Source organism: Halomonas denitrificans, assembly GCF_003056305.1.
GTDB classification, from domain to species: domain Bacteria; phylum Pseudomonadota; class Gammaproteobacteria; order Pseudomonadales; family Halomonadaceae; genus Halomonas; species Halomonas denitrificans.
In genome coordinates this window covers 392,225-498,069 of record NZ_PYVX01000003.1, presented here as the reverse complement: position 1 = coordinate 498,069, position 105,845 = coordinate 392,225, and the positions used below count along the sequence as shown (strand labels likewise).

The window sequence follows — 105,845 nt, the reverse complement described above, 5'->3', positions numbered from 1 at the left end:
CCGCGCGCTCGACGCTCTCGTCGTCGGCGAAGCGCAGCTGGTTCTCGAGCAGGATCTTCAGGGTCTTGGGCAGTCGGTCGATGTTGCCGAGCGCCTCGGCGGCCTTGGGCAGGCTGTGGAAGTGGTAGGTCTGACCGCCGGCGTCCAGCGTCTTCAGGGTATCCGGTAGTGACGAGGTATTCATGGAGTCTCCTTTCGTGGCGCGGGCCGGCAACGATAGTCGTCGGCGGCCCGCGGTAAACGTGCATGACAGGACGGATTCAGCCGAACAGCCAGGGATCGATCAGGCCGCTGGGGTAGGTCAGGGTCAGGAACTCGGCCATGCCAACCAGAAAGACCGTGACCCCAAGCGCCATGACGGCCGCCACCCAAGGCTTGAGCCGGGCAATGGCCAGCAGGAAGACGAGACAGAACAGCGTCGCCGCAGAAATGAAGCCCAGTAGCAACATGGCACCGATCAGGGTAAAGAAGCCCACCAGCCAGAGGCCCTGCAGACCGATAGACTGATGCTCCCAACGAGGCCGGCGAATCACACAGCGGATGATCTCCGCAAGACAGGCAAGGGCCAAGATCGCGATGGCCAGCCGCGGCATGATGCCACCGATCAAGGTCAGGTCGGCGACATCCACCCAGGCGACGACCGCGGTACCCAGCAGGGCGGCGAAGAGCACCACATCGATGACGCCCAGGGTGGGGGGCTCGGCTTTTTGGGTGGCCGCCGCGCCCACGGAGACAGCTTCCCGGCGCTTGCGCCACGCGGCAGTGACCATGGGAATGAACATGGCGCCGAGGATCAGAGCACCGATGATCAACACGCCGGGGCGCATGAAGGCGTCCGTACCCTGGAACTGGACCGCCTGATAGAAGTATCCCTCCGCTCCCGGAGCCAGCACGAAACCGATCAGGAAGGCCGGGCGCGACCAGTTGGCCTGCTTGAACAGGACCCCGAGTACACCGACCGCCCCCAGGGCGAGCAGGTCACCCGCGGAACGCGTGGCCTGGAAAGCGGCGAACATGATCAGCACCGTGATCAAGGGGGCCAGCGTAGCGAAGGGGACCCGGGTCAGGCTGGCCACCGGACGAGCCAGCACCAGGCAAAGCGCTGCCCCCAGGATGTTGGCCAGAGCCAGCGACCAGATGATGGTATAGGTCAGGTCGAGGTGAGTCTCGATCATGCCGACGCCGGGCTGCAACCCGAGCAACAACAGTCCACCCAGGAACACCGCGGCCGTACCCGAGCCGGGCACACCGAACAACAGGGTCGGGACCATGGCACCGCAGGCGCAGGCATTGTTGGCGGATTCGGGAGCGATCACCCCGCGGATATCCCCCTTGCCGAATTCGGACTTGTCCTTGGCACTTTGCACCGCATGGCCATAGGTGAGCCAATCGACCACCGAGCCGGCCAGGCCAGGGATGGTGCCGATCAGGCTGCCGATAGCGGCACAGCGCGCGACGAGACCACGCTGTTCACGCACATCGCGGATGCCTTGCCGCCAGCCTTCACCGAGCTTGCATGGCTCCTCGGCGATGGCCCCACGCTTGACCAGCAGATCGACAATCTCCGGGAGTGCGAAGATCCCGAGCCCCACCACCACCAGCGGCAAGCCATCGTAGAGATAGCCGAGCCCGAAGTTCATGCGGAACTCGCCGGTGGCCGGCGCCATGCCGATGGCGCCCACCAGCAGGCCCAGGCCACAGGCGGCCAGTCCCTTGAAGAGGTCACGTCCGGAGAGCACGGCCACCATCGACAGGCCGAGCAGGGTCAGCATGAAGAGCTCGGAGGAAGAGAACGACAGTACCAGGGGACGGGCGATCAGGATGAAACCGGTCAGCACAATGGCACCGATGAGGCCCCCGATCATCGAGGAGAGGAAGGCGCTCGACAGCGCGCGTGCCGCCTGGCCGCGCTTGGCCAGCGAGAAGCCATCGATGACGGTCGCCTGGGAGGCGCTGGAGCCGGGAATGCCCAACAGCACGGAGGCGAAGGTATCACCGGTGGGGATCACGGCGACCAGGCCCATCAGCATGCCAAGGGCCACGGTCGGTTCCATGCCATAGAGGAAGGGCAACAGCAGCGACATGCCGGCGATGCCCCCGAGGCCGGGAATGATGCCGACGACGAGGCCAACCAGCACGCCCAGCACCATGAAGAGCAGATGGGACAGGGTGAAGAGCTGTCCCAGGCTGGAAAGAAGGATATCGAGCATGGCGTATGGCTCTTATATTGTGTGATCGGGAGGAGCCGGGGCTGCCGGCCCCCAAGGGGCCGGCACATCCCACTGCGCGTCAGATCTTGGCGCCGTGCTCCGACTGCAGCCAGTCGGCCAGCCAGTCGCGAGTGGCGTCATCGATGGACATGGCGTCGTCGAGGTGACGTTGGACAGTGTCACCGACAACCGGCGTGTATGGCCCCAGTTGGGCGTCGGCTGCCTCCTTGAACGCTTCGGTGTCCACGAAGTCACGGGCCGCCTGGCGATAGGTGTCGATCAGGGCCTGGGGGGTGTCCTTCGGCACCATGATCAGCTTCTGCAGGGCATAGCCGGAGGCAAAGAACTTGCGAAACGCCTCGTAGGCGTTGCCCGACGGCGCCTCGCCATGACGAGCCTGGTAGACCTCGTTGAAAGTAGGCAGATCAGGGAACGCCGGGTCGCGGACGATCTTTCCTTCGTCGTTCAGCACCCCAAGCGAGAAGAGCGGCACCGCCTTGCCGGCCTCCACCAGCGGCTCGACGTTGCTCAGATAGGCGGAGGTGGTCTGGAAGTCGATGTCGGCTTCACCACGCTCGAATGCCAGGCGACCCTCCCCCCGGCTGCGCATGCCGAACACGGCCTGTACGTCGGCGCCCAGCATGTCCAGGGCGATCAAGACCGGCAGCTCGACACCGGTGGGGTTCTGCGCCGCCAGCTTGACCGGCTGTGCCAGCAGAGCGTCCAGCGCCGTCTCGGCCGTTTCGCCGAGGCTGGGCTGGGCATAGACCACCCCACCCGTCGGTGTGGCCAGGATGGGCGTCCAATCGCTGTAGTCGTAGCGGACGCGGGGATCGTCGAGCATGGCCGGATACTGGGTCGAGGCCGAGGTTCCTAACCAGTCGCCACCATCCGACTTGGCACGCACGGCGAACAGATTGGCACCATTGATGGAGCCGCCACCGGGCACGTTATCGATCATGATGGTCGGCTCTCCCGGCAGAGACTCGCTGAGCCAGGGGGAGAAGAAGCGCGCCCAAACATCCGTACCACCGCCAACGCCAAATGGAATGGTCCACTTGATGTTACCGGGTACCTCGACATCCTGAGCCTGGACAGAGGTCGTCAGGCCCAGTCCGGTGATCGCAAGCCCAAGCAACGCGGCTTTATTGAGCCATCCGAGCGAGAGAGAAGAAGTTGCAGTCTGTTGGATCATCATGGCAATACTCCTGGCGTGTTGTCATTGTCATAGTGGTTAATGAGGGCCCTGCCAGTACGAGGACTCAGCTGGCCTTTGAAGTCAGCGTATCTAGGCTGGGCGTGGCAGGAAGCGAGTAGAAGATGGTCCCACTCATGATCTTCCTGGCGGTGCGGATGAGGGAAACACGCGCAATATCGCAGGCGTTCTCGTTGCGGTGCTCGACATCCAGGTCGATGAATCCCGAGGGGTGTTCCAGCCTTACTTGCGACAGCCGGCCAGCGGCCGACAGTTTCTCCGCTCCAATCGCGATTCGGTTGGCCACGGTGCCAGGGACACTGACGGCCGTGGCAACCGCGATGGCCCCCGTGACGGCAATGGCCTTATGGCAGCGATGAGGCACGAAGTAGCGGGTGCACAGCGTAGCGGTGTCGCTAGACGGTGCCGACAGCAACACTGGCTTGGGCAAGACACTCTGGCTGACATCCCCCAGCCCCATTCGACGTCCGGCCTCGCGACGAATCATCTCCAACCGCTTCAGCATGGCGGGACGATCGTCCAGCTCCGCAGGGGATTCCCGGCCGCTGAGGCCCAGATCGGCCGCGTTGACCATCATGATGGGGGTCGCGGCATCGAGGCAGGTGACCTCGATGCCATCGATCGTGTCGGTGGCCTGCCCGGTCGGCAACAGCGCGCCGGTCTTGGTCCCGACGATATCGAGGAAACTGAGCTGAATGCCGGCGGCGCACCCCGGGACGCCGCTGATGCGCGTATCGCCCTCGTAGGCTACCTGACGGCCCGGTGTCGGTACGTGGCACTCGATCAGCCGCTGGGTGTTGAGGTTGCGTACGCGGACGATGGTGGTCCCTTCCTGGGGCTCCACCAGTCCCGTCTCGATGGCATACGGCCCCACCGCGGACAGCATGTTGCCGCAGTTCGGGTTGAAGTCGACGCGACGGTTGAGCACATCAACCTGCGCAAACAGGTAGTCGACGTCCGCCTCGGGATCGGAGGAACGCTCCACGATGGCGACCTTGCTGGTCAGCGGATCCCCCCCTCCGATGCCATCGATCTGGAGAGCGTGGCCAGACCCCATGAGATTGAGCAGGATCTCAGTTTGCTCTTCCTGGCTGTCGGGAAGGTCTCTCATGCGCAGGAAAGGGCCTCGGGAAGTGCCACCGCGCATGATCATGCAGGGAATGCTGTTCATCATCGTCATGCCATATCGCGTCTGAAAGTTGTGATATGAGCATGTCAGGGCGCCTTTAATGCTTCAAATGCAAATAAAACCGCCAAGTTATGCGATTTACGCATTAATGTGCTAGCATTATCAATAGTCACTACTCCATGCAAGAGTCAGGATATGTTGCACCGCTTAGAGTTCCTTGATTTACAGGCCTTTATTCTGGTTGCGGAGCTGGGCTCCTTCCACGAGGCCGCACAACGTCTTCATCTCTCTCAGCCGGCACTATCCCGGCGCATTCAGAAGCTCGAAGAGCTCCTGGAGGTCGAGCTGCTGGAACGGACCACCCGGCGGACGCGGCTGACCCCGATCGGTACGGACTTCCTTCCCCGAGCGAGACGCATGATCGAGGAGTACGAATCGTCGATCCTGGGAATCCGTGAATTGGCCACCCACCAGAAGGGCACGGTTACCATTGCCTGTATTCCCACCGCGGCCTTCTATTTCCTGCCTAGTGTGATCCGAGGCTTCAGCGAGGCATGGCCGGGGATCCGCATCAGGATCCTCGATATCAGTGCCAAGGAAGGTCTGGAAAAGGTGATCAGCGGCGAGGCAGACTTCGGTATCAATATGTTCAGCGCCCAGAGCCCTGAAGTCTCCTTCACACCACTATTAAGAGATCCCTTTGTCCTGGCACTACGTTCCGACCACCCTCTTGCGGATAAAGGTCGCATCGAGTGGTCAGATCTCGAACAGGCCAGGTTGATCACCGTGAGCCGGGACAGTGGCAATCGCATGCTGCTGGACAACACGCTCTCCGCTGAGGGCATCCGATTGAATAGCTTCTACGAAGTCCAGCACCTTTCCACCTCCCTTGGCCTTGTCGAATCTGGCTTGGGCGTGGCGATCCTGCCCAAAATGACAATGCCTGGCCCCGACCATGACATACTGTGTTCTCGAGAGCTGCCTGAACCACGTATTCAGCGCACCATCGGCCTGGTGAGAAGCAATTCGCACAGTATTTCCAGCACAGCTCAGCTGTTCATCGATATGCTCCTCGAGCATTGGGGAAGCTCTACAGATTCCTGAAAGATTCTTGGTATTACAGTGATGTGACCCTCCCCCTAGTTTCGGTCCAACCACAATGTGAAAAACCGCTTCCTCATGCACACTGCTGGGCATAGGCGACGGGTGGCATATAGCCTAGCGAGCTGTGCGGTCTGACATGGTTGTAGTGGGCTCTCCATTGGTCGATTTCATGCCGGGCATCGGTCAGGCCCAGAAACCAGTGCTGATTGAGGCAGCCATCGCGGAACTTGCCGTTGAAGCTCTCGATGAAGGCATTCTGTGTCGGCTTGCCTGGCTGGATGAAGGCCAGCGTGACCTTCCGCTCACACGCCCAGAAGAACATCGCCTTGCTGGTCAGCTCGGGGCCGTTATCGCAGACAATCGTGATAGGCAGAGCACGCTGCTGCGCCATGTCGTCCAGGAACCTGGCCAGGCGCCGACCGGAAACGGACGTATCCACTAGCTGGCCGCATTCCCGACTGCAGTCATCCACAATGTTCAGCACGCGTAAAGGCGCCCCGAGGCGAGCTGATCCGAGACGAAGTCCAGCGACCTGCGTTGGTTGGGCCTATCGGGCAATGGCATCGGCACCCTTGGGCGCACCAGCCGCTTGCGCCGGCGGGTGCGAACCTGAAGCCCAGCTTCGCAGTAGAGCCGGTAGGTCCGCTTGCGATTGACCACCAGGCCCTCCTGACGCAACAGGGCGTGCAGAAGCAGGTAGCCGTAGCGGGGATAGCAGGTCGCCAAGACGTGCAGTCGAGCCCGAAGCGGCTCATCGTCACGCGGCATCGCCTGGTAGAGGGCCACCGATCGTGGCAGGCATGTCGCTGGCTGAGCCAGCCGCCTGTCACCAGATGCGTTACCGCATGCCGCTTCGCTTCGGGCATCACCACTTTTACTGGCATGCATAGCATGAATAGAGTTGTTGAGGTCCCCCTAACCCCTGCACCGGCATCACCTGGGCCAGCGCCATGATCATCAGCACCCCGTCCCCGGCGCCGACCGCCGCGGTGAAGGCCGAGGTCAGCGCCGAGAGCAAAATCAGCAGCAGGTTGAGCGAGGCGGCGAGCGGCGAGAGGCCGTCGAGCAGCACCATGGGGCGTCCCTGTCCGATAGCGAAGGCCTCATGGTACCCGAGACGCACCACGGCCGGTCGAGTGACCGGCCGCGGTGTCGTCGGTGATCAGGCGTCGGGTCAGGCGCCCAGGGCCTCGCGTACCGCCGCCAGGGATGCCCGCTCGCGCTCGGCGTAGAGCGACAGCTCGTCGGTGACGGCGGCGCCCAGCGCCGCCTCGAAGGCCTCGCGGTTGGCGTTGCCGGCATAGGCCGCGTTCTCGCCGCCGCCCAGGTTCGACTGGAAGATGCCCGCCGCGCTGACCGGCAGGAAGTCCTCGTAGGTGATCGGCCGCGCCGTCACCAGCCCCTGCGCGATCCACGCCTCGAGGTCCGCCGCCTCGCGACCCTCGGCCGCGCGGCCAGCCTCGGTGAGACGGTACTCGAAGAAGGCCAGGCCCTGGCGGCGCAGGGCCGCCTCGTCGTCGGGGAAGTCGGCGAAGACTTCGGCCAGCACCCGCTGATGCGCCGCGTTGTCGAGCCCCTGGGTCCGCTCACGGGAGGCCGTCAGCAGGCGGTCGTAGAGCCCGCGTCCCTTGGCGGTCAGGGCCACGCCGCGCTGCTCGATCTCGCCGAAGCGGGCGGTGTGGGTGCCCTTGCGCTCGCCCTTGAAGCGGGTCGGCTCCTCCAGCGCCTTGAAGCTGGTCTGGCGCAGCAGGATCGGGCAGTCGCGGCGCGGCGGGCCCTCGATGACGGCCTTGGGATTCATGCCGGCCGCCGGCATGCGCCGCTGGACCTCGTCGATGTCCAGGGTGCGCGGCGTCAGGTGGTTGATGTGCGGACCACGAAAGCAGACCACGTCGGCGATCAGGCGATGCTCGGCGTGCAGCGCCTCGTAGGTGGCGAGATCCACGGTGGCATCTTGGTGCCAGCGGAAGGTCTCCAGCGCCTCGGCGACGAAGCGCTCGGCCTCCTCGTCGGTGAGCCCGCCCTGGGTCTCGCAGCGGGCGATCAGCTCCCGCGCGCCGGGGGTGAAGATGTCGCGCTCGGCCAGGATCGCCGCGGCGCGCTCGCGCAGCGCCTCGCTCTCGATCAGCTCCAGACGCAGCAGCGAGGTGAAGATGCGAAAGGGGTTGCGGGCCAGGGCGGCGTCGTCGACGGGGCGGAAGGCCGTGGAGTGCACCGGGACGCCGGCCTCGGAGAGGTCGTAGTAGCCCACCGGATGCATGCCCATCACCGCGAACAGGCGGCGCAGCATGGCGAGCTCGTCGGCGGTGCCCACGCGGATGGCGCCGTGGCGCTCGACGCCGAGGCGGTTCAGCTCGTCATGGGCCGCCAGCCGCTCGGCCAGCACCGCATCGCCCTCGAGAACCTCCCGGTTCACCTGGGTCACCAGCTCGAGCAGGGTCTCGTACTGGGGCACCTCGGCCTGATACATGGCCGACATGGCGCGGGAGAAACGGTCGCGGATCTCGTCCGGGGAAACGTGGGAGGGGGTCGTCATGGAGAGCCTCGCAGAGTGAGCGGTCGAGCCGGCGCCACGGCGACGGCGTTATGCCGACATGAGAACAGAACCCCTCCTGGCGGGACAAACGAAAAAAAACGCGCTTTGCATTCCAGAAAGTCATCCTTACGCCCCTAAAACCCCCTCCAAAGGGAAAAGAGTCAGGACCAGACGGAATGCAAGGATCCCCGCCCGAAGCGTAGGATAGGAGCTTTCCACAGCTCGGGAGACGAGCGATGACGGCGCGGCACCTGCCCTCCACCACCGCCCTTCAGTGCTTCGAGGCCGCGGCACGACACCTGAGCTTCACGCGGGCCGCCGAGGAGCTGAGCATGACCCAGAGCGCGGTCAGCAAGCAGGTCGCCCAGCTGGAGCGCCACCTGCAGCACCGGCTGTTCCGGCGGGTCAGGCGCACCCTGCTGCTGACCCCGGAGGGCTCGCTCTACCTGAGCGAAGTACGCAAGATCCTCGCGCAGCTGGAGATGTCGGCGAACACCATCCTGACCTACAGCGGTCACGGCGAGGTATTGAAGATCGCCAGCCTGCCGACCTTCGGCACCCGCTGGCTGGCCAGCCGGCTGCCCGACTTCCTGGCGGCCAATCCCGATATCAGCCTCGAGTTCTGCGACCGCGTCCAGGCCTTCGACCTGGAGCAGGAGGATATCGACCTGGCCGTCTTCTACGGCCATGGCAGCTGGCCCAACCTGGAGTGCCACCGGCTCTTCGGGGAGGAGGTGGTGGCGGTGGGCGCTCCCCGGCTGCTGGCACGCCACCGCTTCGCCTCGCCGGCCGAGCTGGCCAGGGCGCGGCTCCTGCACCTCTCCACCCGTCCCGACGCCTGGCACCGGTGGTTCGCCGAGCAGGGCGTGGCCAGCGATCGCAGCTATCACGGCACCCGTTTCGAGACCTTCCACATGCTGATCCGCACGGTGATCGCCGGGGGTGGCCTGGCGCTGCTGCCGCGCTTCCTGATCGCCGAGGAACTCGCCGACGGGCGGCTGAACCTGGCCTGGCCCCATGCGATGACCGAGCCGAACGCCTACTACCTGGTCCACCCGGAACACCTGGGCGAGCTCGCCAAGGTCCAGCGCTTCGTGCGCCACATCCTCGATGGCATCGAGGGAGAGGGCTAGGCGTCGACCGGCAGCCGGGCGATCAGCTCGCCCACCCGCTCGGTGACCGCGGCGATGGTCGCCTCGCCGTAGCGCCGGCCCTTGCGCTTCTTCAGGCCCTGCTCGTAGAGCCGCACGTGCTCGGTGGGGGCGACGTCGGCGTTGGCCAGGCAGTGCTCGGCGCAGTGCATCTGGCAGCCGTCGATGGCCACGATGGGGCGACCCGAGCGGGCGGTACGCACCAGGCCCGGCACGCCGCCGCCCACCCCGGCAATGCAGGACATCTCGGCGTCTCGCCGGTGATCCAGGCGCAGGGCGACCTCGTTGGCGAGCTGGGCCACGTCGGAGCAGCCCGAGCAGGCGTAGATCAGGGGTCGATTGGCGGTGCGGGACATTCAGCCTCCCAGGACGACGCGCGTCGCGTCAGTCGTCGTCCAGCATGAAGTCGCGCAGCGCGTGCTCGTCGAGCACGACCAGGCGCTGGCGATCGATGGTGATGACGCCCTCCTCGCGCAGCCTGGCCAGCAGGCGCGAGAGGGTCTCCGGGGTCATGGCGAGCTGGGCGGCCAGCCAGCGCTTGGGGATGGTCAGGCGTACCACCTGCTGCCCGCGATGATGGCCGGCGGGCAGCTGGCGGAGGAGATAGCTGACCAGCCGCGACATGGCGTCGGCCTGGGTGAGCAGGGCCAGGTCCTCGAGACGATCGGTGAGCTCCAGGGCCAGGCGGCTCATGAACTCCGCCCGGCAGTCGGGGTGGCGGTCGAGGATCTCGCGGCAGCGCGCGGCGGGGATCGCCAGCACCTGGGTGCGGCGCAGCGCCTCGGCGCAGTAGAGGTAGCTCCCCGGTCCCGAGACCATGCTCAGCTCGCCCAGGGTGCCGCCGCGCTCGACGCAGCGGATGGTCGCCAGCCGGCCGTCGCGGCCGCTGCGCACCAGGCGCACCAGGCCGTTGATCACGATGTAGACCCGCCGGGCGGGGGCGTCCTGGCGAAACAGCCACTCGCGGCTCGCCAGGGTGCGCACCCCGGCATCCTTGAGCAGCCCCTCGAGGGCCGCGTCGTCGAGACCGCCGAGCCACGGCACCCCGCGTACCAGCTCGCGGAGCTGGCGTGGCCGCAGCAGCAGGTCAGGCGAGGAACTGGGCTCCGGGACAGTAGCCATAGGCGTGACCCTCCTCCACGGGCGTGTCGGCATCGATGATCAGGTAGCCGTGGGCCTGGCTGGCGGCGCCGAGCATGTGCGAGCCCTGGCCGCCGGCCAGCCGCGCCACGGGGGCGCCTTGCCGCCAGTCGAGCACCACCCTCAGCAGTTCGCGGCGGCCGCGGCTGGCGCGGCGCGAGAAGCCGGCGGCGACCGGGAAGCGCACGAGCGGCGCGGGCGTACGCCCCTGGCGCCCCTGCACGAAGGGCAGCGCCAGCAGCTGCCAGCCCACCAGCGAGGCCACCGGGTTGCCGGGTAGGCCGATCAGCGGCGTCCCGGCCTCCCGGGAGGCGCCGAGCCAGCCCAGGGCGAAGGGCTTGCCGGGCTTCATGGCCACGCCGTGGAAGACGATGCCGCCGAGGCGTTCCAGCACCGGGCGCACGTGATCCTCCTCCCCCACCGAGACGCCGCCGGTGCAGAGCACCAGGTCGGCCGTGTCGCGGGCCTCGGCGAGCACCGCGGCCAGCGCCTCGGGGGTATCGAGCACCGGGCCGAGGTCGAGCACCTCGCAGCCCTGCTCGGCCAGCAGGGTGCGCAGCATCGGACCACTGCTGTCGTAGACGGCGCCCGGCCGCCAGGCCTGGCCAGGGGCGATCAGCTCGTCGCCGGTGGTGACCAGCGCCACCCGCAGGCGCCGCTGCACCGTGACGGCGTCGAGGCCCTGGCCGGCCAGCAGGGCGATGGCCGCGGCGTCGAGCCGCGTGCCCGCCGCCAGCAGGACGTCGCCGGCGCGGCTCTCCTCGCCGCGGCGGCGGATGTTGGCGCCGGGCGCCGGCAGCTCCGTGACGTGCACCCGCCCCGCGGCGTCCAGGCTCACCTTCTCCTGGGGCACCACGGCGTCGGCGCCCAGCGGCACCGGGGCGCCGGTGAAGATGCGTGCGCAGCCGCCCTCGGGCAGGCGGGTCACGCCAGCGCCGGCCGGCACCCGCAGCCGCACCGGCAGGCCCTCGGCGGCCCCTGCCAGGTCGTCGCGGCGCAGCGCATAGCCGTCCATGGCGCTGTTGTCGACGCCGGGCATGTCGAGGGTCGAGCGCGCCGGCTCGGCCAGCACCCGGCCCGCGGCCGCCTCGAGCGCCACGCGCTCGAGGCCGGCGATCGGCCGGGCGGCCTCCACCATCCTCGCTCGGGCCTCGAAGAGGTCGAGCAGGCCGGGGGTGACGACGTCCGCGCAGCCGCAGTTCATGCCGTCACTCCCGGCGCCGCGGCCTGGTCGGCGACCGCCAGGCGGGAGGCACAGGGCGCGACCTGCGGGCGCACCATGGCGACGAAGTTGCAGGGCCGGGTGCGGGCGTCCAGCTGCTCGACCAGGATGTCGTCCCAGGCAGTGGCGCAGGCCTTGGGCGAGCCGGGCATGGCGAACACCAGGGTGCGGTCGATCAGCCCGGCCACGGCGCGGGACTGGATGGTGGAGGTGCCGATGGTGGCCAGCGAACGCTGGCGGAAGAGCTCGCCGTAGCCGTCGATGGCCTTGTCGAACAGCGGCGCCAGCGCCTCGGGGGTGGTGTCGCGGGGCGTGAAGCCGGTGCCGCCGTTGACCAGGATGGCCTGGATGTCGTCGCGCACCACCCAGGCGGAGACCACGGCACGCAGGCGGTAGACGTCGTCGGGCACGATCTGGCGCTCCGCCAGGACATGGCCGGCGGCGGTCAGGCGCTCGGCGAGCAGGTCGCCGCTGCCGTCTTCCGCGAAACCGCGGGTATCGGAGACGGTGAGCACGGCGATGCCCAGGGGCACGAAGGGGGTGTTGGCAGAAACATGGGACATGGGGATCCTCCTTGCCGTGAATGGTGGGCCGGCGCCGAAACGAGGGGAATGACGCGCATCAAGAAAGGACGAGATCCCGCCGCGCCTGGGCCGGCGGGGTCTCGCGCGCGGCATCACTGCATCAGGGCGCTGCCGCCGTCGTCGTCCAGGGCGATGCCCTCGACGCCGATCTCGGCCTCCAGTGCCAGCAGGTAGTGGCGCAGGGCACGGCGCGTGGCCTGCTCGCGCAGGCTGTGGCGCACCCGCTCGGCCACCTGCTCGAAGGGCAGTTCGCGCCCCTCCTGGCGCTCGTCGATGCTGACGACGTGCCAGCCGTAGCGCGAGGCCAGCGGCCGCGCGTGGAGCCCCACGGGCAGGTGCTGCAGGGCCCGGTCGAGCTCGGCGACGGTCTGGCCGGGCGCGAGCCAGCCCAGCTCGCCGCCCGCCTCCCTGGAGGGGCAGGCGGAGTGGCGCTGGGCGAGCTCGGTGAAGCGCTCGGGCGCCGCCTCGAGCTCGCGAAGCAGCGCCTCGCCCTGGCGGTAGCCGGCGTCGCGGGCCTCGGCATCGTCCGGCGCCGCGGGCAGCAGGATATGGCGCACCCTCTGGCGGGTCGGCTCGCTGAAGCGCTCGGGGTGGGCGGCGTGGAAGCGCCGGCAGTCGGCCTCGGCAGGGTCGGGCACGTCGAGTTCGCGCTCGAGCAGCGTGGCGATGGCGTCATCGGCCTCGTCGAGGTCGGCGGCGGCCTCGGCCAGGCCCAGCGCCTCGGCCCGCTGGCGCAGCAGCTCGCGCACCACCAGCGCCCGGGCCGCCTGGAGCTGGGCGGTGCCGGCGCTCTCGGCGGGGTGGTACTGCATCTCCTCGGCGATGGCGGCCTCGGCGATGACGGCCTCGCCGACCCGGATCGGGGGCGGGCTCGCGCCCCCGGGAATCATCTCGATATCGATCTTCTGCATGGCGGCATCCTCGTTACACATGCGCTGATTCTTGAGGGCGCCGGGGACAGGCCAGAGAGGGGGTCCTATGCCAGGGATGGCATCGGTAGCGCCCAGGGAGGGGTTCACAGCGCCCCCTCGTCGGCCTGTCGCCGGTAACGCCCGGCCCCGTGTCTGCTGAGTCTCAGCCCCGCTTGCGCACCAGCTGGTAGCGACGGGTCACGTAGCCGAAGGGCACGCTCCACACGTGCACCAGGCGCGAGAACGGGAACAGCAGGATGATGGTCAGGCCGATGAAGATATGGAGCTTGTAGATCCAGGAGACCTCGGCCATGTAGTCCGCCGCCCCGCCGCTGAAGAAGACGATGGACTGCGCCCAGCTGGAGAGCGTCAGCATCATCTCGCCGTCCAGGTGTCCCAGGGAGAAGATCACGGTGATCAGGCCCAGCGCCGCCTGGAAGACGATCAGCCCGAGGATGACGGTATCCATGGTGCTGGACGAAGCCTTCACCCGCGGGTTGGTCAGGCGGCGGTAGAAGAGCATGGCGCCGCCCACCACGCAGAGGACGCCGGCGATGCCGCCCACCACGATCGCCAGCAGCTGCTTGGTGCCGGCGTGCAGGAAGGGCGCATAGACCCAGTGCGGCGTCAGCATGCCGAACAGGTGGCCGAAGAAGATCACCAGGATGCCGATATGGAAGAGGTTGCTGGCCAGGCGCATGTTCTTGGACGAGAGCATCTGGCTGGAGCCGGTCTTCCAGGTGTACTGGCCGTGGTCGTAGCGCAGCAGGCTGCCGACCAGGAACACCGTGCCGGCCAGGTAGGGGTAGTAGCCATAGATGAGGTGTTGCAGGTATTCGCCAATCATGACGGTTCTCCTTTAGCGATCGGTCGGGCCGCGGTCGGTCGGGCCGCTGCCGGGCATGATCCGGACGGCGTCGCTGGGCACCGCCTGCTTGCGCTCGGCGAGGCGGCGCCCCTCGGCGGACTGCAGGGCGCAGTCCTGGTCGGAGGCGGCGGAGAAGCGCACCGCCTCCTCCTCCCAGACCTCGTCCAGCGCCTCGGGGGTGTCGTCGGGGACCTCCTCCCGGACCGTCTCGCGGTGGGCATCGACGTCGCCCTCGGCGCCGACCAGCGCCAGCAGCGCCAGCGGCACCAGGGCGTGATCGGCGTCGCGCTCCTCGAGGCGCGCCACCAGCAGCGCCAGGATGTGGCGGATCTCGCCGAGCCAGCGGCCGATCTCGGCCTCCGGCCGGGTCGAGAGGTACTCCAGGAACAGCGGCAGGTAGTCGGGCAGCTCCCGGGCGTCGAGCTCGAAGCCCGCGGCGCGGTACTCGGCCAGCAGGTCGACCATCGCCTGGCCGCGGTCCCGGGACTCGCCGTGGACGTGCTCGAAGAGCAGCAGCGAGGTGCTGCGCCCCTTGTCGAACAGCGCCACGTACTCGGCCTGCAGTTCCAGCAGGTCGGCCTCGGCCAGCCGCTGGCACCAGTCCATCAGGGCGGTGCGCAGCGCGGCCGGCAACCGGCGCTCGGCATCGAGCAGCTCGATCATCTCGCCGGCGGCGCCCTGGAGCGCCTCGCTCGGGTAGTCGAGCAGCCGGGCCAGCACGCGCAGGCTCAGCATGTCCGGCTCGGCGGCCGGGTGTTGGATCGCGGCCTCAGCCATGACGCACCTCCTCGGTCTTCTCGTCGCGACGCGCCCCGCCCTGCGGGTCGTAGGTCTCCACCGGCTGGACCAGGGTGGTGGTGGTCTTGCGCCCGCCGAACAGGCTCTCGCTGCTGTCGCCGTGACAGCCGTCGCCGAAGCTGAAGCCGCAGCCGCCGCGCTCCGGGAAGGCCTCGGTGGCCATCTCGCGGTGGCTCGTGGGGATCACGAAGCGGTCCTCGTAGTTGGCGATGGCCAGATACCGATACATCTCCTCCACCTGGGCCTCGGAGAGCTCGACCTCGTCGAGCACCGTCGCGTCGGCGGCGCCCTCCACGTGCTTGCCGCGCATGTAGACGCGCATCGCCATCAGCCGCTTGAGGGCCAGCACCACCGGGGCTTCCTCGCCGGCGGTGAGCAGGTTGGCGAGGTACTTCACCGGGATGCGCAGCGACTCGATCTTCGGCAGCACGCCGTCGTACTCGATCTCGCCGGCCTCGGCGGCGGACTGGATCGGCGACAGCGGCGGCACGTACCAGACCATCGGCAGGGTGCGGTACTCCGGGTGCAGCGGCAGCGCCAGCCCCCAGTCCATGGCCAGCTTGTAGACCGGCGAGGCCTGGGCGGCGGCGATCACGTTGTCGGGGATGCCGTCCTGCTTCGCCTGGGCGATCACCTCGGGGTCGTTGGGGTCGAGGAAGATCTCGCGCTGGCGGTGGTAGAGGTCGCGCTCGTCCGGGGAGCTCGCCACCTCCTCGATGCGGTCGGCGTCATAGAGCAGCACGCCCAGGTAGCGGATGCGCCCCACGCAGGTCTCGGAGCAGATGGTGGGCTGGCCGGCCTCGATGCGCGGGTAGCAGAAAATGCACTTCTCGGACTTCCCGGTCTTCCAGTTGTAGTAGATCTTCTTGTAGGGACAGCCGGAGATGCACATCCGCCAGCCGCGGCACTTGTCCTGGTCGATCAGCACGATGCCGTCCTCTTCGCGCTTGTAGATCGCGCCGCTCGGGCAGGACGCCACGCAGGTCGGGTTCAGGCAGTGCTCGCACAGCCGCGGCAGGTACATCATGAAGGTGTTCTCGAACTGCCCGTAGATGTCCGCCTGGATCTTCTCGAAGTTGGCGTCGCGCCGCCGCTTGGCGAACTCGGTGCCGAGGATCTCCTCCCAGTTCGGGCCCCACTCGATCTTGTTCATGCGCTGGCCGGAGATCAGCGAACGCGGCCGCGCGGTGGGCTGGTGCTCGCCCTGCTTGGCGGTGTGCAGGTGCTGGTAGTCGAAGGTGAACGGCTCGTAGTAGTCGTCGATCTCCGGCAGGTCGGGGTTGGCGAAGATGTTCGCCAGCACCCGCCACTTGCCGCCGATGCGCGGCTCGATGTGGCCGTCCTTGCGACGCAGCCAGCCGCCCCGCCACTTCTTCTGGTTCTCCCACTCCTTGGGATAGCCGATGCCGGGCTTGGTCTCGACGTTGTTGAACCAGGCGTACTCGACGCCCTCGCGGCTGGTCCAGACGTTCTTGCAGGTCACCGAGCAGGTGTGGCAGCCGATGCACTTGTCGAGGTTGAGGACCATGCCTACCTGGGAACGAATCTTCATTTCACGGCCTCCTGCTCGTAGTCGTTGCCTTCGCCATCCAGCCAGTCGATCTTCTTCATCTTGCGCACGATGACGAACTCATCGCGGTTGGAGCCGACGGTGCCGTAGTAGTTGAAGCTGTAGGAGAGCTGGGCGTAGCCGCCGATCATGTGGGTCGGCTTGGGGCACACCCGGGTCACCGAGTTGTGGATGCCGCCGCGGGTGCCGCTGATCTCGCTGCCCGGCATGTTCAGGATCCGCTCCTGGGCGTGGTACATCATCGCCATGCCGTTCTTGACCCGCTGGCTGACCACCGCCCGCGCCGCGATGGCGCCGTTGGCGTTGTAGAGCTCGATCCAGTCGTTGTCCTCGACGCCGATGGACGTCGCATCGTCCTCGGAGAGCCAGACGATCGGCCCGCCCCGCGACAGCGTCTGCATCAGCAGGTTGTCGGAGTAGGTGGAGTGGATGCCCCACTTCTGGTGCGGGGTGATCCAGTTCAGCGCGATCTCCGGATTGCCGTTGCCCTTCTCGTCGGCCAGGCTGACCGCCGCCTTGGTGTCGATGGGCGGCCGGTAGACCAGCAGGCTCTCGCCGAAGGCGCGCATCCAGGGGTGATCCTGGTAGAACTGCTGGCGGCCGCTGACGGTGCGCCACGGGATCAGCTCGTGGACGTTGGTGTAGCCGGCGTTGTAGGAGACGTGCTCGTCCTCGAGGCCCGACCAGGTGGGGCTGGAGATGATCTTGCGCGGCTGGGCCACCACGTCGCGGAAGCGGATCTTCTCCTCCTCCTTGGGCTCGGCGAGGTGGGTGTGGTCGCGCCCGGTGATCTGGGAGAGCGCGTCCCAGGCCTTCACCGCCACCTGGCCGTTGGTCTCCGGCGCCAGGGTGAGGATCACCTCGGCGGCGTCGATGGCCGACTCTATGCGCGGGCGGCCCTTGGCCGGTCCCTCGGTCTTGACGTGGTTGAGCTTGCCGAGCAGCTCCACCTCCTTCTCGGTCTTCCAGCCGATGCCCTTGCCGCCGTTGCCGAGGTTGTCGAGCAGCGGACCCAGGGAGGTGAAGCGCTCATAGGTCTCGGGGTAGTTGCGCTTGACCTCGATCAGCGCCGGCATGGTCTTGCCGGGGATCGGCTCGCACTCGCCCTTCTTCCAGTCCTTGACCTCGACCTGGGAAAGCTCCGCCGGGGAGTCGTGCTGGTGCGGCAGGGTGACCAGGTCGGTCTCCTCGCCCAGGTGCCCCACGCAGACCTTCGAGAAGGCCTTGGCGATGCCCTTGTAGATCTCCCAGTCGCTGCGCGACTCCCAGGCCGGGTCCGTCGCCGCGGTCAGCGGGTGGATGAAGGGGTGCATGTCGGAGGTGTTGAGGTCGTCCTTCTCGTACCAGGTCGCCGTGGGCAGCACGATGTCCGAGTAGAGGCAGGTGGTGGACATGCGGAAGTCCAGGGTGACCAGCAGGTCGAGCTTGCCCTCGGGCGCCGCGTCGTGCCACTTGACCTCCTCCGGCTTCTGGCCGCCGAACTCGCCCAGGTCCTTGCCCTGGATGCCGTGGCGGGTGCCGAGCAGGTACTTGAGCATGTACTCGTGGCCCTTGCCGGAGCTGCCCAGCAGGTTGGAGCGCCAGATGAACATGTTGCGCGGGAAGTTCTGCGGGTTGTCCGGGTCCTCGGCGGCGAAGGCCAGCTCGCCCTTCTTGAGCTGCTCGACGGCGTAGTCCTTGGTGGACATGCCGGCGGCCTCGGCCGCCGCGGCCAGGCGCAGCGGGTTGGTGCCGAGTTGCGGCGCGGAGGGCAGCCAGCCCATGCGCTCGGAGCGCACGTTGAAGTCGATCAGGCTGCCGGGGTAGTCCTCGGCCTTGGCCAGCGGCGAGAGGATCTCCTTGATCTCGAGCTTCTCGTAGCGCCACTGGCTGGAGTGGTTGTAGAAGAAGGAGGTGGAGTTCATGTGGCGCGGCGGGCGCTGCCAGTCCAGGCCGAAGGCCAGCGGCAGCCAGCCGGTCTGCGGGCGCAGCTTCTCCTGGCCCACGTAGTGGGCCCAGCCGCCGCCGCTCTGGCCGATGCAGCCGCACATCACCAGCATGTTGATCAGGCCGCGGTAGTTCATGTCCATGTGGTACCAGTGGTTCATGCCGGCACCGACGATGATCATGCTGCGTCCGCGGGTCTTGTCGGCGTTGTCGGCGAACTCCCGGGCGATGCGGGTCGCCTGCTCGGCCGACACGCCGGTGATCTTCTCCTGCCAGGCCGGGGTGTAGGGCTTGATCTGGTCATAGGAGGTGGCGCCGTCGTCCTCACCGAAGCCGCGGTCGATGCCGTAGTTGGCGCACATCAGGTCGAACACGGTCACCGCCAGCGCCTCGGAGCCGTCGGCCTTCTTCAGCCGCTTGACCGGCAGGCTGTGGAACAGCAGCTCGTCGCTGGCGCCGCCGCTCTTCACATGGTCGAAGTGCTCGTGGGCGATGCCGCCGAAGTAGGGGAAGGCGACCCGCGCCACCTCGTCGTGGTGCTCGGCCAGGGTCAACAGAGGCGCGATCTCGGCGCCCTCGGCGTCCAGCGGCTCGAGGTTCCACTTGCCCGTTTCGTCCCCGGTCTCGCCCCAGCGGAAGCCGATGGAGCCGCGCGGCACCACCAGCTGGTCGCGGGTCTCGTCCCAGGCGACGGTCTTCCACTCGGGGTTGTTGTCCTGGCCGAGGCTCGCCGCGAAGTCGCTGGCGCGCATCTGGCGGCCCGGCGCGTAGCTGCCGTCCTCGCGGGCCTCGAGCTCGACCAGGAAGGGCATGTCGCTGTAGCGGCGCACGTAGTCGGTGAAGTAGGCGCTGGGCCGCTCGAGGTGGAACTCCTTGAGGATGACGTGGCCCATGGCCATCGCCAGGGCGGCGTCGGTGCCCTGCTTGGCGGAGAGCCACTCGTCGGTGAGCTTGGAGACCTCGGCGTAGTCCGGGGTGATCGAGACGGTCTTGGTGCCCTTGTAGCGCACCTCGGTGAAGAAGTGGGCGTCCGGGGTGCGGGTCTGGGGCACGTTGGAGCCCCAGGCGATGATGTAGCCGGAGTTGTACCAGTCGGCGGACTCGGGCACGTCGGTCTGCTCGCCCCAGGTCATCGGCGAGGCCGGCGGCAGGTCGCAGTACCAGTCGTAGAAGCTCATGCAGACGCCGCCGATCAGCGACAGGTAGCGGCTGCCGGCGGCATAGCTGACCATCGACATGGCGGGGATCGGCGAGAAGCCGATGATGCGGTCCGGGCCGTACTGCTTGGCGGTGTAGACGTTGGAGGCGGCGATCAGGGTGTTGAGCTCGTCCCAGTCGGCGCGCACGAAGCCGCCCATGCCCCGGGCGCGCTTGTACTGCTTGGTCCTGGCCGGGTCCTCGACGATGGAGGCCCAGGCGTCGACCGGGTCGCCCTTCTCGGCCAGCGCCTCGCGCCACAGCGCGATCAGCGGCTTGCGCACCAGCGGGTGCTTGAGGCGGTTGGCGCTGTAGATGTACCAGGAGTAGCTGGCGCCGCGCGGGCAGCCCCGCGGCTCGTGGTTGGGCAGGTCGGGCCGGGTACGGGGGTAGTCGGTCTGCTGGGTCTCCCAGGTGACCAGGCCGTTCTTGACGTAGATCTTCCAGCTGCACGACCCGGTGCAGTTCACCCCGTGGGTGGAGCGCACGACCTTGTCGTGCTGCCAGCGCTGACGGTAGCCGTCCTCCCACTCGCGAGACTCCTGGCGGAGTTCGCCATGCTCGTTGGCGAAGGGCTCGCGGGCCTTGCGGAAGAAGTTCAGCCGATCGATGAAGTGACTCATGGTCGCTCTCCAGGCTCCTCGAAAAGATGCGTGACCGCTCCGGGTCACCCCTCCTGCACCGCCGCCTTGCATCGCTCGCGGCCAGGGTCGTTGGAGCCGATTCTGGGTGATCGCAACGCCGATTACTGCCCGGTTACCTCCATATACATCGCCCCTACCCCCAAGGGGATAGGCGGCGTCGAGGGAGGGGTTAGGCCGGAGGGGTCAGCGCAGCCGAGGGCGCTGTCGGGCGTGGTCGGCGAGCATCAGCAGCATGCAGACGACCAGGGCGGCGTAGAGGAACATGAAGCCGGCGGTGGAGAGCCCCAGCCACTCGCTGCCGAGCACGAAGATCGGCGGCAGCAGGGCGGCGAAGAGCCCGCCCAATGTCAGCGCGAGCCCGCCCACCAGCGCCATGTCACCGCCGTGGTCGCGGTGGATCAGGCGCATCAGGCTACCCTGCCCGACCCCCATGGCCACGCCCATGGGCACCAGCAGGGCGAGGAAGCCCCATAGAGGCGCCGCGTAGTGCCAGCTCAGCGGGCCGTGGGTGCCCTCGATGCGCAGCTCGAAGGGCGGGTAGGAGAGCAGGAAGAGGCAGACCAGCACGAAGGCGCAGAGCCACCAGCGCAGGCTGCGAAAGTCGCGACGGTCGGCCAGCCAGCCGCCGAGCACCTGGCCCGCCCCGACGGCCAGGGTGAAGGGGATCGCGCGCAGCGCCGCCCCCTGCAGCGTGAGCTCGTAGCGCGCCGCCAGGTGGCCGGGCAGCCACAGCGCCAGGGCCAGGAAGGCGCCGAAGAAGAAGGCGTAGGGCAGGGCCAGGCGCCACGGCGACCAGTCGGCGAGCCGCCGGGCGAGGCCCAGGACGCGCGCCCGCCGCGACCGCCGGGGCGGGCGCGGCGCATCGTCCTCCAGGGGATCGCGCACGGGCGGCGGCGGGGCGCGGTCCTCGGCGAAGAGCCACAGCAGCCCGGCGACCAGCAGCACCGGCAGCAGGTAGAGCAGCGGCGCCGTGCGCCAGCCGTAGGCCTGGCTGACCAGCGGCAGCAGCAGGTAGCCGAGCCCCGCCCCGACCATGCCGGCCGCGTAGAGCCCCAGCGCCAGGCCGGCATGGCGGGCCGGCCCGAGTTCCGCCACGTAGACCAGCCCCGCGGCCAGCGATCCGGCCCCCAGCCCCAGGCCGAGGCCCGCCAGCAGGAACTCCGCATAGTGCTGGGCGTGGCCGATCCACCACAGGAAGGGACAGATCAGCAGCAGGCAGCCGAGCATGACCCGGCGCCCGCCGTGGCGTCGGGCCAGCCGCGCCATGGGCAGGCTCGCCAGGGCGCCGGCGAGCATCGGCGTGGAGAGCAGCACGGCGAAGGCGACCCCGCCCAGGGCCAGGTCGCGGCGCAGCTCCACGCCGAGCACCGCGAACAGCGTCCAGCAGGCGAAGACCAGGGCGAAGGCCAGCGGCGAGAGCGCGACCACCACCAGCGCGCGGTAGCCCGGCGGCGCCTCGTCCCCGCCCCGCGGCGGGACGCGGGTGGCGCGCGAGGATGAGGGGAGATCGCTGGACATGGGCCGACGCTCGAGGAGGGGTACCCAAATTCTCGGGAGCGGGGGGGAGAAGGTCAAAGAGGCAGTCGGGGTACGCCTTTGAGGGAGCGACGCCTACCTACTAGGGTATAGTGGCACTCGACACCCTACGTTCGTCCGGCCGGAGACCCCGATGAAGCTGCTGCAGCGCTCCCTGGTGGCCCGCATCAGCGCCTCGCTGCTGGCGATCAGCGCCATGGCCCTGATCAGCATCGTGGTGACCATGATGGTGGCCAACGGCAGCCGTGGCGACGCCGCCGCCATCAACGTGGCCGGCTCGCTGCGCATGAACACCTACCAGATCGTCGCGGCCCTGCAGCGCTACGAGCGCGAGCCGGCGGCGGCGCATCGCGAGCGGGTCCAGGCGCTGAGCGAGCGCTTCCACGAGCGGCTGGCGAGCCCGCAGCTGATCGCCGCACTGCCCGAGGCCGAGGACCACCCCCTGCGCGAACAGTACCAACGCCTGCAGACGCGCTGGGAGGAGACCCTCGCGCCCCAGGTGGTCCGCGCCATCGCCGGCGGCGGGCTAGAGGTCGACGCCCTGCGCCAGGCCCTCGACGGCCTGGTGGGCGACATCGACCAGATGGTCACCCGGCTCGAGCAGAACAGCGAGGCCAAGATCCGCCTGCTCAGCGCCCTGCAGATCCTCTTCCTGGTGCTGACCGCGGTGGTGGTGGCGATCGCCCTCTACGACATCCGCCACAACCTGGTGGGCCCGCTGCACCAGCTGGTGGTGCAGGCCCGGGAGGCGGGCCGGCGCAACTTCGGCCATCGCACGCGACTCTCGGGCAGCGACGAGCTGGCGCTGCTCGGCACCACCCTGAACACCATGGCCGCGGAGCTCGGCGCGAGCTACGCGGAGCTCGAGGCGCGGGTCTCGCGCAAGAAGCAGGAGCTGGCGCGCAGCAACGAGGCGATGCAGATCCTCCACGACGGCAGCCGCGCGCTCTACGGCGGGGGCAACGACCTCTGCGCCAGCGCCGCGCCCATGCTGCGCCGCCTCGAGACGCTGCTCGGCATCGGTCCCATCGGCCTGTCGCTGCACGACCCCTACGACCAGCGCGAGGTGTCGATCCTCGCCACCCACTCGCCCCGACGGCCGACCTACTGCCGCAACCACGACTGCCACGCCTGCCTGATCGATCCCCAGCCCCTGGAGCTCTCCGAGAAAGGCGGGGCGGAGTGCCTGATGCTGCCGGTGAGCATCGGCGAGACCCTGCTCGGCACCCTGGAGGTGTGGTACCCCAGCGCCTCGCCGCTCAGCCCCAGCACCCGCCGGCTGCTCTACACCCTCTCCGACCAGCTGGCCACGGCGGTCTACCTGCAGCGGCGCATCGAGGAGGAGCAGCAGGTGACGCTGATGAACGAGCGCACCATCATCGCTCGCGAGCTCCACGACTCCCTGGCCCAGTCGCTCTCCTACCTCAAGATGCAGGTGGCGCGCCTGGAGCGCATGCAGGCCAAGGAGATGCCCCGGGAGACCCAGGCGCCGGTGTTCGACGAGCTGCGCACCGGGCTCGACAGCGCCTATCGCCAGCTGCGCGAGCTGCTCACCACCTTCCGGCTGCGCCTCGACGGCCCGGGGCTCTCGAGCGCCCTGCGCCAGACCACCGAGGAGTTCGGCGAGCGGCTGGGCTTCCCGGTGGAGCTCTACGTCGACGTGCCGCCGCACCTGCTCAACCCCAACGAGGAGATCCACGTGCTGCAGGTGGTGCGCGAGGCGCTGGCCAACGTGCACAAGCACGCCCGGGCCCACTGGGCGGCGGTCACGGTGCGCTTCGCCGAGGCCCGCCTCGAGGTGATGATCGAGGACGACGGCATCGGCCTCGAGACCCAGGACTCGCCGCCCATGCACTATGGCCTGGTGATCATGCGCGACCGGGCCGATACCCTGGGCGGCGACTTCCAGGTGCGCAACCGCGACGCCGGCGGTACCCTCGTGACCATCGTCTTCACCCCGCAGACGGCCCGGCTGATCGCCCAGCAACCCGCCGAGCCGCCCGACCGCCTCCAACCCGTCAACAGGGACCCTGCCGGATGACCCGAAACGCCCACGACCCCGCCACCCTCCTGATCATCGACGATCACCCGCTGCTGCGCCGCGGGGTGACCCAGCTGCTCGAGCTGGAGGACGACCTGGCGCTCGCCGGCGAGACCGGCGAGCCGGAGGAGGGCGTCCGCCTGGCCGGCGAGCTGGACCCGGACCTGGTGCTGCTGGACCTCAACATGCCGGGGATGGACGGTATCGAGACCCTCAAGCGGCTGCGCCAGGAGGGCTTCGCCGGGCGCATCGTGATGTTCACCGTCTCCGATCACGAGGAGGACGTGGTCGCCGCCCTGCGCGCCGGCGCCGACGGCTACCTGCTCAAGGACATGGACCCGGACGACATGATCCGCCAGCTGCGCCAGGCGGCGCTGGGCCGCATGGTGATCAGCGAGCGCCTCACCGCCCTGCTGGCCGAGGCGCTGCGTAGCCAGCGCTCCCAGCCGGCCACGCCGGATATCCACAGCCTCACCCAGCGCGAGCGGGAGATCCTGCGCGAGCTGGCCGCCGGCCTCTCCAACAAGCTGATCGCCCGCCAGCTCGACATCACCGAGGGCACGGTGAAGGTCCACGTCAAGCACCTGCTCAAGAAGCTCAACCTGCGCTCCCGGGTGGAGGCCGCGGTGTGGGCCGTGCAGGAGGGTGTGGACAAGTAGCCCGGCGCGGTTCCGTGTGGATACCTCCAAATAGCCCCGTCGCCCGCCCCCGGGCCCTCACCGCCCGGGGTGCTGCGCTAAGCCCCTGATATGGCAGGCAAGCGCCCCTCTCCCCCTCTACCCCTCAAGGGGTATCCCGCTGTTTTGGCGGCCTTTTTGGGCCGTTTCGCCGCCCGACGCCCGGGCGTATCTTGCGTGGCAAAGCCCCTGGCTTGATGCCGGTCAAACGCCATCGCGCGAGGGGTGCCACCGAGAGACCGCGAGGGGGGAACCACCATGACCCGAGAGAGTGCCGATACCACCCGCTGGGAGGGCCAGCGACAGCCGCTTCCGCCCGGCGGCCGGCGCAACGCCGACATCGAACACTGGGACGTCGAGGACGAGACGTTCTGGAAGACCCAGGGGCGCAAGATCGCCAGCCGCAACCTGTGGATCTCCATCCCCAGCCTGCTGATGGGCTTCGCCGTCTGGCTGATGTGGGGGATGATCACCACCCAGATGCGCAACCTCGGCTTCCCGTTCACGGTGGACCAGCTGTTCACCCTGACCGCCATCGCCGGCCTCGCCGGCGCCACCCTGCGCATCCCGGCGTCGTTCATGATCCGCATCGCCGGCGGGCGCAACACCATCTTCCTGACCACCGCCCTGCTGATGATTCCGGCGCTGGGCACCGGCATCGCGCTGATGAACCCGGGCACGCCCTTCTGGGTCTTCCAGGCGCTGGCGCTGCTCTCGGGGATCGGCGGCGGCAACTTCGCCAACTCGATGAGCAACATCTCGAGCTTCTTCCCCAAGAAGCAGCAGGGCTACGCCCTGGGCATGAACGCCGGGCTCGGCAACTTCGGCGTCACCACCATGCAGATCCTGATCCCGCTGGTGATGACCGTCGGGCTGTTCGGCGCCCTGGGCGGCGAGCCGATGGAGCTGCAGAAGGCCAGCGGCACCCTGATCGGCCGCATCGAGGCGGGCACCGACACCTGGATCCAGAACGCCGGCTTCATCTGGCTGGTCTTCCTGATCCCGCTGGCCTTCGCCGGCTGGTTCGGCATGAACAACATTCGCGCCATCACCCCCAACCCCGGCTCGCCGCTGCAGGCCTTCGGCAAGATCCTCGGCCTCTACGGCGTGGGCATCCTGACCTCGATCGTCGGCGTGGTGGCGCTGGGCTGGCTCAACATGTGGCTCGCCCTGCCGCTGACCATCGCCCTGACCCTGGGGCTGCTGCGCCTGATTCCCGGCGACATCAAGCCCAACATCCAGAAGCAGTTCGCGATCTTCTCCAACAAGCACACCTGGGCGATGACAGTGCTCTACATCGCCACCTTCGGCTCCTTCATCGGCTTCTCCGCGGCCCTGCCGCTCTCCATCAGCGTCATCTTCGGCAACATGATGGAGGTGGCCGCCGACGGCACCATCACCCGCGTGGCCAACCCCGACGCCCCCAGCGCCCTGACCTGGGCCTGGATGGGCCCCTTCGTCGGCGCGCTGATCCGCCCGGTGGGCGGCTGGATCTCCGACAAGGTGGGCGGCGCCATCGTCACCCAGGCGATCTCCGTGGTGATGGTCCTGGCCTCGGCGGCGGTGGGCTACGTGATGATGCTGGCCTACAACGCCACCGACCCCAACCAGTACTTCTGGATGTTCCTGCTCCTGTTCATCGTGCTGTTCGCCGCCAGCGGCATCGGCAACGGCTCCACCTTCCGCAGCATCGGCTTCATCTTCGACCTGCAGCAGAAGGGCCCGGTGCTCGGCTGGACCTCCGCCGTGGCCGCCTACGGCGCCTTCATCGCCCCGCGGGTGATGGGCGAGCAGATCAAGGCCGGCACCCCGGAGATGGCGATGTACGGCTTCGCGGCCTTCTACGCCCTCTGCCTGATCGTCAACTGGTGGTTCTACCTGCGCCCCGGCGCCTACGTGAAGAATCCCTGATCCCTCGTGCGGATGGGGCGCCGCCAGGCGCCCTACTCCCAAAGAGATAGGCGCGGAATATCAAGGGGTAGCGGGGCGGCGGGCTTGATGCAGGTCAAGATCCTCCGCCCCCCGCCTGCCAGTCTGGAAAGCGACCATTCATGCACGCCGAAGGAGGCACGACATGAAACACCTCGAGGGGGTGACCCGGCCCCAGCAGATCCGGGCGCTGTCACTCAGCACCCTGGCGTTCACCACCTGCTTCGCGGTGTGGACGATCTTTTCCATCATCGGCATCAAGATCAAGCAGGACCTCGGCCTCAACGAGACCCAGTTCGGCATCCTGGTGGCCACGCCGATCCTCACCGGCTCGATCAGCCGCATCTTCCTCGGCATCTGGACCGAGCAGTTCGGCGGCCGGCGCGTCTTCAGCCTGCTGATGCTGGTCACCGCGGCCTGCGTCTTCCTGCTCTCCTTCGTCGAGTCCTACGCGATGTTCCTGGTCGCGGCCCTCGGCGTGGGCCTGGCCGGCGGCTCCTTCATCGTCGGCATCGCCTACACCTCCTACTGGTTCGAGAAGGAGCGCCAGGGCACGGCGTTGGGCATCTTCGGCGCCGGCAACGCCGGGGCGGCGGTGACCAACTTCGCCGCGCCCTTCCTGCTGCTGGCGCTGGGCTGGGAGCAGACCGCGGTGGTCTACGCCATCGTGCTGACCGTGGTGGCCGTGGGCTTCTGGGTGTTCTCCAAGGAGGATCCGCTGACCCGCTCCCGGCGCGGCCAGGGCGGCAAGGCCACCTCCGCCCGGGAGCAGCTGGCCCCCCTCAAGCACCTGCAGGTGTGGCGCTTCGCCCTCTACTACTTCTTCGTCTTCGGCGCCTTCGTCGCCCTGGCCTCCTACCTGCCGCGCTACTACGTGGGGGCCTACGACGTCAGCATCGCCGTGGCCGGCTCCCTGGCCGCCCTCTACACCCTGCCGGCCAGCGTCTTCCGGGCCCTCGGCGGCTGGATGTCCGACCGCTACGGCGCGCGCTCGATCATGTACCTGACCTTCATCGCCTCGCTGGTCTGCCTGTTCCTGCTCGCCTACCCCGAGACCCACTACGTGGTGGAGGGCAAGGAGGGCCAGATCGCCTTCTCGCTCGCCATGCCGCTGTGGGGCGTGGTGGTGCTGACCGTGCTGCTGGGCTTCTTCATGTCGCTGGGCAAGGCCGCGGTCTACAAGCACATCCCGGTCTACTACCCGGAGAACGTCGGCTCGGTGGGCGGCCTGGTCGGCATGATCGGCGGCCTGGGCGGCTTCTTCCTGCCCATCCTGTTCGGCGCCGTGCTCGACCTCACCGGGGTCTGGACCAGCTCCTACATGGTGCTCTTCGTGCTGGTGGCGATCTCGCTGATCTGGATGCACGGCGCGATCCGGCGCATGGAGCGTTCCCGGGTGCCGGAGCTCGGCGAGGAGCGCTACCGCTACCTGCCGGAGCTCCAGGAGCCGGCGGCCCGCTATGCCGCGGGAAAAGCCGCCGGACGAGACGCCGCCGGCGACGCCGCGCCGCGCCCGGGGCGGCAGGCCGAGGCCTGAGCCGCTGCGCCACGCACGCAACGAAACGAATGCCCACCCCAGAATGCCGCCCGCGGGCGGCATTCGCCGTTAAGGGCGCGGACTTGATCCAGGTTAGGGATGACCGCCGCGTCCCGCGCTATAGTGGCATATGAAATACATCAATTGACCGACGGCCGGATGCGAGGTGCTCCCCATGTCTTCCACTCACTCCCTGGCGCACGACCCGGACTTCCGCCACGACAAGGCGGCCCGCGGCCGCGGCGCCGCCATCGTCGTCTACCTGCTGTTCCTGGGCAGCGTGCTGGCCGTGGTCACCGCGCCCCTCGGCGTGCTGATCGCCCACCTCAAGCGGCGCGACGCCGACCCCTGGGTACAGAGCCACCTGCAGTTCCAGATCCGCACCTTCTGGCTGGGCGTGCTGGGCGGGGCGGGCTTCGTCGCCGCCTGGCAGCTGCTGGGGCTGGTCGGCGCCCCCGCGGTGGCGCCCTGGGCGCTGGGCTATGTCTACTTCACCGCCTGCCTGATCTGGATGGTGGCGCGCTGCGGCGTGGGCATCGGCCGGCTGACCGCCAACGCGCCGATCCGCAACCCGAAAAGTCTGGCCTTCGGCGGCGCCCGGGTGACCCTGGCGGACGCATGAGCGAGCGCGCCCTGCCCCGCGAGCTGCCCAACCCCGGCTGGGGACCGCTCTCGGCGCTGCCCGGCAACCCGCTGATGTGGGTGCTGATCCTCAGCGAGATGCTGGTGTTCAGCGCCTTCTTCGCGCTCTATGCCGCCGAGCGGGTCGGCGCGACGGCACTGTTCGATGCCTCTCAGCGCCAGCTCGATCCGCTGGTCGGCGGGCTCAACACCCTGGTGCTGCTGACCAGCGGGCTCTGCGTGGCCCTGGCCGTGGAGGCGGTGAGCGCCGCGCGGCTCCGCCGGGCACGCCAGTGGCTGGGCGGGGCCATGGCGCTGGGCGTGCTGTTCGGTGTGATCAAGGGGATCGAGTATGCCGACAAGTTCGCCGCCGGGATCACCCCGGAGACCAACGCCTTCTTCGGCTTCTACTACGGGCTCACCGCCTTCCACTTCGCCCACGTGCTGTTCGGCCTGGCGCTGCTGGCCCTGGTGACCTGGCGCACCTCCCGCGAGAACGTGGAGACCGCCGCGGCCTTCTGGCACATGGTCGACCTGATCTGGATCCTGCTCTATCCGCTGCTCTACCTATTGCGCTGAAGGCTCCCTCTTGCTCTTGCGATGAGGGCGCCTCCTCACGTTGAAGGCTTTCCAACCCTCAAGCTGAAGGCCCCCTCTCGAGGTGACCATGACCCCGCTTCCCGGCACCCGCCGCCTGCTCATCACCTGGGCCACGCTGATGGCCCTGACGCTGCTCTCGATGCTCTCGGCGCGGCTGGCCCCCGACGACGCCCAGGCGCTGCCGCTGTGGTCGGCGGGGCTGGTGATCGCCGCCACCGGCTTCAAGGCGCAGCGGCTGTTGATGGTCTATCTCAACCTGCGCGCGGCCACGCCGGCCTGGCGGGGCACCTTCGTGGGGCTGGTGGTGCTGACGCTGGCGCTGATCGGCGGGGGCTACCTGATGGCACGGCTGGCCGGCTGACGCCGACTCCGGCCAGCAAGCTTCCCTGCCGCGGTTCGTACGCTAGAGCCTCCGCAGGACGCGGTATCCCGTCGCCGCTTGCCGTTACTCCCGAGCCAGCGAGAACGTGCCCCGCGCCGGGATGCCTGTTATAAGTGAAAGTGCAGGCGGCAAGCATCCTGCCATTCGGCAAGTGACTCATGCGAACGTGGCTGCTGCGTTGGCTCAAAAGCGTCGCTGGGCGACGAAAGGATTATGACCTCGCCACCCTCCTCGGCATCCGGCCCTCTCGTGGCCATCGGCGGTGCCGAGGACAGGAAATCCGACCTGGAGATCCTCAAACGGGTCTTTGCCCTGGCCCCCGAGGGTAACCTCGAGGTTGCGGTCATCGCCACCGCGAGCAGCATCCCCGACCAGATCCTGCCCGACTACGAAGCGGCCTTTGAACGCCTGGGGGCCAGCCACATCCATTTGTTGGGTATCCGCGACCGCCGTCAGGCGACCGAGAATGAAACCGTTCGCCTGATCGAGCAGAGCGGCGTCATCTTCTTCACCGGCGGAGACCAGCTTCGCCTGACCAATATCCTGGGTGGCTCCCCAGTGCTGAATGCCATCCGCAAACGTCTCGACAGAGGCGCAGTGGTGGCCGGGACCAGTGCCGGTGCTGCGGCCATGCCGGGCACCATGATCTATAACGGTGCTGCCACCGACGCCCTGCGCAAGGGCGGGGTCAACATGACCTTCGGCCTCGGCTTCGTCGACGGCCTGATCATCGACAGCCACTTCCTCGAGCGCGGGCGTTTCACGCGGCTGATGGAGGTCGGGGCGAGCAATCCCGAGCACCTGGGGGTAGGCCTTGGCGAGGATGCCGGGGTGATCATCCACCCCCACGGCATCCTCGAGGCCATCGGCTCGGGGCATGTCATCCTCATCGACAGCCGGGACCTGGCGAGCTCGAATATCGCCGACCTCTCCATGGGCGAACCGGTGGCCATCGAGAACATGATCCTCCATGCGATGGTCAGCGGCCATGGGTTCGACGTCGAGGCGCGGCGCTATCTCGTCCCCCACGAACTCGGCGCCATTCTCGCGGAGGGACGATGAACATTCTCGAGCACCGTGCCCTGCGTGGCCCGAACTACTACAGCCGCTACCCGGCCATCTTCTTGCGCCTGGACATCGGCGACCTCGAGCAGAAGCCAAGCGATCTCGTCCCCGGCATCGTCGAGCGGATGACCGCCCTGCTGCCGACCCTGCAGGAACACCGCTGCTCGGTGGGCAGGCCCGGCGGCTTCCTGGAGCGACTAGAGCGCGGCACTTGGGCCGGTCATGTCGTCGAGCATGTCGCCATCGAGTTGCAGAACCTGATCGGCTTTTCGGTGGGCTACGGCAAGACCATCGACAGTTATGACACCGGCATCTACAACGTCGTCTACCGCTACCGGGACGAGGCCTGCGGCCTGGCCGCGGGGATCGAGGCCGTCGACCTCGTCGAGCGGCTTTTCGCCGGCGAGGTGATCGACATGCCGGCGATCATCGACCGTCTCAAGCAGGTGCGCGATGCCCACATGTTGGGGCCCTCCACGGCCGCCATCGTCGACGCCGCCAGCCAGCGTGGCATTCCCCATGCCCGCCTGAGCGAGGAGAACAGCTACATCCAGTTCGGCCATGGCCATCGACAGCAGCGCATCCAGGCGACGGTGACCGGCCACACGGACCTGATCGGCTACGGCATCGCCGACGACAAGGAGTGGACCAAGCAGGTGCTCGGCGATGCCGGCATTCCGGTCCCCCAGGGGCGGGTGTGCGGCTCCTTCGATGAGGCGCTCGACGCCGTCCGTGACATCGGCTATCCCGTCGCAGTGAAGCCGGTCATCGGCAACCATGGCCGCGGCGTGAGCACCAACATCGAGGACGACACGTCGCTGCGTGATGCCTTCGACATCGCCGCCCATCGCAACCCCTCGGTGATCGTCGAGCAGTACATCCGGGGCGAGGACCATCGCCTGCTGGTCATCGACAACAAGCTCGTGGCCGCGGCCCGGCGCCGCCCGGCACATGTGGTCGGCGATGGCGTCGCCACCCTGCAGGCCCTGGTCGACGAGGAGAACCGGGACCCGCGTCGCGGCATCGGTCACGAGAACCTGCTGACCCAGATCCAGCTGGACGAACAGTCGCTGCGGCTGATCGGCCAGCAGAATCTGACCCTGCAGAGCGTCATCCCGGCCGACGAGATCGTCTACCTGAAGCCCACGGCGAACCTCAGCACCGGGGGGACGGCCACGGACGTGACCGACGATGTCCATCCGGAAGTGCGTTACATGGCGGAGCGCATCGCACGGCTGGTGGGACTGGACATTATCGGCATCGACCTGCTGGCCGAGACCCTCACCCGCCCCCTGGAGGAGCAGTCCGCTGCCGTGGTCGAGGTCAACGCCGGGCCGGGCTTTCGCATGCACCTGTCGCCCACCCACGGGGAGGGCCGCGATGTCGGTCGCCCGGTGATCGACATGCTGTTCCCCGATACCGAGGCCACGGGGCGCATCCCCGTTGCGGCGGTCACCGGCACCAACGGCAAGACCACCACCGTGCGACTGCTCTCTCACCTGCTGCGCCAGTCGGGACGCAATGTCGGCATGGCCTGCACCGGCGCCATCGAGGTCGACAACCATGTGATCCTGCGCGGTGACTACAGCGGCCCCCAGGCGGCCGCGATCGTGCTGCGCGAACCCACGGTCGAGTGCGCCGTGCTCGAGGTCGCCCGCGGCGGCATCATGCGCCGCGGCCTGGGGTTCGACGAGTGCGACGTGGGCGTATTGCTCAACATCGCAAGCGATCACCTGGGTGAGCATGATATCCACACCCTCGACGAGCTGGCGCGCTGCAAGACAGTGGTCATCGATGCCGTGCGCCAGGGCGGGACGGCCGTGCTCAATGCCGACGACCCGCGGGTGCTGGCGGGCCAGGAGTGGGCCCGGGGCGATATCATCTTCTTCACGCTGGACCCCGACTCACGTCCCGTCCGTCGACATGTCCGCGACCAGGGTGTCGCCTTTACCGTCCACAACGAACGCATCGTGATGCGCCAGGGCCATGTCGAAGCCGAGGTGATACCGGTCGTGGACGTGCCGATCTCCTTCGAGGGTCACGCCCGCTTCAATGTCGCCAATGCCCTGGCCGCCAGCGCGGCCGCCTATGCCCTGGGGCTCTCCATCGCCGATATCCAGATGGGCCTGCAGACCTTCCACCCCACCCCCGGACAGAATCCCGGACGCACCAACCTCATCGACGCCAACGGCATGAAGGTGCTGATCGACTACGGGCACAACGTACCGGCGCTCGAGGCCTTGAGCGAACTGGTCGGCTGCATTCCGGCCCGGCGACGCATCAGCGTGGCCAGCGCTCCGGGGAATCGCCGCGACGAGGACCTCTTCACGCTGGGCACCCTGCTCGCCCGGATGCACGACGTCGTCTTCATCTACGAGACCGACGCCCGCGGGCGCGCTCCCGGTGACGCCGCTCGTCTGCTGCGCGACGGCGCCGAATCAGTGCCGGGAGCCTGCCGGGTGGAGGTCATCATGGATGAAACCCAGGCCGTCGACAGGGCCTTCGATGAGGGAGGCGAAGGCGACCTGCTGGTGCTGCTGATCGATGATGTCGAGGGCGCCATCGAGCGCCTGAAGGGCCGCCGCTTCTCGCCCCCGGCCTCGACCGACCACACCGGCGAGACGCCATGATGCCCCTCGATGATCGGGATGCCCCCCTGCTGACCCTGCTGCGCGTCGGACGCATCTTCGCGCCGGCCCCCGTCGAGGCCACCGAGATCCTGATCGCCGACGGCCGGATCGCGGCACTGGGGCAGGATATCGAGGTCCCGGCGGGCTGGCCGGTGCGGGTCGTGGAGGCGCGTGACCTGACCGCCGTCCCCGCCTTCATCGACCAGCACGTCCACGTGACCGGCGGTGGTGGCGAGGGGGGCTGCGGCACCCGCTGCCCGGAGATCACCGCCCACGAGATCGCGTCCATGGGCATCGGCACCGTGGTGGGCGTGCTGGGTACCGACGGCATCAGCCGTTCCCCCGCAAACCTGCTGGCCAAGGTGAGGGGGCTCAGGGCCGAGGGTATCTGCGCCTACATGTACACGGGGTCCTATCGCGTGCCGCCCCCGACCCTCACCGGCGACGTACAGCGCGACCTGGCCTGGATCCCCGAGGTCATCGGCCTGGGCGAGATCGCCATATCGGACCATCGTTCGAGCCAGCCGCACCAGGACGAGATCGCGCGACTGGTCAGCGAGGTGCGGGTCGGTGCCATGCTGGCCGGCAAGCTGGGCATCTGCCATTTCCACGTCGGCGATGGCAAGCGCGGTCTGGAGCCGTTGCGCCGGCTGCTCAGCGAGACCGAGATCCCCGCCGAGCAGGTGATCCCGACGCATGTGAACCGCCATCGCGACCTGCTTGAGGAGGCCGCCGACTATGCGCTGGCCTTCGACGCCAATGTGGATGTGACCGCCTTCGACGACGCCGACGAGGACGAGCTGAGCGGTTTCGGTGCGGTCTCACGGTTGCTCAAGCGCGGCGTCCCGGCTGAACGCATCACCCTGAGCTCCGACTGCAATGGCAGTCTGCCCGAGTTCGACGCACGGGGCGCCTATATCGGCATGCGGGTGGCAGGCAACACCACCCTGATCGCGGACTGGCAGCGCCTGGTGCGCGAGGAGGTGCTGCCCCTCGACCAGGCCCTGGGCCTGATCTCGGGCCATGTGGCCCGGGTGCTGGGGCTGCATGAACGCAAGGGCCGTCTGGCCGTGGGCTTTGATGCCGACGTGACCCTGCTCGATCGCGACCTCCAGCCACGACAGACCTTCGTGGCAGGGAAGCGACTCTACGCCAGGGACGACCCCTTGTAGCGTCCTGGATGCGTCACTCTCGAGAGCCCTGAGGACTCGGTGGAGGCGTCGCCCGTGCCCAGCCCTCCAGGGCGCGGCCCAGGCGCAGCAGCCCATAGACCGCGAGGGGCACGATCAGCATCAGCAGCACGCCCCAGTCACGGGTGTTGATCAGCCAGGCGAGCGGCAGCACCATCGCCACGGCGGCCAGGCACCAGGCCGCCACGGCCAGCACGACGCGGGAACGGGGGGACATGGCACTCCTCCTTGCGATGGGCCCCGCCTGGCGAGGCCCGATGGTGAGGTTCAGGTGGCGATTATCTGGCGATAGATACCCGGCAGCGCCAGCGAGAGGTGCTCGGGGCGCTGCACGATGGCATAGCCGCCGCGACCGAACAGGTGGGGGATGTAGCGGCCCGCCTCGCGGTCGATGGTCACGCCGAACACCCGCACCTCCTGACGGCGCGCCTCGAGCACCGCCTTGCGGGTATCCTCGATGCCGTAGCGCCCCTCGTAGTAGTCGTTGTCGTTGGGCTTGCCGTCGGTGAGCAGCAGCAACAGCCGATGGCGATTGGGCCGCTCGGCGAGCCGGCCGGCCAGATGGCGGATGGCCGGGCCCATGCGGGTGTAGGAGCCGGGCTTGAGCGCGGCGATGCGCCGCGAGACCCGCTCGCCCATGGGCTCGTCGAAGTCCTTGAGGGTCTTCACCCACACCTTGTGGCGCCGCTGGGAGGTGAAGCTGTGGATGGCGTAGTCGTCGCCGCAGCCGGCCAGGCCGTGGCCCAGCACCAGCAGCGCCTCCTTTGCCACGTCCAGCACCCGGCGATCCTCCAGCCAGGCCTCGGTGGAGAGTGAGACGTCGACCAGGATCGACACCGCGAGATCCCGGGCCTGGGTACGGCTGTCGACGTAGAGCCGGTCGCTGGACTCGCCGGTGGCCGCCAGATCGCAGCGGGCGCGGATCACCGCGTCCATGTCGAGCTCGCCGCCGTCGAGCTGGCCGCGCAGCATCTCGCGCCGCGGGCGCAGGGCCTCGAACTCGCGGCGCACCCGGCGGATGCGCCGGCGGGTGGTCTCGTCCGGCGCCCACTCCTCGCCCTCCTCCTCCTGCTCGCCGCTGAGCACCACGCAGTGGTCGGGCAGGTAAGCCTGCTTGCGATGGTTCCACTCGGGGTAGGTGTGGCGCCCCGTCAGCTGGCCGCCGCCGGCCTCGTCGGGGGCCAGGTCGAGATCGAGCTTGAGCGTCGAGGCCGCCCGCTTGCGGTTGGGGGAGAGCACGATCTCGTCGATCTGGTCGGCGGCCTGGCGGGCCTCCTCCTCTTCCTCGTCGTCGACGTGGCGGTTGAGGTTCACCATCTCGGCCCAGGAGAGCATCTTCTCCATGTTGTTGAGCATCAGCGGGTCGTCGCGGTCGGCCTGGTCCTGCTCGCGGCGGTCGGCCTTGCGCTTGCCGCCGTCGTCCTCGGGGGAGGCGCCGGCGCTGGCCGGCGCCTCGTCGTCGTCCAGCGTGGCCTCGCGGGCCTCGTCGCGGGTGCCCAGGGTGATGGCCTGGCCCCACAGCGGCACCGGCAGCAGCGGGCGATAGCCGCGCGGCGCGCGGAAGTCGTCCAGGGAACGCTGCGGCTCACGGATGGCCCGCTGCATGGCCAGCGCCCAGGCCTCCTCGGGGTCGGGCGCGCCCAGCTCCGCGCACAGGGCGGCCTCCAGAGCGGCCTCCATGGGCGGCAGGCCCTTGCGCCGCGGGCGGATCGCCAGCAGCTCGCCGCTCAGGCGCACGTAGCGCTCGGTCATCCCCGGGAAGCGCGTCAGCGCCGCCCGGGCGGTGCGGCGTGCCTCGCGCAGGCGCGCGAGATCGGCCTGCAGCGGGTCCGCGGGCGGCGTCAGCGGCCGGGCCTCGGCCAGGAAGGCGGTGAGCCACAGGTAGAGGTCGCGGTTGAGGGCGGCCTCGGGAAACAGCGCCAGGCGCGGCGGCAGCAGCAGGTGCTCCTCGTCGCGGCGGGCCTGGTCGAGCTCCTCCTCGTCGAGGCCCAGGCGCTGGCGCAGGCTCAGCCGGTGCGCCGAGGCGCGCCGTGCGATGGCGGCCACCTCGACCCCCGCCTCGCCGCCGCCGGCGCGGAAGAAGACGCCGAGCATGGGGCGCAGGCTCTCGAGGGTCACGGCCGCCTCGGGGTGATCGGGGTAGCTCGCCGCGCCCGAGGCCCATCGGTGCCAGAAGCGACCGACGGTCTCCTCGACTTCCAGAAAATCCAGCATCCCTAGCCTCCTGATGTACGTGTCGAGTCGGTGTGACGTCGCGCTGATGAACCGCCGGGGCTTTCCCGGGGGCAGGTCCCGGGGCGCCGGACCGACGAGGAGGCGCTGTAAACCCTTCCCTGGGCGCTACATTTGCCATCCCTGGCAAATGACCTCCTCTTCGACCTGCCCCCGGCGCCTCGGTCCGGCGGCCATACCGGCCACACCATCGGCACGTCATCGGCGTCTTCTTTAGCCAAATGTGGCCCGAATGGCTTCCATCAGCCCCTCCTGGACATCCGCATCGTCGGAGAGCGGCTCCACCAGGGTGGCGCGGGCGGCCTCGAGTATCGGCATGCCGGCGCCGATCAGGGTCGCGCAGTAGACCAGCAGCCGGGTGGAGACGCCCTCCTCCAGGTCCTGGCCCTTCATGGCGCGCAGGCTCGCCGCCAGGTTGACCAGCGCCGCGCAGCGATCGGGGGCGAGGCCGCTCTCCCGGGCGACGATGTCGCGCTCCACCGCCGGCGGCGGGAAGTCGAAGGACATCGCAACGAAGCGCTGGCGAGTGCTCGGCTTGAGCGACTTGAGGATGTGCTGATAGCCCGGGTTGTAGGAGACCACCAGCATGAAGTCGTCCGGCGCCTCGAGCAGCTCGCCGGTGCGCTCCAGCGGCAGCAGGCGGCGGTCGTCGGTGAGCGGGTGCAGCACCACGGTGACGTCCTTGCGCGCCTCCACCACCTCGTCGAGGTAGCAGATGCCGCCCTCGCGCACCGCGCGGGTCAGCGGGCCGTCGACCCAGCGGGTCTCGCCGCCCTGCAGCAGGTAGCGCCCGGTCAGGTCGGCGGCGGTCAGGTCGTCGTGGCAGGAGACGGTGTAGAGCGGCTTGCCAAGTTTGGCCGCCATGTGGTGGACGAAACGGGTCTTGCCGCAGCCGGTCGGTCCCTTGAGCAGCACGGGCAGGCGCTGCCGAAAGGCCTGGTCGAACAGGGCGCACTCGTTGCCGACGCTCTGGTAGTAGGGCAGCGCCGACTCGTCGGCATGGGTGGCCACGGTGGAAAGGGACATGGGAGGCACTCCCGTCAGGGTGAACGAACGAGGGCCCCGCGCGGGGCCCTCGGTGAATCAGGCGCGATCGGGGCCCGCGGTCAGCTGGGTGCCACCGGCCGGCACCTGCTCGCGGGCCGGGCCGAAGAAGGCGTAGATCAGCATCACCGCCCCGATGGCTACCGCCACGCCGGCGCCCAGGCGCATCAGGTAGAAGAGGCCGAGCTGGTCCTGCACCTCCATGTAGTTCATGCCCAGCACACGCTGCAGGTGGGTCTGGACGACACCGGCGAAGGTCAGGGTGAAGGTCATGAAGCACATGGCGCCGGTCATGATCCAGAAGCCCCACATGTTCAGCACCTGGTTATAGGGCTGCACACGGCGCAGCGCCGGCATGGCGAAGGTGATGACGCCGAGGATCAGCATCACGTAGGCGCCGTAGAAGGCCAGGTGGCCGTGGGCGGCGGTGACCTGGGTGCCGTGGCTGTAGTAGTTGATCCAGTGCAGGGTGTGCATGAAGCCCCACACGCCGGCGCCGAAGAAGGCCACGGTCGGGCAGCCCAGGGCCCACAGCATGGCGGCCTTGTTGGGGTGGTTGCGGGTGCCCTTCCAGAACATGGTGAAGGCAAACACCACCATGGCGAAGAAGGGGATCACCTCCAAGGTGGAGAAGATGCTGCCGATGGGCTGCCAGTAGCTCGGCGCGCCGATCCAGTAGTAGTGGTGGCCGGTGCCCAGCAGGCCCGAGAAGAGCGACAGGCCGACGATGACGTAGAGCCACTTCTCGATCACCTCGCGGTCGACGCCGGTCATCTTGATCAGCAGGTAGCCCAGCAGCGAGGCCATGATCAGCTCCCAGACGCCCTCGACCCAGAGGTGCACCACCCACCACCAGTAGAGCTTGTCCACGGCGAGGTTGGAGGGGTTGTAGAAGGCGAACAGCCAGAACACCGCGGCCAGCCACAGGCCCAGCATCAGCACCAGGTTGATGGCGGTCTTGCGTCCCTTGGCCAGCGTCATGCTGGTGTTGAAGAGGAACATCAGGAAGGAGATGGTGATCAGCACCTTGACCCAGAACGGCTGCTCGAGGAACTCGCGCCCCTCGTGGATCCCGAACTGGTAGCCGACCAGCGCGGCGGCGCCGGCGAAGGCGAAGATCGCCAGCTGGATGTAGGCGATGGTCGGGCTGTGGATCTCCCGCTCGGCCTCCTCGGGCATCAGGTAGTAGGTGCAGCCCATGAAGCCGAGCAGCAGCCAGACGATCAGCAGGTTGGTATGGCTGACGCGCATGATGTTGAAGGGCATCAGCTCGGCCATGAAGTTGGGCCAGGCGTAGACGGTGGCGGCCAGCAGCCCGAAGACCACCTGCAGCGCGAAGAGCGCCATGGCCACCATGAAGAAGGGCAGCGCCACCCTCTGGGTTTCGTATTTCATCGGTCTCGTTCTCCTCGATTGATCCGCAGTCCGGCTCTCAGACGGCTCAGCCGGCGGGCGTCGGCGGCCAGTCCTGGTCGTCGATGCCGTCGGTCCACTCCAGGAAGTCGATCAGCGCCTGCATCTCCTCCTCGCTGAAGTCGTAGGCGGGCATCTGGCGGCGCCCCTCGGCCCCCAGCGGCTGCGCGCGGATCCAGGCGGCGAGGCCGGCGCGGGCCGCGTCGGGATTCTCGTGACCGCCGTAGCGTTCCCAGACGTTGCCCAGCTCCGGCGCGAAGTAGGCGCCCTCGCCCATGATGCTGTGGCAGTTGATGCACATGTTCTTTTCCCACACTTCCTTGCCGTGCTTGACGGACTCGGTGAGCCCCTCGCTGTCGGTGGACGTGTTGACCATGTACCAGTGGCTGTGAGCCGTCAGCGCGGCAAACAGCAGAAAGAAGAACAGCGACCCGCCGTAGAAGATGTTGCGGGCCGCCGACTTGGTGAGACCGTCGGCCATGGACCATACCCCCCTTGCTCGTGTGGCAGTGCCGTCGCCTCTCACGGCAAGCGGCCCTGCGCCCCTCTTAAGATGTACTGGAAATACATGTTAAGCGTAGCAGCAGGGCACGGCAGGCGGCCTTGACGTCGATCAATTTTCACGAAAAGGAGAGGCGGACGACGGCCCTGTGGCCGCCGCCCGGGAGGGGCTCAGTGGCCGAGGATCTGGCCGAGGAAGAGCTTGGTGCGCTCGGAGCGCGGATGGTTGAAGAAGGTCTCGGGGGGCGCCTCTTCGATGATCTGGCCCTGATCCATGAAGATCACCCGGTCGGCCACGGTCTTGGCGAAGCCCATCTCGTGGGTCACGCAGAGCATGGTCATACCATCCTGGGCCAACTCGACCATGACGTCGAGCACCTCCTTGATCATCTCGGGGTCGAGCGCCGAGGTCGGCTCGTCGAAGAGCATCACCTCCGGCTGCATGCACAGCGCCCGGGCGATCGCCACGCGCTGCTGCTGGCCGCCGGAGAGCTGGCCCGGGTACTTGCGGGCCTGGTCGGCGATCTGCACCCGCTCGAGGATCTCCAGCGCCGTGCGCTCGGCCTCGGCGCGGGGCTTCTTCTGCACCCAGGTCTGGGAGATGCAGCAGTTGTCCAGCACGCTCAGGTGGGGGAAGAGGTTGAAGTGCTGGAACACCATGCCGACGTTGCGGCGGATCTGCTCGATGCGCTTCACGTCGCGGGTCATCGGCAGGCCGTTGACCACGATGCGCCCCTCCTGGTGCTCCTCGAGGTGGTTGATGCAGCGGATCAGCGTCGACTTGCCCGACCCCGAGGGGCCGCAGATGACGATGCGCTCGCCCGGGGCGACCGTCAGGTCGATGTCGCGCAGCACGTGGAAGTCGCCGTACCACTTGTTGAGCCCGGTGATCTCGATCATGGGCGAGTCGGCCCGGGCGGCAGTTGCCTGATTCATGAGAAGGTCCCGTTGATGGTGGTCAGTTCCGATGGCCGGTGTGCAGGCGCCGTTCGATGTACTGGCTGTAGCGCGACATGCTGAAGCAGAACACCCAGAACACCAGGGCCGCGAAGACGTAGCCCTCGGTGGCGAAGCCCAGCCAGTTGCTGTCGGTGAGCCCCGCGCGGATGATCGCCAGCAGGTCGAAGAGCCCGATGATCAGCACCAGCGAGGTGTCCTTGAACAGCGCGATGAAGGTGTTGACGATGCCGGGGATGACCAGCTTCAGCGCCTGGGGCAGCACGATCAGCGCCATGCGCTGCCAGTAGCCCATGCCCAGCGCCTTGGCGGCCTCCTCCTGGCCGCGGGGGATCGCCTGGAGCCCGCCGCGCACCACCTCGGCCATGTAGGCGCTCCAGAACAGCATGATGCCCACCAGCGCCCGCAGCAGCTTGTCGAACTCCACCTGGGCGGGCACGAACAGCGGCAGCATCACCGAGGCCATGAACAGCACGGTGATCAGCGGCACGCCGCGCCAGAACTCGATGAACACCACGCAGAAGCCGCGCACCAGCGGCATCTGCGAGCGCCGGCCCAGCGCCAGCACCACGCCGATGGGCAGCGAGCCGACGATGCCCACGACGGCGATGGTCAGGGTCAGCATCACCCCGCCCCAGTCGCGGGTCGGCACGGCCGCAAGGCCGAAGTGGCCGCCCGCCAGCAGGACAAAGGCGAGCAGCGGGAAGCCCACCAGGGCGAACGCCCCCACCCAGCGCTTGGCGGGCAGGCGCGGAATGGCGAGCCAGGCGATCAGCGCCGCCAGCAGGACGAAGACCAGGTTCACCCGCCAGCGCGCGGCCTCGGGATAGAAGCCGTAGACGATCGACTCGAAGCGCGCGCTGATGAAGACCCAGCAGGCCCCCTCGCCGCTGCACGCCTCCCGGGAGTCGCCGAGCCAGTCGGCCTGGAGCACCGCCCACTGCAGGGCGGGCCACAGCAGCAAGGCCAGCAGGGTCACGGTGACCAGGGTCACCACCCCGTTGAGCGGGGTATTGAAGAGGTTGGCGTGCAGCCAGCCGAGCGGGCCGCGGCGCAGGTCCGGGGGCCGGCGCTCGGCGACCATCTCGGTCGCGGTCATGGTCGTGGTCTCAACCATCTCAGCGCTCCTTGAGCAGCGTGCGCGCGTTGTAGAGGTTCATCAGCGCGGACACCAGCAGGTTGATCAGCAGGTAGACGGCCATGGTCATGGCGACGATCTCGATCGCCTGGCCGGTCTGGTTCAGGGCCGTGCCGGAGAACACCGCCACCAGGTCGGGGTAGCCGATCGCCGTGGCCAGCGAGGAGTTCTTGATCAGGTTGAGGTGCTGGCTGGTCAGCTGCGGCACGATCACCCGCATCGCCTGGGGAATCACCACCTTGCGCAGGATGATCCCGCCCGGCAGGCTCAGCGCCTTGGCCGCCTCGACCTGGCCCTGGGGCACCGACTGGATCCCCGAGCGCACGATCTCGGCGATGAAGGAGGCGGTGTAGATGGAGAGCGCCAGCCACAGCGCCATCAGCTCGGGCAGGATCGTCACGCCACCCTGGAAGTTGAAGCCGGCAAGCGACGGGATGGACCACTCGAGCGGCATGCCCGTGGCGACGAAGGTGAGCGCCGGCAGGCCAATGAGGAGCAGCGCGCCGAGCTTGAAGACCGGCAGTGCCTGGCCGGTGCGCGCCTGGCGCCGCCGGGCGTAGCGCACCAGCCAGGCCGTGGCGATCACCGCGACCAGCAGCGCCCAGGGGGTGGCGGCGAAGCCGGGCAGCGCCTGGGGATCGGGCAGCACCACGCCGCGCACGTTGAGGAAGATCGCCTCGAACAGCGAGTGGCTGTTGCGCGGGCTCGGCAGGGCCTGCAGCACGGCGAAGTACCAGAACAGGATCTGCACCAGCAGCGGGATGTTGCGGAAGATCTCGACGTAGGCGGTGGCCAGGCGGGCCAGCAGCCAGTTGGGCGAGAGCCGGGCGATGCCCACGGCGAAGCCGATCAGGGTCGCCGCGACGATGCCCATGGCGGAGACCAGCAGGGTGTTGAGCAGCCCCACCACGAAGGTGCGGGCGTAGGTGCTGTCGCCGGAGTAGTCGATCAGGGTCTGGGGGATGGAGAAGCCGGCGCGGTCCTGGAGGAAACCGAAGCCGGTGGTGATCCCCCGGGCCTCGAGGTTGGCCAGGGTGTTCGACACCACCATGGCGATGAAGGCCCCCAGCGCCAGCAGCAGGATGCCCTGCACCAGCAGGGCGCGGAAGGTGGGGTCGCGCCACAGCGGCCCCCGCTCCCGTGAGGAAGAACGCAGCATATCGAGCCTCGTGGACGTCAACGACAGGGCATCACGCATGTCGCCATGCGTGATGCCCGTTCAGGGAACGTTAGGGGTCAGCGAGATCAGCGGATCGGCGGGGCGTAGAGGATGCCGCCCTCGTCCCACAGCGCGTTCACGCCGCGGCTGATCTGCATCGGTGACTCCTCGCCCACGGTGCCGGCGAAGACCTCGTCATAGTTGCCGACGTGGCTGATCAGCTGGTAGGCCCAGTCGTTCTCGAGCCCCATCTGCTCGCCGTAGTCGCCGTCCACGCCCAGCAGGCGCGCCACCTGGGGGTTGGGCGGGTCGGCCTTCATGTCATCGACGTTGTCGCTGTTCACGCCCAGCTCCTCGGCGTTGACCATGGCGAAGATCGACCACTTGACGATGTCCAGCCACTGGTCGTCGCCCTGGCGTACCACGGGGCCGAGCGGCTCCTTGGAGATCAGCGTCTCGAGGATCTCGACACTGTCGGGCTCCGGCAGCTGCAGGCGCAGGGCGCTGAGCTGGGAGGTGTCGGAGGTCAGGATGTCGCAGCGGCCGCTGGCGAAGCCCTGGGCGGTCTGGTCGGGGGTGTCGAAGGTGACGGTCTGGATGTCGATGCCCCGGGAGGGGAAGTAGTCGGCCAGGTTGAGCTCGTGGGTGGTGCCGGACTGGATGCAGATCGAGGCGCCGTCGAACTGCTCCGGGCTCTCGATGCCCAGGTCCTTGGCCACCATGAAGCCCTGGCCGTCGTAGAAGGTGGTGGCGGTGAAGTTGAGCCCCAGCGAGTTGTCGCGGGTCGCGGTCCAGGTGGTGTTGCGCGAGAGGACGTCGATCTCGCCGGACTGCAGGGCGGTGAAGCGCTCCTTGGCGGTCAGCGGCGTGAAGGAGACCGCCTCGGGATCGTCGAAGATCGCGGCGGCGATGCCGCGGCAGGTCTCCACGTCCAGTCCCTGCCAGGTGCCGTCCTCGTCGGGCGAGGAGAAGCCGGAGAGGCCCACGTTGACGCCGCAGCGCAGCTCGCCGCGCTCCTTCACCTCGTCCAGGGTGGCCGCCGAGGCGGAGGAGGCCAGGCCGACGCAAAGGGCGGCGGCGGAAAGGGAGAGCAGTGTCTTGTTGTTGTACCGCATGTAATGACTCCGGGGTCTGATAGATCGGGTACTGCCAATGCAGCAGCCCCGAAACTACCAGACCCCGGAACGGCGTGACCAACTCACTATTAAACGCTTGTCCCAGCGGTCCGGGGACCGCGCCACCTCAGGACTCGGTGATGTCCTCGATCCAGGTCAGGGCCGCGACTCCGCCGGGCAGGCCCAGGGTGGGAATGGCCAGCATGGCTACCTGCTTCAAGGCCTCGGCGGACTCGCCCTCCTCCAGGCCGCGGCGCACGTGGGAGTGCACCGCTCCCTCGGAGCGCGCCCCCACGGCCAGCGCCAGCTTGATCAGCCGGCGGGTGCGCGCGTCCAGCGGGCCGGCCTCGGCGCAGGCCCGGCCGAGCTCGGCATAGGCCGACCACACCTCGGGGTACTGCTCGGCCACCTGACCGGCACCGGCGGGGAGTTCCTGTTGCGACATGAGAGTCTCCTTCTACAGACGAGTGGCGGGGTCAGTATAGGTCAGGGCCTGCGGCTCAGCGCCTACCGGCCGTCGGTCAGGCCAGCCAGGAGAGCGGGCTGTGGGTCACGGCCGCCCCCAGCATGTAGCCGAAGGTGGCCAGCGCGGCCAGCGCCGCGACACCGCGCACCGCCGGGGTTCGGCCGCGCTTGATCGCCAGCGTGCCCAGGCCGATGTAACCGAGCAGGGCGATCAGCTTGGCGGCGAGCCAGGGCTGCTGATGGGGCCAGGCGGAGAGCAGCACCATCAGCGTCACGCCGAGCCCCAGCAGGGCAGTGTCGATGAGGTGGGGGGCGATCTTCACCCAGCGCCGCTGCAGCCAGGGCGACTCGCGCACCGACCACCAGGCCCGCAGCAAGAAGAAGGCGAGGCTCAGGGCGGCGGCGGTGACGTGCAGGTGCTTGATCAGGGCGTAGTGTTCCACGGGGTGTCCTTGGTGTCGGGGGCAGGGTCCTATCCGTCCTTGCCGTCGGCCCGAGCCGACAGCAGCGGCCCCGTATAGTGGAACAGGAAGATCGCATAGGCCAGGCACCAGAAGAGGATGCCCAGGTTGTAGGTCCAGTGGGTGATCTCGGGGACGAGCGCCAGCACCGGCGAGCGCAGCACGGCGGCGGCGAGCATCAGGCCGAGCGCCACGCCGATGCCCGGCAGGGTACGGATGGGGCGCGCGGTATGGCCGAGCGAGACCCGCGACATCATCGCCAGCATCATGGTGCCCATGCCGCCGATGGTCAGGGCGTGCACGGCAAGCTCCACGCGGAACACGCCCAGCGCCGCCAGCGCCCACATCGCGAGTCCTACGGGAATGAAGGCGTAGCTGCCGTGCAGGCCCCAGAGCAGCGGCTCGCGCCAGCTGTAAAGGCCGCCCCAGCGCGCCAGGCGCAGCGCATTGGCGAGCGCCGCCAGCCCCAGCAGGGTGGCGAAGAGCGCCCCCGGCAGCGCCACGCCGAGCACGGCGAGCCCCTGGGCCAGCACCACCGCCAGCACGCTGCCGAGGCTGAGCGTCTCCAGGGCGGGGATCGGCGGCCGGCGGGTGAGGCCCAGGCGGTTGGCGGTGAACATGGCGATCACCCGGCCGCCCACCACCACCATCAGCAGGGTGATCAGCAGCACCGCCAGGTAGGCGGCCTGGCGGATCAGCTCGGCATCGCCGGTGAGCACCCCCAGGTGCATGGCCAGGTTGGCCAGGGTCAGCAGGCCCAGGGCAGGCAGGAAGATCAGGTTGCGCCAGCGCTTGGCGGCGATCACCAGCCGGGCCATGACGCCGGCCACCACCGGCAGGAACGCCAGGTCGACCAGCATCGGCAGCCACTCCGGCAGTCCCAGCGGGAAGGCCATCAGGCCCCGCCCGGCAAGCCACAGCGCGACCAGAGCCAGCAGCGGCCCGCCGCTGAGGCTTGGCAGCCCCGTCCAGTTCTGCACCGCGGTAAGCAGGAAGCCCGCCACCACCGCGGCGGCGAAGCCGAACAGCATCTCGTGCTGGTGCCAGAACATCAGCCCGCCGACCGGGCGCAGCAGGATGTCGCCGTGCCAGAAGGCCAGCCACACGACCATCGCCGCCACGCTGTAGAGCGCGGCCAGCAGGAAGAAGGGACGGAAGGCCAGCCTCGCCACCGGCAGGCGCGACAGCGAGGAGGGGCGTGCGGAGGAGGAGGTCGATTGCATGGCGCCATACCCGACTAAAACACTTGGTGATGGCCATTGTGGCCCAGGCACACACCCCCCTTCCTTGACAGGCATCAAGAATACTTCTTATGGGGTCTCAGTGGCTGGTGCCCTCTTCATAGCGCGTCTTGTTCCAGACGTTGTACTTGCCGGAGGGCCGGCTCATGGGGATGCGCTGCTCCTCCTCGAGGGTCTCGGCGTCGTAGACGATCACCGCGCCCTCCTCCTCCCACAGGCTCAGCAGCAGCTTCTCGCCGTCGCGGTCGAACTCCACGTGGGCGGCGGTCTTGCCGGGTTCGGGGATCAGGGTCTCGACGATCTCGAGGCGCGCCTTGTCGATCACGTGCACCCGGTCGCGATTCGGGCCGAAGAAGACGTCCACCCAGGCGTAGGGCGAGTTGGCGTGGCTGCGCATGAAGAAGCCGGGGCCATCGGTCTCGAGGGTCTTGATCACCGTCCAGTCGGTCATGTCGATGATCGACACCGCCGCCCGGGTCAGGTGGGGCGTGGCCATGACGCGGCGCCCCTCGTGCTCCCAGGTGATGCCGGAGCCCAGGTGCGGCATGCCCTCCAGGGGCAGGTCGGCGACCTTCTCGCCGCTGTCCAGATCGATCACCATGCCGCCCTGCCCACCGCGGGCGGCGCCGATCACGTGGCGATAGGCCGGGTCGAAGAAGAAGTCGTCCAGGTAGTCCGGCACCGGGATCCGGCGTACCCGGAAGGTGGGGGTGTCGTGGCGGCGCGTCGGTTCGAGGGGGGTCGTCATGTGCCCGGTGGCGACCACCGGCTCGGTGGGCAGCGGCCAGGGGATCTCCCACACCTCCTCGAGGTCCTTGAGGGCGGCGATGAAGCTGCCCCGGGGCGGCGCGGCGTAGACGGCGCTGACCCGCGAGCTCTCGCCCTCCTCGCCGACCACCGGGTAGACCTTCATCAGGTCGAGGTTGTGGGCATCGAAGAGCACCAGGCTGTGGGGCAGGTAGTTGGCTGCCATCACGTAGCGGCCGTCGGCGGAGACGGCGATGTTGCGCATGTTGATGCCGGCGCGCACCTCGGCGACCACCTCGAGGTTGTAGAGGTCGACCTTGGTGATCCAGCCGTCCCGGGAGCCGAAGAAGACGTAGCGCCCGTCCGGGGTGTACTTGGGCCCGCCGTGCAGGGCGTAGCGGGTCGGGAAGCGGTGGATCCGCTCGAAGGTATCGCCGTCGAGCACGCTGGCGTGATGATCGCCGGTCTCCACCACCACGAAGAGGTTGAGCGGGTCGGCCTCGAAGCGCGGCGTATCGGGCAGCGAGCCGTCCGGGTGCGGGACCGAGTGGCTGGCGAGGATCTCGTCGCGCCCCCAGGTGGGCGTCACCTCGGGCGCGCGGTAGAGCCACTCGGCCAGCGACGCGATCGCCGCGTCGTCGAGCCGCTCGCCGAAGCCGGGCATCTGGCTGGCCGCCCGGCCATCGCGGATCACCGTCTCGGCGGCCTCGGGCGAGAGCCTGGAGAGGTTGCCCGGCAGCAGCGCCGGGCCGATGCCGCCCAGGCGATCCTCGCCATGGCAGGACGCGCACTGAGCGCGGTAGAGCGCCTCGGGGTCGTCGGCCTGGGCCAGCGCGACGAGCGTGAGCAGCGCGGCGCCGGCCAGGGCCGCGAGGCCGCGGGGGAGCGAGCACGCGGGCATCAGAGCGCCACCCGCCGGGGCGCCAGTTCCAGCGCCTCGCCCTCGATGAAGGTGGCCTCGGCCGGGGTGGGCTGGGCCAGGGTCGTGGCCAGGCGCACCACCTCGCCCACCACGATCAGGGTCGGCGGCGTCAGCCCCTCGCGGTCGATGGTCTCGACCAGCTCGCCCAGGCAGGTGATCACCCGGCGCTGCTCGGGGGTGGTGCCGCGCTCCACCAGGGCCACGGGGTGGCTCGCCGGCAGGCCGTGCTCCTGCAGCTGGCGGCTGATCAGGCCGGCGTTGGCCAGGCCCATGTAGAACACCGCCGTATGGTGGGGCACCGCCAGGGCGCGCCAGTCCAGGGCAAGCTCGCCGTCGCCCTTGCAGTGGCCGGTGACGAAGGTGACGCTCTGGGCGTGGTCGCGATGGGTCAGCGGGAAGCCGCCGAAGGCCGCACAGCCCTGGGCCGAGGTGATGCCCGGCACCACCCGGAAGCCGATGCCGTGCGCGATCAGCGCCTCGGCCTCCTCGCCACCGCGCCCGAAGATGTAGGGGTCGCCGCCCTTGAGCCGCACCACCCGCCGACCCTCCTCGGCCAGGCGCACCAGCAGGGCGTTGGTCTCCTCCTGGGTCAGGGCGTGGCAGCGCGACGCCTTGCCGACGTAGAAGCGCCGGGCCCGGGGACTGGCCAGGGCCAGCACCTCCTTGGAGACCAGGCGATCGAAGACCAGGCAGTCGGCCTGCTCGAGCAGCGACAGGGCGCGCAGGGTCAGAAGCCCAGGATCGCCCGGGCCGGCGCCGACGATGGCCACCTCGCCGGGCGCCAGGGGCGCCTCGGCGAGGTCATAGGAAACGCGATGTGACGGCATGGGGGGCTCCTCGCCTTACGGGATCTCGATGGCCTGGATGGCCGCATGGGGTGCGCCGACGCGCCGCTCGGCACCCTCGGCGACGCCGATCTCGCGGTTGCTCAGGTAGCAGCCGGGATCCTCCTCCCAGGGGTCACCGGTGACCTTCCAGGCCCGCACCCGGGTGTTGCCGTTGCAGATCGGCAGGAAGCGGCACTCGGCGCAGCGCCCCTTGAGCGGCCGCGGCCGCTGGCGAAAGCCGACCATCAGCGGGTCCTGGGTGTCGCGCCAGATCGTGGAGAAGGGCGTCTCGCGGACGTTGCCCAGGGTGTGGTCCCACCAGAAGGTGTCGGGGTGGACGTTACCCAGGTTGTCGATGTTGGCGATCTGCTCGCCCGAGGCGTTGCCGCCCCAGGCGATCAGCTGCCGCTCCAGGGCCTCGGCCCGCTCGGGGAAGTGCTCGCGGGCCCACATCAGCAGGAAGGGGCCGTCGGCGTCGTTGTTGCCGGTGACGTACTCGCGGTGGATGCCGCGGGCGAGCTCGTCGCGGCAGTGGTCGAACAGCCGGGTCATGGCGTCGCGGGTCATGCGGTACCAGGCGTCCTGCTTGCTGTGGCGCCGGCCCCGCCCGCCGTAGTTGAGGTGCGAGAGGTAGAACTTGTCGACGTCGTGGGCGTCGATCAGCGCCAGGATGTCGTCGAGCTGCTCGACGTTCTCGCGGGTCAGGGTGAAGCGCAGCCCCACCTTGATGCCCCGCGCCTTGCACAGCTTCACTGCGTGCATCGATTCGCGAAAGGCGCCCTTTCGCTGGCGGATGGCGTCGTGGGTCGCCTCCAGGCCGTCGATGCTGATGCCCACGTAGTCGTAGCCGACGTCGGCGATGGCGTCGATGTTGGCCTCGGTGATCAGGGTGCCGTTGGTGGAGAGCCCGGTATAGAGGCCGAGCTCGCGCGCGCGGCGGGAGAGCTCGAAGATGTCGGGGCGCATCAGCGGCTCGCCGCCGGAGAGGATCAGCGCCGGCACCTGGAAGGCCGCCAGGTCGTCGAGCACGGCGTGGGCCTCGGCGGTCGAGAGCTCGCCGGCGAAGTCGATGTCCGCCGAGGTGGTGTAGCAGTGCTTGCAGGTCAGGTTGCAGCGACGGATCAGGTTCCAGATCACCACCGGGCCGGGCGGCTTGCGCCCCCCGGCGCGCGGCGCCTGGCCCGGAGGGGCCAGTTCCATCAGGCTCTGGATATAGCGGGTGACGCGAAACATGGCGTTCTCCTGCCGTCGTTAGGCGGACGGGGTGCGGCGCGAAAGGCGCAGCCCGGTCTTCTTGAGGATGCGCGAGCTGTAGAGGATGCGGTGGTCGCGGCAGGCCGCGCCGAGGCGCTCGCGCAGCGCCTCGGCCTGGCGCTCGACCTCCTCCCGGCTGCGCCCGTGGAGCATGGCGAAGAGGTTGTAGGGCCAGTGGGGCAGGTGGCGTGGGCGGCGATAGCAGTGGCTGACCCCTGCGATGGCGGCCACCTCCCGGCCCAGCCGCTCGACCTCGGCGTCGTCGACGTCCCAGACGGTCATGCCGTTGGCCACGTAGCCCAGGCGATAGTGGTTGGGCACAGCGGCGACCCTGCGGATCACCCCGCGCGCCTGCATCGCCCGCAGCCGCGCCAGCACCTCCTCGCCGTCGAGGCCCACCTCGCGGCCCACCGCGCCCCAGGGGTCGGGCACCAGCGGCAGCCCGGCCTGGGTGGCCAGCACGATGGCGCGGTCGTGGGCGTCGAGCGCGCGCTCCTCGAGGCCCGGGACTTCGGGAGCGCGCACCGCGTCCCGGCTAGACCGGCAGGTGGAGACGGACATGGAACTCCTCCTCCTTGGGCATGTTGTAGACCGGCAGGCCGGTGGCCGCCTCGATGGCCGCGATCACCTCCGTGATACGCACCGGGGTCTCGGTGGCGAGCACGAACCACATGTTGAGCGCGTGCTCGCGGCGGTAGTTGTGGGCCACCTCCGGGAAGGCGTTGACCGCCTCGACGACCCGCTCGAAGTCGGGCTCCGGCACTGCCAGCGCCGCCAGGGTCAGGCCGCCGCCCAGGCGCTCGGCGTGGTACATGGGGCCGAAGCGGCTGAGCACGCCGTCCTCGCGCAGGCGCTCCAGCCGGTAGAGCAGGTCGCCCTCGCTGATGCCCAGCGCCTCGGCGACCGCCGCATAGGGGCGCGCCACCAGCGGCAGCCCCTCCTGCAGGCGGTTGATCAGGTGACGGTCCACGGCGTCCAGCTCGGCCAGGCTCATGCGTCCTCCTCCCGGGCATAGCGGGCGCCGCACTGGCGGTAGGCGCGGGTGCTGAACAGCGCTCGATGGGGGATCTCCTCGAGGCCGAGCCGCGCGACGATCGCCTCGAGCGTCTCGAGCACCCGCTCGCGGCGGGCGCCGTGGATCATGCAGAAGAGGTTGTAGGGCCAGTCGGGCAGCCGTCGCGGGCGCCGATAGCAGAGCGTCACGGCGGTCTCGCGGGCCAGGCGCCGCCCCACCAGGGCGACCCGCTCGTCCGGCACGTCCCACACCACCATGGCGTTGGCCCCGAGGCCCAGGCGGCGGTGGCGCACCACCAGGCCGAGGCGCTTGATCAGCCCCTCGGCCTGCCAGCGCCGCACGCAGGCCATCGCCTCCTCCTCGGCGAGGCCGGCCTGCTCGGCCAGGGTCTGCCAGGGCCGCGGCGTCAGCGGCAGCCCCTGCTCGAGCAGCGCGCGCAGGCGACGGTGGGCCGCCGGCTCGTCGGGCGAGCGGGCGGCCTCGGGGGAGAGCGGGGTCGCGGATCTCATGTGCGCTCCAGTTCGGCCCAGGGAATGGGAAACGCCAGGTCGATATGGAAGCTCTCCAGCATCGGCAGGCGCAGGATCGGCACGCCCAGGCGCGCCTCCAGGGCGTCGAGGCGCGCCTCGAGGGCGGGCGCCTCGGGGGCGGTCATCACGAACCACAGGTTGTAGTCGTGCTCACCGGCCGGATCGTCCTGGGCCAGGGGGGCACGGCCCTGGGTCTCACGGGCGTAGTTGTGGTTGACGCCGGGGGCGGCGTTGATGAGCTCTGCGAAGGCATCGCGTTCGGCCTCGGGTACCGCCACGGCGGCCAGCAGGCTGGCGCCGGCGCGGGCATGGTCGAAGACCGCGCCCACCCGGCTCAGCACGCCCCGCGCCTGCAGGCGCTCCAGGCGCGCGATCACCTCGTCCTCGGCGGCGCCGAGGCGCTCGGCAATCCGCGCGAAGGGCCGGGGACAGACCGGCAGGCCGCGCTGATAGCTGTCGATCAGGCGACGGTCCAGCGCATCGAGGTCGTGAACCTGTTCAGGTGGGGGTTGGCAATGCATCGGCACAGCTCACTCCGGGAGGGGAAGGCGGGCGGACCCTTGAGGGCCCGCCGCCGTGTCCCGCTCAGTAGATGTCGTGCTGGGTGTTGATGACGTTGAACTTACCGGTCGGGGTGACCAGTCGCTCGTCCTTGATCACCTTCTTCAGCTCGCGGGTCTCGTCATCCACGACCACCAGTGCGGAGGTCTTGTCGGAGGTGTTCCACACCGAGAACCACACCTCGTCGCCGGCCTGGTTGTACTCGGGCTGGACGACGCGCTTGGGCCCTTCGCCCACGTCGGCCCACTCGGCGATGGGCAGCACCTCGTAGCCGGCCTCCAGGTCGTTGATGTCGAAGACCGCCACGCTCTGGCTGATCGCCTCGCCCGGGTTCAGCGCGGTGTCGACGTAGAGGTTGTCGGACTCGGGGTGGGTCTTGATGAACAGCGAGCCGCCGCCCTGGCCGTCGAGGGTGCGCACCACCTGCCAGGCGTGGTCGGGATGCCCCTCGGGGTCGGTGCCGATCAGCTGGATGGTGGCATCGCCCAGGTGGCTGGTGGCCCACACCGGCCCGAACTCGGGATCGACGAAGTTGGCGCCGCGCCCCGGGTGGGGGATCTTGCCGACGTCGACGATGGCCTCGAGCTCACGCTCCTGGGCGTCGATCACCACGATCTGGTTGGACTCGTTGGCCGCGGTGAGGAAGTAGCGGCCCGAGGCGTCCCAGCCGCCGTCGTGCAGGAAGCGCGAGGTCTCGATCTCCACCGTGGAGAGCGCCTCGAGGTTCTCGTAGTTGACCAGCTGGACCTTGCCGGTCTCCTTGATGTTGACGATGAACTCGGGGTGCTGGTGGGAGGCCACGATGGCGGCGACCCGCGGCTCGGGGTGGAACTCCTGGGTGTCCACGGTCATCCCGCGGGTGCTGACGATCTTCTTGGGCTCCAGGGTCTCGCCGTCCATGATCACGTACTGGGGCGGCCAGTAGGCGCCGGCGATGGCGAACCGGTCCTCGTAGCCCTCGTACTTGGAAGTCTCGACCGAGCGGGCCTCCATGCCGACCTTGATGGTGGCGACGATCGACGGCTCCTCCATCCACAGGTCGATCATGTCCACCTTGGCGTCGCGGCCGATTACGAACAGATAGCGACCGGAGGCGGAGAGGCGCGAGATGTGCACCGCGTAGCCGGTGTCGAGGATCCTGACGATCTCCTTGCTGCCGCCGTCGATCAGCGCGACCTGGCCGGCGTCACGCAGGGTGACCGAGAAGAGGTTGTCGAGATCCAGGTCGTTCATCTGCTCGGTGGGGCGATCCTCCGGGGCCACCTTCACCTCCCAGGTCTCGCGCATCTCGGGCATGCCGAACTCCGGCGGCACCGGCGGCTCGTGCATGATGTACTTGGCCATCATCTCGACCTCGTCCTCGGTGAGATCCCCCGAGGTGCCCCAGTTGGGCATGCCGGCCGGCGAGCCGTAGGTGATGAACGTCTTCAGGTAGTCCAGGCCGCGCTCCTGGGTGATGTCGGTGGTCAGCGGCTTGCCGGTGGCCCCCTTGCGCAGCACGCCGTGACAGCCCGCGCAGCGCTGGAAATAGATCTCCTTGGCCTGCTCGAACTCGGTCTCGGTCAGGTCCGGTGCGCCGGGCGTGCGCACGACCTTGGCGGAGCCCGGATCCACGGTGGAGGACGTGCCCTGATAGGCACTCTTGGACCCGTCGACATCCTTGTGGCCCTCCTGGGCCTGGGCCGCCGTGATGCCCATGGCGACGGTCGTCACCGCCACCGCCAGGGGCTTGAGATACCAGTGTTTCTTCATCATCGTTCCACCTCTGTCATGATCCTCGGATGCGCTGCCGCCAGGCCATGCCGCTGTTGTTGTTCGACGGACGGCCATCCGACGCGCACGCATGGTCGATGACCCTCCTGGCCCTGAAGAGTGGTCCATGAACGCGCATAATTCATGCATCTTTAGCGATATCCGCCGCACTTTTCCCGCCGGCATTGACCTGCGTCAACGGCCGTCGGCCCCTACCTCCAAAGGGGCGTTGCGAGCCGTCGCGCATCGTGCTTGATGGGAGCGGTGAGGCGCCGCCTTGACCGCGGTCATGGCGCGACGCCCCGAGCGCCGCGAGACTGAAGGCGCCGCTGAATGGAACCCTGCCCGAGGAGATGCCATGTCCCTGTCCGCCTTCCATCGCCTGCTGCTGGCCCTCTGCTGGCTGCCGCTCGCGGCGCTCGCCGACGGCTCGCTCTCCGCCGAGCGAGAACAGGAACTCGAGACGCTGCTCTACCAGGACTGCGGCTCCTGCCACGGCATGACCCTGCGCGGCGGGCTGGGCCCGCCCCTGCCGCGCTCGCGCATGAACGCCTTTGACCGCGACGGCCTGGCCGCGCTGATCCTCCACGGCGTGCCCGGCACCGCCATGCCCAGCTGGGCGGGACTGCTCAGCGAGCAGGAGGCCCGCTGGCTCGCCGACCATCTGCAGCACGACACCCCCCTGGATGAGTGACCGCGCCTCGCCCCGGTCCTCGACTCGGCACTCGACTCAACAAGGAATCGCCATGATGCCCCCTGCCCTGCGCAAGCCCCTGTTCGCGATCGGCCTGGCCGCCCTGCTGGCCGGCTGCCAGGCCACCCCGCCGGTCGAGCCCCGCGGCACCGGCGATCTCGGCGTGGTGGTCGAGCGCGCCACCGGCAGCCTGGCGGTGGTGGACACCAGCGAGCGGCGCATCCTCCGACGCGTGGAGGGGCTCGGGGATCTCTCCCACGCCTCGGTGAAGTTCTCCCGCGACGCCCGCTACGCCTTCGTCTTCGGCCGCGACGGCGGCCTCAGCCGGGTCGACCTGCTCAGCGGCGAGATCACCCACCGGGTGATGCAGTCCGGCAACAGCATCGGCGGCGCCATCTCCCAGGACGGCGCGCTGGTGGCGGTGGCCAACTACGAACCGGGCGGCGTGAAGATCTTCGACAGCCGGACCCTCGAGGAGGTGGCGGAGATCCCGGCGACCTACCGCGACGAGCACGGCGCGGTGCAGCGCTCCAAGGTGGTCGGCCTGGTGGACGCGCCGGGCAACCGCTTCGTCTACAGCCTGTTCGAGGCGGGCGAGATCCGGGTGGTCGACATGAGCGGCGAGGCGCCCGAGGTGACGCGCTTTGCCGAGATCGGCGAGGCGCCCTACGACGCCCTGATCGGCCCCAACGGGCGCTACTACATCGCCGGGCTGTTCGGCGAGGACGGCCTGGCGCTCTTGGACCTGTGGCACCTCGAGAAGGGCGTCACGCGCATCCTGCCCGACTACGGTCGCGGCGAGGCGCGCCTGCCGGTCTACAAGATGCCGCACCTGGAGGGCTGGGCGGTGGCCGGCGACGAGGCCTGGCTGCCCGCGGTGGGCCGCCACGAGGTGCTGGTCGCCGACGCCGACGACTGGTCGCTCAAGGAGCGCATCCCCGTCCATGGCCAGCCGATCTTCGTGATGAGCCGCCCCGACGAGCGCCAGGTGTGGGTCAACTTCGCCCACCCCGACAACGACGCGGTACAGGTGATCGATACCGAGACGCGCCGGGTCGTGCGCACCCTCTCCCCGGGCGAGGCGGTGCTGCACATGGAGTTCACCCCGAAGGGTGAGCACGCCTGGGTCTCGGCCCGGGACAGCGACCGGATCACCGTCTACGACACCCGCACCTTCGAAGTGCTGGCGACCCTCGAGAGCGAGTCCCCCAGCGGCATCTTCTTCACCGACCGGGCCCACCGCATCGGGCTCTAGGCACGCCCCGGGGCGGGCGGCGGACTTTGCCGCCCGCCCTGCGACATTTTGCGTCAGCTCCGCGGGGTGTCGGCGGCGAGCTTTAAGATGTATTTTACATACCTCTTAAAACATCCCCCTGACCGGAGCCCTGTCATGCTGACGCCAGACCAGGAACGCCTGATCGCCGCCACCGCCCCCGTGGTGGCCGAGCATCTCGACGCCATCACCCAGCGCTTCTATCCGCTGATGTTCTCGCGCTACCCCGAGGTGAAACCGCTGTTCAACGAGACCCACCAGCGCGACGGCGGCCAGCCCCGGGCGCTGGCCGGGGCGGTGCTGGCCTACGTGCAGCTGCGCCAGGATCCTCAGCAGGCGAGGGGCGCGATGGGCACCATCGTCGGCAAGCACGTCGCCCTCGGCATCCAGCCCGACCAGTACCCCATCGTCGGCGAGTGCCTGATGGCCGCCATCGGCGAGGTGCTGGGCGAGGCGGTGACGCCGGCGGTCGCCGCGGCCTGGAGCGCCCTCTACGAGGAGCTCGCCGGCCTGCTCATCGAGCTGGAGGACCGGCGCTATCGTGAGTTCGAGGCGCGCCCCGGCGGCTGGCGCGGCACGCGGCGTTTTCGCATCGCCGACATCCGCCGCGAGAGCGCGGTGATCCGCTCCTTCGTGCTGGAGCCCGAGGACGGCGGACCGGTGGCCGATCACACGCCGGGCCAGTTCATCGGCGTGCGGCTGACCCTCGACGGAGAACCGGTCTATCGCCACTACAGCCTCTCGGACGTGCCCAACGGCCGCTCCTATCGGATCTCGATCAAGCGCGAGCCCGAGGGCCGGGCGAGCCGACACTTCCATGACGCGATGAGCATCGGCGATACCCTGGAGCTGCTGCCGCCCGCCGGCGAGCTGACCCTGCAGGGCGATGACGAGCCGCTGCTGCTGGCCTCCGGCGGCGTTGGCCAGACCCCGCTGCTGCCGATGGCGCGCCACGCCCTGGCCGCGGGGCGCCGGGTGATCTACCTGCACGCCGCCCTGGACGCCGAGCACCACGCCTTCCGCGACGAGGTCGCGGCGCTCGCCGCGGAACATCCCGAGCAGCTGCGCACGGTGTCCGTTCATGAGCGCGGCGCCGAGGCCGACCATATCGGGCGCATCGACCGCGAGCTGCTGGCGCGCCTGCTGCCCGAGGGCGCCCGCTGCTACTTCGTCGGCCCCCAGGGCTTCATGACCGCCGTGGACCGGGCGCTGGCCGCGCTCGGCGTGCCCGACGAGCGCCGCCACTACGAGCACTTCGGCCCCTCGCGCCCCCTCGACGCCGCCTGAGGCTGGCACCAGAGCACGGCCCAGGAACACGCTCTGACACCGCGACGCCCCGGCATGGCCGGGGCGTCGCGGTGAGCGGGCCAGCACGATCCGATCGGCCTCACCGTCGCCGCGGATCGGCGCACGCCCTCGCGTTATGGCGTCTCGACACCCCAACTCTCGGGCACGGACTGCGCCTTCAGCCCCTCGAAACGATCCGTCACGTAGCGGCTGTGACAGGCCACGCAGGCCTGGGTCATGTGATGGAAGACCTCCGCCTGCTGCGGGGTGTTCTGCTCTCTACCCGCCTCGGCCAGGGACGCCGACAGCTGATGTAACCGCGCGTCCAGCTGCAGGAACTCCGCCGGCACCGCCTCCTTCAGGTCCCGGCGATCCTGCTGGGTAAGGGACTGTTCAAGGATGAAACTGTCGTGGATAGCCTGGCCATGGCGGGCCACCACGTCATGCCTGCCCTGGATAATGGCGCTATAGGTCTCCTGCATCGCCGCCTCGATCTCGACCATCTCCTTGACCAGCAGCCCGCGCAGCTTCTCGGTCAGTTCAGGGCCCACCGGCTCCGCGGCGCCAGCGACGCTAGCCGCCGTCACGGTGCCCAGCATCACGGCAACTGCGATAGCTCGCAGGCATCGCCGTGGGTGGCCCCACGAGGTGGCCACTCCGATCGGTCTACTCACTGCGGTGCGCGTGTTCATCGCGATACGCCTCACTCTACCGGTGTCGCGCCCTCTTCGAGGACGCCTCTTTGCCTGGATTCCTCCAGGATCGTCGAGGGTCACCATGTCCTCTTCTGTCAGCCGATCTCCTGTAACCGCACGATCGCGCTTCGGAGGTTCACGTGCCTTGCGTCAACAGCATGCTCTTGATATGGCCGATGGCGTGCATCGGATTGAGTCCTTTGGGACACACCCAGGTGCAATTGGCGATCTGCCGACAGCGAAAGACGCTGAAGGGATCGTCGAGCTCGGCCAGCCGCTCGTCCGTCGCGGTATCGCGGCTATCGATCAGGAAGCGATAGGCCTGGATCAGGCCCGCCGGTCCGATGTACTTATCCGGGTTCCACCACCAGGAGGGGCAGGCCGAGCTGCAGCAGGCACAGAGGATGCACTCGTAGAGGCCGTCGAGCTTCTCGCGCTCGCCGGGGCTCTGCAGCCGCTCGCGGGCGGTGGGCGGGGCGTCGCTTATCAGCCAGGGTCGGATCTTCTCGAACTGGCGAAAGAACAGCGTCTGATCGACCACCAGGTCTCGGATCACCGGCATGCCCGGCAGCGGCCGCAGGGTCAGGGTGCCGCCTCGGTCCAGCACTTCCTCTACCGGCGTGATGCAGGCCAGGCCATTCTTGCCATTGATGTTCATGCCATCGGAGCCGCAGACCCCTTCCCGGCAGGAGCGCCGATAGGCCAGAGTGGCATCGCGCTGCTTCAGGTGCTCGAGTACATCCAGCACCATCATCTTGCGGAAACGCTCCTCCACCTCCAGCGTCTCGAGTCGCGGCCGGTCATCCTCCTCGGGATGGTAGCGATATAGCCTGACCTTGATCATGACTGCCCTCCGCTGCTGATTGCCCTTCTGCGCGGACCATGCCGCCCTGCAACCGTCACCTGCATGGCGAGAACCGCCACCTCCATCCGTTCATCGAGCGCTGCATTCCTGCCGCGAAGCTGGACGAGATGTCGCCCCACCTCCCGCTCTCGCGCCCTGCCGAAGGCAGCCCCGGCGTCCTGCTGCTTTACCGGCAGATCGCCGACCAGGGCTTCACAGGCGGGCGGCCCCTCAAGGCCTCGGGGATCCGCCGTGGTGACCGCCACCCCGGTCGTAATGGAACGTCATGAAGACGATGCCCGGCGTCATCACCAGCCGCCAGGCCAGCTCGACGTCGTCATCGAACTGCTCGTCGAAGTCGCGAACCGTGTCGATCAGGCTCTCGAGCCAGAGGTCGTAGAGCGCCGGGGAGATATCCCGGTGGGCGCGGTCGTGGCTGATCGCCACCTGCTGGAGGTAGTAGTCGGCGTGGCTCGAGGCGTAGAAGGCCAGCAGGTGGTAGAAGGCCTTCTTGAGCATCGCCTGCTGGCGCGCCATGTCGGTATGGCGAAACTTCTCGGCGACCTCGGGCGAGGCGGCGAGGAAGCGGTCGTAGAAGGCCGCGAAGAACGCCCGCCCCTCGACCTCGCGGTCGAGCACCCGCACGTAGCTCTCATCGAAGAGGCGTTCGATATCCATGGCCACCCCGCACGGTGAACGAGCCTGATCCTAGCCTAGGCCAGCCCGGCGACGGCGCCATGGCCGGGACATGACCTGGATCACGCCGGGGGCGAATGCCCGCCGGGCATGACGCCCGTCAAGGGCGGGGCCGGGGTGGTCGACTAGCATGGTCGGGTTTTCATCGAGAGGAGTCGCGCCATGGAGCTCGTCTGCCCCGCCGGCAACCTGCCCGCCCTGAAGCGAGCCGTGAACGAGGGGGCCGATGCCGTCTACTTCGGCTTCCAGAACACCACCAACGCGCGCCAGTTCGCCGGCCTCAACTTCACCGACAAGCGCGCCGGTGAGGGCATCGACTACGCCCATGCCCGCGGCAAGCGGGTCTTCTGCGCCATCAACACCTACCCCCAGCCGGACGGCTGGGCGATGTGGACCCGCGCCGTGGACCAGGCCGCCGAGCTCGGGGTCGACGCCCTGATCCTGGCCGACATGGGGCTGCTCGACTACGCCGCCCGCCGCCACCCGAACCTCGACCGCCACCTCTCGGTGCAAGGTTCGGCGACCAGCCACGAGGCGCTGCGCTTCTACCACGAGCAGTTCGGCATCAAGCGCGCGGTGCTGCCCCGGGTGCTCTCGATCACCCAGGTCCGCGACCTGGCGAAGCAGAGCCCGGTGGAGCTCGAGGTGTTCGCCTTCGGCAGCCTCTGCATCATGGCCGAGGGGCGCTGCTACCTCTCGTCCTACCTCACCGGCGAGTCGCCCAACACCCGCGGCGTCTGCTCGCCGGCGGCCCACGTGCGCTGGGAGGAGACCCCCCGGGGGCTGGAGTCGCGCTTGAACGGCGTGCTGATCGACCGCTACGCCGAAGGCGAGCGGGCCGGCTACCCGACTCTGTGCAAGGGGCGCTTCGCGGTCGACGGCGAGACCTACCACGCCATCGAGGAGCCGACCAGCCTCAACACCCTGGAGCTGCTCCCGGAGCTTCAGGAGCTCGGCATCAGCGCGGTGAAGATCGAGGGCCGCCAGCGCAGTCCCGCCTACGTCTCGAAGGTTGCCGGCATCTGGCGCCAGGCCCTGGACCGCGTCGCGCGCGCCCCCGGCCACTTCCACGCCGAGCCCGCCTGGATGGCCGGCCTCGGCGAGCTCTCCGAGGGCGCCACCACCACCCTGGGCGCCTACGAGCGGCGCTGGAAATAGGAGGCTTCATGACCGCCACGACCCTGGAACTGGGCCTGGGCCCGGTGCTCTTCTACTGGACCCGCGAGGACTACGCCGCCTTCTACAGCGCCGCCGCCGACTGGCCCGTCGAGACCGTCACCCTGGGCGAGTCGGTCTGCTCGCGGCGCCGCGACATGAAGCTCGACGACTGGCTGGGGATCGGCCGCGAGCTCGCCCAGAGCGGCAAGCGGGTGGTGCTGGCGAGCCAGACCCTGATCGAGTCCGAGGCCGACCTGCGCGACCTGCGCAGGCTCTGTGACAACGGCGAGTTCACGGTCGAGGCCAACGACCAGAGCGCGGTGCAGCGCCTGGTCGCCGCCGGCCTGCCCTTCGTCGCCGGGGCCGCGCTCAACCTCTACAACCCGGCCTCGCTGGCCGTGCTGGCCCGGGCCGGCATGCAGGGCTGGCAGGCGCCGGTGGAGATGTCCCGGGACGACCTGACCCGGCTGCTGGCCGACTGCCGCGCGCAGGGGCTCGACGCGCCCTGCGAGGTCTTCGCCTACGGCCACCTGCCGCTCGCCTGGTCGTCACGCTGCTTCACCGCGCGGCGCCACCAGAAGCCCAAGGATCGCTGCCAGTTCGTCTGCCAGCAGTACCCCGAGGGCCTCGCCCTGCGCTCCCAGGAGTCCCGGGAGGTGTTCACGCTGAACGGCATCCAGACCCTCTCCGGTGCCTGCCAGGACCTCTGCCACGAGCTGCCGACCATGGCCGAGATGGGCGTGGCGAGCGCGCGGCTGAGCCCCCGCGCCGAGGGCATGGCCGAGGTGGTCGCGGCCTACGACGCGGCCCGGCGCGGCGCGCTGCCCGCCCGCGACCCGCTGGCGCTGGTGGAGGCCGAGGTGTGCGACGGCTACTGGTTCGGCCGCCCCGGCATGGACCACAGCCAGACTGCCAGCCCGGGGTAAGCGTGTCATGATCCTGCTACAGGATGCGCTCGCCCACCCGATTCGCCTGCCCGTCGCCGGCTTCGAGGCCCGCGACGACCACGCCTTCCCCGGGCGTCGTGCGGCGGTGGTCTATCTCCAGGGCTGTCCGCTGGCCTGCGGCTACTGCGAGACGGCGAGCCGCATGGGATCGGCACGCCGCCCGGCGGCCGGCGAATGGCCGGCCATCGAGGCGCTGATCGCCGCGCGTGTCGGCGAGCTCGACGCGGTGGTGTTCAGCGGCGGGGAGCCCACCCTGCACGCCGACCTGCCGGCCGCCGCCGACGCCTGCCGCGCCCTGGGCCTGGCCGTGGGGCTGCACACCGCCGGCCCCTATCCGGCGCGCCTGGCCGAGCTGCTGCCGCGTCTCGATTGGGTGGCTCTGGACGTCAAGGGGCGCGGGCGCGACCTTGACCGGATCTGCGGGCGCCGCGGCATCTGGCAGCCGCTGGTCCGCAGCCTCTCGCTGCTGCTCGAGGGCACCACGCCCTTCGAGTGTCGCACCACGGTGCACTGGCGGGACTTCACCCTGGACGACCTGGAGCGCCTGGCGATGACCCTCGCCGACTGCGGCGTGCGCCACTACGCCCTGCAACCGGCGCGCCTCGAGCGCTGCCGCGACCCCGACTACTGCCGGCCGGTGGCCGGCGCCCCCTCCCGGGAGGCCCTGGCGGCGCTGGTGCGCCGGCTCGCCCCCCACTTCGCGCGCCTCGAGCTGCGCCCCTGACGCCCTCCCCCGCCTGAGCGGCGTCCCGACGGTTCCGTGACCGGCGGCGCCTCCCCCTGCCCGTCGGCGCCTTCCCGCCACGCGCCCCCGAGCGCCGCTTTGCTGACCTGGATCATGTCCCTCACCGGCGCGAGCGATTAGCCTTCAAACACCATATATAGTGTTTTGGAAAGAGGTTAATGGCACATATAGACAAACCCGCGACCTCACCCCGTCGCGACAGGGCGCGCGTCGATGTCGCCAGCACCGTCGACGAATACCTGCAGCGCGCCGACTGGCGCGTCCATGCCAACGCCAACCAGGGCTACTCCCTGGGCGGCCTGATCCTCAACGTCTCCGGCAAGCTGATCGCCAACTACTGGCTCGACGAGATCTATCCCGAGGCGGTCGGCCGGGCCCATCGCGAGGGCGACCTGCACATCCACGACCTGGACATGCTCACCGGCTACTGCGCCGGCTGGTCGCTGCGCACCCTGCTCATCGAGGGCTTCAACGGCGTGCCCGGCCGGGCCGAGAGCGCCCCGCCGCGCCACCTCACCAGCGCCCTTGGGCAGATGGTCAACTTCCTCGGCACCCTGCAGAACGAGTGGGCCGGCGCCCAGGCCTTCAGCTCCTTCGATACCTACCTGGCGCCCTACGTGCGACGGGACGGCCTGGACTACCCGGCGGTACGCCAGGCGCTCCAGGAGTTCATCTACAACCTCAACGTGCCCTCCCGCTGGGGCAGCCAGACGCCCTTCACCAACCTGACCTTCGACTGGACCTGCCCGGCGGACCTGCGCGACCAGGTGCCGATTGTCGGCGGCGAGGAGCAGTCCTTCACCTACGGCGAGCTGCAGGCCGAGATGGACCTGCTCAACCGCGCCTACCTGGAGGTGATGGCGGAAGGCGACCGTCAGGGACGGGTCTTCACCTTCCCCATCCCCACCTACAACATCACCCCCGACTTCGACTGGGAGAGCGACAACGCCGAGCGCCTCTTCGCGCTCACCGCCAGGTACGGGCTGCCCTACTTCCAGAACTTCCTCAACTCCGACCTCGAGCCGCACATGGTGCGCTCCATGTGCTGCCGGCTGCAGCTCGACCTCGGCGAGCTGCTCAAGCGCGGCAACGGCCTGTTCGGCAGCGCCGAGCAGACCGGCTCGCTGGGGGTGGTGACGATCAACTGCGCGCGGCTCGGCCACCGCTTCGCCGGCGATCGCCTCGGGCTCTTCGAGGAGCTCGACCGCCTGCTGGCGCTGGGCCGCGACAGCCTGGAGATCAAGCGCACGTGCATCCAGCAGTGGATGGACGCCGGCCTCTACCCCTACAGCCAGCGCTACCTGGGCACCCTGCGCAACCACTTCTCCACCCTGGGGGTGAACGGCCTCAACGAGATGGTGCGCAACTTCAGCGAGGACACCCACGACATCGCCGACCCCGAGGGCCAGGCGCTGGCGCTCGAGCTGCTCGACCGGGTGCGCGAGCGGATGCGCGACTTCCAGGAGCAGACCGGGCACCTCTACAACCTCGAGGCCACGCCGGCCGAGGGCACCACCCATCGCTTCGCCCGGGAGGACCTGAAGCGCTACCCGGCGATCCTCCAGGCCGGCACTCCGGAAGCGCCCTACTACACCAACTCCAGTCAGTTGCCGGTGGGCCACACCGACGACCCCTTCGAGGCGCTGCTCCACCAGGACCCGCTGCAGACCCGCTACACCGGAGGCACCGTGCTGCATCTCTACATGCGCGAGCGGCTCTCCTCGGCGCGCGCCTGCCGGCAGCTGGTGCGCACCGCGCTGTCGCGCTTCCGGCTGCCCTACCTGACCATCACCCCGACCTTCTCGATCTGCCCGGTGCACGGCTACCTGGCCGGCGAGCATGAATTCTGCCCGAGGTGCGACGACGCCCTGCTGGCAGAGCAGCAGGCGCAGGCCGCCGTGGCCGGCGCCGAGACCCACTGAGAGCTCTCATTTTCAGACTTCCAGTGATGCTGGGCGCCGGGGGCAAGGCGAAGCGAGGGTCCTTTGCCATGGATGGCAAAGGTAGCGCCCAGGGATGAGTCCACAGCGCCCTCGCCGAGGCTTAACGCCGGCAAAGTCCAGCTCTCTGCTGGAGGGTGAAAGGAGCCCAGAAAAAAGTTAGGAGATTCTTATGAGCACGATCCAGACCCACCGCGATGCCCTGCCCACCGACCGCCGCCAGCCCTGCGAGGTCTGGACCCGGGTGATGGGCTATCACCGCCCGGTCAGCCAGTTCAACCTCGGCAAGCGCAGCGAGCACCGCGAGCGCACCCCCTTCAGCGAGCGCGCCGCCGCGCGCTGATCCCGAGCCGCCGGGCGCTCCCCGGCGGCACTCCTCTCCCCCTCGCCAGACCCGAGCCCCGCCATGGATGCCCCCCGCGAGATTCGCCTGCCGGTCGCCGGACTGACCCGGCTGACCACCCTGGACCTGCCCGAGCGCCTGGCCGCCGTGGTCTTCCTGCAGGGCTGCCCGCTCGCCTGCGGCTACTGCCACAACCCGCAGATGCTCGCCTCGCGACGCGGCGAGGCCGCGGAGTGGGCCGCGGTGCGCGACTTCCTCGAGGCGCGACGGGGGCTGCTGGAGGGGGTGGTGTTCAGCGGTGGCGAGCCCGTCATGCACCGCGACCTGCCGGCGGCGGTGGACGAGGCCCGGGCGCTGGGCTTCGCCGTGGGGCTGCACACGTCGGGGGCCTACCCGGCGCGGCTGGCCGCGCTGCTGCCGGCCCTGGACTGGGTGGGGCTGGACGTGAAGGGCGAGGCGTCCCGGGTCGAGGCGATCGTCGGGCGTCCCGGCATCGCCCCGCGGCTGGCCCGGAGCCTCGAGGTGATGCTCGAGAGCGATGTCGCCTTCGAGTGTCGCACCACGCTGCACGGGCGCGACTTCACCCTGGCCGACGCGGAGCGCCTGGCGCTGACGCTGGCCGAGCGGGGCGTGCGCCACTACACCCTGCAGCTCGCCCGCCATGACCAGTGCCTCGACCCGCGCTACGCCGCGCCGGTGCCGGGCGGCCTCACCCGGGCCGATCTCGGGGCGCTGGTCGAGCGACTCGCGCCGCGCTTCGAGACCCTGGTCCTGCGCGGCTGAGGCCGTCGGGCCGGGTCGCTCGCGACACGGCCACCCGCGAAACGGAAACGCCCCGGGACGCGCAGCGTCCCGGGGCGTCTGGCCAGCACGGGCGTTCAGCGCCGCCGGCCTGGGTTATCCACAGGGCCTGTCGCGGCCCCGCTTATCCACACTTGGACCAGCCGCAGCCAGAGTAGCAGGTGGGGCAGCCGTCCATCATGATCAGCTCGCCGTTGCACTCGGGGCAGTGGCCGACCACGGCGGGGCCGCCGCTCTGCTCCTGCGCCTGGCGCTCGGCCTGCTCGAGCTCCTCCGGGGTGGGCGGATGCCAGGGGTGGCCGCTCGCCAGGCGCTGGGCGTAGCGGCTGACCAGCTCCTCCACCGGCACCTGGTTGCCGTCCTGGTCGAGGAAGCCGCGCCGGTAGAGGATCTGCTGGATCGACCAGGCGATGGCCGCGACCTCGGAGTCGTGGAATACCGGCTTGCCCCAGCGGTTCATGCCGCAGCGCACCAGGCCCTTGTCCCAGGCCACCTTGCGCAGGTCGGCCACCGCCTGGGTGACGTAGCCGCCCCGGGCGGCCAGCGACAGGCTGCGCATGGTCGCGGTGATCCACTGGTGTTCGCTGGAGAGCTGGCCGGAGGGGAAGAAGAACTCCACCGGGCGCTCGATCACCACCCGCTTGCCGTTGACCACGCCCTCCACCGGCATGAACGACACCAGCAGGTAGACCTTCTTGCGCCCCTCGGCGCCGACGTAGGAGATCTTCTCCGACACGGCCTCCAGGGTGCCCTCGGGGCGCGAGGGGATGCGCACCGTGAGCGGGTTCTCTTCGGCCAGCGGCGGCTCTTCCACCGCCTTCTTGACGCTGTAGGACACGATCTTGGAATTGATCTCGACGGCCATCAGGAGGCTCCTCCGGAAAGTTGTTGGGTGGCACTGGGCATCCATCGCCCGGGGCTTAGACGGGGACAAGCCTGCGAGGGCAAGCGCGAGAACACTGGCTTACCACTTGCCATAGGTGCCTTCCTTCAGCGCGTCATAGAGGTTCGCCGCGTTGTGCTCCTCGCCGTCGTAGATGACCTTCTCGTCACCGGCGAGCTCGACGGTCTCGCCGTTCTCCAGCTCGAAGACGTAGGTGGTGTTCTTGAGGTCGTCCTCGCGCACCAGCACGCCCTGGAAGGCCTCGGGATTGAAGCGGAAGGTGGTGCAGCCCTTGAGCTTGCTGGCGTAGGCGTCGAGGTAGAGGTCCTTGAAGTCCTCGAAGGCGAACTCGGTGGGCACGTTGACCGTCTTGGAGATCGCCGAGTCGACCCACCCCTGGGCCGCCGCCTGCACCGCCACGTGCTGCTTCGGGCTCACTGCGTCGGCGGTGATGAAGTAGTCGGGCAGGTCGCTCTCCACCGCCTCGGCGGCGATGAAGTGGCGGTAGGCGGCCAGTTCGAAGGAGACCACCTCGACCTGCTCCTTGGTCTTCTTGCCCGACTGGATGACGTTGCGGAAGTAGCGGTGCGAGAACGACGGCTCGATGCCGTTGGAGGCGTTGTTACCCAGCGACAGCGAGATGGTGCCGGTGGGGGCGATCGAGCTGTGGTGGGTGAAGCGCGCGCCATGTTCGGCGAGCTGCGCCACCAGCTCCGGCTCCACCTCGGCGACCTTCTGCATGTAGCGGCTGTAGCGCGCGTGGAGGATGCGGCCCGGCACCTTGTCGCCCACCTCGTAGCCGTCGCGCTTGAGCTCGGGGCGCTGGCGCATCATCCGCGGGGTGATCTCGTAGTCCTCGGTGAGCGCCGGCGCCGCGCCCTTCTCGCGGGCGAGCTCCAGCGCCTGCTTCCAGCCCTCGAGGGCCAGGTTGCGACTCACCTCCTCGGTGAAGGCCAGCGACTCCGGCGAGCCGTAGGGGATCTTGAGCATGGTCAGGGTCGAGCCCAGGCCCAGGAACCCCATGCCATGGCGGCGCTTTGCCTCGATCTCGCGGCGCTGGCCCGGCAGCGGCAGGCCGCTGATCTCCACCACGTTGTCGAGCATGCGGGTGAAGATCGCCACCACCTGGCGGTAGCGCTCCCAGTCGAAGCGCGGCTTCTTGCCGAAGGGATCGATGACGAAGCGGGTCAGGTTCACCGAGCCGAGCAGGCAGGCGCCCTCCGGGGGCAGCGGCTGCTCGCCGCAGGGGTTGGTCGCCCGGATCTCCTCGCAGAACCAGTTGTTGTTCATGCGGTTGACCTGGTCGATCAGGATGAAGCCCGGCTCGGCGAAGTCGTAGGTCGAGGCCATGATGGTGTCCCACAGCTCGCGGGCGCGGATCACCTCGACGATGCGGCAGGCCACGCGCCCCTCGTCGTCGAGGGTGTAGCCCTCCTCGATCACCGGCCAGTCGCGGTAGATCAGCTCGCTCTGCTCGACGTCGTCCTTCTCCCCCGGGTGGAGCGGGAAGGCCAGCGGCCAGTCGGTGTCGTTCTTGACCGCTTCCATGAACTCGTCGGTGATCAGCAGCGAGAGGTTGAACTGGCGCAGCCGGCCCGCCTCGCGCTTGGCCTCGATGAAGCTCTTCACGTCGGGGTGGCCGACGTCGAAGGTGCCCATCTGGGCGCCGCGGCGCCCGCCCGCCGAGGCCACCGTGAAGCACATCTTGTCGTAGATATCCATGAACGCCAGCGGGCCGTTGGTGCCGGCGCCGGCGCCGAACACGAAGGCGTTCTTGTGGCGCAGGGTCGAGAACTCGTAGCCGATGCCGCAGCCCGCCTTGAGGGTCATGCCGGCATCCACCACCGAGTCGAGGATGTCGTGCATGGAGTCGCGGATGGTGCGCGACACCGTGCAGTTGATCAGGCTCACCGCCGGCTTGTAGGCCTCGGCGCCGGCGTTGGACATGATCCGCCCGGCCGGGATGGCCCCGTTCTCCAGCGCCCAGCGAAACTTCGGCAGCCACGCCTCGGCCTGGTCACCCTCCACTGCCGACAGGGCCTTGGCGACGCGCTCCCAGGTGGCATGGACGTCCTTGTCCACGGGGTGGCCGTGACGGTCCTTGAGGCGATACTTGGCGTCCCAGATATCGCGGGACGGCGCCTGCAGGGGCACCTCGTTGGAGGTCTTGACGGCCTTGGCGGATGTGCTCATGTCGGGGGGTCTCCAGAGCGGTGTCGGGGGAAATCGGTATCGAGAGAAACGCGGGGCAACGGGTCAGCGATCGCGCGCCGTCAGGCGCTCCAGGCGCAGCAGCCACTCGCCGAGGCGCCCCTGGGCGAGGCCCTCCTCGCGCCCGTCGAGCAGGTTCTTGACCGTCAGGCCAAGCTCGGTGTCGCCCTCGATCAGCAGGCGACGCTGGAAGAACAGGCTGTCGGGATCCTCGCGCCGGGTGGCGAGGCACAGGAACTCGCGCCAGCCGCCGCGGATGGTCGCCTCGCCGGGCTCGCCACAGAGCACCAGGCGCTGCGCCTCGAGGCTCAGCGTCAGCGTCACGCCGAGATCCTCGACGGTGAGGCTGATGCGGCGCCCCTCCAGGGCATCGAACTCGCCCTCGGCGAGCGGCTCGGCGAAGGTGCGGTTGAGCAGCGGCTCCACCAGCCGGCGCTTGACGCCCATCGGCACCCGGGGGTCCAGGGCGCGGATCACACGGCTCGGGGCGGGCGGGCGCAAAAGCGACAGCGACGGATGGGGCAGAGACATGCGGCTTCTCCTGATGACGTCGGGGCGGCGGGGGCCGCCGGAGCGCTCATCCTAGGGGGCATCTAAACCGCCTGCACTGACGTGCGTCAAGGCGTCGCCAGCGGCGCGTTCCCCGAGGGCTGCGTACCATATATAGACCATCGAAAAGACTCAAGCACTAGATGTGTGCGCACGACCTCAACGCAGCCGCTCACGCCGCGGCGCCTTGCGGGACGCTAGAGCCCCCTCGCGGCGCCCCCTGACGGCGGCCGACGCCGGGCCGGCGCCGCCCCCTCGCGATCTCCCTTCGAGAAGCCCTCGGCGCCATGCCGAACGCCTCCTCGCTCCCCCCTCGCCTCCCCCGGGGAGCCCCGGCGGCGTCACGCCCCGTCCGACGCGGATCGTCTATCGTTGATACATGATTTATTAGATAAGCTAAATGCTCTAACTTGGTGCATAGATTTTTGCGCTTTTAAAGGAATTTCGCGTCAATACTATGTCTAATCTCCGCATGGCCTATGCACTTGCTGCATAATGGTGCATGCCTTACAGTGCGTGGAATTGTTTTCCACCGCACAGGACGCGCCCCATGCCCTACGTTCACGACACCCTCGAGGCCCTGCGCAAGAGCAGCCCGGCCCAGACCGAGTTCTACCAAGCCGCCGAGGAGGTGCTGGAGTGCCTGCGCCCGCTCTTCGAGCGCAGCCCCCACTACCTCGACCACAGCATCATCGAGCGCATCGTCGAGCCCGAGCGGCAGATCATGTTCCGCGTCTGCTGGACCGACGACGCCGGCCGGGTGCAGGTCAACAAGGGCTATCGCATCCAGTTCAACTCGGCCCTCGGCCCCTACAAGGGCGGGCTGCGCTTCCACCCCAGCGTGACCTCGGGGACCATCAAGTTCCTGGGCTTCGAGCAGATCTTCAAGAACGCCCTCACCGGCCTGCCGATCGGCGGCGGCAAGGGCGGCTCGGACTTCGATCCCAAGGGGCGCTCGGACGGCGAGATCATGCGCTTCTGCCAGGCCTTCATGAGCGAGCTCTACCGCCATATCGGCCCGACCACCGACGTGCCGGCTGGCGACATCGGCGTGGGGGCGCGCGAGATCGGCTTCCTCTACGGCCAGTACAAGCGCCTGACCGGCCGCTACGAGGGGGTGCTGACCGGCAAGGGCCTCGACTGGGGCGGGTCCATCGGGCGTAAGGAGGCCACCGGCTACGGCGCCGTCTACTTCGCCGAGAACATGCTCGCGGCCCGCGGCGAGACCCTCGCCGGCAAGACCTGCCTGGTCTCCGGCGCCGGCAACGTGGCCATCTACACCATCGAGAAGCTCCAGGAACTCGGCGCGACCCCCGTCAGCTGCTCCGACTCCCGCGGCACCCTGCACGACCCGAACGGCATCGACCTGGCGCTGCTGCGCGAACTCAAGGAGGTTCAGCGCACCTCGCTCGAGGCCTACCTGGCCCAGCACCCCGGGGCGCGCTACATCCCGGCGGGGGACTACCCGGCCGACGGCCACGCGGTGTGGCGCCTCGAGGGCGAGGTCGCCTTCCCCTGCGCCACCCAGAACGAGCTGACCGAGGCCGACGCCGAGACGCTGCTGGGCAACGGCGTGACCTGCATCAGCGAGGGCGCCAACATGCCCTCCACCGCCGCGGCCGTGGACCGCTTCCTGGCGGCGAAGATCGCCTACGGCCCCGGCAAGGCGGCCAACGCCGGCGGCGTGGCGACCAGCCAGCTGGAGATGGCGCAGAACAGCAGCATGGAGCAGTGGCCGCTGGAGAAGGTCGACGCCAAGCTCAAGGCGATCATGGCCAACATCCACCGGCAGTGCGCCGAGACCGCCGCCGAGTTCGACGACCCCACCAACCTGGTGCTGGGCGCCAACATCGCCGGCTTCCGCAAGGTCGCCGACGCCATGATCGAGCAGGGCGTCTGCTGAGGCGATCGCCAGGCCACAAGAGCACTGCGGCGCCCCGAGGGGCGCCGCAGTGCGTTGGGCGAGAGGACGTGTGCCGGGCGGCGATGGCCGCCGGCTCAGACGGTGCGCGAGTAGCGCCCGGTGCTGTGGCTCAGGTAGGCGTCGAAGGCCATGGCGGCGTTGCGCATCATCAGCCGCCCGGCGGGCAGCACCTCGAGGGCGGTGTCGGAGATCGCCAGCAGGCCGTCGTCGACCATCTCCTCGAGTTCCTCGAGGGCCTCGGCGAAGGTGTCGCGGAAGACGATGCCGTGGGCCGCCTCGATCGCGGCGAAGTCGATGCGGCCGTGGCACATCAGGGCATTGATCACGTCGCGGCGCAGCACGTCGTCGGCGTTGAGGCGGTAGCCGCGCATCACCGGCAGCCGCCCCGCCTCGAGGCGCGCCTGGTACTGGGCGGTCTCCTTGACGTTCTGGCTGTAGCTGTCGCCGACCTTGCCGATGGCGGTGTTGCCGAGGCCAATCAGGTCGCAGTCGGCATGGGTGGAGTAGCCCTGGAAGTTGCGCTGCAGGGTGCCGTTCTCCCTGGCCAGCGAGAGCTCGTCCTCGGGCAGGGCGAAGTGATCCATGCCGATGTAGACGTAGCCCGCCGCGGTGAGGCGGCGGATGATCAGTTCCAGCAGCTCGATCTTGCGCTCCGGCGGCGGCATGTCCTCGGGGCGGATCATCCGCTGCGCCTTGAACAGCTCCGGCAGGTGGGCATAGCTGTAGGTGGCGATGCGGTCCGGGCGCAGGGCGATGATCTTGGAAAGGGTCTCGTCGAAGCTCGCCACGGTCTGCAGCGGCAGGCCGTAGATCAGGTCGACGCTCACCGACTTGAAGCCCGCCTCGCGGGCCGCCGCCACCAGCGCCAGCACCTGCTCCTCGCTCTGCAGGCGGTTGACCGCCTCCTGCACCCGGGTATCGAAGTCCTGCACGCCGAAGCTCAGGCGATTGAAGCCCAGGGCGCGCAGCTCATGGATCTGCGCGGGGGTCACGGTGCGCGGATCCACCTCCAGCGAGAACTCCCGCGCCTCGGGCTCGGCGAAGTGGAAGGCCGCGTCCAGCGCCGCCATCAGCTCGCCGAGCTGGTCGTTGTCGAGGTAGGTCGGGGTGCCGCCACCGAGGTGCAGCTGCGTCATGCGCCGCGACTCGTCGAACAGCGCCCCCTGCAGCGCGATCTCCCGCTTGAGCCAGGCCAGGTACTCCGCCGCGCGCTCGCGGTTGTGAGTGATGATCTTGTTGCAGGCGCAGTAGTAGCAGAGGCTCTCGCAGAAGGGGATATGCACGTAGGCCGAGAGCGGCTTGGGCGTCTCGGCCGCGTTGCTGCGCTCGGCCGCGGCCCGGTAGTCATCCTCGGCGAAGGCCGCCTGGAACTGCGGCGCCGTGGGATAGGAGGTGTAGCGCGGACCGGGGCGATCGTACTTCTCGACCAGGGGGCGGATGAACGGCAGGGTATCTTGCATGAGCGAATCGAGCCTCTTGAACCGAAGGGCGGCGGCCGCGGCCGTCACCGTTGGACGAATTATGCCAGTCGCGACCGGGCCCGTCGGTACCCTCGAAGGGGTAGCTGACCCAGATCAAGTTCCCACCGTCGCGGCGCGTGCCGCGGTGCGCCGGGCCGCGCGGCGAGCCCAGTGGCGCAGCCGCCAGGCCACCAGCAGCCAGGCCAGGCTCCAGCAGCCGGCCGCGCCCCATAGCAGGAGGTGCCAGCCGCTTGCCCACAGGGGCATGACGAGCCGCAGCCCGGCCGCCAGGGCGAACAGCGCCGCCAGGACCGCCAGCCACGGCTCGTCGGCGGGGTGTCCACTGGCCCTCAGGATGGCCTGGCGCAGCATGATGCCGCTGGCCAGGGTGCCGAGCGCCCCGACCGTCACGGCATGCAGCCGAGCCGCCGGCGCGATGCCGGCCAGCAGATCGGCCGCCACCAGCCAGGCCCCCACGCCCAGCCAGGCGTAACCCAGCAGCAGTGCCAGCAGGTCGGGACGGCCTCGCAGCCGCCAGGGCGCCCAGCGCCCCAGGCGCACCAGGATCATCAGGCCCGCCAGGGCGAGCAAGGCGCCGGCCAGCGGCCACAGTGCGCGCTGAGTGACGGTGAGGCCGACGGCCACCAGCAGGCCCAGCAGGGCGGCTTCCAGCCGCGGCTGCACGCCGCGCCCGGCCACCCGGAATCGGGCCATCAGGTGGCCATTGACCGCTGGGGCGATCCCCCGCCCGCCCATGAAGACCATCAGCAACAGCAGCCAGAGCACGCCCTGGTGGAGCAGGGGCGAAAGCAGCTCCGGGGCAAGCGCGCGTGCCGCGAGGCTGGCCACGGCCAGCAGGCAAAGCAGCCCCAGCAGCGGGGAGAGCAGGCGGTTGCGCCACTTCTTCGCGGCCAGAAAGCTCGGCACCACCCCCGCGGCCAGCAGCAGGGCGAAGGCCGCATCGGCCAGCAGCGCCGGCAAGGCCACCGGCAGCGCCAGCCCCCCGAGGCGCCCGACCAGCCACAGCCCCGCCATCAGCGTCAGGCGCCGCGCGGGCAGGGGCCCCAGCAGGTAGCCGGCGATCACCGCCAGGGCGAAACCGAACAGCAGCTCCCGCCCATGGGCGGCCGGGGTGGCCAGCCCGGCGAGCCAGTCCGTCCCGGTCACCATCGCCGCCAGCGACAGCGGCAGCGCCAGCGCCGCCTGCAGGGCGGCGAGAGGAAAGAACAGCGACCAGGCGGGGCGCCGGTCGAGACTGCCGGCGTCCGACGATGGCCCCAGCGCCTTGACAGGAGGCGATAACATGCACGTAAATTACATCTTAAGACGAGCCTTGCCAATGCCGCCCTGGCGGTCGCCCGTGACCGAATGCCGCCGCGCGGCGGGGCGGATTGGCATAATGATAGAATGGCGCGCTTCGATACCCATTCTGCCCATCAAGGCGCCCCGAGCGCCGGGATTGCCATGCACCTGACCCGTTTCACCGACTATTCGCTGCGCGTACTGCTCTACCTGGCCGTCAAGGGCGAGGAGCGCTCGACCATCAACGAGATCGCCGAGCGCTTCGAGATCTCGCGCAACCACCTGATGAAGGTGGTGCAGGACCTCAACCACCAGGGCTATCTCACCGCCATCCGCGGCAAGAACGGCGGCCTGGTCCTCAAGCGCCGCCCCGAGGACATTCCGCTGGGCGAGCTGGTGCGCGCCACCGAGCGCGACCTCGTGCTCGTCGAGTGCTTCGGCGACAGCAACGAGTGCGTGATCACCCCCGCCTGTCGGCTCAAGCCGATCCTGGCCGAGGCCCTCGCCGCCTTTCTCGCCGTGCTCGACCGCTACACCCTGGCCGACCTGCTCGGCCCCCAGCGCCCCTCGCTGGTGCGGCTGCTGCAGCTCGACGATCCTGCACCGGACGCCTGAGACGACGCCCGTCCCTCGCCTGCATTAGCGCCTCCTTTGCCTTCCGCGCTGCACGGGCTAGGCTGAACATGATGCACGTCAAGCCAGACCCCAATGGCAGCTGGCATCATCAAAATGACTCGCCTGACGCGGCGTTCGACCGAGGCAGGCTTTTTTTGACAGATAAAGATGCATTTTGGAGGTACGTTATGAAGTCATTGATCGCTGTGGCCCTGCTGGGCAGCGCCTTCCTCGCCCTGGACGCCCAGGCCGCCGGTGATGCCGCCGCCGGAGAGGGCAAAGTCGCCGCCTGCGCCGCCTGCCACGGCACCGACGGCCAGGCCACCGCTCCCATCTATCCGAACCTCGCCGGTCAGAACGCCGAGTACCTCGTGAGCGCCCTCAAGGCCTACCGGGCCGGCGAGCGCGGCGGCGGCATGTCCGCGATGATGACGCCGCAGGCCCAGGCGCTCTCGGACGAGGATATCGCCGATATCGCCGCCTACTACGCCAGCCTCACGCCCTGAGCCCCCCGGCCGGCCGTCGGGCCGGCCGACCGACTGACTGAAGGGCGGCCTGCCCGCCCTTCCCGTGCGCTTTTCCTCCGGGTGCCGCCATGTCGATACGCCACAGGATCGCAGCCCGCTGGCTCGGTCTGATACTCGCTCTTGGCCTTTTATTGCTCTCCTCGTCGCTGCAGGCCCTGGAGCTTGAGCAGGTGCGCGAGGGGTTCCCGGAGAGTGACCGGCTCGAGGCCGCCGAGTCCCAATGGCCGGTAAGCGAGGTCTACGCCGGGGATGCGCTCGTCGGCTATGCCTTCGAGAGCGTCGACGTGGCACCGATCCCGGCCTATTCGGGCAAGCCGGTCAATCTGCTGGTGGGCATCGACCTCGAGGGACGCATCGTCCAGGCCGACATCCTCGGCCACGAGGAACCCATCATGCTGGTGGGCATCCCCGAGTCGAAGCTCGAGGGCTTCGCCGACGAGCACGTGCCCGCCCACGTCAACGATCGCCTCAAGATCGGCGAGGAACTGGACGCCATCTCCGGCGCCACCGTCACCGTCATCGTCGTCAGCGACACCATCACCCGGGCCGCCCGGCGGGTCGCCGCGGAGCAGGGGCTGATCGCCGACCCGTCCGCCGCCCCGCCGGCGCGGGTCCTGACGGAGCGCTTCGAACCCGCCGACTGGCAGACGCTCACCGGCGACGGCACCATCCGCCGCCTGCACCTGACCCACGGCGAGGTCGACGCCGCCTTCGCTGGCAGCCCCGCCGAGGACTACCTGCATACCCCGCAGCCGGCCGATCGGACCTTCATCGAACTCTTCACCACCTACCTGAACCCGCCTACGGCCGGTCGCAACCTGCTGGGCGAGACCGAGTACGCTCAGCTGATGGCCGAACTGGACGAGGGCGAGCACGCCATCGCGGTCATGGGCCGCGGCGACTACTCCTTCAAGGGCTCGGGCTACGTGCGCGGCGGCATCTTCGATCGCATCGAACTCACCCAGGGCAACACCACGGTCAGCTTTCACGACCGCGACCATATCCGCCTGGGCCGGCTGGCCATCGACGGCGCCCCCGAGTTCACCGAGCGCGACATCTTCATCGTCCGCGACAAGGCCGCCTTCGACCCCGGCCGGCCCTGGCAGCTGGAGCTGCTGGTGCGCCGCGCCTCCGGCCCCCTGGATACCGAGTTCCGCCGCTTCAGCGCCGACTACAGCGTCCCCGAGGCCTACATCGAGCGTCCCGAGCCGCCGGTGGAGGAGCCGATCTGGGTCCAGGTCTGGCGCGACAAGGCGTTCCAGATCGCTGTGCTGGCTGCCGGCCTCATCGTGCTGACGATCGTCATGCTGTTCCAGGACGTGCTGGCGCGCCACCCGCGGATCCTGCGCCCGCTGCGCCTGGGCTTTCTGGTCTACACCCTGGTGTTCATCGGCTGGTACTCCCTGGCCCAGCTCTCGGTGGTCAACGTCCTGACCTTCACCAATTCGCTGATCAGCGGCTTCAGCTGGGGCTCCTTCCTGATCGACCCGATGATGTTCATCCTCTGGTCCTTCGTGGCGGTCAGCCTGCTGCTGTGGGGGCGCGGCGTCTTCTGCGGCTGGCTGTGCCCCTTCGGAGCGCTGCAGGACCTGGTCAACAAGGCCGCCCGCAGGCTGGGCGTGAAGCAGATCGAGGTGCCCTTCGCTCTCCACGAGCGCCTCTGGGCGGTGAAGTACATCCTCCTGCTGGGACTGTTCGCGGTCTCGCTGCACTCGCTCGGAACCGCCGAGCGCTACGCCGAGGTGGAGCCGTTCAAGACCGCCATCACCCTGCGCTTCCAGCGCGAGTGGGGCTACCTGCTCTATGCCCTGGCACTGGTGGCGATCTCGGCCTTCAACCACAAGTTCTACTGTCGCTACGTCTGCCCGCTGGGCGCCGGCCTGGCCATCCCCGCCCGCCTGCGCCTGTTCGACTGGTTGAAGCGGCACCGCAATGACTGCGGCAGCCCGTGCCAGATCTGCGCCAACGAATGCGAAGTGGCCGCCATCCACCCCGACGGCCACATCAATGCCAACGAGTGTCACTACTGTCTCGACTGCCAGATCACCTACCACGACGACCAGCGCTGCCCGCCGATGATCAAGCGCCGCAAGCGCTATGAGAAGGCGTCACGCCTGGCCGCGGGCAAGGGCGGCGTCGAGTCCCATGACCCCGGCACCGCCGGAGACCGCAAGCTGCAGCGAATCCCGACTCTCCAGGAGGAGTGAAACCATGGTAGACAAGAAGAAAGAGATCGAAAGCCTCGGCCGCCGCCACTTCCTGCGCAACAGCGCGGTGACCGGCGTCGCCGGCGCCGGGCTCGCCGGCGGCTTCGGTGCCGGCGCGCTGATGAGCAGCCGCGAGGCGCGCGCCGCCGAGAACGGCGTCGAGATCGCCCCCGGCGAGCTCGACGAGTACTACGGCTTCTGGAGCGGTGGCCATCAGGGCGAGGTGCGGGTGCTGGGCATCCCCTCGATGCGCGAGCTGATGCGCATCCCGGTCTTCAACGTCGACAGCGCCACCGGCTGGGGCATCACCAACGAGTCGAAGCGCATCCTCGGCGACTCGTCGCGCTTCCTCAACGGCGACTGCCACCATCCGCACATCTCCATGACCGATGGCAGCTACGACGGCAAGTACCTGTTCATCAACGACAAGGCCAATACCCGCGTGGCCCGCATCCGTCTCGACATCATGAAGACGGACAAGATCACCAGCATTCCCAACGTCCAGGCGATCCACGGCCTGCGCCTGCAGAAGGTGCCGCACACCAAGTACGTGTTCGCCAACGCCGAGCTGCCGATCCCGCAGCTCAACGACGGCCGCGACCTGGAGAGTCCCGACAACTACTTCACCATGTTCAACGCCATCGATGCCGAGAGCATGGACGTGGCCTGGCAGGTGATCGTCGATGGCAACCTCGACAACACCGACGCCGACTACACCGGCCGCTTCGTGGCCTCGACCTGCTACAACTCCGAGAAGGGCATGACGCTGGCCGACACCATGCGCGCCGAGCGCGACTGGGTGGTGGTATTCGACGTCGAGGCGATCGAGGCCGCGGTGGCCGCCGGCGAGTTCGAGACCCTGGGCGACAGCGAGGTGCCGGTCCTCGACGGCCGCCACGGCTCCAAGCTGACCCGCTACATTCCGGTGCCCAAGAACCCCCACGGCCTCAACACCTCGCCGGACGGGAAGTACTTCATCGCCAACGGCAAGCTCTCGCCGACCGTCTCGATCATCGCCATCGACAAGCTCCCCGCGCTGTTCGACGGCTCCATCGAGCCCCGCGACACCGTGGTCGGCGAGCCCGAGCTGGGCCTGGGGCCGCTGCACACCACCTACGACGGTCGCGGCAACGCCTACACCACGCTGTTCATCGACAGCCAGGTGGCCAAGTGGAACATCGAGGACGCCATCCGCGCCTACAACGGCGAGGAGGTCAACTACATCCGCCAGAAGCTCGACGTCCACTATCAGCCGGGCCACAACCATGCCAGCCTCACCGAGTCCAAGGACGCCGACGGCAAGTGGCTGGTGGTGCTCTCCAAGTTCTCCAAGGACCGCTTCCTGCCGGTGGGCCCGCTGCACCCGGAGAACGACCAGCTGATCGACATCTCCGGCGAGGAGATGAAGCTGGTCCACGACGGCCCCACCTTCGCCGAGCCCCATGACTGCATCCTGCTGCGCGCCGACCAGCTCAACCCGAGCCGGACCTGGACGCGTGACGATCCGTTCTTCGCCGAGACTCGCGCCATGGCCGAGGCGGACGGGGTCACCCTCGAGAGCGACAACAAGGTGATCCGCGACGGCAACCAGGTGCGGGTCTACATGACCTCGGTAGCCCCGCAGTTCGGCCTGACCGAGTTCAAGGTCAAGCAGGGCGACGAGGTGACCGTGACGGTCACCAACCTCGACCAGGTGGAGGACCTGACCCACGGCTTCGTGATGGTCAACCACGGCGCCTCGATGGAGATCGGCCCGCAGCAGACCTCCAGCGTCACCTTCACCGCCGACAAGCCCGGGGTGTACTGGTACTACTGCTCCTGGTTCTGCCATGCCATGCACATGGAGATGACCGGGCGCATGCTGGTCGAGAAGGCCTGATCGCGAGGCCTGATGACAAGGGGCCGGGAATTGCCCGGCCCCCTTTCCCGGAGAGACGCATGATCCGACGACAGACTCGCGTCGTCCCCCGACTCTTTCTCGTTGCCTGGCTGCTCGCGTGGCTGCCGGGCGACCTGCTGGCCGCCGTCTGGACGGCCAGCCCCGGCGAGCCGCTGCAGCCGCTCGTCGCACAGGCCAGCGACGGCGACCGCCTGCTGCTGCCCCAGGGGCGCTACCCCGGCCCCGTGATCATCGACCGTACCCTCACGCTCTCGGGCGAGCCGGGCGCGATCATCGACGGCGGCGGCGAGGGGCACGCCGTGGTGCTCGAGGCGCCGGACAGCGTGCTGGAGGGCCTCGCCATCGAGAACTGGGGGGCCAACCTGACCGACATGGACGCCGGCATCTTCGTCGAGGCAAGCGCCGCCGGCAGCGTGATACGCGACTCGCGCCTCACGGGCCCCGGCTTCGGCATCTGGCTGGATGCCGTGAGCGACGTGCAGGTCCTCGACAACGTGATCCGCGGCGACGCCGCGCTGCGCTCCCAGGATCGCGGCAACGGCATCCACCTGTTCAACGTCGCGGATGTCCGGGTGGAGGGCAACGACATCCGCCGCACCCGCGACGGCATCTACATCGACACCAGCCGCGACAGCCTGCTGCGCGACAATTACATGGCAGACCTGCGCTACGGCGTGCACTACATGTACGCCCACGACAACCGGCTGGTGAACAACGTTACCCAGGACACCCGCACGGGCTATGCGCTGATGCAGTCCAAGCGGTTGACGGTGATCGGCAACCGCTCGCAGGACGATCGCCACTACGGCATCCTGATGAACAACATCACCCACTCCACCCTGCGCGACAACCGCGTCAGCGGCATCCAGCAGCGCCGGGATGCCCAGGGCCAGGGGCTGGTCAGTGGCGGCGAGGGCAAGGCGCTGTTCGTCTACAACGCCCAGTACAACCGCTTCGAGGGCAACCGCTTCGCCGACAGCGACATCGGCATCCATCTCACCGCCGGCTCCGAGGACAACGCCGTGGTGGGCAACGCCTTCGTCGACAACCATCAGCAGGTGATGTACGTGGCCACTCGCCCCCAGGAGTGGTCCGAGGCGGGCCGGGGCAACTACTGGAGCAACTACCTGGGCTGGGACCTCGCCGGCGACGGCATCGGCGACACCCCCTTCGAGCCCAACGATGCCATGGACCGCCTGCTGTGGCGCTACCCGGTCGCCCGCCTGCTGATGCACAGCCCCGCGGTCCTGGCGCTGCGCTGGATACAGCGCCAGTTCCCGGTGTTCCGGCCCCAGGGGGTCAAGGACAGCGCCCCCCTGATGCGCGACCCCGACACGGCTGCCCTCGGCTTGACCCCACCCAACCTCGGAGACGCCGACGCATGACCGCGGTGATCGAATTTCACGGCGTGACCAAGCGCCACGGCGACCTGATCCGCCTCGACGCCCTCGACCTCTCGGTCAACGAGGGCGAGGTGCTGGCCCTGCTCGGCCACAACGGGGCCGGCAAGACCACCATCATGCACCTGATCCTCGGGCTGCTCTCGCCCAGTGCCGGACGCGTCTCGGTGCTCGGCGGCGCCCCGGACGGCGCCCATGCCGAGACCCTGCGCCGACGGCTGGGCTACCTGCCCGAGAACGTCAGCTTCTACGAGCAGCTCAGCGGCCGCGAGGTGCTGGACTACTTCGCCCGCCTCAAGCGCGTCGATCGCCGCCAGATCGACACCCTGCTCGAGCGGGTCGGCCTCGGCCCGGCCGCCGGCCGACGGGTGAAGACCTACTCCAAGGGCATGCGCCAGCGCCTGGGGCTGGCCCAGGCGCTGCTCGGCGAGCCGCGCCTGCTGCTGCTGGACGAGCCCACCACCGGGCTCGACCCCGCCGCCACCCGCGACTTCTACGACACGGTGCGCGAACTGCGTGAGCGGGGCTGCACGGTGCTGCTCTCGTCCCACATGCTGCCCGGGGTGGAACCCTACCTCGATCGCGCCCTGATCCTGGGCGCCGGGCGCCGCCTGGCGCTGGGCGACATGGAGGCCCTGCGCCGGCAGGCGGCGCTGCCGCTGACCATCCGCGCCTGGGGAGCCATGCACGACGACGACTGGCGGCACGGCTGGGAGGACCCGCGCATCGAGGCCCGCCCCGTCAACGGCCACGAGGTGACCCTCTCGGTGCCCGCCGATGCCAAGCTCGCCGTGCTGCGTCGCCTGACCGCCCTGCCCGAGGTGCAGGACATCGAGCTGCTGCCGCCGACCCTGGAACACCTCTACAGCCACTTCTCCGCCGGCCTCTCGCCCGCGCCACGAGGAGACGCCGAATGACCGCCATCCTGACCATCGCCGGCAAGGAGTTTCGCGACGGCCTGCGCAACCGCTGGGTGCTGGCCATCGCCCTGGTGCTGGCCCTGCTGGCCGTGGGCATCGCCTGGTTCGGGGCCGCGGCCAGCGGCGGCCTGGGCTTCACCTCGCTGGCCACGACCCTGGTCAGCCTGGCCACCCTGGCGGTGTTCCTGATCCCGCTGATCGCCCTGCTGCTGGCCTTTGACGCCGTGGTGGGCGAGCAGGAGGCCGGCACCCTGCTGCTGCTGCTCACCTACCCCATCAGTCGCACCTCGCTGCTGCTCGGCAAGTTCCTCGGCCACGGCCTGATCCTGGGCGCCGCGACGACGCTGGGCTTCGGTATCGCCGGGGCGGTGATCGCGCTGGCCGCCGATGGCGTGGCCCTCGCCGAGCTCGCTGCCGGCATGGGCCTGCTGATCGCCAGCAGCGTGCTGCTGGGCTGGGTCTTCATCGCCTTCGCCTACCTGATCAGTGTCTGCGTCACCGAGAAGGCGCGGGCCGCGGGGCTCGCCCTGGTGGTGTGGTTCCTCTTCGTGCTGGTCTTCGACCTGGGACTGCTGGCCCTGCTGGTCAGCGTCGAGCAGGGCGGTGACTGGCTGCCCTGGCTGCTGCTGCTCAACCCCATCGAGTGCTTCCGCCTGATCAACCTGGCCGGCGTCGAGGCGGCCCGCAGCTACATCGGCCTGACCGCCATCGCCGAAGGCGGCGCCTTCCGGCCCGCCGTGGTGGTGCCGATCCTGATGGCCTGGATCCTCGTCCCGCTGGGCCTGGCCCTGCTGCGCTTCCGCCACCGTTCGGCCTGAGGCCACCCCCATGCTCCGGAACCTTGCCATGCCCCGTGTCTGCCTCCTGCTGCCGCTGCTCCTCGTGCTGCTCACCGGATGCAGCGAGTCCGACCCCGAGGCCCTCGCCGCCCCGCTGCCCATCGAGGACGGCGACAGCTGTCACGTCTGCGGCATGCTGATCCAGGACTTCCCCGGCCCCAAGGGCGAGGCCTTCCTGAAGGGGCAGGAGACGCCGAGCAAGTTCTGCTCCACCCTGGAACTCTTCACCTTCCTCAAGCAGCCCGAGAACGAGACCCGGCTCTCCCACGCCTATGTCCACGACATCGGCAAGACGACCTGGGTGCAGCCCGCGGACGAAGCCTTCATACGGGCCAGCGAGGCCTGGTACGTGGTCGGCCACGAGCGCCGCGGCGCCATGGGCCACACCCTCGCCTCCTTCGCCGAACGCGGCGAGGCCGAGGCCTTCCGCGACGACCATGGCGGCCGGCTGGTGACCTATGAGGAGATCGACCTCGACCTGCTGGGACGCCTGGGGCGCGGCGAGCTGGGCGGGGCCGGGATGGACGCGCACACCGCCCACTGAGCGGGGCGCGCCGCCGACGGCGAAGCGCAGACAGCCCCGCCGCCGCGTGCTAGCCTCGGGCGCGTCCCGGTCCGAGGAAGCCCCTGCCATGCCCCGCCGTTCCCGTCTTGCCCCTTTCCTGCCGCTGTTCTCGACGCTGCTCCTGGCGGCGGGCCTGCTGCTGGCCGGCCCCGCCGCGGCCACGAACTACAACACCAGCGACGCCCGGGCCCATGGCGGCTGGCACTCCCTGGCCCTGTCGCTCGGCGAGGCGCGCCACTTCCGCGCCATCGACCAGCAGAGCTACAGCGACTCGATCTTCAGCGTCAACGCCAGCGCCGGGGCCTGCGACCTGCCCTGGCTGGAGCTTCGCGTGGAGCTCGACGACTACCAGCCCGAGAGCGCCACGGTGAATCGCGTGCCCGCCGACCTGCGCGTCGATCACGCGCCCATCCACAGCGGCGAAGCCGCCTTCGTCACCGAGCGCGGCGACCGCGGCTTCTACGTGCGCCTTGCGCTGCCCGGACTGGACCGGCTGCTCGAGGAGATGGCCGACGGCGAGCTGCTGCGCCTGCGCCTGATGCGCGGCGAGGACGATCCCTGGTACATGGCCTTCGCCCTGGCCGGGGCCGGCGAGGCGATCGCGCGCATGCGCCGCCTCTGCGCCCAGGCGCCCGTCCCGGGCGGCGACGGGCGCGATCACTGACGGAGGGCACGATGGCCAAACTGCTGTTTCACCTGGGCAACGTGCCCGACGAGGAGGCCGAGGCGGTGCGTCGCCTGCTCGACGAGCACGAGATCGCGACCTACGAGACCCGAGCCGGCTTCTGGGGGCTCGGCGTGGCGGCCATCTGGCTGCGCGACGAGGCCCAGCGCGAGCAGGCCCGGGCGCTGATCGACGCCTACCAGCAGACGCTCGGCGCGCGGGTGCGCGACGAGCAGGCGCGCCTCGCCGCCCGCGGCGAGGCGCCGACCCTGTGGCGGCGCCTTCGGCACCGGCCTCTTCGCACGCTGCTACTGGCCCTGCTGGCCGCCGGCGTGCTCGCCGTGTCGCTGCTGCCCTTTCTCTGGCTGCTCGGCTGAGCGCTGGCGATCCCACCACCCCCGGCTACTCGCCGATCCTTGGACTGAACAACGAAAACGCCCCCGCCGGCAGGGCCGGCGGGGGCGTCGTCGATGGGCCGGGCACCAGGCGCCCGGCCGCGATCAGCTGCGGATCAGGTGGTCGAAGGCGCCGAGGGCGGCCTTGGAGCCTTCGCCCATGGCGATGACGATCTGCTTGTAGGGCACGGTGGTGACGTCGCCGGCGGCGAAGATGCCGGGAATCGAGGTCATGCCACGCTGGTCGACGACGATCTCGCCGCGCTCGGAGAGCTCGATGGGCGAGTCCTGCAGCCACTCGGTGTTGGGCACCAGGCCGATCTGCACGAAGACGCCCTCCAGGTCGACCCGGCGCAGCTCGCCGGTGGCGCGCTCCTCATAGGTCAGGCCGTCGACCCGCTTGCCGTCGCCATTCACCTCGGTGGTGCGGGCGCCGAGGATGATCTCGACGTTGGGCAGGCTGCGCAGCTTCTTCTGCAGCACCGCGTCGGCGCGCATCTCGTCCATGAACTCGAGCAGCGTCACGTGGCCGACGATGCCGGCCAGGTCGATGGCCGCCTCGACGCCGGAGTTGCCGCCGCCGATCACCGCCACGCGCTTGCCCTTGAACAGCGGGCCGTCGCAGTGGGGGCAGTAGGCCACGCCCTTGTTGCGGTACTCGGCCTCGCCGGGCACGCCCATCTCGCGCCAGCGGGCGCCGGTGGCCAGCACCAGGGTCTTGGCGCGCAGGCGGGCGCCGGATTCGAACGCCACCTCGTGCTCACCACCCGGCTGGGTGGCCGGCACCAGCGACACCGCCCGCTGCAGGTTCATGATGTCGACCTCGTACTCCTTGACGTGCTCCTCCAGCGCCGCGGCAAGCTTCGGGCCCTCGGTGCGGGGCACGGAGATGAGGTTCTCGATGCCCAGGGTGTCGAGCACCTGGCCGCCGAAGCGCTCCGCGGCCACGCCGGTGCGGATGCCCTTGCGCGCGGCATAGACCGCCGCCGCGGCGCCGGCGGGCCCGCCGCCGATCATCAGGGTGTCGAAGGTGGCCTTGTCGTTGAGCTTGGCGGCCTCGCGCTCGGCGGCACCGGTGTCCACCTTGGCCAGTATCTGCTCCAGGCTCATGCGGCCCTGGTCGAAGGGCTCGCCGTTGAGGTAGACGCTCGGCACCGACATGATCTCGCGCGCCTTCACCTCGTCCTGGAACAGCGCGCCGTCGATGGCGACGTGATGGACGTTGGGGTTGAGGATCGCCATCAGGTTCAGCGCCTGGACCACGTCCGGGCAGTTCTGGCAGGAGAGCGAGAAGTAGGTCTCGAAGCGCATCTCGCCGTCGAGGCTCCTGATCTGCTCGATCACCTCCTCGGAGACCTTGGGCGGATGGCCGCCGATCTGCAGCAGCGCCAGCACCAGCGAGGTGAACTCGTGGCCCATGGGGATGCCGGCGAAGACCACGCCGCTCTCTTCGCCGGGACGATTCAGGGCGAAGGACGGCGTGCGGGCATCCTGGCCGTCGAGCTTCAGGGTGATCTTGTCGGTCAGGCCGACGATGTCGGTCAGCAGGCCGTGCAGTTCCTTGGACTTGTCGCCGTCATCGAGGGACGCGACGATCTCGAACGGCTGAGTGACCTTCTGCAGATAGGCGTTGAGCTGGCTTTTCAGATTGTCGTCCAACATGACAGCGGCATTCCTTCATGTTCGGGGGTCAAGACGGAGGCATGAGGGGGCCGTGGCATCCCGCGCGGGGCGCCTCGGTTCGCTCAGGCTTCCGGAATAAGTACCCGGGCAGGGGATGCCCGGGTGGGGACAGGCGAGGCCGTGAAAGGCCTCGCCGGCAGGGGCAGATCGTTTAGATCTTGCCGACCAGGTCCAGGGAGGGAGAGAGGGTCGCTTCGCCTTCTTCCCACTTGGCCGGGCAGACTTCGTTCGGGTTGGCGCGCACGTACTGGGCGGCCTTGACCTTGCGCAGCAGCTCCTCGGCGTTACGGCCGATGTTGCCGGCGTTCAGCTCGATGATCTGGATCTTGCCGTCCGGGTCGACCACGAAGGTGCCGCGCTCGGCGATGCCCGCGTCCTCGATCAGCACCTCGAAGTTGCGCGAGATGGCGTGAGTCGGGTCGGCCAGCATCGGGTACTGCAGCTTGTTGATGGTCTCGGAGCTGTCGTGCCACGCCTTGTGGGTGAAGTGGGTGTCGGTGGACACGCCGTAGATCTCGACGCCCAGCTTCTTGAACTCATCGTAATTGTCGGCCAGATCGCCCAGCTCGGTCGGGCAGACGAAGGTGAAGTCAGCCGGGTAGAAGAAGAAGACGCTCCACTGGCCCTTGAGGTCGGCGTCGGAGACGTCGACGAACTCGCCGTTGTGGTAGGCGGTGGCGTTGAACGGCTTGACTTCGGTGTTCAGCAGGGACATTCGGTGATGCTCCTATCGACTTTCGTGGAATGGTTGGCGGGGATACGGGACGCATGGTAGCCCGCATCTCCTGATAGCGTAAATTGAATGGTGCCATGGCCCTGATAATTCAACCCTATGGCCCCGGTGGGCGGGCGTCAGCCGATGCTCACCGCCTCACCCTGCCGGTCGAAGGCCAGGAAGGAGGCGACGTTGCCCATCTTCAGCGACTCCACCATGCGGTTGAGGTGCTGCTCGGCCTTTGCCTCGGCGCTGGGACCGGCCAGGGCGGCCACGAAGACGATGTCCCACTCGGCGCCGGTCTCGCGGGACTCCGCCACCAGCGCCGCCATGTCGGAGAGCGCCTCGGGCGCCTTGTCGACGCAGACCACCGGGGTCAGCACGCCGCCCTCGCCCTGCTCGAAGCGGCGCCGCTGCTCCTCGCTGGGGTGGTCGGGCAGCTCGGCCCGGGTGAAGACGAAGAGCAGGCGCTGGGGCTCGGACTGGGCGCGCGCCTCGTCGAGCAGATCGGCAAAACAGGAAATGGCCACGGGCCCTCCTCGGGATGGCATGACGGATATGGGGCTGACGGGCTCGATGCCGACAGCTAGGGAGCAGCGTAACGGGCCGCGCCCCGCCTCGTGAAGGGAGCAGTGCGGCCCGTGCGACCCAGGTCAGGTTTCTTAGCGCCGGTCGAGCTCCCCGCTCCAACCCTGACCCTCACGGGGTCGCTCGACGGCAGCGCTCAACGGGAGGCCATCGCCGTGCGTAGGCGCTGCTCCAGCCGCCGCTCGTAGAGCCCCTTGACCACCAGAGTGCCCAGGACCAGCCCGCCCCCGACCAAGGCGATCGGCGCCGGGGTCTCGCCCAGCAGCCCCCAGGCCCAGAGGGTGCCGAACACCACCTCCAGGAGCAGCAGCAGGCCCACCTCGGCGGCGGGCAGATAGAGCGGACCACGCTGCAGCAGCGTCACCCCGGCCGGCACGATGAACAGGCAGAGCAAGGCGACCAGCAGCCAGCGGTCGATCGGCGGCATGGCGATCCCGCCCTGGCCCAGCAGCAGCACCATGGCCGCACCTCCGCCGACGATCAGGCCGTTGAAGACCAGCATGGGGCTCATGTCGACACCGGGTCGGCGGCGGCAGAGCGTGAAGTTGAGTGCCAGGGTCGTGGCCGCCATGAGGGCAAAGGCATTGCCCACCCAGGAGCCGGCCCCGGCATCGTCGAGCACGATCATCCCGATGCCCAGCATGCACAGCACGATCGCCAGCCAGGTGCGCCGCGGCAGGCGCTCGCCGAGGATCGCGCGGGAGAACAGGGCGGCGATCAGCGGCGCCCCCGCCAGGATCAGCAGGACGTTGCCCGCCTTGGTGTACTGGTTGCCCAGCACGAAGCCACAGGTCGTGAGGCTGAAGAGCAGGGCCACGGCGATGCCCGTGCCCCCGCAACGCCGATAGGCCTCGAGGGTCCCGCGCCCATGGCGCGCCAGCGCGATCAGCAGGAACCCCAGCGCCGAGAGCAATCCCCGCCACATCAGGATCTCGGCATCCGGCAGGGCCGCCAGCTTGATCAGCAGGGCATCCGGCGACATGATCAGCGCGCCCCCGCCGGTCAGCAACAGGCCCTGCTGGCGGTGGGAGAGGGACATGCCGTCATGCCTCCCGTGGATGGGGGGCCGTGATCATGGCCGGGCCGCCTGAAGGAGCGCGATGAGCTCCGGCACCATCCGGTCCTGATCCGCGATGCCCGCATAGAGCCCCTCGACCGCCCGGGCCAGGTCGCCGGAGGCGCCCAGTTCGTCGGTCATGGCCCGGTAGTAGCCGAGGTCCTTGGTGGCATTGGCCACGCTGAAGCGGAATCCGGACGGATCGCCGGCCTCGACGAAGGGACGCAGTCGCTCGAAGACCACCCCGGCGCCTCCGCCGCTGCCCAAGACCTCGAGGAAGGCCGCGTCGTCGATGCCCGCCCGGCGCGAGGCCGCCGCCGCCTCGGCGAGCACCGCCGAGAAGCCCAGCGACACGAAGTTGTGCAGCAGCTTGAGAGTATGCCCCGCTCCCACCTCACCGGCATGGGTGATGGTCTCGGCGAAGCTCTCCAGCAGCGGGTGCAGTTCGGCATAGAGCGCCGCCGGGGCCCCGACGATCAGGTTGAGTCGCCCCGCCTCGGCCTCCTTCGGCGTGCGAGTCATGGCCGCGTCCATGAAGCGCCCCCCCGCCTCGTCGACCCGCCGGGCGACCCTGGCCGTCGAGCTGGGCAGGGCAGTGGAGCAGTCGATCACCACGGTGCCGGGCGCGAGCCCCTCCAGCACCCCGCCGGCCTCGAACAGGACCGCCTCGACCTGGGGGGAGCCGGTCACGCAGAGGATGACCACCTCGGCGGACTCGGCCACCTCGCGCCCGGTGGCCCAGGCGGTGGCGCCGGCGGCCAGCAGGTCGTCCACCGGCTGGTTGCCCGGATGGTCGAGGAAGCACAACCGATGGCCGGCCTCGAGGAGGTTTCGCGCGATGCCATGGCCCATCAGGCCGACACCGATCAGTCCGACACGCACTGTCTCTGTCATTAGGATCTCCTTGTGCGAATAGAAGCCGGCTGCCGGCACGTCAGCCATGCCGGATGGCCAGGGTCTTCAGCCGGGTGTAGCTCCTGAGCCCCTCGAACCCCTTCTCACGGCCATGGCCGGAACGTCCCACGCCACCGAAGGGCAGCTCGATGCCGCCGGCGGCGCCGTAGTTGTTGACGAACACCTGGCCGCTGCGGATGCCCTTGGCGAGGCGCAGCTGCCGCCCGCCGTCCCGGGTCCAGATCCCCGCGCAGAGGCCGAAGTCCGTGGCATTGGCGAGGGCCAGCGCCTCCGCCTCGTCCTCGAAGGTCTGCACCGCCAGCACGGGCCCGAACAGCTCCTCCCGCACCACCTCGTGGCCGGCCGGGATGTCGGTCAGCACCTGCGGCACCACGAAGTGCCCTCCGGCGGGCGCCCCCTCGGCCAGCTGCCCCTGGACCAGCACCCGGATGCCATCGGCCCGGGCGGCCTCCAGCCGGGCCTCGAGGCCGGCCCTCTGGCGGGCACTGATCAGCGGACCACAGTCGGCATCGGCCTCGCCGGCATCGCAGCGCAGCGCCGAGAAGCGCTCGACGAGGCGCGCCAGCACCGGCTCGGCCACCTCGCGTTGGACCAGCAGGCGACTGCCGGCGGAGCAGGTCTGGCCGGCATTCTGGATGATGCCGCGCACCACCGCCTCGAGCGCCAGGTCCAGGTCGGCATCGGCGAAGATGACCTGAGGCGACTTGCCCCCCAGCTCCATGGTGACCGGCACGTGGTGCACGGCCGCGGCCTGGGCCACCAGGGTGCCGGTCTCGGGGGAGCCGGTGAACGAGAGGTGGTCGATGTGCGGATTCGCCGCCAGGGCGGCACCCGCCTCGCGGCCCAGCCCCGGGACGACGTTGAGCACGCCGGGAGGCAGGCCCGCCTGCGTTGCCAGCTCGGCCAGGCGCAGCACGCTCAGGCAGGCCTCCTCCGCCGGCTTGAGCACCACGGTGTTCCCTGCCGCCAGGGCGGCGGCGACACAGCGGCCGAAGATCTGGGCGGGATAGTTCCAGGGAATGATCTGGGCGCAGACCCCGAAGGGTTCGCGCCAGGTCATCACCGCGAAGTCGTTCTCGAAGGGGATCGTCTCGCCGTGCAGCTTGTCGGCGGCCCCGCCATAGAAGCGGAAGTAGCGGGCGCAGGCGGTGATGTCGCCCCGGGCCTGGGTCATGGGCTTGCCGGTATCGAGACACTCCAGCTCGGCCAGGCGCTGGTGATCGGCCTCGATGGTGGCGGCGAAGGCCAGCAGCCACTCGCTGCGCCGGCGGGCGCTCCAGTCCGACCAGTTACCCAGACGACCGGCAAAGGCGTCACCGGCCGCCTGGACGGCCTCGTCGACCTCCTCGGCCTGGCCGCGGGCAATCCGCGTGAGAGTCTCGCCCCATGCGGGAGCCTCGACCGCCAGGGTCTCGCGAGTGGCGACCCATTCACCGCCGATCAGGGCCTGGTGGCGGGGCATCTCGGGTAGAGCAGGCATGGCGTGGCCTCCGGGTGATCAATGTCATCACAGTGTTGTTGTCATCAATAGAGCAGGTCGACCAGCCCCAGCGAGATCCAGGGCAGGTAGGTGATGGCGATCAGGCAGGCCAGCACCACCAGCACGAACCGCATCAGCCAGGGCAGCAGCTGGTCGACGGACAGCCGGGCCACCGCACAGGCCGCGAAGAGGTTGACGCCGAGCGGCGGAGTGAACATGCCCAGCGCCAGGTTCACCACGACGATCAGGCCGAAGTGCACCGGATCGATGCCGTACTGGATGGCGATGGGGGTGAAGATCGGCGCGAGTACCAGGATCGCCGCGGAGGTCTCGATGAACATCCCGACCACCAGCAGCATGACGTTGACCGCCAGCAGGAAGGCGATGGGACTGTCGAAGACCTGAGTGACCCAGGCTGCCACCTCGCTCGGCAGCCCCGAGCGGCTGATCAGGAAGCTGAACAGCGCCGCCGCCGCGATGATCAGCATCACCGCCGCCGTCGAGATCACGCTCTCCTTGAAGATCGGAAACAACTCCGCCAGGGGCAGCTCGCGGTAGATCAGACCGCCCACGATCAGCGCATAGACCACCGCCACGGCAGAGGCTTCGGTGGGGGTAAAGACCCCCCCGTAGATGCCGCCGATCACCACCACCGGCATCAGCAGGGCGGCCCAGGCCCGCTTGAAGGCGGTCGGGAAGTCGTGGCGGTCCTCCCGGTCACGCAGCCCGTAGCCGCGGACCTTGCAGAACAGGTAGAGGAACAGCAGCAGGGCACCGCCGATCAGCAGCCCCGGGCCGATGCCGGCGATGAACAGCTTGCCGATGGAGGTGTCGGTGCTCACCCCGTAGAGGATCAGCGGGATGGAAGGCGGGATCAGCACCCCCAGCTCGGCGGAGGAGGCCTGGATGGAGGCCGCCAGCGGACGCGGATAGTCGTGCTTGACCATCGCCGGAATCAGGATCGAGCCGATGGCGAAGGTGGTGGCCACACTGGAGCCGGAGACCGCGGCGAACATCATGCAGGTCAGCACGCAGGTCATGGCCAGCCCGCCCTGGAGACCGCCGACCAGGGCCTTGGCGAGGTCCACCAGGCGCCGCGAGATCCCCCCGGCGGCCATCAGGTTGCCGGCCAGGATGAAGAACGGGATCGCCATGAGGGGGAAGTTGTCGATGCCCACGAACATCTGCTGGGGCACCAGCAGCAGCGGCAGGCGCGAGAAGAACTCGATGCCGATGATCGAGGCCAGCACGATCGAGACGGCAATGGGCACCCCCAGGCTGAACAGGATGATCAACGAGAGTCCAATGGCGGCATTCATGAGCGTTCACTCCTGTCGTTGGGCTTGCCGGGGGTAGCGGCATCCTGAGCGGACCTGCCGGTCTCGGGCTTCGCGTCCTCGCCGGCCACCGCCGGGGCCCCGGGCAACGCTTCCTCCACGACCGGGCCGATGGTCTCCTGGCCGGTGGCCTGGGCGAGCAGGCGGGCGAGCACGGCGACCAGCGCGAAGCTCGCCCCCACCGGCATGGCGGCATAGGCCCAGGCGATCGAGACCTCGAGCCCCGACAGCATCTGCGTCTGGACGCGCAGCATCATGGCGGTACCGAAGTAGATCAGCACCACCAGCACCACGGCGCAGCACGCGGCGACGAAGCCCTCCAGCCAGATCAGGCGACGCCCCGGTATCAGCTTGTAGATGACCTCCACGGACATCATGAACCCGCCCCGGAAGCCTGCCGCGGCCCCCAGGAAGACACACCAGATCATGGCCGAGCGGGAGATCACCTCGGACCAGGTCGAGGGGGCATCGAAGACGAATCGCGTCATCACCTGGTAGAACCCCAGGGTGACCGACACGATCAGCATGAGCACGGCGCCGAGCAGGGCCAGACGCGTGGTCTGGCGCTCGACCCTGAGAAAGAGTTGCAGCATCGTGGCCACCATCAGAGAAGCAAGGCCCCGGCACCCTGGGGGTGCCGGGGAAACGGGTCAGCGGATCAGCAGTCGCTGGCGCGCACGCGGTCGAGCATCTCGCTGCCGTACTGGTCGGTGTAGATCTGGTAGGCCGGCTTGACGGCTTCCTGGAACGGGCCCTTGTCGATGTCCGTTTCCACGGTCATGCCGTTCTCGCGCAACAGCTCCACCCCCTCACTCTCGAGACGCGACACTTCCTCGCGGGTGGCCTCGGCGGATGCCTGAGCGGCCTGCTCGAACCAGCCGCGCTGCTCCTCGGAAAGCCCGTCGATCAGGATCGGGGAGCCCAGCACCACGGCGGGCGAGTAGACATGCCCGGTCAGCGAGAGATGATCCTGCACTTCCCAGAACTTGGTGGCGACGATCACCGTGATGGGGTTCTCCTGGCCATCCACGGTGCCCTGCTGCAGGGCGGTGAACACCTCGGGGAAGGCCATCGGCGTGGGGTGCACACCCATCTGCTCGAAGGCCTCCATGTGCACCTTGTTCTCCATGGTGCGGACCTTGAGGCCCTCGGCGTCCCCCGGTGAGGTGACCGGGCGCTTGCTGTTGGTCATGTGACGAAAGCCGTTCTCCGACCAGGCCAGGCCCACCAGGTCGTGGTCACTCATCTTGTCGAGCAGATCCTGGCCGACTTCGCCGTCGAGCACGCAGCGCGCCTGGTCGTAGTCCTCGAACAGGAACGGCAGGTCGAGCACATAGGTCTGCGGCACGAAGTTGCCCAGCGGGCCGGTGGAGGTGATCACCACGTCCACGGTGCCGATCTGCAGGCCCTCGATCATGGCACGTTCGCCGCCGAGGGCGCCCGAGGGATGCTCCGCGACCTCGAACTCGCCGTCACTGAGGCGCTCCAGGGTCTCCTTGAAGGCATCGGCCCCGACCGAGTAGTGGGAACTGTCGGAGAGGGTGTGGCCCAGGTTGATGGTCTGTGCCGCCTGGGCGCTGAGCGCCCCCATGGCGAGCGCGGCGGCGGTGGCACCGGTGATGGCCGTGACCAGGGTGCGGCGTGCGAAGGTAGCGTTCATTGTTGTTACCTCATTTGGCGTTGACGCTTGGGAAGGACCCCAGGACGCGTGGCCCCGGGATCAGGCACGTTCGTCGAGGAAGGCCTCGACGATCTCGCGGAAGTTCTTGTCGCCGTGGAAGCCGAGCCGACGGGCGCGGTCGTTGGTGAAGCGCGCCGGCCAGCTGCCGACGATGGCTGCGATGCGCGCATCGGGCTCGTGCCGGACCAGGGCCAGCGCCTCCTCGCCGGCCACCTCGCGCAGCGCCTCAAGCATCTCGTCGACGCTGACGGTGATACCCGGCAGCATGAAGGCCCGGAAGGGCCCCAGGGCCTCACCCGGCACCTCGGCGCCGTGGATCAGGGCCTCGACCACCCTGGCCGGCGACATCACGAACAGGTCCAGGTCCGTGGGTACCGGGCAGACGGCCGCCTCGCCGTTGAGCGGCTCGCGCAGGATGCTAGAAGCGAAGCTCGACGCCGCGGCATTGGGGCGCCCGGGACGAATGACGATGGTCGGCAGGCGCAGCACCAGCCCATCGACGAGCCCGCGACGGCTGTAGTCGTTGACCAGCAGCTCGCTCATGGCCTTCTGGGCGCCATAGGAGTTCTGGGGATGCAGCGCGGTCATGTCGTCGAGGACCTCGGGCAGGTCGCCGCCATAGGCCGCCACGGAGCTGGCCATGACCAGGCGGGTAGCGGACAGTCCCTGGGCACGACAGCCCTCGAGCAGGGCCCGGGTGGCATCGAAGTTGACGCGCATGCCCAGGTCGAGGTCCGCCTCGGCCGCCGAGCTGACCACGGCGGCCAGGTGGTAGATGACGTCAGGCCGGGCCTCCAGCACCGGGTCCAGGGCGCCCGGGGCGCTGATGTCCAGCGCCAGGGCGCGAATCTCGACGCCCTCCCGTTCGATGGCAGGTGGTTCGCTCTGGTCGACCAGGGTCAGGCGACGGATGGCGGTGCCATTGAGCTCCCCGCGGTCGAGGAGCTGGTGCACGAGGCGCTGGCCGAGAAAGCCGGCGGCGCCGGTGATCGCGATATGCATGGGGTCTCGCTTCCTGGGATTGTCGTTGTCGTGTCGGACCGTCCGGTCAGGGCTGAAGCCCGTAGTCACGGCCCCAGCCCAGGCCGTCGCGGGTGCCCGCGGCCGGCCGGTACTCGCAGCCGACCCAGCCGCGATAGCCCAGAGCCGCGAGGCGCTCGAGCACCGCCGGGTAATGGACCTCGCCGATGTCCGGCTCGTGGCGCTCCGGCACCCCGGCGATCTGCACGTGACCGATGTGCGGCAGCAGCCACTCGAGATGGCGGATCAGGTCGCCTTCCATGATCTGGCAGTGGTAGAGGTCGAACTGCAGGCGCAGGTTGTCGCTGCCCACCGCCTCGAGGACCGACAGGGCCTGGTCCTGCCGGGACAGGAAGTAGCCCGGCATGTCACGGGTGTTGATCGGCTCGATCAACAGGTCTCGTCCGGCCTTGGCCGCCTCCCCGGCGGCGAAGCGCAGGTTCGCCAGGAAGGTGGCGTGATGGGCCTCGCGGACCTCGCCATCCGCGTTCTCCGGGAGCAGCCCGGCCATGGCGTGCACGCTTGGGCAGTCCAGGGCCTCGGCATAGCGCAGCCCCTCGATCACGGCATCACGGAACTCTGCCTCGCGGCCCGGCAGGCTGGCGAGCCCGCGCTCGCCAGCCTCCCAGTCACCGGGCGGCAGGTTGAACAGCACCTGCTCGACGCCGTTCTCATCCAGTGCCGTGCGCAGCGCCTCGGGGGAATGGGCGTAGGGAAAGAGGTACTCGACCCCCCTGAAGCCGGCACCGGCGGCCGCGGCGAAGCGGTCGAGGAAGGCATGCTCCTGAAACAGCATGCTGAGGTTGGCGGCCAGTCGGATCATGATCGGTCCTCGCTGAGGGGTCAGTCGCGCGGGAAGCGCGCTTCGAGTTCTGCCACCTGCTCGGGGCTCAGACCACGGGGATTCTGGCCACGCAGCAGCAGGTACAGCTTGGCGGTCTCCTCCAGCTCTTCGGTGGCATAGACCGCGGCCTCCAGCGACTTGCCGGCGACCACCGGGCCGTGGTTGGCCAGCAGCACCGCGCTGTGGCGACCGGCCAGCCCGCGCACGGCATCGCCCAGTGTCGGGTCGCCAGGGATGTGATAGGGCACCAGCGGCAGGCGGCCCACCCGCATCACGTAGTAGGCGGTCAGCGGCGGAATGCAGTCGCAGGGATCCACGTCGGGCAGGCAGGAGACGGCCACCGAGTGGGTGGAGTGGAGGTGCACGATGGCGCCGGACTGGGGGCGCTCCTCGTACATCGCCGTGTGCAGGAAGTGCTCCTTGGTCGGTTTGTCACCGTCGAGCAGCCGGCCGTCCCGGTCCAGGCGTGCGATGCGCGCCGGGTCCAGGCGTCCCAGGCAGGCATTGGTGGGGGTCATCAGCCAGCCGCCATCCTCGAGGCGCACGCTGATGTTGCCGCTGGAGCCCATGGTCAGGCCGCGGTCGAACAGCGACTGGCCCAGGGTGGCGATCTGCTCGCGCAGTGAGTTGATCTCGTGAGCACTCATGGCAGCACCTCGAAGGCTCGGGTGAAGAAGTCCGGGCCACCGAAGTTGCCCGACTTGAGGGCCAGGGACAGCGGGGCCTCGCGATCGGCGAGCGGCGCCTGGGTCCAGGGCACGCCGGGGTCGATCTGATCGCCGATGCGCAGGGTACGGATGCCCAGCGCCGAGACCACCGCCCCGGAGGTCTCGCCGCCGGCGACCACCAGGCGACCCACGCCCTCCGCCACGAGCTGGCGGGCGAGCCGCCCCAGCGCCGCCTCGACCAGCTGTCCGGCGCGTTCGGTGCCGAGCGCCGACTGGGCGGCCCGGACCCGCTCCGGGTCGGCGGAAGCATAGACCAGTACGGGGCCGCCGACCGCCAGCCGCTCGCGGGCGAAGGCCAGGGCCGCCTGGAAGTGATCATCGCCTTCGGCGAGGGCCAGCGGGTCCAGGGCATGGCCCGGATGGCGCTCGAGGAAATGGGCGACCTGGTCCAGGGTCGCCCGCGAGCAGCTGCCCGAGAGCACCAGGGGACTGCCCGCCGCCGGGGCGAGGCGGCCGGGTTCGGCGACGTCGGCCAGCCAGCCCCGACGCCGGTACTGCGTCGGCAGCGCCTGGCCGAGCCCGGAGCCGCCGGTGACCAGCGGCAGATCGACCACGGCTTCGGCGATCACCTCGAGGTCCTGCGCGTCGAGAGTGTCGCAGATGACATGGCCGATCCCCTGCTCGCGCAGCGTGTCCAGGTGCTGGCGGGTGGACTCGCCGCCCTCGGCCAGCACCGGGCGGGCCGCCAGCCCCACCGGACGCGACGCCTGCCGGGACAGCACCCGCACCAGATCGGCGTCATGCATGGGGTTCAGCGGATGGTGCTGCATGCCGCTCTCGTTCAGCAGCCGGTCGCCGACGAACAGGTGGCCCTGGTAGACGGTACGACCGTTGATCGGGAACGCCGGCACCATCACGGTCTGCGGCGCGCCGAGGCGTTCCATCAGCGCCTCGCTGACCGGACCGATGTTGCCCTTTTCCGTGGAGTCGAAGGTCGAGCAGTACTTGAAGAAGATCTGCCGCGCGCCCTGGCCCTGTAGCCAGTCGAGGGCGGCGAGGGAGTCCCCGACGGCCTCGGTCACGGGGCAGGAGCGGGACTTCAGCGCCACCACCACGGCATCGATGTCGTCCAGGGCCAGCGGCTGCTCCGGCACGCCGATCACCTGCAGGCAACGCATGCCGCTGCGCACCAGGTTGTTAGCGAGGTCGGTGGCCCCGGTGAAATCGTCAGCAATGGCGCCCAGCACGATCGCCATGGTCACGCCTCCCCCGGGTCGTTGGCCGCCTCGGGCAACGCGATGCCCGACAGCCGCTCGTAGACCTTGATCACGGCCGAGTCGTCCTCACGCCCGAAGCCGGCGCCCTTGGCCGCGGTGAACTGCTGCAGGGCACTGGCGGCCACCGGCGTCGGCATGGCCAGCTCGCGGCCGGTATCGTGGACGATGTTGAGGTCCTTGACGAAGATGTCGACGGCGGACAGCGGCGTGTAGTCGCCCTTGAGGATATGCGGCACCCGGTTCTCGAACATCCAGGAGTTGCCCGCCGAATGGGTGATCACCTCATAGACGGTGTCCGGGTCCAGTCCCATGCGGATCCCCAGGGCCATGGCCTCCGCCGCCGTGGCGATATGCACCCCGGCCAGCAGCTGGTTGACGAGCTTCATGCTCGAGCCGATGCCGGCCGCATCACCCAGTCGATACACGGTGGCCGCCATGCCGTCGAGCGCCGCAGCGGCCTTGTCGAAGGCCGCGGGCGTCCCGGAGGCCATGACCGAGAGCTCGCCGCTGCGCGCCTTGGCCGCCCCGCCGCTGATCGGCGCATCGAGCATCTCGAGCCCGGCCTCGGCCAGCCGCTCGCCGAGCCGGCGGGCGATGCTGGGAGCCACCGTGGCGCACTGCAGTACCACGCTGCCCGAGGCGAGGTGGCCGACCAGCCCCTGATCGCCAAACAGCACCTGCTCGACCTGCTCGGCGTTGACGACCACCAGGAGCACGATGTCGCAGTGCGCGGCCAGCTCCGCCGGGGTGGCGGCCGCCCGCCCGCCCTTGGCCTCGAAGGCCTGACGGGCCGGAGCCGAGACGTCGCAACCCGTCACCGACAGCCCCTGTTCAAGGAGTGCAGTGGCCGTGCCCATGCCCATGGCGCCCAGGCCGATGACCCCGATGCGAGGCGCGCTTGCGGAAATGTCACTCACCTTTCGATCTCCCGATGGTCGTGTGATGCGTTGTGCGCTGTGATTCGTGATGGTAGCGCTACCATGTTAGCGCTACCATAGTTCTAGGCGAGTGACTTTCCCGCTGCAAGCCCAGTGTGCAAGGATGAGACCAATGTCTAACCAGGATCCCAACAGGACACGGCGCCGCCGCGGCTCGGCCCGGCCCACCCTCAAGGAGGTCGCGGCCGCCGCTGGCGTGTCCTCCATTACCGCCTCCCGCGCGCTGAATGCTCCCGAGCGCGTCAACGAGGAAACCCGCAAGCGGGTCCTCGAGGCCGTCGACCGGGTGGGCTACGTGCCCAACCTCGTCGCCGGCAGCCTGGCGTCCGCCCGTTCCCGCTTCATCGCGGTGATCGTGCCGTCGCTGGCCAACGCGGTCTTCATCGAGGTGATCAAGGGCCTTCAAGACACCTTCGAGGCCCGGGGCTACCAGATCCTGCTGGGCAATACCGATTACGACCTCCAACGGGAACAGCAACTGGTCCGGACCTTCCTCGGTTGGTCCTGCTCGGCACTGGTCACGGCAGGGCTGCGTCACAGCGAAGGCTGCAGCGCCCTGCTGAGCAACTGGGATAAGCCGATCATGGAAGTGATGGAGCTGGGGGAGGCCCTCGACCTCAACGTCGGGCTCGATCATGAAGAAGCCGGGCGCTGCATGACCCGCCACCTGCTGGAACGGGGCTATTCCTCGATCGTCTACGTGGGGGCCTGCATGGACCGGGACTACCGTGCCCACATGCGCTTCTGGGGGCATCGACAGGTACTGGAAGCGGCCGGCCTGGCCGCCCCCCTGATCGAGCTGGACCGGCTAGGCAGCCTGGAAGCGGGGGCCGCCGGACTCGACCGTGCCTTGGCGGAGTTTCCCGACACCCAGGCCATCCATTTCGCCAACGACGACTTGGCGACCGGCGCCCTACTCCATGCGCAGCGCCTTGGCCTGCGGGTGCCCGAGGATATCGCCATCGCCGGCTTCAATGGCCTGCCATTGGGGCAGCACGTTACCCCGAGCCTCACCACCATTCAGTCCCCCCGAGAGGCCATGGGAAGGCAAGCGGCGGAACAGGTCCTGAGGCGCCTGGACCACCAGCCGGTAACCCGACGCCAGCAGGACGTGGGCTTCCAGCTCCTGGTCGGCCAGAGTACCTGAGTCACCAGGGCCAACCCCTTGCATGAGCCCGGGCTCCGAGGCCGCAGGGGCCGGCGACTCGAGCTCGGCACCCAGCGCCGCGGCGCCACCATCATGCCCACCCTTCCTCGCGTGCCGCTTGAGCGCCCCGCATCCCCTCGACGAGTCCGCCGATGCCTAGCGTTGAGGACTCCAATGGCAATTATCTTGGCAAGTCATCAGACTAACGAGGCGTTCGACCCCTCAGATCGTGACGCAGAGGTGCCTTCGTCGGCGTGCTCATCGAGGAGTCGCGAGCGGTATCGGCAGCTCATGGTCCTCGTGGCCTGGCAGCCGTCCATCGCTCCTGCGGCCGCGATCGCGAAACGGTAGCCGGCTGGACACCCGCCACATCGATGCGCCCGTGAACACATGCGACGCCCTCCTTGCGTTTCCCCCACCGGAGATTTCCCCTTGGAAAATGATGCCCCCCAAGCGCCCGGAGACAAGGGCACCCCCGTCTCTGACGGCGTCCCCAAGCCGGAAGGCCCGGCGAACCTGATCGATACCGACTACGTGATCGGCCAGGATAACGTGACCGCCAGCCGCTTCGGCCTCGATGTCGACCTGCACGGCAAGGTGTTCTCGATCTCTGCCCTGACGATCCTGTTCTTCGTGTTCATCACCCTGGCCCTGCAGGACCAGGTCGAGCCGATCTTCGATGCGGTCTTCGCCTTCCTGACCGGCAACATGTCCTGGTTCTTCCTGCTGGCGGCCAACGTCTTCGTGCTGCTGGCCGTGGGACTGATCTTCACGCCCCTGGGCAAGGTGCGGATCGGCGGTGCCCACGCCACGCCGGACTTCAGCTACACGGGCTGGTTCGCGATGCTGTTCGCCGCCGGCATGGGCATCGGCCTGATGTTCTACGGCGTCTCGGAGCCGCTGACCCACTTCGGCACCGCCCTGGGCGGCACCAGCATGGAGGATGGCGTGCGGACCGACTGGGCACCGCTGGGCGCCGCGGCCGGCGACACCGACGCGGCGATCTCGCTGTCCATGGCGGCCACCATCTTCCACTGGGGCCTGCACCCCTGGGGCATCTACGCGGTGGTGGCCCTGGCCCTGGCGCTGTTCTCCTACAACAAGGGCCTGCCGCTGACCATCCGCTCGATCTTCTACCCGATCCTGGGGGAGCGGATCTGGGGCTGGCCGGGCCACGTCATCGACATCCTGGCGGTGTTCGCGACCCTGTTCGGCCTGGCGACCTCCCTCGGCCTGGGGGCCTCGCAGGCGTCGGCCGGCCTCGGTTACCTGTTCGACATCCCCAACAACAACGTCACGATGGTGCTGCTGATCGTGGGGATCAGCGCGGTGGCGCTGCTCTCCGTCATGGCCGGCGTCGACAAGGGCGTGCAGCGCCTCTCCCAGGTCAACATGGTGCTGGCCTTCCTGCTGCTGGCGTTCGTGATCGCCGTCGGCCCGACGCTCGCCATCGCCACCGGCTTCGTCGAGAACCTGAGCGCCTACCTGGTCCACCTGCCGGCGCTGTCGATGCCCTTCGGGCGTGAGGATGCCAACTTCAGCCAGGGCTGGACCGCCTTCTACTGGGCCTGGTGGATTTCCTGGTCCCCGTTCGTCGGCATGTTCATCGCCCGCGTCAGCCGAGGCCGCTCGGTGCGTGAATTCCTGATCGCCGTGCTGCTGGTGCCGTCGCTGGTCTCGGTGCTGTGGATGACCGCCTTCGGTGGCACCGCCATCGACCAGGTGATCACCGACAACTTCCAGGGCGTGAAGGAGGCGGCGCTGGAGCTGCAGCTGTTCGCGATGCTGGGCCAGCTGCCGCTGACCGCCATCACCTCCTTCGTCGGCATCGTGCTGGTGATGGTGTTCTTCATCACCTCCTCGGACTCCGGCTCGCTGGTGATCGACTCCATTACCGCCGGCGGCAAGGTCGACGCGCCCAAGCCCCAGCGCATGTTCTGGGCCATCATCGAGGGCGTGATCGCCATCGCCCTGCTGCTGGGCGGCGGTCTGGCCGCGCTGCAGACGGCGGTGATCACCACCGGCCTGCCCTTCACGCTGGTGCTGCTGGCGGCCTGCTACGCCATCATCAAGGGGCTGCTCTCCGAGCCGCGAGGTTGACCCCGGCACTCCCCGGCCCTGCCGGGGAGTGCCCGCGTCGTTTCGCGTGGCCCACCGGCCATCCGCGGGCCGGGCTCGACCTCGCGCCGGCGAACAGGCATGGTTGGGCCCTAGAGTCGGGTGTCGCGCCGCGACGCGGGAGGCCGCCTCCCCCCGGCGACGAGACCCGAGTGCCGTGCCCCCCACGAGCGTTCATGGCCCCCGAGGCCAAGGAGGAAACACCGATGTCGAACCGTCTGACCAGACGCCTGTGCCTGACCGCCCTGCTGTCACTGCTGGCCATCGCGCCCAGTGCCTTCGCCCAGCAGGCGACGCCGGGCGCCGGCGGGGCCAATGTCCAGACCGAGCAGTTCCGTGACTGGCAGGTGCTCTGCCCACCCGAGGGCCAGCAGGGTCCCTGCACCATGAGCCAGCTGGTCACCAACCCGAACAGCAACGACCCGCTGATGCGGGTGATCCTGGGCTATCCGCCGGAGCTCAATGGTCGCCCGGCGATGACCTTCCTGCTGCCGCTGGGCGTGCGCCTCGCCGCGGGGCTGCAGCTGAGCGTGGGCGGCGGCGAGCCGGCCCAGTTCCCCTATCAGGTCTGCCTGCAGCAGGGCTGCCGTGCCGACCTGCCGGTGCCGCCGGCGCTGCTCAGCGACCTGCGCGGCGGCAGCAGCGCGACCCTGAGCCTGGTCGGCCCGCGGGGCAACCGCATGGACCTGGACATCTCGCTGATGGGCTTCACCGACGCCAGCGCGCGCATCGCGCCCTGAGCGAACGACCGCCCCGAGACGCCAACGCCCCGGCCACTGGCCGGGGCGTTTCGTTGGGGCTTGGGTCGGAGCGAGCTCGGCGATGCCGCGGGGTGCGGGCCCTACCAGAGCCCCACGTGCTCGTGCAGGATGGCGGTGCCGATGCCGATCAGCACGACGCCCCCGAGCAGCTCCGCGCGCTTGCCGATCAGCGCCCCCAGGCGGCGCCCCAGCATCACGCCCAGGGTCGCCATCAGCGTGGTCGCCAGGCCGATGGCCAGGGCGGTGACCAGGATATTGACCTCCATGAAGGCCAGCCCCACCCCCACGGTCAGCGCATCGATGCTGGTGGTGACGGCGGTGGCGATCAGCAGCCAGCCGCCGTGGCGGCGCGGCGCGTCATTCGCCTCGTTCACCGGTTCGGGCGCGGCGAGGCCGGCGAGGATCATGCGCCCGCCCAGCAGCAGCAGCAGGGCGAAGACCACCCAATGGTCCCAGGCGTCGATATGGCGCGAGGCGCCGTAGCCCAGCACCCAGCCGATCAGCGGCGTCAGGCCCTCGATCACGCCGAAGATCAGGCCGGTGCGCAGCGCCTCGCGAAAGCGCGGCTGGCGCAGCACGGCGCCCTTGCCGATGGCGACGGCGAAGGCATCGGTGGACATGGAGAAGGCCAGCAAGGTGGTGGAAAGCAGCGTCATCCTGAATCGCATCCCGGCCGGGCGTTCACCACGACGGCACGGCGCGCCCGGCCTGGGGCACCGCACCATCGATGGTCTCGCCAACCCGGAGGTACACCTGCCACGGCATCTGGCCGACTGTGTTGACAGGCATGCTCACGAGGGCCGTGAGCCGGCTACTCCCCAACGAAGGGCATGAGGATCGGCGGGGGTGCCGCCGTCCTCGAGGCGGGAGTATATCAAGAGTTGTTGTTGCCATGCAGCACGTCGGCACCGCCGATGGCGCGATATCGCCCCGCCTCGAGGCAGCAGGGTCAGCTCGCCTTCAGGGTCACCAGGCGCAGCCGCAGGGCATTGGCGATCACGCTGACCGAGGAGAGCGACATGGCCGCCGCCGCGATGATCGGCGACAGCAGCAGGCCGGTGAAGGGATAGAGGATGCCGGCGGCGATCGGCACCCCCGCGGCGTTGTAGACGAAGGCGAAGAAGAGGTTCTGGCGGATGTTGCGCATGGTGGCCCGGGAGAGGCGATGCGCCTCGACGATGCCGGTCAGGTCGCCGCGCAGCAGGGTCACGCCGGCACTCTCGATGGCCACGTCGGTGCCGGTGCCCATGGCCATGCCGACGTCGGCGGTCGCCAGCGCGGGCGCGTCGTTGACGCCGTCGCCGGCCATCACCACCACGCGCCCCTCGTCGCGCAGCCGCTGCACCACCCGCCCCTTGTCCTCGGGCAGCACCTCGGCCTCCACCTCGTCGATGCCCAGCCGGCGGGCCACCGCCTCGGCGGAGGTGCGGTTGTCGCCGGTGAGCATGACGACCCGCAGCCCGTCGGCCTGCAGAGCGCGAATCGCCTCCTCGGTGGTCGCCTTGACCGGGTCGGCGATCGCCACCAGGCCGGCCAGGCGACCTTCCACGGCGGCGAAGATCACGGTGGCCCCGTCGCCGCGCAGCCGCTCGGCCTCGTCCTCCAGCTCGGCCAGGTCCACCGCCTCGTCCTCCATCAGCAGGCGATTGCCGAGGGCGACACGCCGCTCCTCGACCCGGCCCACCACGCCCTTGCCGTTGGGCGAATCGAAGTCCGTGGCCTCGGAGAGCGCGAGCTCTTCCTCCTTGGCCCTGTCGACGATCGCCTGCGCCAGGGGATGCTCGCTGCCGCGCTCCAGCCCCGCGGCCAGCCGCAGCAGCTCGGCGGCGTCGCCGCCCGCGACCGGCCGCAGCTCGGTCACCCGCGGCTTGCCTTCGGTCAGGGTGCCGGTCTTGTCGACCACCACGGTGTCGACCTTCTCCAGGCGCTCCAGCGCCTCGGCGTCGCGGATCAGCACGCCGGCCTGGGCCCCGCGTCCCACGCCCACCATGATCGACATCGGCGTGGCGAGCCCCAGGGCACAGGGGCAGGCGATGATCAGCACGCTGACCGCGGCGATCAGGCCGAAGGCCATGGGCGGTGCCGGCCCCCACAGCGACCAGGCGATGAAGGCCAGCGCCGCGATCAGCATCACCACCGGCACGAAGACCCCGGCCACCTTGTCGGCGAGGCCCTGGATCGGCGCACGGCTGCGCTGGGCGTTGGCCACCATCTGCACGATCTGCGACAGCATGGTGTCGCGGCCCACCTTGTCGGCGCGCATGACGAAGGTGCCCTGGCCGTTGATGCTGCCGCCGATCACGCCGTCGCCGGCGGCCTTGCGCACCGCCAGCGGCTCGCCGGTGACCATCGACTCATCGACGTTGGAGCGCCCCTCCAGCACCTCGCCGTCCAGCGGCACCTTGTCGCCGGGGCGCACGCGCAGACGGTCGCCGACCTGCACCTTGTCGAGGGAGACCTCCTCCTCCTGGCCGTCCTCGTCGAGGCGCCGCGCGGTGGCCGGGGCCAGGTCGAGCAGCGCGCGGATCGCCCCGGAGGTCTTCTCCCGGGCGCGCAGCTCGAGGACCTGGCCCAGCAGCACCAGCACCACGATCACCGCCGCCGCCTCGAAGTAGACCGCCACCGAGCCGTCGGCCTGGCGGAAGGTCGCGGGGAAGAGGCCCGGCACGATGGTCGCCAGCAGGCTGTAGAGCAGCGCCGCCCCCGTGCCGATGGCGATCAGGGTGAACATGTTGAGGCGGCGGCGCACGATGGAGCGCCAGCCGCGCACGAAGAAGGGTGCACCGGCCCAGGCCACCACCGGGGTGGCGAGCAGCAGCTGGATCCAGTTCGAGACCTGGGGCGCGATCAGGTGGTCGAGGCCGACCACATGGCCACCCATCTCCAGCACCAGCACCGGCAAGGCCAATACCAGCCCGATCCAGAAGCGCCGCGTCATGTCCTTCAGCTCCTCGGAAGGCCCGGTATCGGCGGTGACCGTCTCGGGCTCCAGGGCCATGCCACAGATGGGGCAGTCCCCCGGCCCCTCCTGGCGGATCTCCGGGTGCATGGGGCAGGTGAAGATCGTGCCGGGGGGCGCCGGTTCGGCGGGGCTGTCGTCGCCCTGGTCGCCCTGCAGGTAGGCGTCAGGATCCCCTTCGAACTTGTGCCGGCACCTCGCGGAGCAGAAGTACCAGGTCTTTCCCCCGTGGGAGGCGCGGTGCTCGGTCCGGTGGGGATCGACCTTCATCCCGCAGACGGGATCGGTCACCTCATGGGTGTGTTCCTGGATCATGCTCCCTCCTCCTTGCGGTGGCTGCCCTTCGCGTCATGCGAAGGGGCGTGGTGGTCGTCGTCCTGCGCGGGCCGCCGGGAAAGAAAGGCGTGTTCCGCGACCAGCATCACGACCATGGCACCCGCGGCAACGAGCAGCACCAGGGGATCGGTGGTCGCCTTCACCCAGAGGAAGCCGCTCAGCACGACCAGGTCCAGGCCGATGGCGACCAGCAGGATGACCGGCCTGGCCTTCACCTGCTCGCGCAGATGGCGCAGCACCCCCCAGTGGATGGCGATGTCCATGACCAGATAGAAGATGATGCCGAGGGCGGCGATGCGGCTCAGATCAAAAAATGCCGTCAACAGCAGGCCGAGCACGATGGTATAGACCAGGGTGTGCTTCTGGATGCTGCCCGGCATATGGAAATGACGATGGGGCACCAGCTGCATCTCCGTCAGCATCGCCAGCATCCGCGACACCGCGAACACGCTGGCGATGATGCCGCCGGCCGTCGCCAGCATGGCGAGCAGGACGGTGAACCAGACGGCGGCCTCCCCCAGGGCGGGGCGAGCGGCCGCGGCCAGCGAGTAATCCTGCGTCGCGATGATTTCGGCGAGGGACAGGTTGCTGGCGACGGCGAGGCCCACCAGCGCATAGATCACCACGCACAGGACAATCGAGACGATGATGGCCCGGCCGACGTTACGGTGCGGGTCGCGGATCTCGGCACCGCTGTTGGTGATGGTGGTGAAGCCCTTGAAGGCCAGGATGCCGAGCGCGGTGGCCCCCAGGAACCCGGAGACGCTGGGCGCCGGCGCCTCGGCCGTC

Annotated in this window: 96 protein-coding genes and 1 pseudogene (1 of these 97 cut by a window edge); 35 read left to right on the top strand and 62 right to left on the bottom strand. The window is 69.1% G+C overall.

Translation table 11 applies throughout. The features are described from left to right. From C9F13_RS11695 to C9F13_RS11680, 4 genes are all read right to left on the bottom strand, one after another. On the bottom strand, nucleotides 1–184 hold a 184-nt coding region (locus C9F13_RS11695), incomplete at its 3' end, for a hypothetical protein (protein ID WP_157955192.1). A gap of 76 nt (nucleotides 185–260) precedes the next feature. Then, on the bottom strand, nucleotides 261–2,210 hold the full coding sequence (locus C9F13_RS11690) for a tripartite tricarboxylate transporter permease (RefSeq protein ID WP_108446426.1): 1,950 nt from the start codon (nucleotides 2,208–2,210) through the stop codon (nucleotides 261–263). 79 nt (nucleotides 2,211–2,289) lie between these two features. Continuing rightward, the gene (locus C9F13_RS11685) at nucleotides 2,290–3,408 is read right to left on the bottom strand and encodes a Bug family tripartite tricarboxylate transporter substrate binding protein (RefSeq protein WP_108446425.1); all 1,119 of its coding nucleotides are present in this window, start codon (nucleotides 3,406–3,408) and stop codon (nucleotides 2,290–2,292) included. A 64-nt stretch (nucleotides 3,409–3,472) separates the two neighbouring features. Next, the gene (locus C9F13_RS11680) at nucleotides 3,473–4,606 is read right to left on the bottom strand and encodes a 4-oxalomesaconate tautomerase (RefSeq protein ID WP_211310951.1); all 1,134 of its coding nucleotides are present in this window, start codon (nucleotides 4,604–4,606) and stop codon (nucleotides 3,473–3,475) included. 144 nt (nucleotides 4,607–4,750) lie between these two features. Between C9F13_RS11680 and C9F13_RS11675 the strand changes: the two genes are divergently transcribed. Beyond that, nucleotides 4,751–5,659, top strand: coding sequence for a LysR family transcriptional regulator (locus C9F13_RS11675; RefSeq protein ID WP_211310950.1), 909 nt, complete (start codon nucleotides 4,751–4,753; stop codon nucleotides 5,657–5,659). 73 nt (nucleotides 5,660–5,732) lie between these two features. Here C9F13_RS11675 and C9F13_RS17705 read toward each other — a convergent pair. The 3 genes and pseudogenes from C9F13_RS17705 to hglS form a co-directional block, all read right to left on the bottom strand. Next, nucleotides 5,733–6,534, bottom strand: a pseudogene (locus C9F13_RS17705) (IS3 family transposase); the annotation flags it as partial. After that, complete coding sequence (locus C9F13_RS11660; protein WP_108446422.1) at nucleotides 6,534–6,734, bottom strand: hypothetical protein; 201 nt, start codon at nucleotides 6,732–6,734, stop codon at nucleotides 6,534–6,536. The gene C9F13_RS11660 and the pseudogene C9F13_RS17705, both read right to left, overlap by 1 nt. Nucleotides 6,735–6,833: 99 nt before the next feature. After that, nucleotides 6,834–8,195 (bottom strand): 2-oxoadipate dioxygenase/decarboxylase HglS, encoded by a 1,362-nt coding sequence (hglS, locus tag C9F13_RS11655; RefSeq protein WP_108446421.1) that lies wholly within the window; start codon nucleotides 8,193–8,195, stop codon nucleotides 6,834–6,836. Nucleotides 8,196–8,431: 236 nt separating this feature from the next. Between hglS and C9F13_RS11650 the strand changes: the two genes are divergently transcribed. Next, nucleotides 8,432–9,328 carry a LysR family transcriptional regulator gene (locus C9F13_RS11650; protein ID WP_108446420.1) on the top strand — a complete coding sequence of 299 codons (897 nt, stop codon included), beginning with the start codon at nucleotides 8,432–8,434 and terminating at the stop codon, nucleotides 9,326–9,328. Here the strand turns inward: C9F13_RS11650 and C9F13_RS11645 are convergent. From C9F13_RS11645 to C9F13_RS11600, 10 genes are all read right to left on the bottom strand, one after another. Next, on the bottom strand, nucleotides 9,325–9,702 hold the full coding sequence (locus C9F13_RS11645; protein WP_108446419.1) for a putative zinc-binding protein: 378 nt from the start codon (nucleotides 9,700–9,702) through the stop codon (nucleotides 9,325–9,327). The two genes, C9F13_RS11650 and C9F13_RS11645, sit on opposite strands and share 4 nt — an antisense overlap. Nucleotides 9,703–9,730: 28 nt before the next feature. Further along, entirely contained in the window at nucleotides 9,731–10,468 is a 738-nt protein-coding gene (locus tag C9F13_RS11640; protein WP_108446418.1) for a Crp/Fnr family transcriptional regulator, read from the bottom strand. Then, nucleotides 10,434–11,690 (bottom strand): molybdopterin molybdotransferase MoeA, encoded by a 1,257-nt coding sequence (locus C9F13_RS11635; protein WP_108446417.1) that lies wholly within the window; start codon nucleotides 11,688–11,690, stop codon nucleotides 10,434–10,436. The genes C9F13_RS11640 and C9F13_RS11635 overlap by 35 nt, the downstream gene beginning before the upstream one ends. Beyond that, nucleotides 11,687–12,271 carry a molybdenum cofactor biosynthesis protein B gene (gene moaB / locus C9F13_RS11630; RefSeq protein ID WP_108446416.1) on the bottom strand — a complete coding sequence of 195 codons (585 nt, stop codon included), beginning with the start codon at nucleotides 12,269–12,271 and terminating at the stop codon, nucleotides 11,687–11,689. Before moaB ends, C9F13_RS11635 begins: the two co-directional genes overlap by 4 nt. A gap of 113 nt (nucleotides 12,272–12,384) precedes the next feature. After that, nucleotides 12,385–13,203, bottom strand: coding sequence for a peptidylprolyl isomerase (locus C9F13_RS11625; RefSeq protein ID WP_108446415.1), 819 nt, complete (start codon nucleotides 13,201–13,203; stop codon nucleotides 12,385–12,387). A 163-nt stretch (nucleotides 13,204–13,366) separates the two neighbouring features. Further along, complete coding sequence (gene narI, locus C9F13_RS11620; RefSeq protein WP_108446414.1) at nucleotides 13,367–14,050, bottom strand: respiratory nitrate reductase subunit gamma; 684 nt, start codon at nucleotides 14,048–14,050, stop codon at nucleotides 13,367–13,369. Nucleotides 14,051–14,062: 12 nt separating this feature from the next. Continuing rightward, nucleotides 14,063–14,848: a nitrate reductase molybdenum cofactor assembly chaperone gene (gene narJ / locus C9F13_RS11615; RefSeq protein WP_108446413.1), complete on the bottom strand. Its 786-nt coding sequence runs from the start codon at nucleotides 14,846–14,848 to the stop codon at nucleotides 14,063–14,065. Then, on the bottom strand, nucleotides 14,841–16,421 hold the full coding sequence (gene narH, locus C9F13_RS11610) for a nitrate reductase subunit beta (protein ID WP_108446412.1): 1,581 nt from the start codon (nucleotides 16,419–16,421) through the stop codon (nucleotides 14,841–14,843). Before narH ends, narJ begins: the two co-directional genes overlap by 8 nt. Then, a complete protein-coding gene (locus tag C9F13_RS11605) occupies nucleotides 16,418–20,185 on the bottom strand; it encodes a nitrate reductase subunit alpha (RefSeq protein ID WP_108446411.1) in 3,768 nt (1,255 codons plus the stop codon). Before C9F13_RS11605 ends, narH begins: the two co-directional genes overlap by 4 nt. Nucleotides 20,186–20,389: 204 nt before the next feature. Further along, nucleotides 20,390–21,724: an MFS transporter gene (locus C9F13_RS11600; protein WP_108446410.1), complete on the bottom strand. Its 1,335-nt coding sequence runs from the start codon at nucleotides 21,722–21,724 to the stop codon at nucleotides 20,390–20,392. Nucleotides 21,725–21,875: 151 nt separating this feature from the next. On the opposite strand from C9F13_RS11600, the gene C9F13_RS11595 reads away from it, so the two are divergent. From C9F13_RS11595 to iadA, 10 genes are all read left to right on the top strand, one after another. Further along, complete coding sequence (locus C9F13_RS11595; protein ID WP_108446409.1) at nucleotides 21,876–23,783, top strand: type IV pili methyl-accepting chemotaxis transducer N-terminal domain-containing protein; 1,908 nt, start codon at nucleotides 21,876–21,878, stop codon at nucleotides 23,781–23,783. Then, a complete protein-coding gene (gene narL / locus C9F13_RS11590; RefSeq protein WP_108446408.1) occupies nucleotides 23,780–24,442 on the top strand; it encodes a two-component system response regulator NarL in 663 nt (220 codons plus the stop codon). The genes C9F13_RS11595 and narL overlap by 4 nt, the downstream gene beginning before the upstream one ends. Before the next feature lie 276 nt (nucleotides 24,443–24,718). Beyond that, on the top strand, nucleotides 24,719–26,371 hold the full coding sequence (locus C9F13_RS11585) for an MFS transporter (RefSeq protein ID WP_108446407.1): 1,653 nt from the start codon (nucleotides 24,719–24,721) through the stop codon (nucleotides 26,369–26,371). A 163-nt stretch (nucleotides 26,372–26,534) separates the two neighbouring features. After that, entirely contained in the window at nucleotides 26,535–27,926 is a 1,392-nt protein-coding gene (locus C9F13_RS11580) for an MFS transporter (RefSeq protein ID WP_108446406.1), read from the top strand. Nucleotides 27,927–28,101: 175 nt separating this feature from the next. Further along, complete coding sequence (locus C9F13_RS11575) at nucleotides 28,102–28,548, top strand: DUF4870 family protein (protein WP_108446405.1); 447 nt, start codon at nucleotides 28,102–28,104, stop codon at nucleotides 28,546–28,548. Next, nucleotides 28,545–29,126: a cytochrome c oxidase subunit 3 family protein gene (locus C9F13_RS11570; protein ID WP_108446404.1), complete on the top strand. Its 582-nt coding sequence runs from the start codon at nucleotides 28,545–28,547 to the stop codon at nucleotides 29,124–29,126. Before C9F13_RS11575 ends, C9F13_RS11570 begins: the two co-directional genes overlap by 4 nt. 88 nt (nucleotides 29,127–29,214) lie before the next feature. Then, nucleotides 29,215–29,508, top strand: coding sequence for a cytochrome C oxidase subunit IV family protein (locus C9F13_RS11565; RefSeq protein ID WP_108446403.1), 294 nt, complete (start codon nucleotides 29,215–29,217; stop codon nucleotides 29,506–29,508). A gap of 270 nt (nucleotides 29,509–29,778) precedes the next feature. Further along, nucleotides 29,779–30,591, top strand: coding sequence for a cyanophycinase (locus tag C9F13_RS11560; protein ID WP_245888766.1), 813 nt, complete (start codon nucleotides 29,779–29,781; stop codon nucleotides 30,589–30,591). Beyond that, complete coding sequence (gene cphA / locus C9F13_RS11555; protein WP_108446401.1) at nucleotides 30,588–33,224, top strand: cyanophycin synthetase; 2,637 nt, start codon at nucleotides 30,588–30,590, stop codon at nucleotides 33,222–33,224. The genes C9F13_RS11560 and cphA overlap by 4 nt, the downstream gene beginning before the upstream one ends. After that, nucleotides 33,221–34,396, top strand: a complete 1,176-nt coding sequence (gene iadA / locus C9F13_RS11550; RefSeq protein WP_108446400.1) for a beta-aspartyl-peptidase — start codon at nucleotides 33,221–33,223, stop codon at nucleotides 34,394–34,396. The genes cphA and iadA overlap by 4 nt, the downstream gene beginning before the upstream one ends. 13 nt (nucleotides 34,397–34,409) lie before the next feature. On the opposite strand, the gene C9F13_RS11545 is transcribed toward iadA, so the two are convergent. From C9F13_RS11545 to C9F13_RS11450, 20 genes are all read right to left on the bottom strand, one after another. Next, on the bottom strand, nucleotides 34,410–34,631 hold the full coding sequence (locus C9F13_RS11545) for a hypothetical protein (RefSeq protein ID WP_108446399.1): 222 nt from the start codon (nucleotides 34,629–34,631) through the stop codon (nucleotides 34,410–34,412). 50 nt (nucleotides 34,632–34,681) lie between these two features. After that, nucleotides 34,682–36,628, bottom strand: coding sequence for a nitric oxide reductase activation protein NorD (locus tag C9F13_RS11540; protein ID WP_108446398.1), 1,947 nt, complete (start codon nucleotides 36,626–36,628; stop codon nucleotides 34,682–34,684). A gap of 231 nt (nucleotides 36,629–36,859) precedes the next feature. After that, nucleotides 36,860–37,672 (bottom strand): CbbQ/NirQ/NorQ/GpvN family protein, encoded by an 813-nt coding sequence (locus C9F13_RS11535; RefSeq protein ID WP_108446397.1) that lies wholly within the window; start codon nucleotides 37,670–37,672, stop codon nucleotides 36,860–36,862. 57 nt (nucleotides 37,673–37,729) lie between these two features. Continuing rightward, entirely contained in the window at nucleotides 37,730–39,085 is a 1,356-nt protein-coding gene (locus tag C9F13_RS11530; RefSeq protein WP_108446396.1) for a cbb3-type cytochrome c oxidase subunit I, read from the bottom strand. A gap of 46 nt (nucleotides 39,086–39,131) precedes the next feature. After that, nucleotides 39,132–39,584, bottom strand: a complete 453-nt coding sequence (locus C9F13_RS11525; protein WP_108446395.1) for a c-type cytochrome — start codon at nucleotides 39,582–39,584, stop codon at nucleotides 39,132–39,134. Between the two features lie 191 nt (nucleotides 39,585–39,775). Further along, nucleotides 39,776–40,504, bottom strand: a complete 729-nt coding sequence (locus tag C9F13_RS11520; RefSeq protein ID WP_108446455.1) for an amino acid ABC transporter ATP-binding protein — start codon at nucleotides 40,502–40,504, stop codon at nucleotides 39,776–39,778. Between the two features lie 58 nt (nucleotides 40,505–40,562). After that, a complete protein-coding gene (locus C9F13_RS11515) occupies nucleotides 40,563–41,678 on the bottom strand; it encodes an amino acid ABC transporter permease (protein ID WP_425432884.1) in 1,116 nt (371 codons plus the stop codon). Between the two features lies 1 nt (nucleotide 41,679). After that, entirely contained in the window at nucleotides 41,680–42,858 is a 1,179-nt protein-coding gene (locus C9F13_RS11510) for an amino acid ABC transporter permease (protein ID WP_108446394.1), read from the bottom strand. Nucleotides 42,859–42,944: 86 nt separating this feature from the next. Further along, nucleotides 42,945–43,973, bottom strand: coding sequence for an amino acid ABC transporter substrate-binding protein (locus C9F13_RS11505; RefSeq protein WP_108446393.1), 1,029 nt, complete (start codon nucleotides 43,971–43,973; stop codon nucleotides 42,945–42,947). Between the two features lie 127 nt (nucleotides 43,974–44,100). Beyond that, entirely contained in the window at nucleotides 44,101–44,418 is a 318-nt protein-coding gene (locus C9F13_RS11500; RefSeq protein WP_108446392.1) for a carboxymuconolactone decarboxylase family protein, read from the bottom strand. A gap of 76 nt (nucleotides 44,419–44,494) precedes the next feature. Continuing rightward, the gene (locus C9F13_RS11495) at nucleotides 44,495–44,881 is read right to left on the bottom strand and encodes a SirB2 family protein (protein ID WP_108446391.1); all 387 of its coding nucleotides are present in this window, start codon (nucleotides 44,879–44,881) and stop codon (nucleotides 44,495–44,497) included. A 29-nt stretch (nucleotides 44,882–44,910) separates the two neighbouring features. Continuing rightward, nucleotides 44,911–46,122 (bottom strand): NnrS family protein, encoded by a 1,212-nt coding sequence (locus C9F13_RS11490; RefSeq protein WP_108446390.1) that lies wholly within the window; start codon nucleotides 46,120–46,122, stop codon nucleotides 44,911–44,913. A 97-nt stretch (nucleotides 46,123–46,219) separates the two neighbouring features. Continuing rightward, entirely contained in the window at nucleotides 46,220–47,788 is a 1,569-nt protein-coding gene (locus tag C9F13_RS11485) for a nitrite reductase (RefSeq protein ID WP_108446389.1), read from the bottom strand. Next, nucleotides 47,788–48,636, bottom strand: coding sequence for a uroporphyrinogen-III C-methyltransferase (cobA, locus tag C9F13_RS11480; protein ID WP_108446388.1), 849 nt, complete (start codon nucleotides 48,634–48,636; stop codon nucleotides 47,788–47,790). Before cobA ends, C9F13_RS11485 begins: the two co-directional genes overlap by 1 nt. Nucleotides 48,637–48,651: 15 nt before the next feature. Then, nucleotides 48,652–49,869, bottom strand: coding sequence for a heme d1 biosynthesis radical SAM protein NirJ (gene nirJ, locus C9F13_RS11475; RefSeq protein ID WP_108446387.1), 1,218 nt, complete (start codon nucleotides 49,867–49,869; stop codon nucleotides 48,652–48,654). An 18-nt stretch (nucleotides 49,870–49,887) separates the two neighbouring features. Beyond that, nucleotides 49,888–50,451, bottom strand: a complete 564-nt coding sequence (gene ahbB, locus C9F13_RS11470) for a siroheme decarboxylase subunit beta (protein WP_157955190.1) — start codon at nucleotides 50,449–50,451, stop codon at nucleotides 49,888–49,890. Next, complete coding sequence (locus tag C9F13_RS11465) at nucleotides 50,426–50,884, bottom strand: Lrp/AsnC family transcriptional regulator (protein WP_108446386.1); 459 nt, start codon at nucleotides 50,882–50,884, stop codon at nucleotides 50,426–50,428. The genes ahbB (C9F13_RS11470) and C9F13_RS11465 overlap by 26 nt, the downstream gene beginning before the upstream one ends. Further along, a complete protein-coding gene (ahbB, locus tag C9F13_RS11460; RefSeq protein WP_157955189.1) occupies nucleotides 50,881–51,414 on the bottom strand; it encodes a siroheme decarboxylase subunit beta in 534 nt (177 codons plus the stop codon). Before ahbB (C9F13_RS11460) ends, C9F13_RS11465 begins: the two co-directional genes overlap by 4 nt. Further along, complete coding sequence (locus tag C9F13_RS11455) at nucleotides 51,411–51,956, bottom strand: Lrp/AsnC family transcriptional regulator (protein ID WP_108446385.1); 546 nt, start codon at nucleotides 51,954–51,956, stop codon at nucleotides 51,411–51,413. Before C9F13_RS11455 ends, ahbB (C9F13_RS11460) begins: the two co-directional genes overlap by 4 nt. A 64-nt stretch (nucleotides 51,957–52,020) precedes the next feature. Beyond that, entirely contained in the window at nucleotides 52,021–53,694 is a 1,674-nt protein-coding gene (locus C9F13_RS11450) for a cytochrome D1 domain-containing protein (RefSeq protein ID WP_211310960.1), read from the bottom strand. A 412-nt stretch (nucleotides 53,695–54,106) separates the two neighbouring features. Between C9F13_RS11450 and C9F13_RS11445 the strand changes: the two genes are divergently transcribed. From C9F13_RS11445 to C9F13_RS11435, 3 genes are all read left to right on the top strand, one after another. Then, nucleotides 54,107–54,442, top strand: a complete 336-nt coding sequence (locus C9F13_RS11445; RefSeq protein WP_108446384.1) for a c-type cytochrome — start codon at nucleotides 54,107–54,109, stop codon at nucleotides 54,440–54,442. Nucleotides 54,443–54,494: 52 nt separating this feature from the next. Continuing rightward, nucleotides 54,495–55,697, top strand: coding sequence for a cytochrome D1 domain-containing protein (locus C9F13_RS11440; RefSeq protein ID WP_281261071.1), 1,203 nt, complete (start codon nucleotides 54,495–54,497; stop codon nucleotides 55,695–55,697). A 135-nt stretch (nucleotides 55,698–55,832) separates the two neighbouring features. After that, nucleotides 55,833–57,002: a globin domain-containing protein gene (locus C9F13_RS11435; RefSeq protein WP_108446382.1), complete on the top strand. Its 1,170-nt coding sequence runs from the start codon at nucleotides 55,833–55,835 to the stop codon at nucleotides 57,000–57,002. A 134-nt stretch (nucleotides 57,003–57,136) separates the two neighbouring features. Here C9F13_RS11435 and C9F13_RS11430 read toward each other — a convergent pair whose 3' ends face one another. From C9F13_RS11430 to C9F13_RS11420, 3 genes are all read right to left on the bottom strand, one after another. Beyond that, the gene (locus C9F13_RS11430) at nucleotides 57,137–57,601 is read right to left on the bottom strand and encodes a hypothetical protein (protein WP_108446381.1); all 465 of its coding nucleotides are present in this window, start codon (nucleotides 57,599–57,601) and stop codon (nucleotides 57,137–57,139) included. A gap of 232 nt (nucleotides 57,602–57,833) precedes the next feature. Continuing rightward, complete coding sequence (locus C9F13_RS11425; RefSeq protein WP_108446450.1) at nucleotides 57,834–58,538, bottom strand: succinate dehydrogenase iron-sulfur subunit; 705 nt, start codon at nucleotides 58,536–58,538, stop codon at nucleotides 57,834–57,836. Between the two features lie 234 nt (nucleotides 58,539–58,772). Further along, nucleotides 58,773–59,219 (bottom strand): globin, encoded by a 447-nt coding sequence (locus C9F13_RS11420; protein ID WP_108446380.1) that lies wholly within the window; start codon nucleotides 59,217–59,219, stop codon nucleotides 58,773–58,775. Between the two features lie 180 nt (nucleotides 59,220–59,399). Here C9F13_RS11420 and ubiU point away from each other — a divergent pair, with 180 nt between their 5' ends. From ubiU to C9F13_RS11390, 6 genes are all read left to right on the top strand, one after another. Beyond that, nucleotides 59,400–60,395: a ubiquinone anaerobic biosynthesis protein UbiU gene (gene ubiU / locus C9F13_RS11415; protein ID WP_108446379.1), complete on the top strand. Its 996-nt coding sequence runs from the start codon at nucleotides 59,400–59,402 to the stop codon at nucleotides 60,393–60,395. Between the two features lie 8 nt (nucleotides 60,396–60,403). Next, nucleotides 60,404–61,321 carry a U32 family peptidase gene (locus tag C9F13_RS11410; RefSeq protein WP_108446378.1) on the top strand — a complete coding sequence of 306 codons (918 nt, stop codon included), beginning with the start codon at nucleotides 60,404–60,406 and terminating at the stop codon, nucleotides 61,319–61,321. Between the two features lie 7 nt (nucleotides 61,322–61,328). Then, complete coding sequence (locus C9F13_RS11405) at nucleotides 61,329–62,066, top strand: anaerobic ribonucleoside-triphosphate reductase activating protein (RefSeq protein WP_108446377.1); 738 nt, start codon at nucleotides 61,329–61,331, stop codon at nucleotides 62,064–62,066. A gap of 179 nt (nucleotides 62,067–62,245) precedes the next feature. Then, the gene (locus C9F13_RS11400; RefSeq protein ID WP_108446376.1) at nucleotides 62,246–64,009 is read left to right on the top strand and encodes a ribonucleoside triphosphate reductase; all 1,764 of its coding nucleotides are present in this window, start codon (nucleotides 62,246–62,248) and stop codon (nucleotides 64,007–64,009) included. A gap of 190 nt (nucleotides 64,010–64,199) precedes the next feature. Beyond that, the gene (gene nrdD, locus C9F13_RS11395; protein ID WP_108446375.1) at nucleotides 64,200–64,370 is read left to right on the top strand and encodes an anaerobic ribonucleoside-triphosphate reductase; all 171 of its coding nucleotides are present in this window, start codon (nucleotides 64,200–64,202) and stop codon (nucleotides 64,368–64,370) included. Nucleotides 64,371–64,433: 63 nt separating this feature from the next. Beyond that, a complete protein-coding gene (locus C9F13_RS11390) occupies nucleotides 64,434–65,153 on the top strand; it encodes an anaerobic ribonucleoside-triphosphate reductase activating protein (RefSeq protein WP_108446374.1) in 720 nt (239 codons plus the stop codon). Between the two features lie 142 nt (nucleotides 65,154–65,295). Here the strand turns inward: C9F13_RS11390 and C9F13_RS11385 are convergent, their stop codons facing one another. The 3 genes from C9F13_RS11385 to ubiT form a co-directional block, all read right to left on the bottom strand. After that, on the bottom strand, nucleotides 65,296–66,036 hold the full coding sequence (locus C9F13_RS11385; protein WP_108446373.1) for a ribonucleoside-diphosphate reductase: 741 nt from the start codon (nucleotides 66,034–66,036) through the stop codon (nucleotides 65,296–65,298). Nucleotides 66,037–66,135: 99 nt separating this feature from the next. Beyond that, complete coding sequence (locus tag C9F13_RS11380) at nucleotides 66,136–68,247, bottom strand: adenosylcobalamin-dependent ribonucleoside-diphosphate reductase (RefSeq protein ID WP_108446372.1); 2,112 nt, start codon at nucleotides 68,245–68,247, stop codon at nucleotides 66,136–66,138. A gap of 63 nt (nucleotides 68,248–68,310) precedes the next feature. After that, nucleotides 68,311–68,796 carry a ubiquinone anaerobic biosynthesis accessory factor UbiT gene (gene ubiT / locus C9F13_RS11375; protein WP_108446371.1) on the bottom strand — a complete coding sequence of 162 codons (486 nt, stop codon included), beginning with the start codon at nucleotides 68,794–68,796 and terminating at the stop codon, nucleotides 68,311–68,313. Nucleotides 68,797–69,364: 568 nt separating this feature from the next. Between ubiT and gdhA the strand changes: the two genes are divergently transcribed. Continuing rightward, nucleotides 69,365–70,717 (top strand): NADP-specific glutamate dehydrogenase, encoded by a 1,353-nt coding sequence (gene gdhA, locus C9F13_RS11370; protein ID WP_108446370.1) that lies wholly within the window; start codon nucleotides 69,365–69,367, stop codon nucleotides 70,715–70,717. A 95-nt stretch (nucleotides 70,718–70,812) separates the two neighbouring features. On the opposite strand, the gene hemN is transcribed toward gdhA, so the two are convergent. After that, entirely contained in the window at nucleotides 70,813–72,198 is a 1,386-nt protein-coding gene (gene hemN, locus C9F13_RS11365; RefSeq protein ID WP_108446369.1) for an oxygen-independent coproporphyrinogen III oxidase, read from the bottom strand. Nucleotides 72,199–72,312: 114 nt separating this feature from the next. Then, nucleotides 72,313–73,503, bottom strand: a complete 1,191-nt coding sequence (locus tag C9F13_RS11360; RefSeq protein WP_108446368.1) for an NnrS family protein — start codon at nucleotides 73,501–73,503, stop codon at nucleotides 72,313–72,315. A gap of 159 nt (nucleotides 73,504–73,662) precedes the next feature. On the opposite strand from C9F13_RS11360, the gene C9F13_RS11355 reads away from it, so the two are divergent. The 10 genes from C9F13_RS11355 (at nucleotide 73,663) to C9F13_RS11310 (ending at nucleotide 83,514) form a co-directional block, all read left to right on the top strand. Next, complete coding sequence (locus C9F13_RS11355) at nucleotides 73,663–74,115, top strand: RrF2 family transcriptional regulator (protein WP_108446367.1); 453 nt, start codon at nucleotides 73,663–73,665, stop codon at nucleotides 74,113–74,115. Nucleotides 74,116–74,303: 188 nt separating this feature from the next. Continuing rightward, complete coding sequence (locus C9F13_RS11350) at nucleotides 74,304–74,621, top strand: c-type cytochrome (RefSeq protein ID WP_108446366.1); 318 nt, start codon at nucleotides 74,304–74,306, stop codon at nucleotides 74,619–74,621. 89 nt (nucleotides 74,622–74,710) lie between these two features. After that, on the top strand, nucleotides 74,711–76,849 hold the full coding sequence (gene nosR / locus C9F13_RS11345) for a transcriptional regulator NosR (RefSeq protein WP_108446365.1): 2,139 nt from the start codon (nucleotides 74,711–74,713) through the stop codon (nucleotides 76,847–76,849). A 4-nt stretch (nucleotides 76,850–76,853) separates the two neighbouring features. Beyond that, the gene (nosZ, locus tag C9F13_RS11340) at nucleotides 76,854–78,728 is read left to right on the top strand and encodes a TAT-dependent nitrous-oxide reductase (protein ID WP_108446364.1); all 1,875 of its coding nucleotides are present in this window, start codon (nucleotides 76,854–76,856) and stop codon (nucleotides 78,726–78,728) included. 59 nt (nucleotides 78,729–78,787) lie between these two features. Then, nucleotides 78,788–80,134, top strand: coding sequence for a nitrous oxide reductase family maturation protein NosD (locus C9F13_RS11335; protein ID WP_108446363.1), 1,347 nt, complete (start codon nucleotides 78,788–78,790; stop codon nucleotides 80,132–80,134). Further along, nucleotides 80,131–81,066, top strand: a complete 936-nt coding sequence (locus C9F13_RS11330; RefSeq protein ID WP_108446362.1) for an ABC transporter ATP-binding protein — start codon at nucleotides 80,131–80,133, stop codon at nucleotides 81,064–81,066. The genes C9F13_RS11335 and C9F13_RS11330 overlap by 4 nt, the downstream gene beginning before the upstream one ends. Further along, nucleotides 81,063–81,887, top strand: a complete 825-nt coding sequence (locus tag C9F13_RS11325) for an ABC transporter permease (protein WP_108446361.1) — start codon at nucleotides 81,063–81,065, stop codon at nucleotides 81,885–81,887. Before C9F13_RS11330 ends, C9F13_RS11325 begins: the two co-directional genes overlap by 4 nt. 28 nt (nucleotides 81,888–81,915) lie before the next feature. Next, a complete protein-coding gene (locus tag C9F13_RS11320) occupies nucleotides 81,916–82,452 on the top strand; it encodes a nitrous oxide reductase accessory protein NosL (protein WP_211310948.1) in 537 nt (178 codons plus the stop codon). A gap of 88 nt (nucleotides 82,453–82,540) precedes the next feature. Then, nucleotides 82,541–83,137 carry a hypothetical protein gene (locus tag C9F13_RS11315; protein WP_108446359.1) on the top strand — a complete coding sequence of 199 codons (597 nt, stop codon included), beginning with the start codon at nucleotides 82,541–82,543 and terminating at the stop codon, nucleotides 83,135–83,137. An 11-nt stretch (nucleotides 83,138–83,148) separates the two neighbouring features. Beyond that, the gene (locus C9F13_RS11310) at nucleotides 83,149–83,514 is read left to right on the top strand and encodes a DUF6164 family protein (protein ID WP_108446358.1); all 366 of its coding nucleotides are present in this window, start codon (nucleotides 83,149–83,151) and stop codon (nucleotides 83,512–83,514) included. Between the two features lie 123 nt (nucleotides 83,515–83,637). Here the strand turns inward: C9F13_RS11310 and ahpF are convergent, their stop codons facing one another. The 14 genes from ahpF to ltnD all read right to left on the bottom strand — a co-directional run bounded on the left by ahpF (nucleotide 83,638) and on the right by ltnD (nucleotide 97,714). Next, on the bottom strand, nucleotides 83,638–85,194 hold the full coding sequence (gene ahpF, locus C9F13_RS11305) for an alkyl hydroperoxide reductase subunit F (RefSeq protein WP_108446357.1): 1,557 nt from the start codon (nucleotides 85,192–85,194) through the stop codon (nucleotides 83,638–83,640). 172 nt (nucleotides 85,195–85,366) lie between these two features. Beyond that, on the bottom strand, nucleotides 85,367–85,930 hold the full coding sequence (ahpC, locus tag C9F13_RS11300) for an alkyl hydroperoxide reductase subunit C (RefSeq protein WP_108446356.1): 564 nt from the start codon (nucleotides 85,928–85,930) through the stop codon (nucleotides 85,367–85,369). Nucleotides 85,931–86,067: 137 nt separating this feature from the next. Beyond that, on the bottom strand, nucleotides 86,068–86,460 hold the full coding sequence (locus tag C9F13_RS11295; RefSeq protein WP_108446355.1) for a ribonucleotide reductase subunit alpha: 393 nt from the start codon (nucleotides 86,458–86,460) through the stop codon (nucleotides 86,068–86,070). Between the two features lie 194 nt (nucleotides 86,461–86,654). Beyond that, nucleotides 86,655–87,557 (bottom strand): DMT family transporter, encoded by a 903-nt coding sequence (locus C9F13_RS11290; RefSeq protein WP_108446354.1) that lies wholly within the window; start codon nucleotides 87,555–87,557, stop codon nucleotides 86,655–86,657. Between the two features lie 33 nt (nucleotides 87,558–87,590). Beyond that, entirely contained in the window at nucleotides 87,591–88,469 is an 879-nt protein-coding gene (locus C9F13_RS11285) for an NAD(P)-dependent oxidoreductase (RefSeq protein ID WP_108446353.1), read from the bottom strand. A 40-nt stretch (nucleotides 88,470–88,509) separates the two neighbouring features. Beyond that, the gene (locus tag C9F13_RS11280) at nucleotides 88,510–89,970 is read right to left on the bottom strand and encodes an aldehyde dehydrogenase family protein (protein ID WP_108446352.1); all 1,461 of its coding nucleotides are present in this window, start codon (nucleotides 89,968–89,970) and stop codon (nucleotides 88,510–88,512) included. Between the two features lie 44 nt (nucleotides 89,971–90,014). Then, nucleotides 90,015–91,289, bottom strand: a complete 1,275-nt coding sequence (locus tag C9F13_RS11275) for a TRAP transporter large permease (protein ID WP_108446351.1) — start codon at nucleotides 91,287–91,289, stop codon at nucleotides 90,015–90,017. Beyond that, the gene (locus C9F13_RS11270; RefSeq protein ID WP_108446449.1) at nucleotides 91,286–91,900 is read right to left on the bottom strand and encodes a TRAP transporter small permease; all 615 of its coding nucleotides are present in this window, start codon (nucleotides 91,898–91,900) and stop codon (nucleotides 91,286–91,288) included. Before C9F13_RS11270 ends, C9F13_RS11275 begins: the two co-directional genes overlap by 4 nt. A 65-nt stretch (nucleotides 91,901–91,965) precedes the next feature. Then, nucleotides 91,966–92,967: a TRAP transporter substrate-binding protein gene (locus C9F13_RS11265; protein WP_108446350.1), complete on the bottom strand. Its 1,002-nt coding sequence runs from the start codon at nucleotides 92,965–92,967 to the stop codon at nucleotides 91,966–91,968. Nucleotides 92,968–93,027: 60 nt separating this feature from the next. Continuing rightward, a complete protein-coding gene (denD, locus tag C9F13_RS11260) occupies nucleotides 93,028–93,990 on the bottom strand; it encodes a D-erythronate dehydrogenase (protein WP_108446349.1) in 963 nt (320 codons plus the stop codon). Nucleotides 93,991–94,036: 46 nt separating this feature from the next. Further along, nucleotides 94,037–94,831: a 2-oxo-tetronate isomerase gene (gene otnI / locus C9F13_RS11255; protein ID WP_108446348.1), complete on the bottom strand. Its 795-nt coding sequence runs from the start codon at nucleotides 94,829–94,831 to the stop codon at nucleotides 94,037–94,039. A gap of 20 nt (nucleotides 94,832–94,851) precedes the next feature. After that, nucleotides 94,852–95,499 (bottom strand): 3-oxo-tetronate 4-phosphate decarboxylase, encoded by a 648-nt coding sequence (gene otnC / locus C9F13_RS11250; protein WP_108446347.1) that lies wholly within the window; start codon nucleotides 95,497–95,499, stop codon nucleotides 94,852–94,854. Beyond that, the gene (otnK, locus tag C9F13_RS11245; RefSeq protein ID WP_108446346.1) at nucleotides 95,496–96,776 is read right to left on the bottom strand and encodes a 3-oxo-tetronate kinase; all 1,281 of its coding nucleotides are present in this window, start codon (nucleotides 96,774–96,776) and stop codon (nucleotides 95,496–95,498) included. Before otnK ends, otnC begins: the two co-directional genes overlap by 4 nt. A gap of 2 nt (nucleotides 96,777–96,778) precedes the next feature. Continuing rightward, complete coding sequence (ltnD, locus tag C9F13_RS11240) at nucleotides 96,779–97,714, bottom strand: L-threonate dehydrogenase (RefSeq protein ID WP_281261070.1); 936 nt, start codon at nucleotides 97,712–97,714, stop codon at nucleotides 96,779–96,781. Between the two features lie 133 nt (nucleotides 97,715–97,847). Between ltnD and C9F13_RS11235 the strand changes: the two genes are divergently transcribed. The 3 genes from C9F13_RS11235 (at nucleotide 97,848) to C9F13_RS11225 (ending at nucleotide 101,740) form a co-directional block, all read left to right on the top strand. Next, on the top strand, nucleotides 97,848–98,882 hold the full coding sequence (locus tag C9F13_RS11235; protein WP_108446345.1) for a LacI family DNA-binding transcriptional regulator: 1,035 nt from the start codon (nucleotides 97,848–97,850) through the stop codon (nucleotides 98,880–98,882). Nucleotides 98,883–99,314: 432 nt separating this feature from the next. Then, a complete protein-coding gene (locus C9F13_RS11230) occupies nucleotides 99,315–100,982 on the top strand; it encodes a BCCT family transporter (RefSeq protein WP_245888765.1) in 1,668 nt (555 codons plus the stop codon). A gap of 224 nt (nucleotides 100,983–101,206) precedes the next feature. Further along, nucleotides 101,207–101,740, top strand: a complete 534-nt coding sequence (locus C9F13_RS11225) for an invasion associated locus B family protein (RefSeq protein ID WP_108446343.1) — start codon at nucleotides 101,207–101,209, stop codon at nucleotides 101,738–101,740. A 101-nt stretch (nucleotides 101,741–101,841) separates the two neighbouring features. Here C9F13_RS11225 and mntP read toward each other — a convergent pair whose 3' ends face one another. From mntP to C9F13_RS11210, 3 genes are all read right to left on the bottom strand, one after another. Next, entirely contained in the window at nucleotides 101,842–102,417 is a 576-nt protein-coding gene (mntP, locus tag C9F13_RS11220; protein WP_108446342.1) for a manganese efflux pump MntP, read from the bottom strand. Nucleotides 102,418–102,710: 293 nt separating this feature from the next. Continuing rightward, complete coding sequence (locus C9F13_RS11215) at nucleotides 102,711–105,035, bottom strand: heavy metal translocating P-type ATPase (protein ID WP_108446341.1); 2,325 nt, start codon at nucleotides 105,033–105,035, stop codon at nucleotides 102,711–102,713. Next, nucleotides 105,032–105,845, bottom strand: the 3' portion of a protein-coding gene (locus tag C9F13_RS11210; RefSeq protein WP_108446340.1) for an APC family permease. It continues 551 nt past the right edge of the window; the window shows 814 of its 1,365 coding nt (coding positions 552–1,365); its start codon lies off the right edge, out of view; the stop codon is at nucleotides 105,032–105,034. The genes C9F13_RS11215 and C9F13_RS11210 overlap by 4 nt, the downstream gene beginning before the upstream one ends.

Bases quoted from the DNA above. Each gene is read 5' to 3' on its own strand.
- C9F13_RS11690 (WP_108446426.1), bottom strand. From the start codon at position 2,210: ATGCTCGATATCCTTCTTTCCAGCCTGGGACAGCTCTTCACCCTGTCC.
- C9F13_RS11685 (WP_108446425.1), bottom strand. From the start codon at position 3,408: ATGATGATCCAACAGACTGCAACTTCTTCTCTCTCGCTCGGATGGCTC.
- C9F13_RS11680 (WP_211310951.1), bottom strand. From the start codon at position 4,606: ATGACGATGATGAACAGCATTCCCTGCATGATCATGCGCGGTGGCACT.
- C9F13_RS11675 (WP_211310950.1), top strand. From the start codon at position 4,751: ATGTTGCACCGCTTAGAGTTCCTTGATTTACAGGCCTTTATTCTGGTT.
- C9F13_RS11660 (WP_108446422.1), bottom strand. From the start codon at position 6,734: ATGGTGCTGCTCGACGGCCTCTCGCCGCTCGCCGCCTCGCTCAACCTG.
- hglS (WP_108446421.1), bottom strand. From the start codon at position 8,195: ATGACGACCCCCTCCCACGTTTCCCCGGACGAGATCCGCGACCGTTTC.
- C9F13_RS11650 (WP_108446420.1), top strand. From the start codon at position 8,432: ATGACGGCGCGGCACCTGCCCTCCACCACCGCCCTTCAGTGCTTCGAG.
- C9F13_RS11645 (WP_108446419.1), bottom strand. From the start codon at position 9,702: ATGTCCCGCACCGCCAATCGACCCCTGATCTACGCCTGCTCGGGCTGC.
- C9F13_RS11640 (WP_108446418.1), bottom strand. From the start codon at position 10,468: ATGGCTACTGTCCCGGAGCCCAGTTCCTCGCCTGACCTGCTGCTGCGG.
- C9F13_RS11635 (WP_108446417.1), bottom strand. From the start codon at position 11,690: ATGAACTGCGGCTGCGCGGACGTCGTCACCCCCGGCCTGCTCGACCTC.
- moaB (WP_108446416.1), bottom strand. From the start codon at position 12,271: ATGTCCCATGTTTCTGCCAACACCCCCTTCGTGCCCCTGGGCATCGCC.
- C9F13_RS11625 (WP_108446415.1), bottom strand. From the start codon at position 13,203: ATGCAGAAGATCGATATCGAGATGATTCCCGGGGGCGCGAGCCCGCCC.
- narI (WP_108446414.1), bottom strand. From the start codon at position 14,050: ATGATTGGCGAATACCTGCAACACCTCATCTATGGCTACTACCCCTAC.
- narJ (WP_108446413.1), bottom strand. From the start codon at position 14,848: ATGGCTGAGGCCGCGATCCAACACCCGGCCGCCGAGCCGGACATGCTG.
- narH (WP_108446412.1), bottom strand. From the start codon at position 16,421: ATGAAGATTCGTTCCCAGGTAGGCATGGTCCTCAACCTCGACAAGTGC.
- C9F13_RS11605 (WP_108446411.1), bottom strand. From the start codon at position 20,185: ATGAGTCACTTCATCGATCGGCTGAACTTCTTCCGCAAGGCCCGCGAG.
- C9F13_RS11600 (WP_108446410.1), bottom strand. From the start codon at position 21,724: ATGTCCAGCGATCTCCCCTCATCCTCGCGCGCCACCCGCGTCCCGCCG.
- C9F13_RS11595 (WP_108446409.1), top strand. From the start codon at position 21,876: ATGAAGCTGCTGCAGCGCTCCCTGGTGGCCCGCATCAGCGCCTCGCTG.
- narL (WP_108446408.1), top strand. From the start codon at position 23,780: ATGACCCGAAACGCCCACGACCCCGCCACCCTCCTGATCATCGACGAT.
- C9F13_RS11585 (WP_108446407.1), top strand. From the start codon at position 24,719: ATGACCCGAGAGAGTGCCGATACCACCCGCTGGGAGGGCCAGCGACAG.
- C9F13_RS11580 (WP_108446406.1), top strand. From the start codon at position 26,535: ATGAAACACCTCGAGGGGGTGACCCGGCCCCAGCAGATCCGGGCGCTG.
- C9F13_RS11575 (WP_108446405.1), top strand. From the start codon at position 28,102: ATGTCTTCCACTCACTCCCTGGCGCACGACCCGGACTTCCGCCACGAC.
- C9F13_RS11570 (WP_108446404.1), top strand. From the start codon at position 28,545: ATGAGCGAGCGCGCCCTGCCCCGCGAGCTGCCCAACCCCGGCTGGGGA.
- C9F13_RS11565 (WP_108446403.1), top strand. From the start codon at position 29,215: ATGACCCCGCTTCCCGGCACCCGCCGCCTGCTCATCACCTGGGCCACG.
- cphA (WP_108446401.1), top strand. From the start codon at position 30,588: ATGAACATTCTCGAGCACCGTGCCCTGCGTGGCCCGAACTACTACAGC.
- iadA (WP_108446400.1), top strand. From the start codon at position 33,221: ATGATGCCCCTCGATGATCGGGATGCCCCCCTGCTGACCCTGCTGCGC.
- C9F13_RS11545 (WP_108446399.1), bottom strand. From the start codon at position 34,631: ATGTCCCCCCGTTCCCGCGTCGTGCTGGCCGTGGCGGCCTGGTGCCTG.
- C9F13_RS11540 (WP_108446398.1), bottom strand. From the start codon at position 36,628: ATGCTGGATTTTCTGGAAGTCGAGGAGACCGTCGGTCGCTTCTGGCAC.
- C9F13_RS11535 (WP_108446397.1), bottom strand. From the start codon at position 37,672: ATGTCCCTTTCCACCGTGGCCACCCATGCCGACGAGTCGGCGCTGCCC.
- C9F13_RS11530 (WP_108446396.1), bottom strand. From the start codon at position 39,085: ATGAAATACGAAACCCAGAGGGTGGCGCTGCCCTTCTTCATGGTGGCC.
- C9F13_RS11525 (WP_108446395.1), bottom strand. From the start codon at position 39,584: ATGGCCGACGGTCTCACCAAGTCGGCGGCCCGCAACATCTTCTACGGC.
- C9F13_RS11520 (WP_108446455.1), bottom strand. From the start codon at position 40,504: ATGATCGAGATCACCGGGCTCAACAAGTGGTACGGCGACTTCCACGTG.
- C9F13_RS11515 (WP_425432884.1), bottom strand. From the start codon at position 41,678: ATGGTTGAGACCACGACCATGACCGCGACCGAGATGGTCGCCGAGCGC.
- C9F13_RS11510 (WP_108446394.1), bottom strand. From the start codon at position 42,858: ATGCTGCGTTCTTCCTCACGGGAGCGGGGGCCGCTGTGGCGCGACCCC.
- C9F13_RS11505 (WP_108446393.1), bottom strand. From the start codon at position 43,973: ATGCGGTACAACAACAAGACACTGCTCTCCCTTTCCGCCGCCGCCCTT.
- C9F13_RS11500 (WP_108446392.1), bottom strand. From the start codon at position 44,418: ATGTCGCAACAGGAACTCCCCGCCGGTGCCGGTCAGGTGGCCGAGCAG.
- C9F13_RS11490 (WP_108446390.1), bottom strand. From the start codon at position 46,122: ATGCAATCGACCTCCTCCTCCGCACGCCCCTCCTCGCTGTCGCGCCTG.
- C9F13_RS11485 (WP_108446389.1), bottom strand. From the start codon at position 47,788: ATGCCCGCGTGCTCGCTCCCCCGCGGCCTCGCGGCCCTGGCCGGCGCC.
- cobA (WP_108446388.1), bottom strand. From the start codon at position 48,636: ATGCCGTCACATCGCGTTTCCTATGACCTCGCCGAGGCGCCCCTGGCG.
- nirJ (WP_108446387.1), bottom strand. From the start codon at position 49,869: ATGTTTCGCGTCACCCGCTATATCCAGAGCCTGATGGAACTGGCCCCT.
- ahbB (WP_157955190.1), bottom strand. From the start codon at position 50,451: ATGTCCGTCTCCACCTGCCGGTCTAGCCGGGACGCGGTGCGCGCTCCC.
- C9F13_RS11465 (WP_108446386.1), bottom strand. From the start codon at position 50,884: ATGAGCCTGGCCGAGCTGGACGCCGTGGACCGTCACCTGATCAACCGC.
- ahbB (WP_157955189.1), bottom strand. From the start codon at position 51,414: ATGAGATCCGCGACCCCGCTCTCCCCCGAGGCCGCCCGCTCGCCCGAC.
- C9F13_RS11455 (WP_108446385.1), bottom strand. From the start codon at position 51,956: ATGCATTGCCAACCCCCACCTGAACAGGTTCACGACCTCGATGCGCTG.
- C9F13_RS11450 (WP_211310960.1), bottom strand. From the start codon at position 53,694: ATGGGCATCACGGCGGCCCAGGCCCAGGAGGGCCACAAGGATGTCGAC.
- C9F13_RS11445 (WP_108446384.1), top strand. From the start codon at position 54,107: ATGTCCCTGTCCGCCTTCCATCGCCTGCTGCTGGCCCTCTGCTGGCTG.
- C9F13_RS11440 (WP_281261071.1), top strand. From the start codon at position 54,495: ATGATGCCCCCTGCCCTGCGCAAGCCCCTGTTCGCGATCGGCCTGGCC.
- C9F13_RS11435 (WP_108446382.1), top strand. From the start codon at position 55,833: ATGCTGACGCCAGACCAGGAACGCCTGATCGCCGCCACCGCCCCCGTG.
- C9F13_RS11430 (WP_108446381.1), bottom strand. From the start codon at position 57,601: ATGCTGGGCACCGTGACGGCGGCTAGCGTCGCTGGCGCCGCGGAGCCG.
- C9F13_RS11420 (WP_108446380.1), bottom strand. From the start codon at position 59,219: ATGGATATCGAACGCCTCTTCGATGAGAGCTACGTGCGGGTGCTCGAC.
- ubiU (WP_108446379.1), top strand. From the start codon at position 59,400: ATGGAGCTCGTCTGCCCCGCCGGCAACCTGCCCGCCCTGAAGCGAGCC.
- C9F13_RS11410 (WP_108446378.1), top strand. From the start codon at position 60,404: ATGACCGCCACGACCCTGGAACTGGGCCTGGGCCCGGTGCTCTTCTAC.
- C9F13_RS11405 (WP_108446377.1), top strand. From the start codon at position 61,329: ATGATCCTGCTACAGGATGCGCTCGCCCACCCGATTCGCCTGCCCGTC.
- C9F13_RS11400 (WP_108446376.1), top strand. From the start codon at position 62,246: ATGGCACATATAGACAAACCCGCGACCTCACCCCGTCGCGACAGGGCG.
- nrdD (WP_108446375.1), top strand. From the start codon at position 64,200: ATGAGCACGATCCAGACCCACCGCGATGCCCTGCCCACCGACCGCCGC.
- C9F13_RS11390 (WP_108446374.1), top strand. From the start codon at position 64,434: ATGGATGCCCCCCGCGAGATTCGCCTGCCGGTCGCCGGACTGACCCGG.
- C9F13_RS11385 (WP_108446373.1), bottom strand. From the start codon at position 66,036: ATGGCCGTCGAGATCAATTCCAAGATCGTGTCCTACAGCGTCAAGAAG.
- C9F13_RS11380 (WP_108446372.1), bottom strand. From the start codon at position 68,247: ATGAGCACATCCGCCAAGGCCGTCAAGACCTCCAACGAGGTGCCCCTG.
- ubiT (WP_108446371.1), bottom strand. From the start codon at position 68,796: ATGTCTCTGCCCCATCCGTCGCTGTCGCTTTTGCGCCCGCCCGCCCCG.
- gdhA (WP_108446370.1), top strand. From the start codon at position 69,365: ATGCCCTACGTTCACGACACCCTCGAGGCCCTGCGCAAGAGCAGCCCG.
- hemN (WP_108446369.1), bottom strand. From the start codon at position 72,198: ATGCAAGATACCCTGCCGTTCATCCGCCCCCTGGTCGAGAAGTACGAT.
- C9F13_RS11360 (WP_108446368.1), bottom strand. From the start codon at position 73,503: ATGTTATCGCCTCCTGTCAAGGCGCTGGGGCCATCGTCGGACGCCGGC.
- C9F13_RS11355 (WP_108446367.1), top strand. From the start codon at position 73,663: ATGCACCTGACCCGTTTCACCGACTATTCGCTGCGCGTACTGCTCTAC.
- C9F13_RS11350 (WP_108446366.1), top strand. From the start codon at position 74,304: ATGAAGTCATTGATCGCTGTGGCCCTGCTGGGCAGCGCCTTCCTCGCC.
- nosR (WP_108446365.1), top strand. From the start codon at position 74,711: ATGTCGATACGCCACAGGATCGCAGCCCGCTGGCTCGGTCTGATACTC.
- nosZ (WP_108446364.1), top strand. From the start codon at position 76,854: ATGGTAGACAAGAAGAAAGAGATCGAAAGCCTCGGCCGCCGCCACTTC.
- C9F13_RS11335 (WP_108446363.1), top strand. From the start codon at position 78,788: ATGATCCGACGACAGACTCGCGTCGTCCCCCGACTCTTTCTCGTTGCC.
- C9F13_RS11330 (WP_108446362.1), top strand. From the start codon at position 80,131: ATGACCGCGGTGATCGAATTTCACGGCGTGACCAAGCGCCACGGCGAC.
- C9F13_RS11325 (WP_108446361.1), top strand. From the start codon at position 81,063: ATGACCGCCATCCTGACCATCGCCGGCAAGGAGTTTCGCGACGGCCTG.
- C9F13_RS11320 (WP_211310948.1), top strand. From the start codon at position 81,916: ATGCCCCGTGTCTGCCTCCTGCTGCCGCTGCTCCTCGTGCTGCTCACC.
- C9F13_RS11315 (WP_108446359.1), top strand. From the start codon at position 82,541: ATGCCCCGCCGTTCCCGTCTTGCCCCTTTCCTGCCGCTGTTCTCGACG.
- C9F13_RS11310 (WP_108446358.1), top strand. From the start codon at position 83,149: ATGGCCAAACTGCTGTTTCACCTGGGCAACGTGCCCGACGAGGAGGCC.
- ahpF (WP_108446357.1), bottom strand. From the start codon at position 85,194: ATGTTGGACGACAATCTGAAAAGCCAGCTCAACGCCTATCTGCAGAAG.
- ahpC (WP_108446356.1), bottom strand. From the start codon at position 85,930: ATGTCCCTGCTGAACACCGAAGTCAAGCCGTTCAACGCCACCGCCTAC.
- C9F13_RS11290 (WP_108446354.1), bottom strand. From the start codon at position 87,557: ATGTCCCTCTCCCACCGCCAGCAGGGCCTGTTGCTGACCGGCGGGGGC.
- C9F13_RS11285 (WP_108446353.1), bottom strand. From the start codon at position 88,469: ATGACAGAGACAGTGCGTGTCGGACTGATCGGTGTCGGCCTGATGGGC.
- C9F13_RS11280 (WP_108446352.1), bottom strand. From the start codon at position 89,970: ATGCCTGCTCTACCCGAGATGCCCCGCCACCAGGCCCTGATCGGCGGT.
- C9F13_RS11275 (WP_108446351.1), bottom strand. From the start codon at position 91,289: ATGAATGCCGCCATTGGACTCTCGTTGATCATCCTGTTCAGCCTGGGG.
- C9F13_RS11270 (WP_108446449.1), bottom strand. From the start codon at position 91,900: ATGCTGCAACTCTTTCTCAGGGTCGAGCGCCAGACCACGCGTCTGGCC.
- C9F13_RS11265 (WP_108446350.1), bottom strand. From the start codon at position 92,967: ATGAACGCTACCTTCGCACGCCGCACCCTGGTCACGGCCATCACCGGT.
- denD (WP_108446349.1), bottom strand. From the start codon at position 93,990: ATGCATATCGCGATCACCGGCGCCGCCGGCTTTCTCGGCCAGCGCCTC.
- otnI (WP_108446348.1), bottom strand. From the start codon at position 94,831: ATGATCCGACTGGCCGCCAACCTCAGCATGCTGTTTCAGGAGCATGCC.
- otnC (WP_108446347.1), bottom strand. From the start codon at position 95,499: ATGAGTGCTCACGAGATCAACTCACTGCGCGAGCAGATCGCCACCCTG.
- otnK (WP_108446346.1), bottom strand. From the start codon at position 96,776: ATGGCGATCGTGCTGGGCGCCATTGCTGACGATTTCACCGGGGCCACC.
- C9F13_RS11235 (WP_108446345.1), top strand. From the start codon at position 97,848: ATGTCTAACCAGGATCCCAACAGGACACGGCGCCGCCGCGGCTCGGCC.
- C9F13_RS11225 (WP_108446343.1), top strand. From the start codon at position 101,207: ATGTCGAACCGTCTGACCAGACGCCTGTGCCTGACCGCCCTGCTGTCA.
- mntP (WP_108446342.1), bottom strand. From the start codon at position 102,417: ATGACGCTGCTTTCCACCACCTTGCTGGCCTTCTCCATGTCCACCGAT.
- C9F13_RS11215 (WP_108446341.1), bottom strand. From the start codon at position 105,035: ATGATCCAGGAACACACCCATGAGGTGACCGATCCCGTCTGCGGGATG.